The following is a 115,343-nucleotide window of genomic DNA, read 5'->3' as shown; positions in this document are numbered from 1 at the left end:
GAGGAGGGCCCCGCGACCTGAGCGCGGAAAGATCATCCGACCCGTCTCCGGCCTTGGCATCAGGGGTTCTACTGGCCCTGAACTTGCTAAGCTATGAACTCAAGGAGATTGGTCGTTCCATGCACAAATTTGACGAGATGTACGAGCAGCTTCCCTACGCTGGAGCTGCGATCCGACAGCATTACAAGCGCTACGACCAATGGCTCGCGAAGCAACCCGGTGAGGTGATGCGTTCGCGACGCGAAGAGGCGGAAATGATCTTCCGCCGGGTCGGCATCACCTTCGCGGTGTACGGCGCCAAGGACGAGGACGGCTCCGGCACCGAGCGGCTCATACCGTTCGACCTGCTGCCTCGCATCATTCCCGCCCACGAGTGGGCGAGCATGGAAAAAGGGCTGGTGCAGCGCGTCACGGCGCTCAACCGCTTTCTTCACGATGTCTACCACGACCAGGAAATCATCAAGGCCGGCATCATCCCGGCCGAGCAGATCCTGAACAACGCCCAGTTCCGTCCCGAGATGATGGGCGTGAACGTGCCGCACAACGTCTACTCGAACATCTCCGGCATCGACATCGTGCGTGCCCCCGATGCCTCGGGCAACGGCGAGTACTACGTGCTCGAAGACAACCTGCGGGTACCCAGCGGCGTGAGCTACATGCTCGAGAACCGCAAGATGATGATGCGGCTCTTCCCGGAGCTCTTCAACCAGAACCGCATCGCGCCGGTCGCGCACTACCCCGACCTGCTGCTCGAGACCCTGCGCGCCAGCGCGCCTCCGGCCACGGCCGAGCCCACGGTGGTGGTGCTCACGCCGGGCATGTACAACAGCGCCTACTTCGAGCACGCCTTCCTCGCCCAGCAGATGGGCGTGGAGCTGGTCGAAGGGCAGGACCTGTTCGTCAAGGACAACTTCGTCTACATGCGCACCACGCGCGGGCCGAAGCGCGTCGACGTCATCTACCGCCGCGTGGACGACGACTTCCTCGACCCCGAGGTGTTCCGGCCCACGTCGACGCTGGGCTGCTCGGGCCTGATGCGCGCATACCGCGACGGCAACGTCGTCATCTGCAATGCGGTGGGCACCGGCGTGGCCGACGACAAGTCGATCTACCCCTACGTGCCGAAGATGGTGGAGTTCTACCTCGGCGAGAAGCCGATCCTGAAGAACGTGCCCACCTACATGTGCCGCAACAAGGACGAGCTGCAATACACGCTCGACAACATGAAGGACCTGGTCGTCAAGGAAGTGCACGGCGCCGGCGGCTACGGCATGCTGATCGGCCCGGCCGCCACGCAGGCCGAGATCGAGGACTTCAAGAAAGCCGTGATCGCCAAGCCCGACGGCTACATCGCCCAGCCCACGCTGAGCCTTTCGACCTCGCCCACCTTCGTCGACGCCGGCATCGCGCCGCGCCACATCGACCTGCGCCCCTTCGTGCTCTCGGGCAGCGAGGTGCAGATGGTGCCCGGCGGCCTCACGCGCGTGGCGCTGAAAGAAGGCTCGCTGGTGGTCAACTCGTCGCAGGGCGGCGGCACCAAGGACACCTGGATCCTCGAGGCCGACCGAACCCCCAAGCCCAAGGCTGCGGCCGAGCAGTCGCAAAGCCAATCGTAGGAGGACAACGAAGATGCTGTCACGTACCGCCGACCATCTCTACTGGATGTCCCGCTACACCGAGCGCGCGGAGAACACCGCGCGCATGCTGGACGTCAACTACCAGACCTCGCTGCTGCCGCAGTCCGCCGAAGTGGCCAAGTACGGCTGGCAGGGCGTGCTTTCCATCAGCGAGCTGCTGCCCTGGTACAACCAGAAGTACGACCAGATCGCGCCCAAGGAGGTGATGGAGTTCATGGTCAAGGACGAGAGCAACGCCTCGTCGATCGTCTCCTGCCTCAAGGCCGCTCGCGAGAACGCTCGCGCCGTGCGCGGCGCGCTCACCACCGAAGCCTGGGAAACGCAGAACACCACCTGGCTCGAAGTCAACCGCATGCTGCGCTCGGGCGACTTCGAGCGCGACCCCGGCCAGTTCTTCGAATGGGTCAAGTTCCGCTCGCACCTGTCGCGCGGCGTCACGCTGGGCACCATGCTGCAGGACGAGGCCTTCTACTTCTCGCGCCTGGGCACCTTCCTGGAACGCGCCGACAACACCGCGCGGCTGGTCGACGTGAAATTCCACGCGCTCAACAGCGAGTTCTTCGGCGCCGCCACCGAGGAAGATCAGGAGTACGACTTCTATCACTGGAGCGCGATCCTGCGCAGCGTCTCGGCCTTCGAGGTCTACCGCAAGGTGTACCGCGACGTGATCAAGCCCGAGCGCGTGGCTGAGCTGCTCATTCTTCGCGCCGACATGCCGCGCTCGCTGCACGCGAGCCTGGTCGAGGTGGTCAACAACCTCGCGAAGGTGCAGAACGAGCAGAGCGCCGAAACGCAGCGCCGTGCCGGAAAACTTCTGGCCGATCTGCAATATGCGCGTGTCGACGAAATTCTGGCGACGGGGCTGCATGCGTATCTCACGCAATTCCTCGATCGCGTGAATGAGCTGGGTGTGCGGATCAGCCAGGATTTTCTGGTTCCGGCGCATTGATTGGGAATGCGGAGGCTTCATCCTTTTTCCGGGGGTGAAGCCTGCCTGGCTTGATACGAATTTTTGACAATTGTTGACGGGTCGATCCCTGTTAATGGGAATTTAATAAATAAGGATTAACTCGACGGAATTGAGCAAATTCTGTCGTTGAAAAGCATGTATTAATTCCTTGAAAGCAAGCACCGCTCTTTCATAATCGCGCTCCGCAGTTTTCATTTGGTCACAGATGTGGCTGCAGATTGACAACTATGAGGGAGCGTAAAAGCGATGAATCGGCACTTGCACCGCGTGGTCTTCAACGCGGCGAGAGGACTGCGCATGGCGGTCCAGGAAACGGCCGCGAGCACTGGCAAGGGAGCGAGTAGAGCTACTACCGTCGCAGGTGCTGCAGCCGTCGCAGGGGCACTTATCGCAGGGGCGGCACATGCCCAGATCGTCGGCGCTCCCAACGTTCCCGGCAATCTCCGCCCGACCGTGCTGACAGCGCCCAATGGCGTGCCGCTGGTCAACATCCAGACGCCTTCCGCAGCAGGTGTCTCGCGCAACGTCTACAACCAGTTCAACGTCGGTGCGAATGGCGCCATCCTGAACAACAGTCGGGTGAACGTGCAGACCCAGCTTGGTGGGTTCGTTCAGGGCAACCCGTTCCTGGCATCGGGTCCGGCACGCATCATCCTCAATGAGGTCAACGGCGGAACGCCCAGCCAGCTTCGTGGCTACATCGAAGTGGGTGGCCAACGCGCGGAAGTGATCATCGCGAACCCGGCGGGTATCAGTGTGGATGGCGGCGGCTTCATCAATGCCAGTCGTGCCACGCTCACCACCGGTACGCCGCAATTCAACGCCGTCGGCGGTCTCGACAGTTTCCTTGTTCGTGGTGGCACCGTCACCATCGACGGCGCGGGCCTCGATGCCAGCAAGACCGACTACGCTGCCGTCCTCGCTCGTGCCGTGCAGCTCAACGCGGCGATCTACGCCACGGATCTCAAGGTGGTGACCGGTGCGAACCAGATCAGCGCCGACCACGCGCAGATCACGCCCACGACAGGCGCCGGCGCAGCACCGACCTTCGCTCTGGACGTGGCTGCGCTCGGCGGCATGTACGCCGGAAAGATCGTGCTCCTGGGAACCGAGCAGGGCCTGGGCGTGCGCAACGCCGGGAACATCGGCGCGAGCGCCGGCAGCCTCGTCGTCACGGCTTCCGGCCGCCTGGAGAACACCGGCACACTCGAAGGCCAGAGCGTGCAGCTTGCCAGCACGGGCGGCGACATCGTGAACCGGGGCACGATCCGCCAGACCAGCATGGCGTCGCTGTCGCTGTCGGCACCGACGATCAGCAATACGCAGGGCGGGTGGATCGGCAGCGAGCCTCCGCCTCCGCCCACATCGACGCCGACAACGGGTGGCAGTGACGGCGGCAACCCTGGCACAGGCACCACCGCAGGCACGGGCTCGAGCGGCTCGACCGGCACCACGACATCGACAGGTGGAACTACCACCGGAGGTACCTCGGCACCCGCCGCAACGCCGATCGAACCCGGCCGCATCAATGCCGCGGGCGCATTCCGCAACGATGGCGGCAAGGTCTACGCAGGTGGCCCGATCACGCTGCAGACGGCGAACCTGCTGAACAACGGCGGAACCCTGAGCGTGGCGAGTCTGGCACTCAGCCAGCCCACCTTTTCCAACCAGGGCGGGACCATCAATGTGTCCGGGGCCTTCACTGCCAATCTGGGCAGTTTCGACAACTCATCCGGCACCCTGCGCACCGGCAGTCTGGACATCACTACCTCCGGCGACCTGAACAACCAGGACGGCGTGCTGACCAGTGACGGCAATGCAAATCTCACCGTCGGCGGTTCCGCCAACAACTTGCGCGGCAACGTCTCGGCTGCAGGGGCACTTGCAGCCAGCGTCACCGGAGCCACGGTCAACAGCTCCGGCACCCTGGCTTCCAATCAGGGCCTGACGCTCAATACCGGCTCGCTGGAAAACACAAAGGGCAACATCCAATCGGCCCAGGCCGGCGTGCGGGTCACGTCGACAGGTCAACTTGTCAACGGCGGAGGCGGTTCGATCAAAGCGACCGCCGACCTGGGAGTCCAGGCAGGAGTGCTCACGAATGCCGGCACGCTGCGCGGCGAGAACGACGTCAGCGTGGCCGTCGCCGGCACGCTCGTCAACGACGGCAACATCACATCCGGTCGGAACGCAACGATTACGGCCGCGAGCGTGCAGAGTAGCAAGGCGAGCGTACTCGGTGCCGGCATCAAGAGCGATGGCACGTTGGGCAGCGCTGGCGATCTGCACGTTGCCTCCACAGGTGCGCTGGTTGCCAAGGGCACCCAATTGGCCGCAGGCAATGCGACGCTCCAAGGTGCCAGTGTCGATCTCTCGGCCAGCGAGACCAACGGTGGCAACGTGGCCATCACAGCCACGCAGGGCGATGTCAACACCAACAGTGCGACGGTCACAACCCCTGGCACACTGAGCATCACGGCAGCCAGTGCGTTGTCGAACATCGGAGGTACGCTGGGCTCCAACAGTGGCACCCTCGTCAATGCCGCGAGCCTGAGCAACGCATCCGGAACGATTGCCGCGGTGGCAGGAGACCTTCACGTCGCGACCACCGGCGCGACCGATAACACCTCAGGCAGTCTGCTGGCTTCGGGTGCTGTTGTGCTTGCGAACGGCGGTCTGACCAATACGGACGGCAAAGCCAGCGGTAGCAGTCTCGCCATCGACACGCACGGCGGTGCGCTGGTCAATACGCGAGGAACCCTGAGCGCAAGCGGCACCCTCGACATGAATTCCGGCGCGATCTCGAACGATGCGGGCCTGATCCAGTCAGGCGGCGCGATGGCCATCGACACGCATGGCGGCGCATTGGTCAATACGAATGCCGCAGGCTACGCGAACGGCCTGGGCGGCATCGTCAGCGGCGACACCCTCACGCTGAAGACCGGCAACGTCAATAACACGGCCGGCTTCATCGGCTCGAAGAGTGCGCTGAGCGCAAACACCGGAGAATTCGTCAACGGCAAGTTCGTCAACAGCGATGCAGGGGTGGTGTTGAGCCAATCGACGCTGTCCATCAACACCCAAGGCGCCGCCTACGACAACAAGGACGGCCAAACGTTGGCGGCGGGCGACTTGCTGATCGATGCCGGAGCCGGTGCCGCGAAGAACACGGGCGGCCTGATCCGTTCGGGCGCCAAGACCACGGTACGCGCCGCAAGCCTCGACAACACAGCCACCTCCGGCACCGACCAGGGCATCGAGGGCCAGAACGTTGCCATTACGGCTGCGACTGTCAAGAACACGTCTGGAGCCATCCGTGCCGACGTGAACACCACTCTGACGAGTACGGCTCTCGTCGAGAACGGTACCGGTGGCCTGATCTCCGCAGGCGATACCGTCAGCGTCGTCGATCCCAATGCCGCAAATCCGGCCACGAAGACTCTGAGCGTATCCAACTCTGGCGGCACCATGCTTGCCGGCAAGTCGCTCACGGTGAATGTGGCTTCGCTTACCAGCAGCGGCAAGCTGCTCTCCCAGGGCGACCTGAACGTTGCGGCGACGCAGAACATCGCGCTGGCCTCAGGCAGCGAGACCATCGCCAATCACGATCTGGGCATCGCCACCAGCGGCAACCTCTCCAACAGCGGCCGGATCGCTTCCGGCGACGATCTTTCGCTGTCGGCCGCGAACATCGACAACAAAGCGACCGGCGACATCCAGGGCACCACCACCCGCCTGAGCACCAGCGGCACCGTGACCAACCGGGGCGTGATCGACGGCACCGTGACCCGCATCGATGCGGACACGCTGACCAACATCGGCACCGGTCGCATCTACGGCAACCAGATCTCCATCGCTGCCGGCACGCTCAACAATCAGGCCGAGACCGTCAATGGTCCCTCGGGGGCCACTGCCAGCGCCGCCACCATCGCCGCGCGAGTGCGCCTGGACCTTGGCGTAGGCACTCTCAACAATGAGGACGGCGCCCTCATCTTCAGTGACGGCAGCCCCCTCATCGGCGGTGGCCTCTTCATCGGTGGTGGTCTCGATGCACTAGGACATGCCACCGGCACGGCAACGAGCGTCAACAACCGTGCCGCGACCATCGAGGCTACCGGCGACGTCGACATCAAGACCACCACGCTCAACAACACCAACGGCGGCGTCACCTGGACCCTGCAGCCAGGCGAGAGCAAGCAGGTCGTCGAATACACGCTTCCAGGCAGCAGCACCCGCTACAAGGCCGAAGAAGTGCTCATCAGCTTCGGTGGGCTTCAGCAGTTCCCCGACACCGGCTGGAACAGTTGGAATGCCGCAAGCGCAGCCAATCCTCTGACGGCGGGCAGTGACCCCTACGCCAGATTGCTGGTGCCCTCGCCGGACTACCCGCTGGCCCAGTTCCGCGCCTACTACATGCAAAGCCCGGCCAGCAGCCAGGATCGGAGCTACCAGACATGCGGCGGGGGCGAAGGTACCGCGTGCGACACCACCAACGTCGCCGGCGCCTGGTACTCGCGTACCAACCCGATCTGGGCGACTTTCGGCGTCACGCCGCCTGGCGTGGACTTGCCCATGGATTTCATTGGCCGCAAGTACCCGGACATGACCGTGGGCCAGGCCGGTGTCATGGTCCTCGACGAAACCAACCACGACCAGTGGATCCCGTTCGACCACCCGGTCACCCAGGCCGAGTACGACCAGTGGCAGGACTATCGCCAGGCCCACGCCGCGCTGGACAAGGCCACGCTGAAGTTCATCCACACCATCGCTGGATACACGTCGCTCACGGGCACCGAGTACGAGCCCGGACGCATGGCGTCGACTTACGACGCCTACGTCTACAGCGTCACCCCGTCCACGCCGGTCCTGCAAAGCTCCGCGCCGGGCAAGATCATCGCCGGCGGCGCGATGAAAATCGCGGTGGGCAGCGGCGTCAACGACATGAGCCAAATCCTGGCTGGTGGCGCGCTGACGGTCACGGGCGGCACCATCGTCAACAAGGGGCTGACTGTCGACGCCCCCACTGTGCAGACCGGCACGGTTTCGCACAGCTATGTCGAAGCGCACTCCGGCGACGATGTGCGCGTCTACCAGATCGCGCCATACAACCTGACGACCAACTCCACGGTCACGTTGGCCGCAGCACGCCAGGAGGGCAATGTCGCGGTTGCTGTGGGCAACCCGGGTACGGGGGGCTTGTCGGTGGGGCAGACCGGAACGGGTCCCCAAGCGGCTGGCAGTGTGGCCGGCAGCGCCATCGTCAACCCCATCATTCAGGTGCCAACGAACAGTGGCCCGGGCAACACGGCAGGCACCTCCGGTCCCACGGTCGTGCGGACCAGCGCACCGAACGTGGCGATCCCCAGCGCGAGCCTGTTCAGGACGCTGGCCGATCCGTCAAGCCGCTACCTGATCGAAACTGATCCCCGGTTTGCGAACTACCGCAACTGGCTGTCCAGTGACTACCTGCTGAACAACCTCGGACTCGATCCGAACAACACCCTCAAGCGGTTGGGCGACGGCTTCTACGAGGAGCGCCTGATCCGCGAGCAGGTGGCCCAGTTGACCGGCTACCGCTACCTGGATGGGTTCACCAGCGACGACGCCCAGTACTCGGCTCTCATGAATGCCGGCGCGGCCTTCGCGCAGCAGTACGGACTGCGCGTGGGCGTGGCGCTGACGGCCGCGCAGATGGCACAACTGACCAGCGACATCGTCTGGCTGGTCGAGCAGGCGGTGACCTTGCCCGACGGCAGCACGCAGCGCGTGCTGGTGCCGCAGGTCTATGTGCGCGTGAAGCCGGGTGACATCGACGGCTCCGGCGCGGTGCTCTCGGGCGGCAGTGTGGACATGCGTTTCTCGGGCGATCTGACGAACGCGGGAGGCACGATTGCCGGGCGCCACGCGGTCTCGCTCTCGGCAGACAACATCAACAACGTCGCGGGGCGTATCACCGGCGAGGATGTCACGGTGTCCGCCAGGACCGATATCAATGTCATCGGCGCGCAGATCGATGCGAGCAAGAGCCTGACAGCCATCGCGGGGCGCGACATCAACGTCGTGACGACCACCCGCGATTCGAAGAGCGACACGGGGCCGCTGGCGCGTTCGAGCGCCGACAGCGGTGTGAACCTCAGCGCCACGACGCTGGACCGGGTGGCGGGGCTGTATGTCACGAATCCTGGCGGAAGTCTCAATGTCGTGGCCGTGCGCGACGCCAACCTGATCGGCGCCGAAATCAAGAGCGCGGGGGATGCAACGGTCGTTGCGGGGCGCGACGTCAATCTCGGTACTGTGACGACGGGGCGCACGGAAGACATTCGCTGGAGTTCCGACAACACGCGCAAAGACGAGAGCAGCCAGGAAATCGGAACCACGATCAGTGGCGCGGGGAATGTGAGCGTTGGCGCTGGACGCAATCTCACGGGTGTTGCTGCCACCTTGAATGCGGGAGAGACCCTCGAACTCAGCGCGGGCGCCAAACTGACCTTGGTGGCGGGCCAGAACTCGACTTCGTCTGCCTCGAAGGACTCGCAAAAGGATGGGCTGAGCCACTCCAGCTCCAGTGCGGACGGCCAGGAAACGTCGCTGACACGCACCACGCTGACAGGCAAGAACATCCAGCTCACGAGCGGTGACGACATGACGCTCAGTGCCATCGAGGCCAACGCGGAGAGCCTCGGCATCCAGGCTGGCGGCAAGCTCAACCTGCTCACGCAGACGACGACCAGCGCCTTCAGCGGCTCGGAAACCGATGGCGATGGCGCCTGGGTTTCGGCCAAGAGCGCAGGACACAAGGATGAGACCAGTCAGTACAACCTGTTCAACGTCCAGAGCCTGAATATCAAGGCCAACGGCGGTGTGACAGCGCAAGTGGGCCAGAACGCCAATCTTGCCGATCTGGCCAAGCAGCCTGGCATGGCTTGGGTGAACCAGCTCACATCCGATCCGGCTCTCGCCAACAGCGTCGAGTGGCAGCGGGTGCAGGAGGAACACAAGAAGTGGGCCCAGAGCCAGACCACCATGGGGCCGGTAGCGGCTCTCGTGGTCAGTGTGGTGGTGGGGATGGTGGCCGGCCCTGTGGCTGCCCAGGCAGGCGGTGCAGCGAGCGGTGCCGCGACGAGCGCCGGACTGGGTACGACCATCTCCGCAGGCGTGGGCAGCGCAGTTCAGATCGGCGTCACAGCGATCGCCAGTCGGGCCGCAGTGAGCTTCGTCAACAACGACGGAGATATCGGCAAGGTTCTCAAGGAGTTGGGCAGTAGCGAGAGCATCAAGAACATCGCGACGGCCATGGTCACCGCGGGCGTACTCCAGGGGCTGAGTGAAGTGCTGCCGGAGAACCTTGCCAGGGCGACGAATGGAGCGGCCAAGCTGCCGGACCAGTTGCAGCGCCAGCTCATCGATGGTGCGGCCACCGCGGTGATACGCAGCGCGATCAATGGCACCAGCCTCGAAGCAGAGCTGCGCGCGGCGCTGACGGATGCGCTGCTGAACACGGTTGCGGCACAGAGCGCCTACGGCATAGGGACGTTGGCGTACAACGGGGACATCAACGCCTTCACGCAGAACGTTCTGCACGCGATTGCCGGCTGTGCGGTCGGCGCGGTACGTGCGGACAATGCAAGCGGATGCGGCGCGGGTGCGCTGGGGGCTGTCATCGGCGAACTCACGGCCAGCACGTTCGGCCGTGACGAATACGGTAATGTGCTGCCTGGTGCGGTCGAGATGACCCAGGTGCTTGCGGCGATTGCAGGTGCGGTGGCGGGACTCGACGCCAACGGCATCTATGTCGCTGCGGGTTCGAGCGCCAATGCGGCGATCAACAACGCGCTGAGCATGCGCGGCTCGACAAAATTCAAGAGCGATCTGCGTGCGTGTTCGGACGGAACTGGCAAGACCTGCGATGTCGACAAGTTGCGCGAGGAGATGACGCGCGATACCGACAAGCAAACTGCGCGCATCAAGAGCGCTTGCAGTGGCTCGGGAAGCCTTGATAACTGCACGGCCCTCGCCAACAGTGCAAATCTGACGCTGAACAATCTCATCGAGGCGTCTTTTTATGCCGATACGCCGGAGAAGAGGGCGTTGGTGGACGATCTGATTGGCCGTCAACTATCAGATATGACGGACATGTACCAGGCTCTGGCGAAGCAGCAGTCCACGGCTGGTTTTGCTGATCTGTTGAAGACCGCAATCGCTGGCGCACTGCCAATTGTCGGGCCGGGTGTTGGCACCATGCTTGGCACCAAATTGGGAGCTACAGGTAGTGGCGTCAAAGTCCCCAGTGGCACGTCGGAGACCACCAACATTGTTACAGGCTCTGGCGAACTGACTGGAACTCGGACGCCTATACCGCCGCGAGCAGACGCCCCCACAACGAGATCTTTGATTCGAGAAAATGAGAGCGCAGAAATTCTTGCCAATAAAGGCTACAAGGTCGAACAGAATCCCAAAGTAGATGGCCCAAAGAATCCAGATTATAAAATTAATGGGGAGATATTCGACAATTACGCCCCATCCACAGACAGGCCTCGGAATGCAGCCGGAGAAATAAATGGAAAAGTTCAAAAGCAACAGGCAGACAATATTGTTGTAAACCTGATTGACAGCCCAATAACTCCTGCCGCACTCCGAGAGCAACTTACCACCTACCCGATCCCGGGACTTCGAAAAGTGATCATTATTGATCGAACGGGCAAAGTTACAGAAATTAGATTTATGGAGAATTAAATGGCAATCGACTTGTTTTGCTATAGTGCATTGGAGCCTGATGTGGTCAAGGAAAAACTTGAGGCAGGAGTGCAAGCTCGTCAAGATCTATTTGCCAATAAGTTTCTAATCTCCTTTGTCAAAGATTTGAGAACATCCAAAGAATATTACGACTTGGTGGAAGTTGAAATAGCTCAGGAAAATGGTCTCAGCGCCCTTTGTTCTTTTATTGTTAGTCTCAATGACAAGAATGCGTCCAATCTTTTGCCTGAGGCAGAAGAATTTATTCGAAATCTATTGGGCGAGAAAGATGTACTTCTTTTGTTGAATAACGAAGAGAGGCGATAGCCTTGGCGGACATTTTTCAACGGTAGATCTAAAAACTAAAAGGCACATTGCCCCTTGGCGGGGTTTCTTGGCGTGCCGTGGATAAAAAAATGATTAGGGAAGTTCGATTGCCTGCACATACCGCACTGGCTGCGGCTCTTCTTGGTCTCCCAATCCTGGTGGCAGCTCAAGCTGCTAGTACACCCCAGCCCTTCGTCGAGCAGCAGCGACAGCAAGAGCGCGAGAGAGCGTTGCGCAAGCAGAACGAACGCACCGTCGACCAGCGTCCACAGGCCGCGCCACCGGCTCCGGCTCAACGCATCCCTGAATCCGAGTCCCCGTGCTTTCGTATCGACCGCGTGTTGCTGGTTGGCGAGCAGTCCGAATCTTTCCAATGGGCCGTTGCCGATCTGTTCGGCCCTGAAGGCAATGATTCCCCAGTCGGGCGCTGCCTTGGCACGGCGGGCGTCAACGTGGTCCTCGCGCGTGCGCAGCAGGCCGTCATCGCCCGCGGCTTCGTCACGACCCGTGTGTTGGCTTCCCCGCAAGACTTGTCGACCGGCACGCTGACCCTCTCGCTGGTGCCCGGCCGCATCGCAGCCATTCGGACGACGCCTGATTCTTCATCTACGCTGCTCGGCAGTTCCGCCTTGCTGGCCACGGCCATTCCCGCGCGCCCAGGTGATCTGCTGAACCTGCGCGACATCGAACAAGGCCTGGAGAACCTCAAGCGCGCCCCGACAGCCGAAGCCGACATCCAGATCGAGCCTTCAACTGCCCCCAACGCCAAGCCTGGTGACAGCGACCTCGTCGTCAAGTACGTCCAATCCAAGAAGTGGCGCGTCACCCTGAGCCTGGACGACAGCGGCACCGAAGCCACTGGCCGCTACCAGGCCGGGGCCACCCTGTCCCTGGACAACCCCTTCGGCCTGAACGACCTGTTCTATGTCAGCGCCAACCACAACATCAACGACCACGTCTTCGGTGACCCGGCCAAGGGCACCGAAGGCCAGACCGTTCACTACTCGCTGCCCTACGGCTACTGGCTTCTGGGCCTCACGGCCTCCAACAGCCAGTACCACCAGAGCGTGGCCGGCCTGAACCAGGACTACGTCTACGCCGGCAAGACCAACAACGCCGAGGTCAAGCTCTCGCGTATCGTCTACCGCGACCAGAGCCGCAAGACGAGCGTGGCGATCAAGGGCTGGCGCCGCGAGTCGCGCAACTTCGTGGACGATACCGAGATCGAGGTGCAGCACCGCGTGGTCGGCGGCTGGGAGCTCAGCCTCAATCACAAGGAGTACCTCGGCGAGGCGACGCTCGAAGGCACGCTGGCCTACAAGCGCGGCACCGGTGGCTTCGGCTCGCGCACCGCGCCAGAAGAAGAGTTCGGCGAAGGCACCTCGCGGTTGAAGCTCTACACCGCCGACATCAGCCTCAACGCACCGTTCAAGCTCGGCGAGCAGAAGATGCGCTACTCCGGCCTGATCCGCGCCCAATGGAACCGCACGCCGTTGACGCCGCAGGACCGCTTCGCCATTGGCGGGCGCTACACGGTGCGAGGTTTCGATGGCGAGACGAGCTTGATGGGCGAGCGGGGCTGGCTCATCCGCAACGACATCGGATGGGCCGTGGGGCAGAGCGGGGCGGAGCTGTACGTCGGGGCTGACTATGGCCACGTGGGCGGCCGCTCGACGGTCGACCTGCTCGGCCGCAGCCTGGCCGGGGCCGTCATCGGCGTGCGCGGCCAGTGGAGCAAGCTGAGCTACGACTTCTTCGTTGGCGCGCCGATCAGCAAGCCGGAGGGCTATCGCACTGCGAAGGTCACGCTGGGCTTCAATCTCAATGCAAGCTTCTGAATCACATCACAACAGATCAACTGCTCAGTATTCAGGGAGAAAACTCATGTCCACGAAGATGGTTGCAACGCTGGTCGCAGCAGTTGCATTGACTGCCTGTGTCGCTCCAACGCAATACCGGGAGGCTGGTGCGGGCGGAAACAACTTCGGTTATGCAAGCAGCAAGTTGTCCGACCAGCTGTATCGCGTGCGCTTCACGGGTTCGTCACGCACGCCCTTGCGATGGGCCGATGCGTTCGTGCTCTATCGCACCGCGCAGATCGCGAAAGAGGCTGGCGCGCCAGCGTTCAAGATCGTCGAAGGCTCGGTCGACACCACGGTTCTTGCAGGCGACGATGTCCTTGGGCAGATGAGCCCGTTGGCTGATGTTGAAGTCAGTCGGGTGGCGCTGCATCCGCAGCGCGAAGGCGACCAGATCGTTGCAGCCCATGACCCTCACATGCAGCGAACCGCAGGTGCGGTGCCCGTGTTCCGGGCGCCGCCGGCGCCGACGATGGTGAAGAGCCAGGCACCCTTGTTCATCTACATCCCGTCCAGTGGCCCGGGGCCCGCGCAGCCGGTGCGCTCGATACTCGTCGAGTTGCGATCCGATCCCAAGAACATGGATGCGCAGACATTCGTCACCGAAGAAGTACTGAGTCGCCTGGGGCCTCGGATCAAGCATGCGGAGATGCCGGTGAAGATGACCCGCGCGTGGCAATCTTCCTCGGCCTCTTGAACCCTTGATCGCAAGATGAGTTCGTTCCGCAGTCGTTCGACCGTCAAGAACTAGCGGGAGAACGACTCAACCTCCACCGGAATCCCCGGCGCCTGCCACCGATAGGACTCCGCCAGCACATCCCGCTCAGGCTGCTGCCCATTCCACCGAATGTTGAGCAGATCCATCAAGGTCCACCCCGTCCAGTCCGCACGAAACGGCTGCAGCGCCGCATCCTGCGGCAGCGGCTGCCGGTTGCGCCACACCACGGCTGGAATGCGGTAGCCCGAGGCCGTCGACGGGCTATGCCCCGCGCGGTCGCTCACATGGCCGACCTCCTGCCCGTGGTCCGACAAATACATCCACGCCCGGTACTCGCCCTGCTTGCCCGGAGCACGCGTCTGCTGCAGCAACTCCGACACCACGAAGTCGTGATACAGCAGCGCCGCGTCGTACTCCTGCCGGAAGCGCCGCACCCAGGCCGAGCGGCCGTCCTTCACCAGGCCGTTTTCCACCGCATCGACGTTGTCGTCGAAGGGATTTGCGTTCTCGGGAAAGCGCAGGCTGTAGTGCGGGTGCGCGCCCATCAGGTGGACGACGATGAGCTTGCGGTCGGTGCTGGTGTCGGCCAGTGCTTCCTGCACGCAGTCGAGGATCTCGCCGTCGAGTGACGCGCTTGCGCGGCCCGGCGTGCGGTTGACCATGTCGATCACGTCGGCGAGGCGCGCGTGCTGCTGTTCGATGGCGAGGTCGTCGTGGTTGCTGATCCACCAGACCTTGTAGCCGGCGGCGCGCGCGAGTGCCAGCACGTGCGGCGGGTTCTCCGCCTCGGGCAGGCCGAAGTGGAACATGTTGCGCAGGGCGGGGAGGGTGCTGGCGTCCACCGACCATGCGTTCTTCAGCACGGCCATCTGGTCGCCGGTCTGCGCCTTGTGCGCCAGCAGGCGCGGCGTGGTGGGGCGGCCGTAGCCGTAGAGCGCCATGTTGTCGCGGTTGATGCTGTCGGTGATGACCAGCACCACGGTGGAAGGTCCAGCCTGCGTCATCATCGGCGCGATGGCCTTGGCCTGCGCCATCAGGCGGTCGCGCTGCTTCTGCTGGTCGGCCCAGGCGGAGCGCAGCGTGTGGAGGGAGTCGATCCACTGCGTCCAGAAGATCGCGGGATGCAGCCTGCGCCAGGGCTTGCTCGCATAGGCCACGCAGGAGAGCAGGAGCAGGAGGGCGATCAGCGCCACGATCCATCGCGACGGTCGGGCGGATGCGGCATTGGCCACCGCGCCGCGCCGCGCGAACACGCCCACGAGCACGCCGGCCACGACCAGCGCCGCCCCCCACACGGCGGCCGAGCGCCAGTGCATCAACAGGTATTCGGAGCCCTCGCGCACATTGGTGTTGGCCGCGGCGCCCAGCACCATCGCGCCATCGGGCGCGGCCTGGTAGGTGTCGAGCAGATAGGCGCGCACCGCGCCGTCGAGCGCGAAGCCCATGGCCCAGAGCCAGACCAGCAGCGTGCGAACGCGCCGCATGCGCGCGCTGCGCAGCGGCCACGCCAGCCACAGCACCATCGGCATCGCGAGCACGGCGAGCTGCGCCATGCGTCGGCCGTCATGGCCCAGTGCGATGAGCGCCAGCAGCGTCGCGCCCACCACGCCGCAGGCGAGCAGCGCGTTGCGCGACGACGACGTGGATGCGTCTTTGGGCAGGGTGGTCAAGCGGGTGGCGCGGCGAGTCGGGGGGCGGGCGGATTCTGCCCCGGGGCTCGCGCGGCAGCCCCCAGTGCCCCGATGACGGCGAGGCCCTTTGGCGAGCCGGTGCACTCAGGGATATCCCCGCGGAACTTATCCGGCGGCAGGTGCCCAGACGGGCTTTCCTCAACTCCCCGGAAAGGAACCCCCGCTCCATGCTCAGATTCAGCCGTCTGCCCGCGCTCCTGCTCGCCTTCGCTCTTTCGTGGATGGCACTGCCGCCCGCGAATGCCGCCCAGACACAGATGGTGAGCGTTGCCGTCAAGACGCTGAACATGCGCACCGGCCCCGGCCAGCGCTACGAGACGCACTGGACGGTCACCAGGGGCTATCCGTTCCGCGTGATCGGCAAGAAGGGCGACTGGCTCAGGGTCAGCGACTTCGAGGGCGACAAGGCCTGGGTCTTCCGTCCGATGACGAACAAGACGCCGCACCATGTGGTGAAGGCCCAGTCGGCCAACCTTCGTCGTGCGCCCGGTGCGCGCAGCCCGGTCGTGAAGAAGGCGGGCTACGGCGACGTGCTGCGCACGATCGAGCGGCGTGGCAACTGGCTCAAGGTGCAGCACGAAGGCGGCGCCACCGGCTGGGTGCAGCGCAGCTTCGTCTGGGGCTGGTAGGAGGGCTCAGGTCGCGGTGGCCTGGCGCACGGCGCGCTCCCAGCGCGCCATCGATTCCTCGGCCTGCGCCCGGCCCATGGTCGGCATGAAGCGCCGCTCGATCTTCCACAGCTTCGAAAGCTGGCGCGCGTCGGTGTAGACGCCGGTTGAAAGGCCCGCGAGGTACGCGGCGCCCAGCGCGGTGGTTTCGATGACCTCGGGCCGCACCACCGGAATGCCCAGCAGGTCGGCCTGGAACTGCATCAGCAGGTCGTTCACGCTCGCGCCGCCATCCACGCGCAGTTCGGCCACCGGCTTGCCGCCGGCGGCCACCGCGTCGCGGCTCATGGCCTGCAGCAACGCGGCGCTCTGGTAGGCGATGCTCTCCAGCGCGGCGCGCGCGATGTGCGCCACAGTGGTCCCGCGCGTGAGGCCGGTGATCGTGCCGCGCGCGTCGGCATCCCAGTAGGGCGCGCCGAGGCCGGTGAAGGCTGGCACCATCATCACGCCGCCCGCATCGGGCACGCTCTCGGCGAGCGACTGCACCTCCGCGCTGCCCTTGATGGCCTTGAGCCCGTCGCGCAGCCACTGCACCACGGCGCCGCCGACGAACACGCTGCCTTCCATCGCGTACTGCGGCTTCGCATCGGTCTGCGCGGCGCTGGTCACGAGCAGGCCGTTGTGCGAGGGCTGGAACTCGCCGCCGGTGTGCATCAGCAGGAAGCAGCCGGTGCCGTAGGTGTTCTTGGCCATGCCGGCCTCGAAGCAGGCCTGGCCGAAGAGGGCGCTCTGCTGGTCGCCGGCCACGCCGCCGATGGGCAGCGCGTGGCCCAGCAGGGCCGCGTCGGTGTCGGCGAAGTGGGAGCTCGAGGGCTGCACCTTCGGCATCAGCGAGGCCGGAATGTCGAGCGCCTTCAGCAGGTCGGCGTCCCACTCGTTGCCGTGCACGTTGAAGAGCATGGTGCGCGAGGCGTTGCTCACGTCGGTCACGTGCACCTTGCCGCCGGTGAGCTGCCACATGAGCCAGCTGTCGACGGTGCCGAAGGCGAGCTCGCCGCGTGCAGCCTGCTCGCGCGCGCCCGGCACGTTGTCGAGCAGCCAGCGCAGCTTGGTGCCGGAGAAGTACGCGTCGATGACGAGGCCGGTCTTCTCGCGGATGGTGTCGGTCATGCCTTCGTCGCGCAGCTGCGCGCACAGCGGCTCGGCGCGACGGTCCTGCCAGACGATGGCGTGGTGCACCGGCTGGCCTGTCTTGCGGTTCCACAGTACGGTGGTCTCGCGCTGGTTGGTGATGCCGATGGCGTGGATGTCGGCGGGCTGGAGCTTCGCCTTCGCGAGCACTTCGCGCGCGGTGGCGAGCTGGCTGCGCCAGATTTCCATGGGGTCGTGCTCCACCCAGCCCGGCTGCGGATAGATCTGCGTGAGTTCCTTCTGGGCGATGGCGACGATGTGGCCTTCGCGGTCGAACACGATGCTGCGCGAGCTGGAAGTGCCCTGGTCCAGGGCGAGCAGGTAGGTGGTCATTCGTTCGTGTTCCTTCTTGTCAGTTTTCGCGCGCGATCTCCAGGCGCACCTGCGCCGCGTGCAGCAGGTCGGCGAACGGCGCCGGCGGCTCCGCGTCGGTGAAGAGCCGGTCGATCTGCGAGAGCGTGCCCAGCTGGATCATCGCCGGCCGGTTGAACTTGCTCGCGTCGGCGGCCAGCCACACCTCGCGCGCCTGCGCGATGATGGTCTGCGCCACCTTCACCTCGCGCAGGTCGAAGTCGCGCAGCGAGCCGTCGGCCTCGATGCTCGACACGCCGATCAGCGCGATGTCGACCTTGAACTGGCGGATGAAGTCGATGGTGGCCTCGCCCACGATGGCGCGGTCGCGCGGGCGCACCGAGCCGCCCGCCACGATCACCTCGCACGAGGTGTTGCCGCTGAGGATGGTGGCCACGTTCAGGTTGTTGGTGATCACGCGCAGGCCCGTGTGGCGCAGCAGCGCCTTGGCGATGGCCTCGGTGGTGGTGCCGATGTTCAGGATCAGCGAGCAGTCGTTGGGCACCAGCTGTGCTACGCGGCGCGCGATTCGCGCCTTGCCTTCGGCGTGCAGCGTCTCGCGCTGCTGGTAGCCGATGTTCTCCGTGGTCGAGCTGGGCACGCGCACGCCGCCATGGAAGCGCGTGAGCAGCCCTTCGTCGGCCAGCCGCTGCACGTCGCGCCGCACGGTCTGCAGGGTGACGCCGAGCATGTCGGCCAGTTGCTCGACGGTGACGGAACCGCGCGCGCGCACGGTGTCCAGGAGGTTGATCTGGCGCGGGTTGGAGTTCACAGGAGCGTCGTGGAAAGCGGGAAGACTTCGGCCGCGGAGGCCGGGCGCGTCACTTTAAAGCGAAAAAAAACGAAGCCAACTAAGGGAAAACTCGTAGGAAAATCGCGCCAAAAGGAATCCAAATGAAAAAACACGAAAATACAATGGCCGCCGTCAGTGACCAAAGTCACGCTTCAACGGACCCAATTCCTGTGAGCGATTTTTCTTCCGTTTCGCCAGCGCCGGCCACCGATTGCGACGTGCTCATCGTCGGCGGCGGCATCAACGGCTGCGGCATCGCGCGCGACCTCGCGGGCCGCGGCTGGCGCGTGGTGCTGTGCGAAAAGGACGATCTCGCCTCGCACACCTCGTCTTCCTCCACCAAGCTGATCCACGGCGGTCTTCGCTACCTCGAGTACTACGAGTTCTCGCTGGTGCGCAAGGCGCTGCAGGAGCGCGAGGTGCTGCTCAAGAGCGCGCCGCACATCATGTGGCCGCTGCGCTTCGTGATGCCGCACGACCCGTCGATGCGCCCGGCCTGGATGATCCGCATCGGCCTGTTCATGTACGACCACCTGGCCCGCCGCGAGGTGCTGCCCGGTTCGCGCAGCGTCGACCTGCGCCGCCACGCCGCCGGCAAGCCGCTGAAGGAGCAGTACAAGCGCGGCTTCATCTATTCCGACGGCTGGGTGGACGACGCGCGCCTCGTGGTGCTGAATGCGCTGGACGCCCAGGCGCGCGGCGCCGAGGTGCTGACCCGCACGCGCTGCGTGCACGCGAAGCGCGACGCCGACGGCTGGACCGCCACGCTGCTGGGAGCCGATGGCAACAAGCGCACGCTGCGTGCCCGCGCGGTGGTCAATGCCGCGGGGCCGTGGGCCGAATCCTTCCTGCGCGGCGTTGCGCAGTCGGCAAGGGGCGAAGCCCTGGCCACCAAGAGCCTGCGGCTCGTGAAGGGCAGCCACATCGTGGTGCCGCGCCTGTTCGAGCACGACCACGCCTACATCTTCCAGAACCCCGACAAGCGGATCATCTTCGCCATTCCCTACCAGGACGAGTTCACGCTGATCGGCACCACCGACATCGAGCTCACCGGCGACGACCCCGGCGCCGCGCGCATCGCGCAGGAAGAGATCGACTACCTCTGCACCCAGGCCAGCCGCTACTTCGACAAGCCCATCGCGCCTTCCGACGTGGTCTGGACCTACTCGGGCGTGCGTCCGCTGCTGGACGACGATTCGGGCGATCCCTCGGCCGTCACGCGCGACTACCTGCTCGAGTCGAACACCGAGGCCGCGCCGCTGCTGTCGGTGTGGGGCGGAAAGATCACCACCTTCCGCAAGCTGGCGGAGGACGCGGCCGACGAAGTCGGGCGCATGCTGGGCCAGACGGGCGCGCAGCGGCCTGCATGGACCGACGGCGCCTTCCTCGCGGGCGGCGACCTGTCGGGCTGGATCGGCGCGGCGAAGCGGCCCGACGACGACTTCGAGCGCTTCGTGTCAGCCGTGCAGGCCAGGTACCCGTGGCTCTACGGCCAGCTGGCGCGCCGACTCGCACGGGCCTACGGCGCGCGCATCGATCAACTGCTGGGCGAGGCGAAGTCCTTCGCCGACCTGGGTGCCGAAGTGGCGCCCGGCCTGTTCGAGCGCGAACTGCGTTTCCTGCAGGACAACGAGTGGGCCGTGAGCGCCGAAGACGTGCTCTGGCGGCGCTCCAAGCTGGGCCTGCACTACACGCCCGAAGAGCGCGAGCAGGTCGCGCGCTGGCTGCAGCAGCAACAACCCCGCGCCAGCGACAACTAGGCCGGACACAAGGGAAGAGGAAGAGCGCCAATGCAATTGACACTCGAGCGCGTCACCAAGAAGGTGGGAGCGCAGACATGGCTCTACGAGCAGAGCATCGCGCCGAAGAGCGGCGCGGTCACCGTGCTGCTCGGCGCCACGCAGGCCGGCAAGACCAGCCTCATGCGGCTGATGGCGGGCCTCGACGCGCCGACCACCGGCAAGGTGATGGTCGACGGCAAGGACGTGACCGGCATGCCCGTGCGCGAACGCAACGTCGCGATGGTCTACCAGCAGTTCATCAACTATCCGTCGCTCAAGGTGGCGGACAACATCGCGTCGCCGCTCAAGCTGCGCGGCGAATCGAACATCGATGCGCGCGTGAAGGCGCTGGCCGACAAGCTGCACATCGGCATGTTCCTCGACCGCTATCCGCAGGAGCTCTCGGGCGGGCAGCAGCAGCGCGTGGCGCTGGCGCGCGCGCTCGCCAAGAACGCGCCGCTGATGCTGCTCGACGAGCCGCTGGTCAACCTCGACTACAAGCTGCGCGAAGGCCTGCGCGAGGAGCTCACGCAGCTCTTCGCCACCGGTGACTCGACCGTGATCTATGCGACCACCGAGCCGGGCGAAGCCCTGCTGCTCGGCGGCTACACCGCGGTGATGGACGCCGGCGAGCTGCTGCAGTACGGCCCCACGGCCGAGGTGTTCCATGCGCCGCAGTCGCTGCGCGTGGCGCGAGCCTTCAGCGATCCGCCGATGAACCTGCTGCCCGGCACTGCCACCGCCGGCCGCGTGCAGATGGCGGGCGGCCCCGCGCTGGCGCTGGCATTGTCCGAGAGCGTGTCGGGCCCCGTCACCGTGGGCCTGCGCGCGAGCGCATTGAACGTCGATGCGGGGGAGGGCGACATCGCCCTGCCGGGCAAGGTGGAGCTGGCCGAGATCTCGGGCTCCGACACCTTCGTGCACGTGGAAACCGCGGTGGGCGAACTGGTGGCGCAGCTCACCGGCGTGCACCGCTTCGAACTGGGCGCTTCGCTCACGCTGTACTTCAGCGCGTCCCAAGCTTATGTGTTCGATGCCAGTGAAAAGCTGGCGCTGGCGCCTGCATGGCGCAAGGGAGACTAGTCATGGCACGCATCGACCTCGACCTGGCCCACGCCTATCGCCCGAACCCCACGCAGGACAGCGACTACGCGCTGCTCCCGCTGAAGATGAGCTTCCGCGACGGCGGCGCATACGCCTTGCTCGGCCCCTCGGGCTGCGGCAAGACGACCATGCTGAACATCATCTCCGGCCTGCTGGTGCCTTCGCAGGGCACGGTGACCTTCGACGGCCGCGACATGACGCGCGCCACGCCTCAGGAACGCAACATCGCGCAGGTGTTCCAGTTCCCGGTGATCTACGACACCATGACCGTGGCCGAGAACCTCGCGTTCCCGCTGCGCAACCGCAAGGTGCCGGCCGATCAAATCAAGAAGCGCGTCGGCGAGATCGCCGAGATGCTCGACATGAGCGGCCAGCTCAACCAGCGCGCCGCCGGCCTCGCGGCCGACGCCAAGCAGAAGATCTCGCTCGGTCGCGGGCTGGTGCGCAGCGACGTGTCGGCGGTGCTGTTCGACGAGCCGCTCACCGTGATCGATCCGCACCTGAAGTGGCAGCTGCGCCGCAAGCTCAAGCAGATCCACCGCGAGCTGAAGCTCACGTTGATCTACGTGACGCACGACCAGGTCGAGGCGCTCACCTTCGCCGAGGAGGTGGTGGTGATGACGCGCGGCAAGGCCGTGCAGGTGGGCAGCGCCGATGCGCTCTTCGAGCGGCCGGCCCACACCTTCGTCGGGCACTTCATCGGCTCGCCGGGCATGAACTTCCTTTCGGCGCAGAGCGCGAACGGCACCATCGAAGTGGCTGGAACGCCGCTGGTGCCCACGCGCGAACTGCCGCAGGGGCCGCTGAAGATCGGCATTCGCCCCGAATACCTGCGCCTGTCGAACGCGGGCGCTGCCGGCGCCGTGCCGGCGGTGGCGAAGCAGGTGCAGGACGTGGGCACGCACGTGATGCTGACGGTGGACGCCGGCGGCAGCCTGCTGAAGGTGCGTCTGCATTCGGACGACCGCCCGCCGACGGTGGGGGACACGGTGTGGGTGCGCGTGCTCGACACGCACACCTGCTATTACAAGGATGAGGAACTGGTGGCATGAACGCAACCAACAAGCCGATCAATCAAAAGGCCTGGTGGCTGGTGCTACCGGTGCTGATCTGCGTGGCCTTCTCGGCCATCGTGCCGCTCATGACGGTGGTCAACTACTCGGTGCAGGACATCATCTCGCCCGAGCGCCGCGTGTTCGTGGGCACCGAATGGTTCGCCTCGGTGATGCGCGACGACGAGCTGCACGAGGCGCTGTGGCGCCAGCTGGGCTTCTCGCTGTCGGTGCTGCTGGTGGAGATTCCGCTGGGCATCGGCCTGGCGCTGTCGATGCCGGCCAAGGGCTGGAAGTCGTCGGCGGTGCTGGTGGTGGTGGCGCTGTCGCTGCTGATTCCATGGAACGTGGTCGGCACCATCTGGCAGATCTACGGTCGCGCCGACATCGGCCTGCTGGGCCACACCCTGCAGAGGCTGGGCATCGAATACAACTACACCGGCAGCGCCGCCGACGCATGGCTCACCGTGCTGGTGATGGACGTGTGGCACTGGACGCCGCTGGTGGCGCTGCTCTGCTACGCGGGCCTGCGCTCCATTCCCGATGCCTACTACCAGGCCGCGCGCATCGACGGCGCGAGCAAGTTCGCGGTGTTCCGCTACATCCAGCTGCCCAAGATGCGCGGCGTGCTCATGATCGCGGTGCTGCTGCGCTTCATGGACAGCTTCATGATCTACACCGAGCCCTTCGTGCTGACCGGCGGCGGGCCGGGCAACGCCACCACCTTCCTGAGCCAGTACCTCACGCAGAAGGCCGTGGGCCAGTTCGACCTGGGGCCGGCGGCGGCGTTCTCGCTGATCTACTTCCTCATCATCCTGCTGTTCTGCTTCGTGCTCTACAACTGGATGCAGCGGGTCGGCACGCAGGAAGCGGAGGTGGAGAAATGAACGAGAAGAGATTTCACAAGCGCAGCATCTTCCTGGTGCTGTACATCCTGTTCGCGCTGTTGCCCATCTACTGGATGATCAACATGAGCTTCAAGACGAACGAGGAGATCCTGTCGAGCTTCTCGTTCTTCCCGCAGCAGCTCACCTGGTCGAACTACGCGCGCATCTTCACCGACGAGTCGTGGTACTCGGGCTACATCAACAGCCTGATCTACGTGGCCATCAACACGGTGATTTCGCTCACCGTGGCGCTGCCGGCGGCCTATGCGTTCTCGCGCTATTCGTTCCTGGGCGACAAGCATGTCTTCTTCTGGCTGCTGACCAACCGCATGACGCCGCCCGCGGTGTTCCTGCTGCCGTTCTTCCAGCTCTACAGCACGGTCGGCCTGATGGACACGCACCTGGGCGTGGCGCTCGCGCACCTGCTGTTCAACGTGCCGCTGGCGGTGTGGATCCTGGAAGGCTTCATGAGCGGCATTCCGCGCGAGATCGACGAGACGGCGTACATCGACGGCTATTCGTTCCCGCGCTTCTTCCTCACGATCTTCCTGCCGCTCATCAAGGCCGGCGTGGGCGTGGCGGCGTTCTTCTGCTTCATGTTCAGCTGGGTCGAGCTGCTGCTGGCGCGCACGCTCACCAGCGTGAACGCCAAGCCCATCGTTGCGACCATGACGCGCACCGTGAGCGCGTCGGGCATGGACTGGGCGACGCTGGCAGCGGCCGGCGTGCTCACCATCGTGCCGGGCGCCATCGTGATCTGGTTCGTGCGTCACTACATCGCGAAGGGTTTCGCGATGGGGCGTGTTTGAGGAGGCACGGAAATGTTCGATTGGATGGTCTGGACCACCCCGGTGGCCGTGTTCTTCATCTGCATCGCGCTCATGCTGGTCGGCATGACGATCTGGGAGCTCAAGTCGCCCACCACGCTGCGGCGCGGCTGGCTGCCGATGGCCACCACGCGTGGCGACAGGCTCTTCATCGGGTTGCTGTCGGCGGCCTACGTGAACCTGGTCTTCGTCGGTCTGGCGGGCAAGTTCCAGGAGTGGTTCAGCCTCGAGGCCGAGCCCTCGGTCTGGATCAGCTTCGTGCTGTCGATGGCCCTGCTCGCGCTGGTGATGCGCAAGGGTTGAGCGGGCGCCGCTTCGCTTCTTTCCTTCTTCCAAAAGCGTTCCGGCTCTCCGCCTCCCCGGAGCCGTGATCGGACACAACACCGGGGAAGCAACAACCGAGGAGACAGTTCCATGAAGATGCGCTACACGGCACTGGCACTTGCAGCGGCGATGTTCGCCGCGCATGGCGCCGCAACGGCCGGCGAGGCCGAAGCCAAGAAATGGATCGACAGCGAGTTCCAGCCATCGACCTTGTCCAAGGACAAGCAGATGGAGGAAATGAAGTGGTTCATCGAGGCCGCCAAGAAACTGCAGGCCAAGGGCGTCAAGGAGGTGTCCGTCGTCTCCGAGACCCTGACCACCCACGAGTACGAATCGAAGACGCTGGCCAAGGCCTTCGAGGAAATCACCGGCATCAAGGTCAAGCATGACCTGATCCAGGAAGGCGACGTCGTCGAGAAACTGCAGACCTCGATGCAGTCGGGCAAGTCGATCTACGACGGCTGGGTGTCCGACTCCGACCTGATCGGCACGCACTACCGCTACGGCAAGATCATGTCGCTGACCGAGTACATGGGCGGCGCCGGCAAGGAGTTCACGAACCCCGGCCTCGACCTGAAGGACTTCATCGGCACCAGCTTCACCACCGCGCCCGACGGCCAGCTCTACCAGCTGCCCGACCAGCAGTTCGCCAACCTGTACTGGTTCCGCGCCGACCTGTTCGCGCGCAAGGACCTGCAGGACAAGTTCAAGGCCAAGTACGGCTACGACCTGGGCGTGCCGCTGAACTGGAGCGCGTACGAAGACATCGCCGAGTTCTTCAGCACCGACGTGAAGACCATCGACGGCAAACCGATCTACGGCCACATGGACTACGGCAAGAAGGACCCGTCGCTGGGCTGGCGCTTCACCGACGCATGGCTGTCGATGGCAGGCTCCGCCGACAAGGGCATCCCCAACGGCATGCCGATCGACGAGTGGGGCATCCGCGTGGCTGCCGACAAGTGCACGCCCACCGGCGCCTCGGTGGCTCGCGGTGGCGCGACCAACTCGCCGGCTGCCGTGTACGCGCTCACCAAGTACATCGACTGGATGAAGAAGTACGCGCCCAAGGAAGCCATGGGCATGACCTTCGGCGAAGCCGGTCCGGTGCCCGCGCAGGGCCAGATCGCCCAGCAGATCTTCTGGTACACGGCCTTCACCGCCGACATGACCAAGAAGGGCCTGCCCGTGGTGAACGAAGACGGCTCGCCCAAGTGGCGCATGGCCCCCGGCCCGAACGGCCCGTACTGGAAGCAGGGCATGCAGAACGGCTACCAGGACGTGGGCTCGTGGACCTTCTTCAAGGGCCATGACGCCAACAAGACGGCCGCAGCCTGGCTCTACGCCCAGTTCATCACCGCCAAGACCACCTCGCTGAAGAAGTCGATCACCGGCCTGACCTTCATCCGCGACAGCGACATCCGCTCGGACTACTTCACGCAGAACGCCAACAAGTACGGCGGCCTGATCGAGTTCTACCGCAGCCCGGCACGCGTGGCCTGGACCCCGACCGGCACCAACGTGCCCGACTACCCCAAGCTCGCGCAGCTGTGGTGGAAGAACGTGGCCGAGGCCGTGACGGGCGAGAAGACCCCGCAGAAGGCCATGGACAACCTGGCCGACGAGATGGACAACGTGATGGCCCGCCTGGAACGCGCCGGCATGGCCAAGTGCGCGCCCAAGCTCAACCCGAAGGGCGACCCGGCCAAGTACCTGAGCGACGACCACGCCCCGTGGAAGAAGCTGGCCAACGAGAAGCCGAAGGGCGAGACCATCGACTACAACAAGCTGCTGAGCGCCTGGAAGGAAGGCAAGGTGCGCTGAGCGCCGCCAGACCCGCAACCCAGCAACAAGAAGGGCCGTGCCGCGGGGCACGGCCCTTTTTTTGTGCTCGTTTTTCCGCATTGCCGGCCGTTTGCCGCCATTTGGCCGTTTCGAGCGTCTGATTGCCGCGACGCCATGACCATTGGCAGATGCTTTCGCTACCTGCTTCGCGTACATTCGACGGCCCCCGAAAAGCCCCAGCCAGTGAATTCCAGTCTTTCCAGCCCTTCCAACGCGTCTCCGAGCGTCAAGCGCGTCCTCGTCCTGCGCTATTCGCAGTCCGGCCAGCTCGACGAGGTCGCCGACCGGATCGTGGCGCCGCTGCGGGCCGATCCGGCAATACAGGTGCATGAGGAAGTGCTCCGCCCGCTGCAGCCGTACCCCTTTCCCTGGCCCTTCCTGACGTTCTTCGACGCGTTCCCGGAGTCGGCCCACATGAAGCCGCAGCCGCTGGCGCCGCTCTCGCTGACGGGCGATGAAGACTTCGACCTCGTCGTGCTGCCGTACCAGGTATGGTTCCTGGCGCCCTCGCAGCCGGTGGCCGCCTTCCTCAAGCATCCGGTGGCGGCGCGGCTGCTCAGGGGCAAGCCGGTGGTCACGGTCATCGCCTGCCGCAACATGTGGCTGCTGGCGCAGGAAAAGCTCAAGGGCATGCTCGACGACGTGGGTGCGCGGCTGATCGACAACGTGGTGCTGACCGACCCCGGCCCCACGCTCGCCACCTTCTTCACCACGCCGGCCTGGCTGATCTGGGGCCGCAAGCGCGGCTTCTGGGGCATGCCCGACGCCGGGCTCAGTACCGACCAGATCGCGGGTACGGCCCGTTTCGGCCGGGCCCTGCGCGATGCGCTGCACAAGGACCTGGAGCGTGGTTCGCAGCCCCTGCTGGCCGGCCTCGGGGCGGTGCAGGCCAACGCCAGGCTGCTCATCAGCGAGAAGGCCGGCACCCGCAGCTTCTACCTCTGGGGCAAGCTCATCATGGCCGCCGGCGGGCCCGGCGCGTGGCAGCGCAAGCCGCTGCTTCTTTTGTACGTGCTGTTTCTGCTGGTACTGATCATTACGGTGGTGCCCGTGAGCCTGAGCCTGCAGGCGCTTCTGCGACCTCTGTTCAGAGGGTGGCTGACTAGAATGACCGCCAAATTCGAGTGCCCGTCGGGCTCAGCCACGGACCGCACCCCTCTCTATGACGACTGATGTCTTCCTGACCCGCACCGCCGCCTTTCTGCCCTTTTCTCCGGTCAGCAATGAAGACATCGAAGACGTCCTCGGTCGCATCGGCGGCAAGGCGTCCCGCGCGCGGCGGCTGATCCTTCGCAGCAACGGCATCCAGTCGCGCCACTACGCCGTCGATCGCGCCACCGGCGAGCTGGCGATGACCAACGCCCAGCTCACGGCCAGCGCCATCCGCGCGCTGGGCGACGTGGGGCAGGTCGACTGCCTCGTCACGGGCACCTCGTTGCCCGACCAGCTCATGCCCAATCACGCGGTGATGGTGCACGGCGAGCTCGGCTGGCCGCGCCTCGAGGTGGTGGCCTGCGCGGGCATCTGCCTGGCCGGCGCCGCGGCGCTGAAGCATGCATGGCTCTCGGTGCGCGCGGGCGACGCGCGCCGCGCAGTGGCCACGGGCTCCGAATTGGCCTCGGCCGTAATGCGCGGCTCGCGCTTCGAGGCCGAGTTCGAGCACAAGCTCGAGGCGCTGGAGGCGCGGCCCGAGCTGGCCTTCGAGAAGGACTTCCTGCGCTGGATGCTCTCCGACGGCGCCGGCGCAGTGCTGCTTGAGCGCGAGCCGCGCGGGCCGCTGTCGCTGCGCATCGACTGGATCGACCTTTCCTCGGCCGCGCACGAGCTGCCGGCCTGCATGTACGCGGGCGCCGAGAAGAACGCCGAGGGCGGCCTCGACGGCTGGGCGCGCAAGTCGCCCGAGGAATGGCGCAGCGAATCGACCTTCGCCGTGAAGCAGGACGTGCGCCTGCTCAACGAGAACATCGTGCGCGCCACGCTGGCAGAGCCGCTGGCGCAGGTCATCGAGCGCAGGGGACTCAAGCCGGCGGACGTCGACTGGTTCCTGCCGCACCTGTCGTCGCAATACTTCGTGGAGCCGGTGAGCCGCAGCCTCGAGGAGCTGGGCTTCCCGATTCCGCGCGAGCGCTGGTTCAGCAACCTCGCGACCAAGGGCAACACAGGCTCGGCTTCGCCGTACATCATGCTCGACGAACTGTTCCGCTCGGGCCGCATCAAGCCCGGCCAGAAGCTGCTGATGTTCGTGCCCGAGAGCGGCCGCTTCTCCAGCGGCTTCATCTACATGGAGGCGGTGTAGCCATGGACCTCGACGCCGTGCCGCAGGAGGGCAACGCGACCCTCGACGGCCATTCGAAGCTGATGTACGCGCGCGATGCGCAGGGCCGCGTGGTCACCACCACCTCGCGCGGCTGGGAGGCGGAAGAGATCGTCACCAGCCACGCGGTCGACGTGCTGGTCGAGCAGGCCCGCGCCGCGAAGGAGCGCGTGAAGGCGGGGCTGGCCTCGCCGCTCGAATACTGGATGTACGAGCGCCGCATGGACGTGGCGCTGCTCTCGCAGACCAGCGGCTTCTGGCAATGGCGCGTGCGCCGCCACCTGCAGCCGCGCCACTTCGCTTCGCTTTCGGCGGCGCAGCTCGCACGCTACGGCGAAGCGCTGGGCCTGCCCGTTTCCACCTTGCAGGGGCTGCCGTGAACTTCCAGCATCAACAGGCGGCGCATTGCGAAAGCGGCGTCATCTCCAGCCTCATGCGCCACCATGGCGCGCCGATGAGCGAGAGCATGGCGCTCGGGCTTTCGTCCGCGCTCTCGTTCGCGTACCTGCCATTCATCAAGCTGTCGGGCCTGCCGCTCATTTCGTATCGCATGCCGCCCAAGGCCATCATCAAGGGCCTGCTGGCGCCGATGGCCGCGCGATTCCGCTTCGAGACCTTCGGCAGCGCCGAGGCCGGGCAGAAGCGGCTCGACGCCTTGCTGGCCGACGGCAAGCTGGTGGGGCTGCAGACCTCGGTGTACTGGCTGCCGTACTTTCCGCCGAACATGCGCTTCCACTTCAACGCGCACAACCTGCTGGTGTACGGCAAGGACGGGGACGACTACCTCATCAGCGACCCGGTGTTCGAGGAGCCCGTGCGCTGCCCGAGCAGCGACCTCGCGCGCGCCCGCTTCGCCAAGGGCGTGCTGGCGCCCAAGGGGCTCATGTACTACCCGCAGGCCATCGATCGCAAGGCGGTGGATGGGGCCTCGGTGGTCAAGGCCATCCGCAAGACGGTGCGCACCATGCTCGCGCCCATCCCCATCGTCGGTGTGCGCGGCATGCGCACGCTGGCCGCGCGCATGCAGAAGCTGTCGCCGGCCGATCCGCGCAGCGTCGACTTCATCGGCCACGTGGTGCGCATGCAGGAAGAAATCGGCACGGGTGGGGCGGGCTTCCGCTTCATCTACGCGGGCTTCCTGCAGGAGGCCGCACAGTTGCTCGACAAGCCGCAGCTGCAGCAGATGTCCGAGCGGCTCATCGCCATCGGCGACGGCTGGCGCGCCTTCGCGCTCAAGGCCGCGCGCATGGTGAAGGGGCGCGAGGCGGTCGACCCGGCCGCGCTGGCGGCGAAGCTGCGCGAGCAGGCGCAGCAAGAGGAAAACTTCTTTCGCGACCTGAAGGCCGCCGTCGCCTGATGCTCGAGCTGCGCCAGCTCAGCTACCGCTACCCGCATGCGGACAAGCCCGCGCTGGCCGACGTGTCGCTCGCCGTGCCCAAGGGCTGCGTGCTCGGCTTGCTGGGACCGAACGGCGCGGGCAAGACCACGCTGATCTCGCACCTTTCGGGCGCACTGGCGGTGCAGTCGGGCGAGATCCGCATCGACGGCCAGCCGCTGAAGGAAGTGCGAGCGCAGACACCCACGCGCATCGCTGTCGCGCCGCAGGAGCATGCCTTCTATCCGATGCTGACCGTGGCCGAGAACCTGGCCGTGTTCGCGGCGGCCGGCGGTCTTTCGGGCGAGCGCAGGCGGCAGCGCATCGATGCCTGCACGCAGTTCGCGCAGCTCGAGCAGTTCGCCTCCGTGCGCGCCGAGCGGCTCTCGGGCGGCCTCAAGCGCCGGCTCAACCTGGCCATCGCCTTGCTGCCCGAGCCGGAGCTGATGCTGTTCGACGAGCCCACCGTGGGCGTCGATCCGCAATCGCGCGCCTTCATCCTCGATGCCATCAAGAGCCTTGCGCAGCAGGGCGCGGCGGTGATCTACGCCTCGCACTACATGGAGGAGATAGAGGCCATTGCCGACTGCGTCGCGATCCTCGACCGCGGCCACGTGCTGCGCGAAGGGGCGCTCGACGAGCTTCTGTCGAAGAGCGCGATGCTGCTCACGCTGGCGGCCGACGGGCTCGATGCCGGCATGCTCTCGCGCTTCGGCACCGTGGAGCAGGGCGGCGTGCACTGGCGCATCCACCTCAACCCCGGCAGCGGCCCCGCGCCGGTCCTGGCCGCGCTGGAGGCCGAGGGCATCGAGGTGCGCCACGCCGAGTTCGGCCGCCATGACCTCGAGCAACTCTTCATGGCGCTCACCCATCGCTCGCTGCGCGACTGAACGGACGCCCATGCTTCTCGCGCTCATCAGGAAGGAACTGATCGCCCTCACGCGCGACATGCACGGCCTTGCCGCGCTGTTCCTGATGCCGATGGTCTTCATCGTGCTGATGTCGCTCACGCTGAAGGACATCTACCGCCCGCCGCTGGCCGAGCTGAGCTACGCCGTCGACATGCGCGACACCGCGACGCCCGCGCAGTGGCTCAAGCAGCTCTGGCAGCGCGGCCACGGCGCACCGCAGCCGCTGGGCACCGACTGGCGGGAGCGGCTGCGCAACGGCTCGCTCAAGTACGTGATCGTGATGGAGCCGGGTCTTTCGGAAGAGCTGGAGTCGGCCGCGCTGTCGACCGAGGCGCGCATCCGGCTGCTGACCGAGCCGGGCATCGACGCCAACCTGTTCAACGCGCTGCGTGCCGAACTCATCGGTGCATCGGGCGAGCTCAAGGCGCGTCTCGCGCTGGCGGTGCCCGGTACGGCGGGGCCGGCACCGGACGCATCCATCCAGGCGATGGTGCACGCCGAGCGCTTCTCCACCGCCGGACCCCGGCCGACCTCGGTGCAGCAGAACGTGCCGGCCTGGCTGGTGTTCGGCATGTTCTTCGTGGTGGCCTCGCTCTCCAGCCTGTTCGTGCAGGAGCGCAGCTCGGGTGCGCTCGGCCGGCTGCAGAGCCTGGGCGTGTCGCGCGGCATGCTGCTGGCGTCGAAGGCGCTGCCGTACCTGGGCGTGAACGCGCTGCAGGCGGTGCTGATGCTGGCGGCCGGCATCTGGTTCATGCCGCTGATCGGCGGCGACGCGCTGTCGCTCGCGGGCATCCACTGGGGCGCCTTGCTGCTGTCGCTTGCGGCGGTGAGCCTGGCGGCCGTGAGCCTGTCGCTCGCGCTGGCCTGCGTGGTGCGCAGCCATGCGCAGGCCTCGACCATCGGGCCGATGGTCAACGTGCTGATGGCGGCAGCGGGCGGCATCATGGTGCCCAAGTTCGTCATGCCGGGCTTCATGCAGCGGCTGGTCGAGATCTCTCCGATGAACTGGGGGCTGGAGGCGCTGCTGACCGTGCTGTTGCGCGGCGGTGGCGTGGCCGACACCCTGCCGCAGGTCGGCCGGCTGGTCGCGTTCGCGGCGCTGATGTTCGTCCTGGCCGTTTTTCTGTTTCGCAGGCGCGCATCGTGAGCATCACCGTCACCCCTGAATTCATCGCCAGCCTCAAGGCCATGGTGCTCGAAGCCGTCGAGAAGGGCGAGCCGCCCGGAGGCCTGGGCGACGACGAGCCGCTGTTCGGCCCCGAGGCCAGGCTCGACCTCGACTCGCTCGACGCCCTGCAGGTGTCGATGACCATCCAGCAGCGCTTCGGCGTGCGCATGCCCGACAGCAAGGAAACGCGCCGGGCGCTGACTTCCATCGTTCACCTCGCGGAGCACCTCGCGCAAGCGGGCAAGGCATGAGCCCGGTCCACCTCGCCGGCACCGGCCTGGCCTGCGTGCTGGGCGAGGACATGCCATCCGCGCTCGCATCGCTGCGCCGCGGCGGCGTGCCGCCCGTGATGGTGGACGTGGCCGAGGGCTTCCGCTGGCCGGTTTACGCGTTGGCGCCGAAGGACGGCGACTGGACGCAGCGCCTGCGCGACACCGTGCGCGGCGTGGTCGCGCAGACGGGCGACTGGGGCCCGTGCACCGCGCCGCTCTTCGTCGCCTCGTCCTCGCTCGACATCGGCTTCATGGAGCACGAGAAGCAGGACCTGCGGCTGGGCGGCGACCTGCAGGATTTCGCCAGCGTCGTGGCCGGCGCGCTCGACTGGCGGGGGCCGGTGTTCACCGTGTCCACCGCCTGCACCTCGTCGCTGAACGCCGTGCTGGCGGCCGTCGACCTGATCCGCGCCGGCGAAGCAGACGAAGCCCTGGTGATCGGCGCCGAGATGTGCAACCGCTTCACGGCGGCCGGCTTCGGCGCGATGCAGCTGCTGGCCCCCGACAGCGGCCAGCCTTTCGGCGAAGCGCGCCGGGGGCTGGTGCTGGGCGAGGCGGTGGCCGCGCTGCGGCTGTCGTCGCGGCCTTCGCGCTGGCAGGTCGCCGGCGGAGCCAACGTGGTCGATGGCCGCAATCCCTCGGGCACCGAGGCCACGGCCGTGCACGCGATGTGCCGCGGCGCGCTGGCGCAGGGAGGCCTGCAGCCGGGCGACATCGACCTCGTCAAGGTGCAGGCCGCCGGCAGCCCGGTGAACGACGCCATCGAGGCTGAGGCGCTGAAGCAGGTGTTCGATCCGATGCCGCCGCTGGTGTCGCTCAAGTCGGTGCTGGGCCATACGCTCGGCGCATCGGGGGCGGCGGAGCTGGCCTTGCTGCTCGGCTGCATCGAAGGCGGCGCGTGGCCGTCGGTCGACTACCCGCTCGACGCATCGCTGGGCATCGCGCTGAGCGAGGAGGCGCCGCGAAGGCTGCGCAACATCCTGCTGAACTTCTCGGGCTTCGGCGGCGGGCACGCCTCGCTGGTGTTGAAGGACACGGGCGCATGACCACCTGGCGCACCGCTGCCCACTTCGTCGCGCATCCGCCGCCCGAGGGATGGCGCGACGACCTGGCGGAGCGCATAGGCCGAAGGCCGCGCCGCGTGGGCCTGTGGACCGAGCTGGCGATGTACGGCGCGCGCTGCTGCCTCGATGTCGCCGGCGAAGCCGCGCTGCCGCCGGGCGCGCGCATCCGCGTTTCGAGCCAGCGCGGCGCCTGGGGCGCCACGCACACCGGGCTGGCCCAGCTCGACGCCGGGCTGCCGATGCCCTTCACCTTCATGCAGAGCCAGCCCGCGCTGATGCTGGCCGAGGTCGGCCGGTGTCTCGAGTGGCAGGGCGACGCCAGCTTCGCGCTGTGCCGCGATGCGGCTCAGGTGCTGCGGCTGGCGAAGCTGGGTGCCTCGCCGGACGGGCTGCTGTTCGGCGTAGTGGAAGAGGAGCGAAACGGCGAACCCGCGCGCTCCGAATGGTGGCGGCTGGTGCCGGCCTGAAATCAGCCTGAGATCGAGCGCTGCAGGTTCGCGCGCGCCCGCGCCTCCAGCTGCGCATGAATGCGCGGCGTGGCGTAGATGGCCTTGCGGTCGAGAAAGCGCTGCAGGATCGCGCGGCGGCGAGGCAGCCGCACTTCGTCGGGAACGAAGGCGTATTCGGCCTGCACCTGCCGCTCGTATTCGTCGAAGCGCGCGCGTTCGGCGCCGAGGATCGACAGGTCGATGTCGATCAGCAGTTCGGCGTCGCGGCCCTGGGGCACGGCGTCATGACGCGTGGCCATGACGAGTGCGTGGACCCGATCCGCCGCCGCAGTGTCGACATCCGCATCGAGCAGCGCCCGGCGTGCCCAGTCCGCGCTGCGCGCCTCGTTGTCGTGCGCGTGCACGTCGTAGATCGCGTCATGGAACCACAGCGCGAGCGCGACTTCGCCGGGGCGCTCGGCCAGGGCCTTCTCGCGCTCGAACCACGCGAGGCATTCGCCCAGGTGCTGCATCGTGTGGTAGTGGCGCTGCGGCTCGGTGTAGCGGCGCTGAAGCTCGTCGCAAAGCGCGTCGCCGGGCGATGCGACGCCCAGCGCATGCCATGCTGCGGCCCAGTTCGCGTGCAGCGCCTCGGGTGTCACCTTGCCGCCTGTTGCTGCTGCTCCATCGCCGCCTTGACCTCCTGTCCCAGGTCGAGCACGGACATGGCGTAGTAGCTGCTCCAGTTGTAGCGCGTGATCACGTAGAAGTTGCGCGTGCCGGCCACGTAGGTCGGCGGCATGTCGAGGCCGTTCTGCAGCTCGATCAGCGCGAACAGGCCCTTGTGGTTGATGCCGTCGCCCTCGGGCACCGCGCCGGCCGCCACGAAGCTGTCGGCGCTGAAGCTCGGCAGGATGTCGGGCGCCAGCAGCAGTGCCTTCTGCAGCCGGGCTTCCTCGAAATGCACCGGGTAGATGGCCGGCATGCCGGGCGTCCAGCCGAAGGACTTGAAGTAGTTGGCCACCGAGCCGATCACGTCGGCCGGGTTGTTGACGAGGTCGATGCGGCTGTCGCCGTCGAAGTCGACCGCGTACTTGGCGATGCTGCTGGGCATGAACTGCGGCATGCCCATGGCGCCGGCGTAGCTGCCCACGGGCACGAGCGGGTCTTCGGCGGTGCGGCTCTCGGTGCTCAGGAAGCTTTCGAGCTCGCCGCGGAAGAAGACCCGGCGATCGGCCGCGCGCGGATGGGCATCGGGAAAGTCGAAGGAGAGCGTGGCCAGCGCGTCGATCACGCGGAAGTTGCCCATGTTGCGGCCGTAGATGGTCTCCACGCCGATGATGCCGACGATGATTTCCGGCGGCACGCCGTACACCTGCTCGGCGCGCGCCAGCGTGTCGGCATTGGCGCGCCAGAAGCGCACGCCGGCCGCGATGCGCACCGGGTCGATGAAGCGGCCGCGGTAGGTCTGCCAGTTCTTCACCGTGCCCACGGGGCCGGGCAGCATCAGCCGCGGCACGTTGGGCAGGAAGCGCGCACTGCCGATGGTGGCGCGCACCCATTCGCGGTCGAGGCCGCGGCGCTCGGCCACATCGTCGGCGAACTGCATCGCGTCGTCGCGCGTGGCGTAGGGCGTGCTGCCGCGAACCGCGTTGGCCGCGGCGCTGCGGCCGTTGGGAGACTTCTGGGCCTGGGCCCCCGTGGACCAAGCGAGGCAGCAGGCGGCAAGGAGGGCTGCAGCCGCGGTGGCGGTGCGCGAAGGCTTGGGAAGAAGGAATCGCATGGGCCCATTGTGCCGTCCGCCCGCGCGGCCCCTCTTCAGGGACACATGTGGTTTCAGCCCCTTGCGGGATCGGCGCTGGGCCACGCGAGGCGCCGGAACTCCGCGCGCAGGGTGGAAAGCGAGTCGGGCGTGGCCGGCGCGTAACGTTGCGCCTCGAGCTTGAGCAGCCAGTCGCGCACCGACTGCGCGGCCGGGCCGAAGCGCGCATCGGCGGCCTGCGCCATCTGGCGGGGTGGGGCGGTGTCGGGCAGCTTCAGCCCGGCCTTGGCCAGACGCGTGCGCGCCTGGCCCAGCAGGCGCAGCCACGGGTCGTGCCTGCTGCGCTCCCACAGCGTCCAGCCGGCGCCGGCCAGGCTGGCGGCCACCAGCAGGTACAGCAGCACGTAGCCCAGGTCTTCCAGGCTGGGAGCCTCGAAGCCGATGTTCTTCAGCAGGTTGAGTTGCCGGCTCTGCGTGTAGTTGAGCACCCACTGGTTCCAGCCGTTGTTCACGGCCTCCCAGACGGCGCGTAGGTTCTGCGCGAGCGTGGGGCTCATCGAGCCGATGGCGCCCGCGAGCAGGCCGGGCTGCGGGGTCAGGCGCTGGAACTGGCCGATGCGCCCCGGCGCCACGGAGCCGGTGGGGTCCACGCGCATCCAGCCGGTGCCTTCCTGCCAGACTTCGGCCCAGGCGTGGGCGTCGCTCTGGCGCACGACCCAGTAGTTGTCGACGTTGTTGAGCTCGCCGCCCTGGTAGCCGGTGACGATGCGCGACGGAATGCCCAGGTTGCGCATCAGCACCACGAAGGCAGAGGCGATGTGCTCGCAGAAGCCCTCCTTGCGGTCGAACCAGAACTCGTCGGCCGTGTCGTTGCCGTAGACGCCAGGCTCCAGCGTGTAGGTGTAGCCGCCGGTGCGCAGGCGGCGCAGGGCAGCCTGCACGAAGGCCTGCGTGTCGGCCTGGGCCAGCGCGGGGGCGGCGCGCATCTCTGCGGCGAGCGCCGCGGTGCGCGGGTTGGTGCCCGGCGGCAGCGTGAGATAGGCCTGCAGCTGGCCGCCGGTGCGCCTGAGCGGGCCGCTCCGGAACTGCGTGTAGCTCTCGGCGCTGTAGCGCACGAGGTCGTTGATCGGGCGGCTGGCGAACCACTGCAGGTCGGGCGTGCCGCTGACCTCGAAGCCCGGCACCTCGGGCGGGCGCTGCGCGACGTCGAGGGTCAGCAGCCAGGGGCGGTTGCTGGCTTCGAGCGTGACTTCGTAGCGCACGGGCGAGCCGCTCACGCGCAGGTTGGAAGCCCACTGCGAGCCGCGCGCCCATGAGGGCAGGGTGGTCCACTCGCGGCCGTCGAACTGCGCCAGCACCGGGCCGCGGAAGTACATCTGACTCTGCGGCGGCGCCTGGCCGTCCTCGAACTTGATGCGCGCGGCGATGCGGTCGTCGAGCGCCAGCTCGGCAATCGTGCCCACGCGCATGCTGTTCGACAGGCCGCTGCGGCCCATCATGGCGTCGCTGGGCGTGCCCCACAGCGGCGCGAAGCGCGGGAACAGCAGGAACAGCGCGAGCATGATCGGCGCGCCCGCCAGCGCCATCCACCCCGCCGTGCGCGCGGCCTGCATCAGCGGCGGCCGGCCCACCGGCATGTGGGCGTTGACCAGCGCCGTCAGCAGGCCCAGCAGCGCCAGCAGCATGGTGAACGCCGTCAGCAGCGACTGCGAGTAGAAGAAGTTCGTGAGCATCGCGAAGAAGCCCAGGAAAAAGATGACGAAGGCGTCGCGCCGCGCGCGCAGCTCCAGCGTCTTGAGCGCGAGCAGGCTCACGATCAGCGTGACGCCCGCGTCGCGGCCCAGCAGCGTGCGGTGGGTGGCGTAGGTGGCGCCCAATATCAGAGCCAGCAGCGCAAGGCGCCACCACCGGCTGGGAAGCGGCCGCGCCTGCACGGCCAGCGAGGCGCGCCACAGCAGCACCATCGCGGTGAGGGCCGAGCACCACCACGGCAGGTTTTCGATCTGCGGCAGCAGGATCAGGCCGATCACGCAGAGAAGGAAAAGCGTGTCCCGCGCGTCGCGGGGCAGGGCGGCGAGTTCGCGCATCACTCGGTTCATGCGGCGCTCCCGTTCAGCACAGGGCCAGGGCCTCGAGGCAGGCCCGGCGGTGGGCCTCGCCCTGCGAGGGTTTCACGACCCGGCCGGCCACCCGCAGGCCGTAGTCCACGCCCAGCCGGTCGGCCATCAGCACCCAGGCGCACAGGCGCGAGAGGCGGCCTTCGGTGTCCGCTAGGCCGGTGGCCTGCGCGTCGAGCCAGAGCTCTTCGCGCTGGGCCTGCTGGGTGTCGCGGCTGACCAGGTCTTCGGAGCCGGTCGCTTGTGCGCGCGCAGCCTTCTTCCAGACCACCAGCTTGAGCGGATCGCCGCGGCGATAGGCGCGCACGCCGTCGTACTCGCCGGCGCTGTGGGCGCGCATCGAGGCGGTCAGTGCGGCGGGGCCGGAGAGGGGCTCGCCCGGCGGCAGCGGAGGCGGATGGGCCTCGGGCGTCGGGTAGACCAGCATCTGCGCGGCCGGCCGCCAGACCGTCCACACGCGGAAGGTGCCCAGCGGAAAGCGCGTCTCGGCCGTGAGCGGCGGCACCGGGTGCAGTCCGCGCCGCTCGGGCTGGAAGGCGATCTCGACGGTGGAGGTGCCTTCGGCCGGCACGTCGGTCCAGGCCCATTGCCCGCTGCCGCGCACCGCCATGCCGATGCCGTAGCGCGCCCGGCGCCTGGTGTTGTGCAGCACCACCCGGAAGACGGCGGCGGCGCCCGCGTAGTGCGCCTCGGGCTGGACCATGTGCATCGCCAGCCCGCGCAGGGTGCCGTGGCACACATGCATGCCCACGGCCACGCTGCCGGCGAGCAGGAAGGTCAGCAGGTAGCCCAGGTTGAGCTGGTAGTTGATCGAGGCGATCAGCAGCACCAGCAGCGTCGCGCCCAGTGTCCAGCCGGCACGCGTGGGCAGGATGTAGACATTGCGCTGGGTGAGTTCCAGCGTGTCGGACGGCGGCCGGCGTGACAGGAACCAGCCGTCGATGCGCGAGCGGATGACGCCGACAGGGCTCACGGCAATGGCACGGCGGCGATCATGGCGCGCACCTGCTCGACGGCGCCACGGCCTGCGTCGCCCACGGGCGTGAGGCGGTGCGCGATGGTCTGCGGCAGCACGGCCTGCACGTCGTCGGGCGCGACGTAGTTGCGGTTGGCCAGGAGCGCCTGCGCCTTGGCGGCGCGCAGCACCGCGATGCCGGCGCGCGGCGACAGGCCCTGCAGGAACCAGCGGCCCGAGCGGGTGGCGGCGATCAGGTCCTGCACGTAGTTGAGCAGCGGATCGGCCGCGTGCACCTGCTGCACGCGCTGCTGCAGCGCTGTCAGCTCGCCGGCGGTCAGCATGGCGGGCAGGGTGGCCAGCATTTCGCGGCGGTCGACGCCCGCGAGCAGCTGGCGCTCGGCGGCGCGGTCGGGGTAGCCGAGCGAGATGCGCATCAGGAAGCGGTCGAGCTGCGACTCGGGCAGGGCGAAGGTGCCGAGCTGGTCCTGCGGGTTCTGGGTGGCGATCACGAAGAAGGGCGTGGGCAGCGGGCGGGTCTCGCCCTCGACCGTGACCTGCTTCTCCTCCATGGCCTCGAGCAGTGCGCTCTGGGTCTTGGGGCTGGCGCGGTTGATCTCGTCGGCCAGCAGCACCTGCGCGAAGATCGGCCCGGGGTGGAAGGTGAAGGCCTGCTGGCCCCGGTCGTAGATCGCCACCCCCGAAAGATCGCCCGGCATCAGGTCGGCGGTGAACTGCACGCGGGAGAACTGCAGCCCGAAGGTGTGCGAGAGCGCGTGGGCGAGGGTGGTCTTGCCCACGCCCGGCACGTCCTCGATCAGCAGGTGGCCGCCGGCCAGCAGGCAGGCCACGCAGTCGCGAACCTGGGCCTCCTTGCCCACGATCACCGTGTTAAGCTGAGTTAACAAAGTGGCTAGCTTTGCGGCAACGTCCATATTTGTATCCATATGCAAACGATACCGTAAGACCCGCCGGCCCCATGCTGCGTGAGGTCTAGACGTGGCGATAGAGACACATGGGCAAGACAGGCTACTTCACACACCGGGACTTCTGGAAGCACGACATGGGCGGAGGGCATCCCGAGTGCCCCGGCCGGCTGGATGCCATCGAGGACCGCCTGCTGCTCACCGGCGTGGGCGACGCGCTGGAGCACCGCGAGGTGCCGCTGGCCACGCTGGAGCAGCTCACCCGGGCGCACAGCACGGAGCACGTCGAGCACCTGGAGGCGTTGCACCAGCGCCTGGTGGCCGACGAGCCCGCCGGCGGCCCCGACCACGCGCAGCTCGACCCCGACACCACGCTCACCCGCTACACCCTGCTGGCCGCGCGCCGCGCCGCCGGCGCTGCGATCGCCGCCACCGATGCGGTGATCGCCGGCGACCTGGAAAACGCCTTCTGTTCGGTGCGTCCGCCCGGCCACCATGCCTGCCGGGAGCAGGCGATGGGCTTCTGCTTCTTCAACAACGTGGCCATCGCCGCGCGGCACGCCATCGAGGCGCACGGCATCGAGCGCGTGGCCGTCGTCGATTTCGACGTGCACCACGGCAACGGCACCGAGGACATTCTTTCCAACGACCCGCGCGTGCTGATGGTGGGCTTCTTCCAACACCCGTTCTACCCGTACAGCGGCACGAATCACCCAGCGCCGAACATGCTCAACCTGCCGATCCCGGCCTACACCCGGGGCATGGACGTGCGCGAGATGATCGAGGCGACCTGGATGCCGCGGCTGGAGGAGTTCAAGCCGCAGATGATCTTCGTCAGCGCCGGCTTCGACGCGCACCGCGAGGACGACCTGGGCCAGCTGGGCCTCAACGAGAACGACTTTGCCTGGATCACGAGCCGCATACACGATGTCGCGAAGCGGCATTCGAAAGGGCGCATCGTCTCGATGCTCGAAGGCGGCTACAACCTCGACGCACTGGCGCGCAGCGTGGAAGCCCACATCCGTGTGCTGGCTTCCCTGTGATGCAGCGGGCACGGCCGACGCCGGTGTCCTGTCCCGATAGATGAATTTCAACGATTTCCTCCAACGACTGAGCCAGGTCGACGCGCGCGGCCTGGGCATCGAACTGATCGCGCTGGTGGCCTGCGTCGCGCTGGCCTGGGCCATCTGCAAGTGGTTCGGCCGCGACCAGCCCAAGGATTCCATCTGGTTCGGCGAGAGCACCTTCGACGGGCTGCTGTTCCCGCTGCTGGCGCTGGTGTTCACCGATCTCGCCCGGCGCGTGGTGATCGACTTCCAGACCGTGCTGGTGCTGCGCATCGCGGTGCCGGTGTTCCTGTCGCTGGCGGTCATCAGGCTGTTCGCGCGGGTGCTGCGGGCGGTGTTCCCGGCATCCAATCTCGTCAGGCTGATAGAGCGCACGATCTCCTGGCTGGCCTGGATCGCGGCGGTGCTCTGGATCGTCGGGTTGCTGCCGCCGGTGCTGGCCGAGCTCGACGACATCACGCTGGCCTTCGGCAAGACGCGCGTGAGCCTGCAGACCATCTTCCAGGGCGTGCTGTCGGCGGGCGTGGTGCTGATGATCTCGCTGTGGATCTCCAGCACCATCGAGAAACGCATCCTGCGCGAGGCCGTCACCGACCTGTCGATGCGCAAGGTGGCGTCGAACGCGGTGCGCGCCTTCCTGCTGCTGGTGGGCCTGCTGTTCGCGCTCTCGGCGGTGGGGGTCGACCTGACGGCGCTCTCCGTGCTGGGCGGCGCGCTCGGCGTTGGCCTGGGCTTTGGCCTGCAGAAGCTCGCGGCCAACTACGTCAGCGGCTTCGTGATCCTGCTCGAGCGCTCCATCCGCATCGGCGACAACGTCAAGGTCGACACCTTCGAGGGCCGCATCACCGACATCAAGACTCGCTACACGCTCATCCGCGCGGGCAACGGGCGCGAAGCCATCGTGCCGAACGAGTCGCTGATCACCAGCCGCGTGGAGAACCTCTCGCTGGCCGACCGCAAGTTCAACATCACGACCACCATCGTGGTCGGCTACGAGAGCGACGTGGCGCAGGTGCAGTCCATCCTGTGCGAGGCGGCCAAGGCCCAGCCGCGCGTGATGACCGACCCGGCTCCGGTGGCCTTCCTCATGAACTTCGCGCCCGACGGGCTGGAGTTCACGCTCAACTTCTGGGTGGCCGATCCGGACAAGGGCAAGGACAACCTGCGCTCGGCGATCAACATCGCGATCCTCGATGGGTTGCGGGGGGCGGGGATCGACATTCCTTATCCGCAGCGGGTGGTGCGGGTGGAGTCTCTTCCGGCCGGTGCGGCCCCTGCTGGCGAGGCCGCGGAAAAATAGGCGATCGAGGTTTCCCGTGTTCGCGCGCATTGGCCATTGCGCGTTGGAGGCAAGGATGTTCGTGGGTTGCGAATCGCTGCGTCACAGGGGGCTCTTCAGAGCGCCAAGAAGCTCATACGGGTTTCGGATGGCGTGCCTTCCAACCTGAGCGGATTGGCCATCCGACCGGGACCGGGAGTCAGCGACCGACGGCTATGGGCCCAACGCGGAAGTTGGGTTTGCTCCAGAGCAGCCATTCGTCCCGGTCGTTTGAGTGGCCGAGCCTTCTGAAGTGAGTTAGCTCTCGACCTGCCGAACCGGGATTCCTTGTCTCAAAGCTTCGGCTGCCACTGCTCTACCTTCAACCTCATCTTCAATGAGCAGTGCCATTTTCGAAACTTCGTTGAACGGCAGGTAACCACTGCAGTCCAGCGCCTGCTCTTCCACACGTAGGCCGCAGTCCCGAAGCCTCTCAATCAGCCTTCGGGCTTCCCGGGACTCCATTTCCCCGAGGTCGATGCGCCGACGTCCGCGAAGCTGCAGGACAGCTTGCTGGGCAGGCAGTGCAGTGAATTCGGGCACCACGCGGCGTAGTGCCTGGATTTCTAGAGGAGCCGCTCCGGGCTCATCAAACAGCACCGCGATGGTCGATCTCTGGCGATGGACCTGCAAAAGTACCCAGCCTGGCTCGGTACCGTCCCATAAGTGGCTGTAGTTCGACATCATGCAGGGCGCGAAGGACTGGTTCTGGTCGAAGTTTGCCTGTCATAGCGCCCTATCTGCCCACGGCTCTGCAATCAGTTCCAAGTCGGAGCAGTAGGGTCGAAGCGCGGCGACTAACTCGTTCGCGAGAGCCTTTTGAACTTCGAGATCAGATTCGTGCTGCGGAAAGACGGATAGGCTGTACTTGAAGTACGGCCACGAACTCTCGCCGTTCCCAAGCTTGCTGCTGTCACGGAGCGGGTTTTCGGAAAACTTTAGGACGTTGCCTTGTGCAAGCAAGTAACCTCCTTGCCGAGTCCCGCGCAGTGGGCGCTGCAAGGCTTCCAGTAACTCTGCTTCAGTGCGCTCGGACTCGACAAGGACTTCGAAAGTAGGGTCCATCGGGCAGCTTTCGTGGAACGACGGTTCGCAGATTCTGCCTCAGCCCCGAATGTCTGGTTGTGGTCAACAGCCGCTATGCCTTGCGGAACAGCAACGTGTCAGGGGCGTCTGGTTGCGTCAGTCGGTTCAGGATAAGCCCGCCACCTTTTGGCATCGACAAACGCCACCAGGCGCCGCTCGGTTCCGCATAGAACGTTACGTCGCTCTCATCCAGTGCTTGTCCAAGATTCGGCGATGGAAATCTCGCCGGTACTTCGTAGACGCCCAACTTGCTCATGTGGCACCTGATCAACCATACAACCCGGTAGTGCTCACAGATGTTGAACTCTTCGGCACTCGGCAGGGGATAAGGACCAGCCAGTTTTCTCCTGTGTTCGATTGCCCAGGGTGGGGGTTCACCCGACTCAACAAATGCATACAGCCCCCGCCATGACTCAGGTTCCGGCCAGGTCTCTCGGTAGCGCTGGCGCTCTTCTTCCTTCAAGGCCAGGAAGAAAATTTTCCATTGACCCCAGTACGCCTCACCCCAACCCATGCGCCACCCGACGCTACCCCACGGGATGTCAGGATGCTTGACCCACAGTGGTGACATTGCGGCTGTCATGTTCCTGTGATTGGTGAGTTGGGTTGGAAGGTAGACCGAGGCGGTGAAGGTCGGCTATTGGCCGACTCTAGCCGGTCACGGCATCGTCGTGAACGAGCTCAAACTGGAAACTCCCTCCAAGCAGTCGTTAGTTCAAAGGAAGAGTTGCAAGCATCAACTGGTCGCATTTTTCGATTTTCAAATAACCGGCGAACGCTCCCAAATGCCCGGTGAACTTGGCATCGAAGACACCTCGTACTTGCACATAGGTGCCGGCAGGGCAGACGACCGAAGACGGCGAGCCCACGAAAACCGCATTCTTGCTGATGCCCACGTTGGCGTCCTCTTTGTTCAGCCACAACGCAGTGTTTTCGAATTGCATTGTGAGAAATCCGGCGACGAGCACCCGTTTGCCGTTGAACTGACGCGGGTTGGCAATCAGTTGAACCATCGATACGTGATCAAAACGATCTGCCCTCGCAATCGGCTGATGGGCGAGCGGTGCACCGGAACTGGCTGCGCTCGGGCCACCTACCGGCGAGTCCACCGAAGGGTTGGTGCTGCACGCGCTTGTGAGTGCCGCAATCGTGAAAAGCAAAGAGCGCATGTGGGGCTCAAGTGAATGCAAAGGCAGAGAGAAAGAGTTGGCGCGAACGTCCGGCATTGGCCGGCTGTAGACCAACAGCGTCAGTCAAATGAGGACCATGCTGTGATCGAGAGGTTCGGGGACCGTGCTGTAAGGGAGGTGCGCCAGGGCGGTCAGACCCGTTGGCCACCGGTATAGCGCTTCCAGTTCAATGCTCCGGTGAACCATGCCTCCGCATGAGAGCGGCTTGACTTGAAGACAAATACGTCATCAGCCGTTGCATTCGCCGGAAGTGCAAGAACTGACTCAACAACGCCATCTAGGAATTGCGTCGGCAGTTCCTGAGCTAGCACACTTGGATCCCTGGACGCGCCTTCGACCACGATTGCTGTTATTACCTCGGGGAAGGTGTAGATGCCTTGCTTGTAGCACTCAATGAGCTCAGAAATGTTTCGCATAGGCGATGGTGTTCTCTAGAAAAGTCGAAGAAATTTTGCAGAGATCACTGGCGACGCTTTGACTCCTACGCTGGAATGACCGTTGGTGGCCAAAGGGCAACTATCGACAGTGACATTCAACAGGAGCATCGCGAGAACCGGTCATGGTTCTGGGATAAACCGACACCATCTGACCTTCTTTGCTTTGCCCCCTGCAGTAGGCCTGACACTGCTGCTCCGGACTTGAATAGGGAGGGCCGGAGCCATAGCCAATCAGAACACCCGCCACGCCGAGGACGATGATCGTTCCAAACGCAAGCCATCCTGGCGAAATGCGGCGTTTCATATTCGGCCAAGCCTCATTTTGTCGAAGGAGTTAATGCTTGGTAGTGGTCGGTTGCTACCACGTTCGCATGCCGAAGAACTGCTAACGACAAAACATCTTGATGTCGTTCTGGGCTACCTCACGGCCGTGTTTGTCAACACGGTTTCCGTTCCCATGCATGAGTCTTCCGCCAAGAACGTCCCGAGCAAGTGCGCAACGCGACTCATCGGTGCCGTGGTCCTTCCCGTCAGACAATTGCCTCGGCCGCTTGTCAAACTGCGGCCCATACGGCGGCCCAGCTTTCGGCGTAGGAGGACTGAAATTGTGCCCTGCCCCGGAAGACCATGAGTACGGCGCAACCGATTGCGGTACCTCCGGTGCAGGCGGGGCTTTGATTTCCAATGTCTTGGCATTTCCCGCTGCAGCTTTTCGGTCCCCGTACTGCGTCTGGCCATTTGCATCGACCCATTTGTAGACCTCGGCAACACTTGCTGGCGGAAAGAGCAGGAGTGCGAGCAACGCGCCGAGCACATGTCGACTCGACGTGGAAATCGGCAGTCGGCTGGATTGCGCAGCAGGCCCAACCCAATGAGCCGGCTCCTTGGCTGGGCGTAAGCGATGGAGTGCGTCAAAGCATAGGGTCGCAATTTCGCGAACTTGCATGCAAATTCCTGGATGCCGGCTGGCTACGACGAGGAATGTAACTCTGACTTGCCTTGCCAACGCCTCCTCCAGATCGAGGACCTGCCCTGACGCGATCTGCACCGGTGATGCGGCGTACCCCATTTCCACACCCTCAGGCACGAGCGGCTTGATGCGGCTGGTCCGCACATTGGCTAAGAGATAGCCACGATGCGCGTGGGCACAGCCAGGAGTTCCAACCCAAAACCGCATCGGTGTTCATACGCCGCCAACGTCCGCTATCCCGCAGCTCGACCGACCGACTGGTTTTGGCCAGAGCAGACTACTCTGCAGGCTCAAAGGGACCAAATTCCCGATGCACTTCGCCAGCCCGAATATCACGAGCCCATGTGTCGAAAATTTCTTCGCCGACACCGCGTGCAAAGAACGTGACCGATGGAAATGCCAGCGAGATTTCTCGAAGCATCGCTATCAAAGGCTCGGCATAGATGGAGTTGTAGCCTGGGCGATCAAGCCCTTTTCCTTCGGCGGATGCCAAGAGGTCTTTGAGGACATCCAGCGACCAACCATTGCTGACAACAAAGCTCTTGGCTGCTTCGGCGATCAATTGAGGCGTGAGGCTTCCAGACGCGTAGTCGGCATCGTCCCATTTCAGTTCCAAGCGGGTGTAGTAGCTCACGGTTTTCTCCCTCGTTAAAGATTCTGGAAAGAGACGCTCACAGATGCCTCTTCTGCCCAACTGCGGCTGTCGGCCGCATTCTGCCGCAGCGAGCAGCCCAGTACGTCGCTCGCTCCCCTCCGCATACGCAGGCCCAACGGCGTTCCGCAGCTACCCGAGCGTCCCCAGCACCTCATCCACCCGCTCGACCAGCAAATCTGCATGCTGCCGCTCGAACACCAGCGGCGGCCGGATCTTGAGCACATTGCCCTGCGGCCCCGTCGCGCTCAGCAGCACCTGGCGCTGCCGCAGCCCGTTGACCACCTTTGCCGCCTGCGCCGTGGCCGGCGCGCGCGTGGCGCGGTCGGTCACGAGTTCCAGCCCGATGAACAGTCCCGCGCCGCGCGCCTCGCCGACCAGCGCATGGCGCTGGCCGAGTGCGGCCAGGCGCTCGCGCAGGTAGTTGCCGACCTGCAATGCGTTGTCCTGCAGGCCGTTCTTCTGGATCACGTCGAGAACCGCCGAGGCTGCTGCCATGGAGACCGGGTTGCCGCCGAAGGTGTTGAAGTAGCGGCTGGCCTGCCCGAAGGCCTTCATGACTTCGGGCCGCACGGCCAGGCCCGCGACCGGGTGGCCGTTGCCCATGGGCTTGCCCATGGTCACCATGTCTGGCACCACGCCGTGGCGCAGGAAGCCCCAGAAGGCCTCGCCCGTGCGGCCGAAGCCGGGCTGCACCTCGTCGGCGATGAACACGCCGCCGGCCGCACGGATCGCCTCTACCGCCTCGCGCAGGAATCCGGCGGGCGCCGTGAACACGCCGTCGCTGGAGAACACCGTGTCCACGAGCAGCGCCGCGGGCGCGATGCCGTGCGCCTTCAGGTCGGCGATGGCCGCGCGCACGCCGTCGGCGAAGCGCTTGCCCGTCTCGGCATCTCCTCCCTCGGGCGCATCGACCAGCCGCACGTGCTCGCCAAGGCGCACGTACTGCCCAAGCGAGGGCGAGGCGCAGGCGATGGCCGAGGTCACGCCGTGGTACGCAAAGCGCGTGACGATGAGGCCGGCGCCGCCCGTGTGCGCGGTGGCGATGCGCATGGCGAGGTCGTTGGCCTCGCTGCCGGTGCAGGTGAAGGTGGCATGGCCGAGCTCAGGCGGCATGGTGGCCAGCAGCCGCTCCGCATAGTCGAGGATGCCCTCGTGCAGGTAGCGCGTGTGCGTGTTGAGCACCGACGCCTGGCGTGCGATGGCCTCGACCACCTCGGGTCGCGCGTGGCCCAGCGGCACCACGTTGTTGTAGGCATCCAGCCAGGGCGTGCCGGCGGCGTCGTAGAGCCAGACGCCTTCGCCGCGCACGGGGTGAAAGGGCTCTTCGTAGAAGAGCCGGTAGGCCGGCCCGAGCAGGCGGGCGCGGCGCTCGAGCAACTCGGCGGTGTGTTTCTCAGTCATGGATCGGTTCCGTGGCTTCCGTGGGGTCCGTGGGTTCCGTGGGTTGAGCGACGCGGCAGGCGGCCCGGATGGCGTCCTGCACCTGGTCGGGCGTCAGCGTGGCGCAGGCCTGCAGCCGCGCCCAGGAGACGGCGTTGTTGCGCATGAGGTAGGCGGCGTTGTCTGGTTGGCGTGCGGCGCGCCAGCCGCTGATGGCGACCACCATCGCCAGCCGCGCGCGCACCAGGTCGAGCTGCGCGTGGGTCTCGCCATCGGTCAGCGGCGAGACGGCGTGATAGTCGGCCGCGAAGCGCGCGATCGTCGCCAGAGCATCTCCATGCTCGTCGATGTGGTACGAGGTCGCCACGGCCAGGTCGTCGACGAGCGGCGCATGCACCATGTCGCCGAAGTCGAGGATGCCGGCCACGCGTGCCGGTTCGTCCGGGTCGACCAGCAGGTTGTAGAGGTTGAAGTCGTTGTGGATGGGCTGGCGGCGCAGCCCGGCCAGCCTGGGCCTGGTGCGCTGCGCGAAGCCGTCGAGCGCGGCCTCTGCCAGCGCGCGGCGGGCAGGGTCGGCCACGTGCACAAGCAGAGGCCGTACGCGGTCGGCGCGCTGGATGTCCCAGGGCAGTTCGCGGGCGCCGGCGGGGTGCTCGAAGCCGGCCAGTGCCAGGTCCAGCCGAGCCAGAATGCGGGCGACGCAGGTGCGCTGCGCCGCCGAGCGCGGCGCCTGCGGCATGGGCAGGCCCTCGAGGTAGCTGAACAGGCGCGCCACGCGCGTGCGGCCTTCGGCGTCCTCGATCTGCACCGAGGCCGCGCCGTGGCGGTCCGGCAGCAGCCGCTGTACCGGCAGGCCGGGGTCGGTGCGCGCCAGGTGCAGCAGCGCCTGCGTCTGGAAGTCGGCGACAAGCGGGTCCTCGTCGGGGTGCGAGAGCTTGAGCATGCAGCGCGCGCCGCCGTCCTCCGGCTCCAGCAGGAAGTTGGCGTCGCGCTCGCCGGTGAGCGGCTTGAGCCTGCCCCGCTTGCCGTACAGGCGCTGCAGCAGGTCGGCGGCCCAGCCGGTTTCGACGGGGGCGGGCGGCGCGGTCAGCACCGCTGCCTCGGGCAGGGCCGCACGGATGGCGTCGTCTAGCTCCTGCGTCATCACGCCGCCTTCTCGAAGCCGCCGAGCGCGCTGGCCAGGTTGCGGCCCAGGTCTTCCGACAGGTAGCCGCCTTCCTGCACCAGCACCGTGGGCAGCCCCAGGCGCGCGATCTCGCCGAGGATGCGGCCGAAGCCCGCGGTGCTGACGGCCAGCGCCTGATAGGGGTCGTTCTCGTGCGCGTCCAGGCCCAGGGCCACGACGAGCGCGCCGGGTGCGAAGGCGCGGATGGTCGCGTGCGCCGTTGCCAGCGCGGCGAGGAAACCCTCGTTCTGCGTGCCACGCGCCAGCGGCAGGTTCAGGTTGTAGCCCAGGCCTTCGCCTTCGCCGGTCTCGTGCGCGTGGCCCGTGAAGAAGGGCGTGCAGAAATGCGGGTCGCCGTGCAGCGAGATCGTCAGCACGTCCTTGCGGCGCCAGAAGATGCCCTGCGTGCCGTTGCCGTGGTGCACGTCGATGTCGAGGATCGCCACGCGGTCGTGCCTGCGGCGCAGGTGCTGGGCCGCGATCGCCGCGTTGTTGAGATAGGTGAAGCCGTTGGCGCGGTCGGCATAGGCATGGTGGCCGGGCGGCCTGCAAAGCGCGTAGGCGGCGCGTTCGCCGTCCAGCACGAGCTGCGCGGCGTGCGTGGCCACGTGGGCCGACCAGGTCGCGGCATGCCAGGTGTGGCGGCCGATGGAGCAGGCCATGTCGCCCATGTGGTAGCCGGCCTGTCCCACGAGGCTGTCGGGGTAGGTGAAGGGCTGGCCCGGGAACGGATGCACGTTGGGGATGACTTCCTCGGAGGCCCCCTCGAGTTGCTGCCAGCGCTCCCAGGCGGTTTCCAGGAAGCGCAGGTACTGCGGCGTGTGGATCGCGGCGCGCGGGCCCGGGCCGTGATCCTCGGGCGCGACGATGTCGTGGCCCTGCGCGCGTGCGGCGTTCAGCAGCAGCGTGCCTCGCTCGGGCTGCTCGTTGCTGCGCTTCATGCGCCCGCGCACGATGAACTGCTGCGGGTCGTGGCCAGTGTGCTGGTCGCTGTAGATGACTTGCATGTCGGGCTTTCAGTATTGGGATTCGACGGTCCAGCTGATCGGAATCTCGGCGACGCTGGCCGAGGCCGGCAGTTCGAGCACTGTCCGCGCGATGCGGGCCACGTCCTCGGGGCGCGTGGCCTGCCGCTGCTGCTCGGGCGGCAGGGCGGCTGCCATGTCGGTTGCCACGAAGCCGGGGCACAGCGCCGTGCAGCGCACGCGCGACTCGGCCCCGCAGTGCCGGATGCCATGGGCCAACGACAGCACCGCTGCCTTGCTCAGCGCGTAGAGCGAGGCATCTGCCGTACGCACGCGCTTGGCGGCGAGCGAGGCCATCACCAGCACCTTGCCTTCGTCGGCCGCCAGCAGGTGCGCCCAGGCCTTGCGCGTGAGCCGCAGCGGCGACTTGACGTTGATCTCGAGCAGGCGGTCGACCTCCGCGTCGTCGGCATCGATGACCGAGCGCGTGCTGAGGACTCCGGCGTTGTGCACCAGCGCATCGATGCCGCCGAAGTCGCGCACCGTCGCGGCCACCCAGTCGGTCTCGCTGCGCGCATCTTCGGCATCGAAGCGGTAGGCGCGCACCTGCCCCGGGTCGTGGTCGGCGAAGGCATCGGTGGCGTTGCGCGAGCCCACGCTCACGCGCCAGCCGTGTGCCAGCAGCTCGCGCACGATGGCAAGGCCGATGCCGCGGTTGCCCCCGCTGACCATGGCGACGCGGGGCGCGGCCTTCATCTCATGCCTTGGAGAAGAGGCCGCGCACGTGGGCCTTGGCGGTTTCGAGGTGGTAGCGCAGCGCGTGCTGGGCGGCATCGACGTCGCGCGCCGCCATCGCCTTGGCGATCGGCCTGTGCGTCTCGGCCAGCGCCTTCAGGTCGCCATAGCTGTCCTCGCTGAGCGCGAGGAACATGCGCACTTCGGTCTGCATGTTGTCGAACAGCCGGTGAAGATAGTGGTTGCCCGAGAGCGCGCTGATGGCGAAGTGGAAATCCAGGTCGAGCGCCACCCGCTCGGGCGAGGAGAGGATCTCGGCGCGCTCCACCATGTCGTCCACGCGCGCGTCGAGCTGGGCCAGCTCGGCGTCAGTGGCATGCGTGCAGGCCAGCGACGCGCCCAGCAGCTCGAGCTGGATGCGCACTTCGTACAGGTCTGTGACCTGCTTGGGCGAAACCGTGCGCACCGCGAAGCCGTGGCGCGGGCGCGATATCAGCAGGCCCAGGCTTTCGAGGCGGCGCGCGGCTTCCCGCACGGGCGCGCGGCTCACGCCCATCTGCCGGGCCAGTTCGGCCTCGACGATGCGTTCGCCGGGCGCAATGCGGCCCGACAGGATGGCTTGCTGCAGCTGCGCCTCCACCACGCCGACCAGGTCAGGCACCTGGATCGACGAGAAGGCGGGAGGAGTGGCGGCTTCGGGCCGGCTGGTGGTCATCGGAATTCCTTGTCTCGATCTCTTGTGCGTATCATGCCGGCCCCTTGCGTCGGCCCTTTGCGCGGGCCATTCCGCGCCGGTCGTTGCGTGCGCGCCAGGTACACGCCGGCGACAGCGATCAGCGCCATGCCGGCCAGGGCCGTGCCGTCGGGCGGGCGCTGGAACCACAGCGTGCTGATCAGCACCGCCAGCAGCAGCTGCACGTAGTTCAGCGGGGCCAGCGTGGCCGCGCCGACGCGGCGGAACGCAGCCAGCAGCAACAGCTGGGCGCTGCCGCTGACGGCGCCGCCGGCGACCAGCAGGGCCATCTCCGGCCAGGGCGGCAGCGTGACGTGCGGCATGAACAGCACGGGCAGGTTGGTGACGACCAGGCAGGCCAGCGCCATGTGAGCGAACTGCACGGGTGCCGGCACCAGCCCCGAGAGCCGGCGCGTGAGCACCTGGAAGAGCGCATAGCAGACGGCGGACACGGCCATCAGCAGCGTGCCCGCCAGCGGCAGGCTGCCGCCCGGGCGCACGATGCACAACATGCCCGCGAAGCCCAGCAGCACGGCAGTCCACTGCGCGCGGCCCACGCGTTCGCCGAGCAGCCAGGGCGACAGCGCGACCATGATGAGCGGTGCCGTGAAATAGATCGCGGTGGCCTCGGCCAGTGGCATGGTGACGAGCGCAGTCATGAAGCAGGTGGCCACGATGGCCAGCGCCACGCTGCGCGCGGCCAGCAGCTTCTGGTGCGGCTGGCGCCACAGGCGCAGGTCGCCGTGGCGCAGCAGCAGCACCAGGGCGATGGCGCCGATCGCGGTGTAGCGGCCCAGGTTGACGACGGCTGGCGCATGGCTGGCCACCATCTGCTTGGCGAAGGCGTCGTATGCCGCGAACAGCACCAGCGCGCAGAGGAACAGGGCGATGCCCGTGCCCGCGCTGTCGCGGCGCGCCAGGAGGGGCGAGGCCTGCACCGTGCTCATGCAGCCTGCGACAGCATCGCCCCCAGCAGCACGTTGGCGCCGGCCTCGAGGTGGTGCGGATCGGCGTCTTCCACTTCGTTGTGGCTGATGCCGTCCTTGCAGGGCACGAAGATCATCGCGGTGGGCACGCGGCGCGCCATGTAGACGGCGTCGTGGCCGGCGCCGGTCACGATGTCTCGGTGCGTGCTGCCGCGTGCCGCGGCCTCGCTGCGCACGCGTTCCACGAGCGTGCGGTCGAACGGCGTCGGCGGGAACTGCTGCACGTCGGCGATGCGCACTTCGACGGGCGTGCCGGTGGTCTCGCCCGCGGCCAGCGCGGCGGCCGCGGCGCGGAAGCGCTGCTCCATCCGTTCGAGCAGCGAGGCGTCTTCGTGGCGCAGGTCCACCGTGAAGTCGACGCGGCCCGGAATCACGTTGCGCGAGGCCGGATGCACGTTCACCACGCCCACCGTGCCGCGGCCCAGCGGCGCGAAGGCCGGATCGTTGGCGATGTCGACCACGGCCTGCATGAGGTGCGTGGCCGCGTACAGCGCGTCGCGGCGCATGGCCATGGGCGTGGGGCCGGCGTGCGCTTCCATGCCGGTGACCGACACGTCGTACCAGCGCAGGCCCAGCGAGCCCGTGACCACGCCGACGACGGTCTGCTCGGCCTCCAGGATCGGTCCCTGCTCGATGTGGGCCTCCAGGTAGCAGGCGGCCTGCACGGTGCCGATGGGCGCGCTGCCCGCGTAGCCGATGGCGGCCAGTTCGTCGCGCACGGCGAGCCCGTCCACGTCGGTGGCCGACAGCGCGGTCTCGAGCGGAAACACGCCGCAGTGCACGCCCGACCCCATCATGACCGGCACGAAGCGCGTGCCTTCCTCGTTGGTCCAGATCGCAAGCGCGAGCGGCGCCTCGGTCCGGATGCCGTGGTCGTTCAGCGTGCGCATGACCTCGAGGCCCGCCATCACGCCGTAGCAGCCGTCGAAGCGGCCGCCCGTGGGCTGCGTGTCGATGTGGCTGCCCGTCATCACCGGCCGGCGCGACGGGTCGCGGCCCGGTCGGACGCCGAAGATGTTGCCGACCTGGTCCACGGTGATGTCCAGCCCGGCTTCGCGCATCCAGCCGACCACGAGGTCGCGGCCCTGGCCGTCCAGTGCGCTCAGCGCGAGCCGGCAGTTGCCGCCCTTGGGCGTGGCGCCGATGCGGGCCAGGTCCATGAGGCTGCGCCAGAGCCGGTCGCCATTTATGGATACGGTCATGCCTGCAATCCCTCCAGGAACGCGTCGAGCGCGGCGCCGATGGCCTCGACCATGTAGCCGCCTTCCTGCACCACGACCGTGGGCAGGCCCAGCGCGCGCACGCGGGCGCCTGCGAGGCGGAAGGCCTCCATGTCGAACTTCAGCACGCTGATCGGGTCGTCCTTGTAGGTGTCGAAGCCCAGCGGCAGCACCAGGGCCTGCGGCTGGAAGCGCTCGATGGCGTCGACGGCCTTGTCCAGGGCCTCGGCGAATTCGGCGTTGCCGCTGCCGTGCGCCAGCGGCAGGTTCAGGTTGCAGCCTTCTCCCTCGCCGGCGCCGCGCTCGTGCGAGTAGCCCGTGTACCAGGGGTAGTAGCCCGACGGATCGGCGTGCGTGGAAGCGGTCAGCACGTCGCCGCGCTCGTAGAAGATCTGCTGCGTGCCGTCGCCGTGATGGGCGTCGATGTCGAGCACGGCCACGCGCGCATGGCGCCGGCGCAGCGTGGCGGCCGCGATGGCGCTGTTGTTCACGTAGCAGAAGCCTCCCGCGCGCGCATGCTGCGCATGGTGGCCCGAGGGCCTGCACAGCGCGTAGGCGATGCCGCCGCCGTCGAGCACCGTCTCGGCCGCGGCCTGCGCCGCATGGGCCGAGCGCAGCACCGAGCGCCAGGTGTGCGGGCCGATCGGGCAGGCCAGGTCGCCGATGTACCAGCCGGCCTGCGCCACCACCGACGGCGAGGGGCAGGGGCCGAATCGCGTGCCGTGCGGCGACAGGTTGGGCAGCACCTCGATGCCGGGCTCCAGGCCGGGGCCGCCGAGTTTCTGCCAGCGCGCGTAGGCGCTCTCCAGGAAGTCCAGGTAGTCGAGGCTGTGCACGAGTTCCAGCGCGGCGCGGCCGGTCTCGGGCGGCGCACTCACCGAGATGCCGCGCGCGGCGAGCGTGCCCATCAGCGCCTCGGCGCGCGTGGGCAGGTCGGCGGGCTTGCTGATGCGGCCCAGCCGCATGAACTGCTGTGGGTCGTGCAGCAGTTGGTCGTCGCTGAAGAAGGCCTGCATGCTCAGGCCTTCGTTTCCTGGTCGAAGCGGTCCATGGCGCGGCCCAGGCGCGCGAAGAGGTCGTCCAGCTCGGCCCGCGTGATGATCAGCGGCGGGCACAGGCCGATGCTGTCGCCCATGGCGCGCACGATCAGCCCTTCTTCCAGCGCCAGCGCCGCGAAGCGGTAGCCGGCCTTGCGCTCGGCGGCGAACGGCGTGCGCGCTGCCTTGTCGGCCATGAGCTCGATGGCGCCGATCAGGCCGACGCCGCGCACGTTGCCCACCCAGGGCCGTTCGGCGAAGGCGCGCAGCCCGGCCTGGAACGCGGGGGCGATCTCGCGCACGTGCTCGAGGATGCGCTCGTCCTCGTAGACCTTCAGCGTCTCCAGCGCCACCGCGCAGGCGACGGGGTGGCCCGAGTAGGTATAGCCGTGGCCGAAGCTGCCGAGCTTGCCGCTGTTGGCGGCGATGGCGCTGTGCACCTTCTCGTTGACCATGACCGCAGAGATCGGCACGTAGCCGGAAGACAGCGCCTTGGCGCAGCTCAGGATGTCGGGCTGGATGCCGAAGGTCGTGGAGCCGAACATGTTGCCCGTGCGGCCGAAGCCGCAGATGACCTCGTCGGCGATCATGAGCACGCCGTACTTGCGCAGCACGGCCTGCACCTTCTCGAAGTAGCCGGCCGGCGGCACCAGCACGCCGCCCGCACCCATCACCGGCTCGGCGATGAAGGCGGCCACGGTGTTCGGACCTTCGGCGAGGATGGTCTGCTCCAGTTGCTGCGCGAGGCGGCTGGAGAAATCCTGCTCCGTCTCACCGGGCTCGGCGTAGCGGTAGTGGTGCGGGCAGTCCACGTGCAGGAAGCGCGCGGGCGCGGTCGCGATGGGCAGGTCGAAGTCGCGATGGTTGCCGTCGAGCCCGCCCATGCTGGCGGCGGCCACGGTCACGCCGTGGTACGCGTTGCGCCGCGCGATGATCTTCTTGCGCTCCGGCTGGCCGATGGCGTTGTGGTAGTACCAGACCATCTTCACCGCGCTGTCGTTGGCCTCGGAGCCTGAGTTGGCGAAGAACACGCGCGCCATCGGCGCGGGCGCCAGCGCCAGCAGCCGCTCGGCCAGGTCGGCCACCGCCACGTTGGTGCGCTGGTTGAACGTGTGGTAGTAGGGCAGGGTGTTCAGTGCCTTCGCGCCGGCCGCGGCCAGGCGCTTGTTGGAAAAGCCCAGCGAGGCGCACCACAGGCCCGACATGGCTTCGAGGTAGCGCTTGCCCCTTTCGTCGACGACGTGGATGCCGTCGCCTTCGACGATGACCAGCGGCGGCGTCTGCGGCAGCGCGGCCAGGTTGGTGTACGAATGCAGGTGGGTGGCGACGTCCTTGTCGCCGGTGCCGAGGGGTTCTGCCATGGGGTTCCTCTTTGACTTTGAATGTCGGGCGCTGAAAGACGACTACAGGCGCGCCAGGTTGTCGTGGGTCTGCCGCGCAATGGCCTCGGGCCGGGTGCGCGTCGCGATGTGCGGCGTGACGGTGATGCGCGGGTGGCTCCAGAAGGGGTGACCTGCCGGCAGCGGCTCCTCGATGAAGGCGTCGAGCACGGCCGAGGCGACCTGGCCGCTCTCCAGCGCCGCGAGCAGGTCTTCCTGCACGAGGTGGGCGCCGCGTCCGGCGTTGACGAGGCGCGCGCCGCGCGGCAACTGCGCGAACAGCGCGGCGTCCAGGATGCCGCGCGTGTCGTCGGTCAACGGCAGCAGGCAGACCAGCGTGTCGCAGCCCGCCAGGAACTCGGCGCGTGCCGCGTCGCCGTGGAAGGCCTCGATGCCCTCGGGCAGGCCGTCCTTGGGGCTGCGGCTCCAGCCGCGCACGCGGTAGCCGATGGCGAGCAACGCGCGTGCGACCGACTGGCCCAGCACGCCCAGGCCCGCGATGCCTACGCGGTGCCTGCTCGGCGGCTCGATGGGCGCTTCTTCCCAGGCCGCGCGGCGCTGGCTGTCAAGATAGGAGCCCATGTGGCGCTGGCCGTGCACCACGGCCCATGCCACATAGGCGTTCATGCCGTCGGCCATGTCGGCGTCGACGATGCGGCGGACCGGCACGTCGGGAAGCGCGGGGTCGCGCGTGATGTGATCGGTGCCCGCGCCCACGGACTGCACCAGCCGCAGCCGCGGCATGCGCGCCAGCAGCCCCGGCGGCGGCGACCAGCAGACCACGGTGTCGATTTCGCCGAGCGCGTCCAGCTCCTGCACCTCGGTGTCGATGCGGTGCAGCCGGGCCTGAGGAAAACGCTCCCGGAAGGCGGGCTGCAGGTAGTCCATGGCGATCTGGTCCGAGACCAGTGCGATGTTGAGCGTCATGCGGCCACCGCCTGTTCCGCGGCCGCCGCCGACAGCCTCGGCTGCGCCTCGATCAGCGTGCGCGTGTAGGCGTGCCGCGGGTTCGCCAGCACCTTGGCCGTTTCGCCGTACTCGACGATCTCGCCGCGCTGCATCACGGCGATGTGGTCGCACATCTCGCCGGCCACGCGCAGGTCGTGCGTGATGAACACCATGGCCAGCTGGAAGCGCTCGCGCACCTCGGCGAAGAGCTTCAGCACCTGGGCCTGCACCGACACGTCGAGCGCGGAGACGGGCTCGTCGGCCACCAGCAGCTGCGGCTCCATGGCCAGTGCGCGCGCGATGCCGATGCGCTGGCGCTGGCCGCCGGAGAACTCGTGCGGAAAGCGCTCCGCCGCGTCGGGCTTGAGGCCCACCAGTTCCAGCAGTTCCATCGCGCGGGCCATGGCCTGCGCCTTGGGCACGCCCTGGGCGATGGGGCCGGCCGCGATGGCCGGGCCGATGCGATGGCGCGGGTTCAGCGAGGCGTAGGGGTCCTGGAACACCATCTGGATCTTGCCCTGCGACTGCGCGCGGAACTGCGCACCCGACTGCAGCGCGCGGCCCTTGAACAGCACGCGGCCGCTGTCGAACGGCGCGAGGCCCACGATGCAGCGGCCCACTGTGGACTTGCCCGAGCCCGATTCACCGACCAGCCCCAGCGTCTCGCCGCGGCGCAGCTCGAACGACAGGCCCTTGGCCGCTTCCACGCGCCGGCCCTTGCTGAACAGGCCGCCGCCGGTCACGTAGGTCTTGCGCAGTTCCTGCACCTGCAGCACGTGCTCGACCGGGCGCTCTTCGGCCGGCGCGCGCACCTGGCCGTTCGGGATCGCTGCGATGAGCTTGCGTGTGTAGGCGTGCTGGGGCCGCGCCAGCACGGCGGCGGCCGGGCCGGACTCGACCACTTCGCCCGTCTGCATCACGACGACCTGGTCGGCGATCTCGGAGACCACGCCGAAGTCGTGCGTGATGAACAGCACCGCCGTGCCCTTGCGCTGCTGCAGTTCGCGGATGAGCTTCAGGATCTGCGCCTGCGTGGTCACGTCCAGCGCGGTGGTGGGTTCGTCGCAGATCAGCAGGGCCGGCTCCAGCACCAGCGCGCACGCGATCATCACGCGCTGGCGCTGGCCGCCCGACAGGCGGAACGGATAGCTGTCGATCAGCACCTCGGGTTCGGGCAGGCCGACGTCGGCCAGTGCCGCGAGGATGCGCTGGCGCTTCTGCGCGGCCGACAGCTTCACGTGGGCGTCGAACACCTCGGCGACCTGCTCGCCGATGCGCATGACCGGGTTCAGCGCCGTCATGGGTTCCTGGAACACCATGCCGATGCGCCGGCCGCGCAGCGTGCGAAGCTGTGCCTCGTCGAGCTGCAGCAGGTCCTGTCCGTCGAAGAGGATGCGGCCGGCCACGGGCTCCACGAGCGGGCGGGGCAGCAGGCCCATGATGGCGTTGGCGATCATGGACTTGCCGGAGCCCGACTCGCCGACCACGCACAGCGTCTGGCCCGGCAGCAGCTGCAGCGAGGCACCCCGGACCGCCAGCTCGCGGTCTGCGCCCGGCGGCAGGCGGATGTCCAGCTCCTGGACGTCGAGCACGGGAAGGACGATCTTTTCCATTTTCATTTGCCCCTCCCGTCGGCGCGTGCGTTGAGGCCGTCGTTCAGGCCTTCGCCGACCAGGTTCAGCGCGAGCACCGTGAGCAGGATGGCCACGCCCGGGAACACCGCCATCCACCATGCCTGGCGCAGCACCGTGCGCGCCGAGCCGACCATGTAGCCCCAACTCATCTGGTTCGGGTCGCCCAGGCCCAGGAAGCTCAGGCTGGACTCGAGCAGGATGGCCGTGGCCACCATCAGTGAGGCCATCACCACGATGGGCGAGGCGGCGTTGGGCAGGATCTGCGTCAGGATGATGCGCGGCGTCGACTGGCCCGCCAGCTGTGCTGCAGCCACGAAGTCGCGCTGGCGCAGCGTGAGGAACTCGCTGCGCACCAGCCGCGCCACGGGCGGCCACGAGACGATCGCGATGGCCGTGACGATGGACTGCACCGAGGGCTGGAAGATGGCCACCAGCACGATGGCCAGCGCGAAGCTCGGGATGGCCTGGAACAGCTCGGTGAAGCGCATCAGCGTGGCGTCGATCCAGCCGCCGAAGTAGCCCGAGACGGCGCCGATGGACACGCCGATCAGCAGCGAGACCACGGTGGAGACCACGCCGATCAGCAGCGAGACGCGCGCGCCGGTGACGATGCCCGACAGGATGTCGCGGCCCATGGTGTCGGTGCCCAGCAGCAGTCCCTGTTCCGCCATGGGGGCCGCGAAGGGCGTGCCGACCATGTCCCATGGGTTGTTCTGCGCGACGAAGGGGCCCAGCGCGGTGACCAGCGCCACCAGCATCAGCACGATCAGGCCGAAGACCGCGCCCTTGTTGCGGCTGAAGCGCCGCCAGAATTTGCTTTTCATGAACGGCTCTCCTCAGCTCAGCTCGATGCGGGGATCGACGAGCGTGTAGACGAAATCGGTGATGAGGTTGAACAGCACGGCCATGGCCGCGGTGAACAGGAAGCAGCCGAGCAGCAGGTTGTAGTCGCGCTGCAGCAGGGCGTCGAACATGAGCCGGCCGATGCCGGGCCAGGCGAACACCGTCTCGGTCAGCACGGCGCCGCCGATCATGCCGCCAGCCTGGATGCCGGCCAGCGTGACCACCGGCAGCAGCGCGTTGCGCAGGATGTGCTTGCGCTGGATGCGGCCGGGCGCCACGCCCTTGGCGCGCGCGGTCTTCACGAAGTCCATCTGCGCGACCTCCAGCATCGAGGCGCGTGTCATGCGCGCATAGACCGCCATGTAGAACAGCGCCAGCGTGAGCGACGGCAGGATCAGGTGCTTCGCGATGTCCAGCGCCTTGTCGATGCCCTTGAGGTCCGCGCCCACGGTGAAGAAGCCGAAGGCGGGCAGCAGGTCGAGCTGCACCGTGAACACCAGCACGGCCATCATGGCCAGCCAGTAGAGCGGCGTGGCATAGAACACCAGCGCGACCACGGTGATGAGGCTGTCCTGCCACTTGCCGGCGTTGCGGCTGGCCAGCGCGCCGAGCACGATGCCGAACAGCAGCGAGAGCCCGAAGGCCGTGCCCGTCAGCAGCAGCGTGGCCGGCAGGCGCTCCAGGATCAGGTCGACCACGGGCTGTTGCTGGCGGTACGAGAAGCCCAGGTCGAGCTTGACCACATGGCCCAGGTAGTTGCCGAGCTGCACGGGCAGCGGCTGGTCGAGGCCGAACTGCTGGCGCAGCTGGGCCACGAACTGCGCATCGGATGCGCCGGCCTCGCCGGCCATGACGGAGACCGGGTCGCCCGGCGCCGCGCGAACCAGCAGGAAGTTGACGGTGGCGATCACCAGCAGGGCCAGCAGGCCCTGCAGCAATCGCACGGACATGAACTGCAGTCGTTTCATGGCAAGCTCGATTCGGGCATGCGGCTGCCCGGCCCGCCGGGCCACCGCATGCGGGGGAGGGAGGTCAGGCCAGCTTGACGCGGCCCAGGCTGTCGTTCAGGCCGATGCCGGAGGACACCACGTTCTGGATCTTGGTGCGGTACAGCGTCGGGAAGTTGATCTCGTGCAGCCAGGCCACGGGCACTTCGTCGACCAGCAGCTTCTGCACTTCAAGGTAGATGGCGCGGCGCTTGGCCGGATCGCTCTCGCGCGCGCCGGCGGCGAACAGCTCGTCGACCTTGGGGTTCACGTAGCCCGCCACGTTGTTGAACGGCGAGCCCTTGGCGATGTTGTCGCTGGTGTAGTTGCGACCCACGCCGAGCGCCGGATCGCCGTACTGGTAGACGTAGGTGAAGGCCAGGTCGAAGTCCCATTCGCTGTTGCGCTGGTTCCAGCCGGCCACGTCGGTGGCGACCATCTCGACCTTGATGCCGGCCTGCGTGAGGTTCTGCCGCACGATCTCGGCCTGGCGCTGCCACGATTCGCCGTAGGGCAGCGGCAGCAGGCGGATGGTTTCGCCCTTGTAGCCGGACTCGGCCAGCAGCTTCTTGGCCTTGGCGGTGTCGCGCGGGTACTTGGTCACGTCGTCGCTGGCGTACGCGATGTGGCTGTTGAAGGGGCCGGTGGCCGGCTTGGCGTAGCCGTACCAGGCGACCTTGGCCATGGCCTCGCGGTCGATGGCGGTCCACACGGCCTGGCGGAACTTGACGTTGTTCATGGGCGCCGTGCGGTTGTTCATCCACAGCCAGCTGTGCGGCGCGAAGAACTCCCAGCCCTTGGTGGTCACGGCCGCGCCCGGCAGCTTGGCCAGGCGGCCCACGTCGAAGTACTCCACGGTGCCGCCCGGAGCGATGTCGACCTTGCCCGATTCGAACGCGGCGGCGCGCGCGGCCGCGTCGGGAATCACGTGGAAATACACGCTCTCCACGCCGACGGCGCCCGGCTGGTGGTAGTTCTCGTTGGCCACCAGGTGGATGTAGGAGCCCTTGACCCATTCCTTGAACTTGAGCGGGCCCGTGCCGATAGGCGTGGCGTTGGCGGGGTTGGTCGCGAAGTCGGTGCCTTCGTAGATGTGCCTGGGCACCATCGGCATGGTGCCGTTCTCGAAGATGCCCATGAAGGGGCCGAAGGGCTGCTTGAGTTTGAACTCGACGGTGAGCGGATCCAGCGCCTTGATCGACTCCACCTGCGCCAGGCTGGCGCGGAAGCGCGCGTGCGTCTTGCGCAGGAACACGTCGCACGAGAACACCACGTCGTCGGCCGTGAAGGGCTTGCCGTCGTGCCACTTGACGTTGGGCTTGAGCTTGAAGACGTAGGTCTTGCTGTCCGCGCTCACGGTCCAGGAGGTGGCGAGCTGCGGCTGGGGCTCGAGCTTTTCGTTGTAGCGCAGCAGGCCTTCGTAGATGTTGCCGGCGATCAGCTGCGTGGGGCCGTTCTGCACGATGCCCATCATCAGGCCGGGCGGCTCGGGCTGGACCAGCACGTTGACGACACCCTTCCTGGCCTGCGCCAGGCTGTGCAGGGGCACCCCCGCGATGGACAGGCCGAGGGCGGCGGAGCCGGCTTGGATCAGGTTGCGGCGTTTCATCGAAGCGGACCTTTCAAAGTGGGGAGGGCAGTGAAGAACGGGTGAATCTCAGTCGCGGAAGGAGGCCGGCGTGGGCGGGGCCAGGCGCTGCAGCAGCGCGCGCCACTCGCGGGCGTAGGGGTCGGTGGGCGCCGAGGCCAGGCGGTTCGTGTCGCCGCTCTCGTACTGGCGCGCGGTCAGCTCGCAGACCTCTTCGGGCACCGGATGCACGGGCTGGCCGGAACCCTGGATGGCGACCTGCACGCGGCAGGCGCGCTCCAGGTTGTGCATGAGGATGAAGGCCTCGGCCACGCTGCGGCCCAGCGTGATCAGGCCGTGGTTGCGCAGGATCAGCGCGCGGGAGGTCGGGCCGAGGTCGGCGACCAGGCGCTCGCGCTCCTCGTGGTTGAGCGCGATCCCCTCGAACTCGTGATAGGTCACGCGGTTGTGGAACTGCAGCGCCCACTGGTTGCAGGGCTGCAGCCCGCCGGCCAGCGAGGACACGGCCACGCCGGCGACGGTATGGGTGTGCAGGACGCAGACGGCGTCGTGGCGGGCGGCGTGCACGGCGCTGTGGATCGTGAAGCCGGCCGGGTTCACGTCGTGGTCGGACGGTTCGATGACGTTGCCGTCCAGGTCGATCTTCACGAGCGAGGACGCCGTGATGTCGCGAAACAGCATGCCGAAGGGGTTGATCAGGAACTGGTCCGTGGTGCCGGGCACGCGGGCGGAGATGTGGGTGTAGATGCTGTCGTCCATTCCGTAGAGGGCGACGAGCCGGTAGGCGGCGGCCAGGTCCTGCCGGATCTGGCGCTCCGCGGGCGTCATGGGAGGGCGGGCGCTGCCGCGCAAGTCCGGGATGCTTCGTTCTGCTGTTTCCATTTGATCTCCGAAGATCGACTGTCATCTGTCGACAGAATGCATCTTGCATGGAGCGTGCCAGCCCAGATATCGGCGAAAACCCGGAAATTGGCTGCAGATGGCGCCATCGCCGGCCTCGCGTGCACCGCGAGCGGGCGTGGCTATCGATTTCCGTGCAATCCATGCAGCCGGATGGCGCGGAGGCTTCGGCACCGGCAGCGTGACAAATATCTTTGTCGGTCGAAAGGCTCAGGCCTCCGGCGCTGCTTTATAATCACGAAAAAGCACGATCGTTCTTTTTTCTGGCGCCAGCGCCGGCGGGAAGAATGGAGAGGCGGCAAAGGTCGCGCCCTAGAATGACCGGTTTGCCCTCGAAGCCCCCCTTTTTGCAATCCAATGGAGTCAAGTCAATGAAGGTTCTTGTGCCTGTCAAACGGGTCGTCGATTACAACGTGAAGGTGCGCGTGAAGAGCGACGGCACCGGAGTGGACATTGCCAACGTCAAGATGAGCATGAACCCCTTCGACGAGATCGCCGTTGAAGAAGCGGTGCGGCTGAAGGAAAAGGGCGTGGTCACCGAAGTGATCGCCGTCTCCTGCGGCGATGCCAAGAGCCAGGAAACCCTGCGCACCGCCATGGCCATCGGCGCCGACCGCGGCATCCTGGTGGAAACCTCCGAAGAACTGCAGCCCCTGGCCGTGGCCAAGCTGCTGAAGGCGCTGGTCGACAAGGAACAGCCCCAGCTGGTCATCCTGGGCAAGCAGGCCATCGACGACGACGCCAACCAGACCGGCCAGATGCTGGCTGCGCTGGCCGACCTGCCCCAGGCCACCTTCGCCTCGAAGGTCGAAGTCGCTGGCGACAAGGCCACGGTGACCCGTGAAGTCGACGGCGGTCTGGAGACCGTTGCACTCACGCTGCCCGCGGTCATCACCACCGACCTGCGCCTGAACGAGCCGCGCTACGTGACGCTGCCGAACATCATGAAGGCCAAGAAGAAGCAGCTGGACACGGTCAAGCCCGAGGACCTGGGCGTGGACGTAAAGCCGCGCCTGAAGACGCTCAAGGTCGCCGAACCTCCGAAGCGCGGTGCCGGCATCAAGGTGCCTGACGTCGCCACCCTGGTGGACAAGCTGAAGAACGAAGCCAAAGTGATCTGAGGAAGAAAACGAACATGACCGCACTCGTCATTGCAGAACACGACCACGCCAGCATCAAGCCGGCCACCCTCAACACCGTGACTGCGGCGCTGGCCTGCGGCGGCGACGTCCACGTGCTGGTGGCCGGCGCCAATGCGGCCGAAGCAGCCAAGGCGGCCGCCCAGATCACCGGTGTCTCCAAGGTCATCGCAGCCGACAGCCCGAGCCTCGCTGAGAACCTCGCGGAGAACGTCGCAGCTCAAGTTCTGGCCATTGCCGGCAACTACAGCCACATCCTGTTCCCCTCGACTGCCAACGGCAAGAACGTCGCCCCGCGCGTGGCCGCCAAGCTCGATGTGGCTCAGATCAGCGACATCACGGCCGTGGTGAGCGCCGACACCTTCGAGCGTCCGATCTACGCGGGCAACGCGATTGCGACCGTGCAGAGCAGCGACGCGACCAAGGTGATCACCGTTCGTACAACCGGTTTCGACGCAGCAGCAGCCACGGGTGGCAGCGCAGCAGTGGAAAACGCTGCAGGCGTCGCCGACAGTGGCAAGAGCAGCTTCGTGGGCCGTGAAGTCACGAAGAGCGAGCGTCCTGAGTTGACCGCAGCCAAGATCATCGTCTCCGGCGGCCGTGCCCTGGGCAGCGCCGAGAAGTTCACCGAAGTGATGGCACCTCTGGCCGACAAGCTCAACGCAGGCCTCGGCGCCAGCCGCGCAGCAGTCGACGCGGGCTACGCCCCGAACGACTGGCAAGTCGGCCAGACGGGCAAGATCGTCGCCCCCCAGCTGTACATCGCCGCAGGCATCTCGGGCGCCATCCAGCACTTGGCCGGCATGAAGGACTCCAAGGTGATCGTGGCGATCAACAAGGACGAAGAGGCCCCGATCTTCTCGGTGGCCGACTACGGCCTCGTGGCCGACCTGTTCACGGCCGTGCCGGAACTGGTGAAGGCGCTCTGATCGCATCGCTGCACTGAGCCAGAGGGCATCGTTCGCGATGCCCTTTTCGTATCCGCTGTATCTGGAGACATGACATGAGCTACACCGCCCCCATCAAGGACATGCTGTTCGACATCGAACACCTGGCCAACATCGGCGAGATCGCGAAGCTGCCGGGCTTCGAGGACGCCGGCCTGGAAACCGCACAGGCCGTGCTCGAAGAGTGCGCGCGCTTCAATCAGGACGTGGTCGCGCCGCTGAACGTGCCGGGCGATCGCAATCCCTCGTCGCTCAAGGACGGCGCCGTCACCACCACGCCGGGCTTCAAGGAAGCCTTCGCGCAGTACGTGGCGGGCGGGTGGCAGGGGCTGCAGCATCCGGCGGACTTCGGCGGCCAGGGCCTGCCCAAGACCATCGGCGCGGCCTGCGGCGAAATGCTCAACTCGGCCAACATGAGCTTCGCGCTGTGCCCGCTGCTGAGCGACGGCGCCATCGAGGCGCTGCTCACGGCCGGCTCCGACGAGCTCAAGGCCACCTATCTCGAGAAGCTCGTGAGCGGCCAGTGGACCGGCACGATGAACCTCACCGAGCCGCAGGCCGGCAGCGACCTCGCCATGGTGCGCAGCCGCGCCGAGCCGCAGCCCGACGGCACCTACAAGGTGTTCGGCACCAAGATCTTCATCACCTACGGCGAGCACGACATGGCCGAGAACATCGTGCACCTCGTGCTGGCCCGCGTGGCCGGTGCGCCGGAAGGGGTGAAGGGCATCAGCCTGTTCGTCGTGCCGAAGTTCCTCGTGAACAAGGACGGCTCTCTCGGCGAGCGCAACGACGTGCACTGCGTGAGCATCGAGCACAAGATGGGCATCAAGGCCTCGCCGACGGCCGTGCTGCAGTACGGCGACCATGGCGGTGCCATCGGCTATCTCGTGGGCCAGGAGAACCGCGGCCTCGAGTACATGTTCATCATGATGAACTCGGCCCGCTACGCCGTGGGCATGCAGGGCATCGCGATCGCCGAACGTGCCTACCAGCACGCTGTGGCCTACGCGAAAGAGCGCGTGCAGAGCCGCCCGGTGGATGGCTCCATCAACACCAGCGCGCCGATCATTCATCACCCCGATGTCAAGCGCATGCTGATGACGATGCGCGCCTACACCGAGGGCTGCCGCGCCATGTCCAGCGTGGCCGCGGCCGCCTACGACGCGGCGCACCATCATCCCGACTCGGACGCACGCAAGCAGAACCAGGCCTTCTACGAGTTCATGGTGCCGCTGGTGAAGGGCTACAGCACCGAGATGAGCCTGGAAGTGGCTTCGCTCGGCGTGCAGGTGCACGGCGGCATGGGCTTCATCGAGGAAACCGGCGCGGCGCAGTACTACCGCGATGCGAAGATCCTGACGATCTACGAAGGCACCACCGCCATCCAGGCCAACGATCTCGTGGGCCGCAAGACAGCGCGCGACGGTGGACAGACCGCGAAGGCGATCGCCGCGCAGATCGAGAAGACCGAGGCCGAGCTGGCCAAGAGCGACAACCCCGCCGCAGCCGCGGTGCTCAAGCGCCTGAAGGCCGCACGCGTCGCCTTCGTCGAAGTGGTTGATTTCGTGGCTGGCCAGACCAAGGCCTCCCCCAACGCCGTGTTCGCGGGCAGCGTGCCCTACCTGATGCTCGCAGGCAATCTCGTTGCCGGCTGGCAGCTGGCGCGCTCGCTGATCATTGCGCAGGACCTCGCCTCGCGCAGCTTCGACACCGACTTCATGCTGGCCAAGATCGCCACCGCGCGCTTCTATGCCGAGCACATCCTCAACAAGGTGCCGGGCATCCGCGACAGCATCGTCGACGGCGCGGAGAGCGTGACCGCGCTGGCGCTCGAGGCGTTCTGACCGCCTGCTGAAGCAGCGCCGCTGTCGCCCATCTGACGGGCGATGGCGGCCTCTCTCTCTTACTCTTACAAGACCGAATTCATTCCCGGAGACGACATGTCCAAGCTGCCCCCCGTCCTCGCGAACCTGCCGCTGCCGATCATCGGCTCGCCGCTGTTCATCATCAGCAACCCCAAGCTCGTGATTGCGCAATGCAAGGCGGGCGTGGTCGGCTCGATGCCGGCGCTCAACGCGCGCCCCGCCGCGCAGCTCGAGGACTGGCTCGCCGAGATCACCGAGGAACTCGCGGCCTACAACAAGGCCAACCCCGACAAGCCCGCAGCACCGTTTGCCATCAACCAGATCGTGCACAAGAGCAATGACCGGCTCGAGCACGACATGGAGATGGTCGTGAAGTACAAGGTGCCGATCGTCATCACTTCGCTGGGCGCGCGCACCGACGTGAACGACGCGGTGCACAGCTACGGCGGTGTGACGCTGCACGACATCATCAACAACAAGTTCGCGCAGAAGGCGATCGAGAAGGGCGCCGACGGCATCATCGCCGTGGCGGCCGGTGCCGGCGGCCATGCGGGCACGAAGAGCCCGTTCGCGCTGGTGCAGGAAATCCGCCAGTGGTTCGACGGCCCGATCGCGCTGTCGGGTTCCATCGCCACCGGCGGCGCGGTGCTTGCTGCGCAGGCCATGGGCGCCGACTTCGCCTACATCGGCACCGCCTTCATCGCGACCGAGGAAGCGCGCGCGAGCGACGACTACAAGCAGGCCATCGTCGACGGCACCTCCGACGACATCGTCTATTCGAGCCTCTTCACCGGCGTGCACGGCAACTACCTGGCACCCAGCATCGTCAAGGCCGGCATGGACCCGAACAACCTGCCCGAAGGCGACGTGAAGACCATGAACTTCGGCGGCGGCGAAGGCAGCAAGGCCAAGGCCTGGAAGGACATCTGGGGCTCGGGCCAGGGCATCGGTGCCGTGACCGAAGTGGCCACCGCCGGCGCCTTCATCGAGAAGCTCAAGCGCGAATACCAGGAGGCAAGGCAGCGGCTCGCGCTTTGACTGCCTTGACCAACGGCGCCGCGCCCGCTGCAGGCGCGCCGCCGTCATCATCATCCGCGGGACGGATGCCGCTGCTCGATGCGGCGAAGGGCATCGCCTGCGCGGTGATCGTAGGACACCATCTCTCGCGCTACGGCCCGATGCCGGCCGGCGCGTATGCGCTCGCGCCCGATTTCTTCGCCTGGTTGGCCGATGAAGGCCGGCTGGCGGTGCAGGTGTTCCTGGTGATCGCCGGTTTCCTGGCGGCCGCCAGCCTTGCGCCCGACGGCACGCTGCGCGTGGAGCGGCCGGTGGCGCGCATCCTGCAACGCTACGGGCGGCTGATCATGCCGTACCTCGCCGCGCTCACGGTGTGCGTGCTGGTCGCGGCGGTGGTGCGGCCGTGGCTCGACGAAGAGGTGGTGCCGGCGTCGCCGACCTTCGGTCAACTGGTCGCCCACGGCTTGCTGCTGCAGGACCTGCTGGGCTACGAGTCGCTTTCCACGGGCGTCTGGTACGTGGCCATCGACTTCCAGCTGTTCGCGCTGGCGTTGCTGCTGGTGGGGTTGCCTTCGATGCTGCAGCGCGCCGGCGGTTCGGCGCCTCAGGGAGCCGGGGCGCGCTGGCTGCCGGTGGCGCTGGTGTCGGGGCTGGCGGTGACTTCGCTCGCGCTCTTCAATCGCAATGCCGGGCTGGACGACACCGCCTTCTACTTCTTCGGCACTTACGGCCTGGGCATGCTGGTGTTCTGGATCGGACGTGCGACCCGGCCCAGCACGTGGCAGAGCGCGATCGCGCTGGTGGCGCTGGTGGGGGCGGGCGTGCTGGCCATCGACTGGCGCAGCCGCATCGCCACGGCGCTGGTCACGGCGCTGCTGATCGCCGTCGCGCAACGGCGGAACTGGCTGTCGCCGAAGCATTGGCCCGCGGTGGCCATGCCGCTTGTTCGGCTGGGGCGCATGTCGTACTCGCTGTTCCTGATTCACTTCCCGGTGCTGCTGGCCATGAATGCGGCGGTCGCGAATGCAGGGCCGCACGGGTCGTGGTTCGATGCATGCGGCCTCGTCGCGACCTTCGGCCTTTCGGTGGTCGCGGCGGCGCTGCTCTATCGCTGGGTGGAAGCGCGCCCGGCCTCCTGGCGCGCGGTGTTCACGCTGTTCGCCGCGCTGCTGGTCAGCGGAATAGTCGTTTCTCATTAAGGGACGGGCGCGCCGGCGCAGGCGCACCGCCCAAATCTTCCTGAATCGGTTGCGTTCGAGCGCCGCAGCGTGCAGTCTGCGGGCTCGTCAGTTGCTCCCATCTCCGCTATGATTGTGGAAATTTCAGTAAATACTGAAAATTCACGAAACTAAGGAATGACCAAGCACTCGCCATCCCGATCGCCGCTGCGGGCTTTCGCGTCGCCTGACGTCGGCGGGGTGGTGCAGGGCGCCGCCGCGCTGGTCTGGCTGCCGCAGGCGGCGTTGCTGGCGATGGCGGTGCAGAGATTGGCCTCGGGCCGTGGTTTCGAGGTCGTGATCTGGTCTGCCGGCGCGATCCTGTTGCTCGGTCTGCTGCGGGCGGGTTGCGAGGCCTGGGGAGCTCGGCGCACCTTCGCTCGCGCCCGGGCGCAGCTCACCGCGTTGCGTGCGCAAACGGCAGCGGCGCTGGCCGGCGGCTCTCCGCTCGACCGCGGCCGCGCGCCCTCCGGGCTTGCCGCCAGCGTGCTCGCCGAACAGGCCGAGGCGCTGGTCCCGTACCTCGTGCGCTATCAGCCGGCGCGCTGGCGTGCGACGGTGGTGCCCATCTTCATTCTCTGCGCGGTGGCAGCCTTCTCGTGGGTGGCCGCGCTGGTGCTGCTGGTGGCCGCGCCGCTCATTCCGCTCTTCATGGCCATCGTCGGCTGGCGCGCCAGGGCAGCAAGCGAAGCACAGATGGTGGAGCTCGGCGGTATGAACGCCTTCCTGCTCGACCGGCTTCGCGGACTGGCGACGCTGCGCGCGCTCGGCGCGGTGGAGATCACCGCGCGCCGCCTGGGCGACGCGGCCCAGTCCCTGCGCCGCAGGACGATGGCCGTGCTGCGCATCGCGTTTCTCTCTTCCGCCGTGCTGGAGCTCTTCTCGGCACTCGGCGTGGCGCTGGTCGCCGTCTACGTCGGCTTCCACCTGCTGGGCTCGATCGGCTTCGGTGCCTGGGGGCGCACGCTGAGCCTGGGCGAGGGCCTGTTCGTGCTGCTGCTGGCACCGGCTTTCTTCGAGCCGCTGCGCGAGCTGTCCGCGGTCTGGCACGACCGGGCCGCTGGCGAAGCCGCGCTGGAAGCGCTCGAGCACCTGCAGCGCAACGAATTGCCCCTGCCCGGCGCAGGCGCCTCGTTGACGCGGGCCGCGACGGGCGTCTGCGGCGATCCGCCGGCAGTCGCCATTCACAACCTTCATTTCTCCTGGCCCGGCGAGCAGCATGAAGTGTTCGACGGCGATGAGCTTCGCATCGCCCCCGGTGAGCACATCGCGCTGATGGGTCCGAGCGGCAGCGGCAAGACCGCCTTGCTGTCCCTGCTCGCGGGCCTGGTGCCCGCGACGCGCGGCGAGATCTCCATCGGCGGCGTGGCGCTCACCGAACACACGGTGGCGGCGCTGCGCCAGCGCATGGGATGGATGGGGCAGGCGCCGCATGTCTTCGCGGGCTCGGTCGAATCCAACGTGGCATTGGGACGCGCGGGCGTGAACACCCCGCAGGTCAATGAGGCAGTGCACTTCGCATCGCTCGAGGCCGTGGCCCAGGCACATCCTTCCACGTCGCTAGGCGAAGGGGGAGGCGGGCTGTCCGGCGGAGAAGCCGTGCGCCTCGCGCTCGCGCGCATCGCGGTGCATCCGCAGGCCGATCTGTTGCTGGTGGACGAACCCACAGCTCACCTCGACACCGAAACCGCCGAGCGGGTCGCAGACGCGCTCGTGAAGCTCGCACATGGCAAGACCCTCATCGTCGCGACGCACGATCCCGTCCTCGCGTCGCGCATGGACCGCACCGTGAGCCTCGGTCGCACCGACGCGATGGAGAAGGCCGCATGAGCAGGACACGAACTCCACGCGCCGCCACGAACTGGCGCGACCTGCGCCTCGTCCTGCGCCCATTCCTCGCCGAGCAACCGCGCCCGCTGCTGCTGGGCGGCCTGCTCGCCGCCATCACGGTGCTGGCGGGAATGGCGCTGCTGGGCCTCTCCGGCTGGTTCATCACGGCGACCGCGCTGGCCGGCCTGCATGCCGCCACGGCCTTCACCTTCGACGTGTTCATGCCGTCCGCCGGCATCCGCCTGCTCGCGCTCGGCCGCACGGCTTCGCGCTACGGCGAGCGGCTGGTGACTCACGACGCGACCTTCTCCGTGCTCGCCGCGCTGCGCGTGCGCCTGTTCCGAGGCTGGGCGAAGGCCGAGGCCGCGCGCGCGCTGCTGAAGCGCCCGGCGCGCCTGCTGTTCCGCCTGACTTCCGACATCGACGCGCTGGAGTCGCTCTACCTCCGCCTGCTCGTGCCGGCCGCCGCTGCACTGGGCGCGGCATTGCTTGCCGGCACGGTGCTCGGCTTCATGCACGTGGGCATGGGCCTCGTGCTGATGCTCTGGCTCGTGATCGCCGGCTGGGGTATCGCATTCGTCGTCGCGCGGCGCGCACGCCGGCCCGCGGTACGGCGCGCGCATGCCATCGAAGCGCTGCGGGCACGCGCGGTCGATCTGGTCGCGGGCCAGACCGATCTGGTGATGGCCGGCCGAATCGACGCACAGCGCGAGGCGCTGATGAACGCCGACATGCATCTCGCCAAGGCCGATCTCGCGCTGAACAAGCTCGAAGCCGCTGCCGGCTTCGCCTACGGCAGCGCGGGCACCCTGACCCTCGTCGGCGTGCTGCTGGTCGTCGGCTGGCTGGCGGGCGAGGGCGTCATCGGTGCTCCGGCGGCAGCGCTGGCGCTGCTGGTGGCGCTCACCGCGACGGAGCCCTTCGCGGCCCTGCGCCGCGGCGCGCTCGACGCGGGGCGCACATGGCTGGCGGTACGGCGCCTCGCTCCGCGCCTGACGCCGACTGCCGACGGGCACGCCGAGGCGACGGATGCATCCGATGCAGCAACCGCGCTGCAACTCGACGGCATCACCGTGATCCACGACGGCAGCCGCACGCCAGTCCTGCGCGATCTGTCGCTGACCCTGAACGAAGGCGAGCGCGTTGCGCTGATCGGCGCGAGCGGCGCGGGCAAGTCGACGCTGCTTGCCGCCATTGCCGGCGAGATCACGCCGCGCTCCGGCACGGTGCGCTCGCAGCCCGCCTGCCTGCTCACCCAGCGCACCGAACTCTTCCAGGACAGCCTGCGCGACAACCTTCGCCTTGCCGCCCCCGACGCGACCGACGAGCAACTGCGCGCCGCGCTGCACGCCGCGGGGCTCGAAGACGACGTGAGCACGCTCGCCTCAGGCCTCGACACCCGGCTCGGCGAAGGCGGTCTCGGCCTTTCGGGAGGCCAGTCGCGCCGCCTCGCGCTGGCCCGCCTGCTGCTGCGCCCCGTGCCGCTCTGGCTGCTGGACGAACCCACCGAGGCCCTCGACGCCGCCGTCGCGCACGACGTGCTGCATCGCCTCGCCCGACACGCCGGATCGCGCACGCTGCTGATCGCCACCCATCTGCGGCGCGAAGCCGCGCTCGCCGACCGCCTCGTGTGCATGCGCGAAGGCCGCATCGTCGCCGACCTGCGGCGCGGCAGCGATGCCTTCGACGCCGCGCTGCGCGGCCTGCGACCCGACTGAACCAGGAAAGCCAGCAAACAGGGAACACAAGGAAAAGGAAGAACCCATCATGGACTTAGACATCGTCGCGTTATCGCGCCTGCAGTTCGCCGTCACGGCGCTGTATCACTTCCTGTTCGTGCCGTTGACGCTCGGACTCTCGATCATCATCGCCATCATGGAGACGGTCTACGTCATGACCGGCCGCGTGATCTGGCGCGACATGACGAAATTCTGGGGCGTGCTCTTCGGCATCAACTTCGCGATGGGCGTCGCCACCGGCATCGTGATGGAGTTCCAGTTCGGCATGAACTGGAGCTACTACAGCCACTACGTCGGCGACATCTTCGGCGCACCGCTGGCCATCGAGGGGCTGATGGCCTTCTTCATGGAAGCCACCTTCGTCGGGCTGTTCTTCTTCGGCTGGGACAAGCTCTCCAAGGTGGGCCACCTGATCTCCACCTGGGCGGTGGCCATCGGCTCCAACTTCTCGGCGCTGTGGATCCTCATCGCCAACGGCTGGATGCAGAACCCCGTGGGCGCGGCCTTCAATCCGCAGACCATGCGCATGGAAGTGACCGACTTCGCCGCGGTGCTGACCAACCCCGTGGCGCAAGCCAAGTTCGTGCACACCGTGTCGGCGGGCTACGTGTGCGCCGCGGTGTTTGTGCTCGGCGTGTCGGCGTGGTACGTGCTCAAGGGCCGTCACCTCGAACTCGCCAAGCGCTCGATGACGGTCGCGGCTTCGTTCGGCCTGGCCGCCGCGCTCTCGGTGGCAGTGCTCGGCGACGAGAGCGGCTATCTCTCCGGCGAACACCAGAAGATGAAGCTCGCCGCCATCGAAGCCATGTGGGAGACGCAACCCGCGCCCGCCGCCTTCACCGTCGTCGGCTTCCCCGACCAAGAGGCGCGCGAGACGCACTACGCCATCCACATACCGGCAGTGATGGGCCTGATCGGCACGCGCTCGCTCAACACCGTGATGCCGGGCATCGACGAACTCGTGAAGCGCGCCGAGGCCCGCATCCGCGAAGGCCTGAAGGCCTACGACGCGCTGCAGAAGATCCGCGAGGCCGGCGGCCCCGACAAGGTGACGCAGGGCGTGCGCGGCGACTTCGAGGACAACGGCATCAACATGGGCTACGCGCTGCTGCTCAAGCGCTACGTGGACGATCCGCGCAAGGCCACCGACGAGCAGATCGCCAAGGCCGCGTGGGACACCGTGCCGCAGGTGGCACCGCTCTTCTGGCTGTTCCGCGTGATGGTGGGCATCGGCGTGCTGCTGATCCTCCTGACCGGCACCTTCTTCGTGCTCTCCGCGCGTCGCAAGCTCGACAGCCACCGCTGGCTGCTGAAGCTCGCCGTGTTCGCTATCCCGCTGCCGTGGATCGCCATCGAATCGGGGTGGCTGGTGGCGGAGTTCGGCCGCCAGCCGTGGGTGATCGAAGGCGTGCTGCCGACCGCGGTGGCCGTGTCCAACCTCGGTGTGAAGACGCTGCTGCTCACGCTCGCGGGCTTCATCGCGATCTACACCGTGCTGCTGGTCATCGAGATGAAGCTGATGCTCAAGGCCATCCGCAAGGGGCCCCAGGCCGAGCACGCGCCCGACGAGGGCGACACGCTCTCGCACGTTCCGCCGGCCCACGCGGGCGCGGCCATTCCATCGTCTTCTACCGGGAGCGCAGCATGATCCTCCACACACTTCTCGACTACGACACCCTGCGCTTCATCTGGTGGCTGCTGATCGGCGTGCTGCTGGTGGGCTTCGCCGTGACCGACGGCTTCGACCTGGGCAGCGGCATGCTGCTGCCGTTCGCCGCGCGCAACGACGTGGAGCGCCGCGTCGTCATCAACAGCGTCGGCCCGGTGTGGGAGGGCAACCAGGTCTGGCTGATCCTGGGCGGCGGCGCGATCTTCGCGGCCTGGCCACAGCTCTACGCCGTGTCGTTCTCGGGCTTCTACCTGGCGATGTTCGTGATTCTTACGGCGCTGATCCTGCGGCCCGTGGCCTTCAAGTTCCGCAGCAAGCGCGAGTCGCCGCAATGGCGTGCGCGCTGGGACTGGGTGCTGTTCTTCAGCGGCTTCGTGCCCGCGCTGATCTGCGGCGTGGCGGTGGGCAACGTGCTGCAGGGCGTGCCGTTCCGCTTCAACCCCGACATGCACATCTTCTACGACGGCAGCTTCTTCGGCCTGCTGAATCCGTTCGCCATCCTGTGCGGGCTGGTGTCGGTGGCGATGCTGGTGATGCACGGCGCCGCATGGCTGCTGCTGAAGACCGCCGGACCGGTGGCCGAGCGTGCGCGCACCTACGGCATGGTCGCCGCCGTGCTCACCGTGGCGCTCTATGCGCTGGCCGGCGTGCTGCTTGCAACGAGCATCGGCGGGTTCCGCATCAGCAGCGTGATCGATGCGACGGGGCCATCGAACCCGATGCTGAAGACGGTGGAGCTGCACGCCGGCGCGTGGACCGCCAACTACGCGACGCACCCATGGACGCTGGCGGCTCCGGCGGCCGGCTTCGTCGGCGCGCTCGGTGCGCTGCTCGGGCTAGCGCTGCGCCGCCCGGTGTTCGCGCTGCTGACGGCTGCACTCGGCATCGCCGGAATCATCCTCAGCGTGGGCGCCTCGATGTTCCCGTTCATCCTGCCGTCGTCCATCGATCCGCGCGCCAGCCTCACGGTGTGGGACTCGTCATCGAGCCATCTCACGCTGTTCATCATGCTGGTGGTCACGGCCGTCTTCATCCCGCTGATCGTGGCCTACACGAGCTGGGTCTACAAGGTGCTGTGGGGCAAGGTCGACGAGCAGGCCATCCGCGACGAGAGCGGCCACGCCTACTGACAAACAAGGAGGAATGAAAGATGTGGTACTTCGCCTGGATCCTCGGCCTGCCGCTGGCGGCCGCATTCGCCGTGCTCAACGCCATGTGGTACGAGCTCATGGACGACGAGGCCGTCCGCAAGGCCAAGCTCGGGACGCCCGAGCCGTCATCGGGGCAGGAGCGGCTGTAGCCGCTCGGAAGAGGGCTGCCGACCCTACTCGGCCGCCTTCTTCTTCGACGCCGTGCCGCCCGTGATGCGGTCCTTGAGCGTCAGCACCTTCGTCACGGTCGCGCCCATGCCCATGAGCTTCATGGCGGTCTCGGGCGCGAGCCGCTGCACGTCGTCGAACCATTTCATCAGCCGGTCGATCAGGTCGTGCATCTCGCGCATGCGTTCCTGCGCGTGGCGCTCGGCGTCGCTCGTGGGCGATTCGAGCAGGGCGTTGCGCAGCATCGAGAGCGTGGGTTCGATCTCGCGGCGGCGGCGCTCTTCGGCCAGCACGCGGAAGATTTCCCATACGTCGGAAGGCGCCTCGAAGTATTCGCGCCGGTCGCCCGGGTGGTGCCGCAGGTGCACCAGCCGCCAGGCCTGCAGTTCCTTCAGGCCCATGCTGACGTTGGAGCGCGAAAACTCGAGCAGCTCGGCGATCTCGTCGGCGTTGAGGGCGCGCTCCGAAAGGAAGATCAGCGCGTAGATCTGGCCGACCGTGCGGTTGATGCCCCACTTGCTGCCCATCTCCCCGAAATGGGCGACGAACTGGCGGTTGAGGGGCGGGAGATCGGAAGAGTTAGCCATGCGCCGGATTGTCGCGCGGATGGCTGTAATTCCGGAAAGTCCTGAAAACTCAATCCGGCTGCTGGCGTCGCCGGTACGAGCCCGGCGCGCCGCCGGTCCAGGCCTTGAAGGCCCGCTGGAAAGCCGCGCTGTCCGCGAAGCCCAGTTCCTCGGCCAGCGCCGCGAGCGGCACGGTGCTGGTGTTGAGCCGCACGATGGCGAGGTCGCGCCGCAGCTGGTCCTTCAGTGCCTGGAACGAGGTGCCCTCGGTCGCCAGGTGCCGCTGGAGCGTGCTGACCGACATGTGCAGCACGCCCGCCGTGGTCGCGAGGTCGGCCCATGCCGGGCGGTGCTGCTGCAGCACCGCGCGCACCCGGGCGCTCACTGCCTGCTCGGCCAGCCGGGGCAGGATCACGTTGGCGGGCGAGGCCGCGAGGAAGGTGCTCATCTCCTGCGCGTCGCGGTGCACCGGCGTGTCGAGCGCGCTGGCATCGAACCACACGGCCGACAGCGGCTGCCCGAACTGCAGCGGGCCCGGGAACACCTTGGCGTAGCCGTCGGCATAGGGCGGCGGCTCGAAGCCGAAGTCGAAGCGCCGGGCCAGCAGCCGGCCGCCGTGCAGCCAGGCGAACAGCCGCCAGTACACCCGCAGCATCAGCTCGTGCAGGAAGTTCTGGTGCTTCTCGGGCTGGATGTTCAGCTGCAGCCCGAAGCCGGCGAGAGGGCCTTCGCGCAGCAGCACCAACGAGAGATCGTCCTGCAGCAGGCTGAACGTGCGGGCCACGCGGCGCAACGCCACCTCGAAGGTGCGCGCGCCCAGCGTGGAGCGTGTCATCAGCGCGAAGCTGCCGCAGCGCAGGCGTCGCGTGAGGAAGCCCAGTGCCTCGTCGTCCATGCGTTCCATCAGCAGCGCGAAGAGGGCCACGTACTGCTCGGCCGTGACGCGGGCGCCGGCTTCGTCGAGCAGCGCCGGGGCGATGCCCGCGTCTTCCAGCGCCTTGTCGACGTCGACCAGCGCCTCGCCGGGCCGGGCGCGGATGCCCGACAGCATGCCGAGGACGAAGGCGATCGGGATGGTGACGGGCGGCTGCAGCATGTCTCTGTCGATTGACCTTTTCTGCCATGCGATCGAAGCGAAGTGCAATCGCCGGGCGGCGGCTGGATTTCTACCATGCGTCTGCACAAGAACGAGACGGAGACAAACCCATGTACCTGACCCAGGGCCTTCACCGGGCCGTGCAGCAGCGTCCCGATGCCATTGCCGTGCGCTTTGCCGGCCGCGTCCGGACTTTCCGCGACTTCGCCGAACGCGTGGCGCGCCTGGCCGGCGCGCTGCAGCGGCTGGGCATGCAGGCGGGCGACCGCGTCGCCATGCTGTCGCTCAACTCCGACCGCTATCTGGAGTACCAGATGGCCGTGCCCTGGGGCGGCGGCGTGCTCAACCCCTGCAACATCCGCTGGTCGGCCGCCGAGATCCTGTATTCGCTGGAAGACTCCGGCTCAGGCATCCTGCTGGTCGACGAAACCTTCCGCGCGGTGGTCGAGCAGATGCGAGGCCAGTCGAAGAGCCTGCGCGAAGTCGTCTACTGCGGCGACGGCCCGGTGCCCGCCGGCATGCACAGCTACGAAGGCCTGATCGACGCCGCGGCTCCGGTGCCCGACGCCGTGCGCCGAGGCGAGGACCTGGCCGGGATCTTCTACACCGGCGGCACCACCGGCTTCCCCAAGGGCGTGATGCTGAGCCACACCAACATCTGCAGCTCGGCGCTCGCGGCGCAGGCCGAAGGGCTGGCGCCTGCCGATGGTTGCTACCTGCATGCCGCGCCGATGTTCCACCTGGCCGACATGGGCCTGGCCACGCCGCACTGGTTCACGGGCAACACCCACACCATCATTCCGATGTTCACGCCCGAGGGCGTGCTCGACGCGATCCAGCGCGACCGAGTGACCAGCCTGCTGCTGGTGCCCACCATGATCCAGATGCTGGTGGATCACCCCGCGATGCGGGAGCCGCGCGACCTGAGCACCCTGAAGAACATCACCTACGGCGCCTCGCCGATTTCCGAGGCGGTGCTCAACCGCGCGATGGAGGCTTTCCCAGGCGTGGGCTTCGTGCAGGCCTACGGCATGACGGAGCTGTCGCCCATTGCCACGCTCCTGCCCGCCGAACTGCACACGACGGAGGGCCGCAAGCGCGGCAAGCTGCGCTCGGCCGGACGCGCCGCCGTGTGCATGGAAGTGCGCGTGGTCGACGCGGACGACAACGAAGTGCCGCGCGGCACCGTCGGCGAGGTGGCAGTGCGCGGCCCCAACGTGATGCAGGGCTACTGGAACAAGCCCGAGCAGACGGCCGCCGCGCTGCGAGACGGCTGGATGCACACCGGCGACGGCGCCTACATGGACGACGACGGCTTCATCTTCGTGGTCGACCGCATGAAGGACATGATCATCAGCGGCGGCGAAAACGTCTATTCGGCCGAGGTAGAGAACGCCATCAACCAGCATCCCGCGGTGGCCGCATGCGCGGTCATCGGCATCCCGAGCGACGAGTGGGGCGAGGCGGTGCATGCCGTGCTGGTGCTCAAGCCGGGGCAGGGCGTGCAGGCCGAGGCGCTGATCGCCCATTGCAAGACGCTGATCGCGGGCTACAAGTGCCCGCGCAGCGTGGCCATCGTCGATGCGCTGCCGCTCTCGGGCGCCGGCAAGGTGCTGAAGACCAGGCTGCGCGAGCCCTTCTGGCAGGGCCGGCAGCGAAGCGTGGCCTGAGCCCTTTCAATTCTTCTTTCGAACCTCCAAGGAGCCTTTCATGAGTCAAGACGTTCACGTGGTCGGGGTCGGCATGATCCCGTTCACCAAGCCGGGCGCGAACCAGCCCTATCCGCAGATGGCCGCGCACGCCACCAACGCGGCGCTGAAGGACGCCGGCATCGGCTACGAGCTGGTGCAGCAAGCCTACGTAGGCTACGTGTACGGCGACTCCACCGCCGGCCAGCGCGCGTTGTACGAGGTGGGCATGACCGGCATTCCGGTCGTCAACGTCAACAACAACTGCTCCACCGGCTCGACCGCGCTCTTCCTCGCGCGCCAGGCCGTGGCCAGCGGCGCGGCCGACTGCGTGCTGGCGCTGGGCTTCGAGCACATGAGCCCCGGCGCGCTCGGCGCGGTGTTCAACGACCGGCCCAGCCCCTTCGACCACTTCGAGAACATCACCGACGAGCTGGTCGGCAACGAGCAGGTGCCGCTCGCGCTGCGCTACTTCGGCGGCGCCGGGTTGGCGCACATGCAGCAGTACGGCACGCAGATGTCGACCTTCGCGAAGATCCGCGCCAAGGCCAGCCGCCATGCGTCGAACAACCCGGTGGCGCTCTTCCGGACCGTCGTCACCGAAGAGGAAGTGATGGCCGCGCCGGTCATGTGGCCCGGCGTGATGACGCGGCTGATGGCCTGCCCGCCCACCTGCGGCGCGGCGGCGGCCATCGTGTGCTCGCCGCGCTTCGCCGAGCGTCACGGGCTCGATCGCAGCGTGCGCATCAAGGCGCAGGCCATGACCACCGACCGTCCCATCACCTTCGAGAGCCGCGACATGCGCGAGGTGGTCGGCTTCAGCATGGCGCAGGAGGCCGCGCAGAAGGTGTACGACGCGGCCGGCGTCGGCCCGCAGGACGTGGACGTGGTCGAGCTGCACGACTGCTTCGCGCACAACGAGCTCATCAGCTACGAGGCGCTGGGCCTGTGCCCGGTGGGCGGTGCGGAGAAGTTCGTGGTGGACGGCGACAACACCTACGGCGGCAAGGTCGTCACCAATCCGTCGGGTGGTCTGCTGTCGAAGGGGCATCCGCTCGGTGCCACAGGGCTGGCCCAGTGCACGGAGCTGGTCCAGCAGCTTCGCGGCACGGCCGACAAGCGGCAGGTGGAGGGCGCGCGGCTCGCGCTGCAGCACAACCTCGGGCTGGGTGGAGCCTGCGTGGTGACGCTCTACGAACGCGTCTGAGAAAGGCCGGCAGATGATCGACAAGAAGTGGATCGGCCACGAGCTGCCCGCATCGGTGCTGCCCATCGAGCGCACCCGCCTGCAGTTCTTCGCCAAGGCCATCGGCGAGACCGACCCCGTCTACACCGATGCCGCCGCTGCGCGCGATGCCGGCTACCCAGACCTGCCCGCGCCGCCGACATTCCTGTTCGCGGCCGAGCTGGACTCGGGCGCCTCCGACCGGCTGCTGGCCGACCTGGGCATTCCGCTGTCGAAGCTGCTGCACGGCGAGCAGGGCTTCAGCTACCACAAGCCGGCCTGCGTGGGCGACACCGTGACGGTGCGCTCCACCATCATCGACATCTACGACAAGAAGAACGGCGCGCTCGAGTTCGTCGTCAAGACATCGCGCGCCACCAACCAGCGCGACGAGCTGGTCGCCGAACTCCGCGCGGTGATCGTCTGCCGCCATTGACGAAGGAGCCCGCACCGATGAACGCACCGACCTACGACGCCGTGAAGATCGGCGATGAGCTGCCCGCGCTGCAGCTGCCGCCCGTGAATCGCACCACGCTCGCGCTCTTCGCTGGCGCCTCGGGCGACCACAACCCCATTCACATCGACACCGACTTCGCGCGCAAGTCCGGCATGCCCGACGTGTTCGCGCAGGGCATGCTGGGCATGGCCTGGCTGGGCCGACTGCTCACGCAGTGGGCGCCGCAATCGCAGCTGCGCCGCTTTGACGTGCGCTTTCAGGGCATCACGCACCTGGGGCATGCGGTGCGCTGCAGCGGGCGCGTGGTCGAGAAGCTCGAGCACGAAGGCGAGCGCTGCGTGCGCGTGGAAGTGCACAGCGCCAATCAGTACGGGCAGACGCGCATCGCCGGCGAGGCGCTGGTCGCGCTGCGCTGAATCACATCGACAACGAAAGAACAGAGACATGACACTCAAGCTCGACGGCAAGGTCGCCCTCATCACCGGTTCGGGCCGCGGTATCGGCCGGGCCATCGCGCTCAAGCTGGCTTCGGAGGGCGCGCGCATCGTCGTCAATGACCTCGACGCGGGGCCGGCGGAAGAAACGGTGCAGGAAATCCGTGCGGCCGGTGGCCAGGCCGTGGCCTGCACGGGCAGCGTGGCCGCGCCCGACTTCGCCGAGCGCTTCGTCGGCACGGCGGTGAGTGAATTCAAGGGCCTGGACATCATCGTCAACAACGCCGGCTACACCTGGGACAGCGTGGTGCAGAAGATGACCGACGAGCAGTGGTACGCCATGATCGACGTGCACCTGACCGCGCCGTTCCGCATCCTGCGCGCGGCGCAGCCTGTGATCCGCGCGCTGTCGAAGGCCGAGACCGAGGCGGGCCGGCGCGTGGTGCGCAAGGTGGTCAACATCTCGTCGGTGGCGGGCCTCTTCGGCAATGCGGGGCAGGCGAACTACTCGGCGGGCAAGGCCGGCATCGTCGGCCTCACGCAGACGCTGGCCAAGGAGTGGGGCCGCATGAACGTCACCGTCAACTGCGTGGCCTTCGGCTTCATCCAGACGCGGCTGACCGCGAGCACGGCCGAGGCATCCACCGCGAACATCGAGGGGCGAGAGATCAAGGTGGGCATCAACCCGGGCCTGCTGGCGATGATGGAGCAGTCGATTCCGCTGGGACGCGGCGGCACGCCCGAGGAAGCGGCCGGCGCGGTGTACCTGCTGTGCGCGCCGGAGTCGGACTACGTGAGCGGCCAGACGCTGATGTGCACCGGCGGCCTCACGGGGATTTGAGCATGAACATCAGCGAAGGCATCGCCTGGGGCGTGGAGGCGGATGTCGGCCGCATCGTGCTGAAGCGGCCCGAGCGCGCGAATGCCCTTGGCGCCGCAAATGGTCGCGCCCTGGTGCAGGCCATCGATGAAGTGCTGGAACAGAGGCCGCGTGCCATCCTGTTGACCGGCGAGGGCAAGGTGTTCTGCGCCGGCGGCGCCATCGATGAGTTCGTGGCGGCCGGCGAGTCGCTGCCCGAGCTGGTCAACGAGATGCTGAACGGTCTGCATCCGGCATTGCTGCGCCTGTCGAACAATCCAGCCCCGTTGGTCGTTGCGGTGAACGGCGCGGTAGGCGGCGCGGGCGTGGGCCTCGCTCTGTGCGGCGACTTCGTGCTCGCGGCCGAATCGATGAAGCTGCGAACGGGTTACGCGGCCATTGGACTGTCGCCGGATGCCGGTGCTTCGTACTTTCTCGCGCGTCGGGTGGGGCCGGTGCGTGCGCAGCAACTGCTGATGCTCAGCGACGCCATCGACAGCCGGCGCTGCCTGGCGTGGGGCGCCGTCGACGAGCTCCATCCGGACGCCGAGCTCGCAGGCGCCGCCGAAGCACTCGTCACGCGGCTCGCTCAAGGTGCGAGCGGTTCGTTCGCGGCGATCAAGACCCTGTGCGCCGGCGCACCCGGCCGGCCTTTCGCGGAGCACCTGGCGCTGGAACACAAGCTGCTGCGCGAACGTGCAGGCAGCGCGGATGCGCGTGAGGGAGTGGCCGCCTTCATGGCGAAGCGCGCTCCGCGCTTTACCGGAGCCTGAAGGCGCCGCCGGGTTCAGCTGTTTCGCTTGAACAGCTTCGCGATGCCCCACAGCGCCGCGCCGCCGGCCACCACCGCCAGCTTCGCGAACTTGGCCAGGAAGGCCGCGATGATCGCGAACAGGCCCAGCTTCTTCACCGCCGCGCCGGCCACCAGCGCTGCGAGGCCATAGGCGGCGACCTTGTCGGTGGACGAGTTGAAGTCGGCGTACTTCTTGCCGTCGTCGTACTGGATCGCGCCGAGCAGCTTGCTCGCGTCGGGCTTGTACTTGTCGAGGTCCTTCGCGTTGGTGATGAGGTTCAGGCTCAGGTAGCCCTCGCGGCCCAGCGCGTAGGTGTTGTAGTTGACGCCCTGGTTGCCGTCGGTGGCGCCCTTGCGCTTCGACAGCGCTGACCAAACGAGGCGGTGCGAGGAGGCGTCGTACTGCGGCTTCTGCGCCCAGCCCGTCACCTCGATGGACGGGATGCCGCGCTTGGCGCGTTCCTCGTTCGCGGCCTCGGTGCCTTCCTTCAGGCTCTTGAGCAGGTCGTCGGCGTTCCAGTCCTTCGCGTCGTCGTCCTTGATGTAGCCCTCCTTCACGAACTTCACCACGGCCATCCAGTCGGCGTCGTCGGCGGGAAAGATCGCGCCGACGAAGGTGTCGTCGGTGCGGTTGCCCATGCTGCGCATGAGCTGCGCGGCGGCGGGCGTCGGTACCCACACGTAGCCGGCGGGCAGGTGGAGGTGGGCCTGGTCGCGCAGGGTGATGTCGACAGGGCCTACTTTCTGCACGGCCTTGGCGGCCTTGAATGCGGCGTCCTGTTCGGCTTCGAGCGAACTGGCCGTCGAGGCTTGGGCGGAAGGGGTTGGCGGGGTGGTGGTCGGCGATGCGGCTTGGCTGGTTTGCGCCACGAAAGCGGCGCACGCGAGCAGCACGCCGGCCGTCAGGCGGGCGGTTTGAATACGCAAGTTCTCTCTCCTCGGTTGTTATCAGTCTGGTGAGCCGAGGGAGTTTAAAGAACTCAGGTGTCGCTCCACTTCCTCAGAAGGTTGTGATACGTGCCGGTCAGCGTGCGGCGGGCCGATTCGTCGGCGCCGCTCTGGTTGAGGCGCTGGATGGCGTTGTCCATGTCGAAGAGCAGCGCGCGGTCGCCGGCGTCGCGCACCAGGCTCTGCACCCAGAAGAAGCACGCGAGCCGCACGCCGCGCGTGATGGGCGTCACCTGGTGCAGGCTGGTGGCGGGGTAGAGCACCATGTCGCCGGCCGAGAGCTTCACCGTCTGCATGCCGTGGGTGTCTTCCATCTGCAGCTCGCCGCCGTCGTAGCTGTCGGCTTCCGACAGGAAGATGGTGGCCGAGAGATCGGTGCGCAGCTTGCGGCCGGTGCGCGGGTCGATGCGCACGCCGCCATCCACGTGCAGGCCGAAGCGCATGCCTTCGCCGTAGCGGTTGAACATCGGCGGATACAGCAGGTTGGGCAGTGCCGCGCTGATGAAGGTCGGATGCCGCTCGAGCGCGCTCGCCACGATGGACTGGCACTCGAACGCGACCTGCGAGCCTTCGTCGATCTGCTGGTTGAACTTGACCGGCGCGCCCTGGTGGCCGGCGGTGATGCGGCCGTCCACCCAGGCGTCGTCCGCCGCTTCGAGGCGCGTGCGGATCGCCGCGAGCGCCTCGCGGTCGAGGATGCCGGGAATGCAGACCAGCATGGCGTGTCTTTCTCGAATGCTTCCGAAGTCCGGTCAGAGCCGGTAGACGAACGACAGCGTCGCGGAGCGGCCCGAGCCCGGCACCGCACGGCCGCCGTCCGAGGGAATCAGCGCGTCGTAGTAATGGCGGTTGGCCAGGTTGAACAGGTTCAGCCGGATGTCGTACTTCGGCTGATGGTAAGCCAGCATCGCATCGAGCCGCACGTAGCCGCCGACCTGCACGAGATCGGTGTTGTTGGCGAAGCGCTTCGCGCTGTAGGTGGTGCCGCCGCCGATCTCCCACTCGGGCGTGATCGCGTAGGTGGCCCACAGGCTGGCCGCGTCCTTCGGCGTGTTGGCCGGCACCTTGCCGAGGGTGCCGGGCGCGATGCCGTCGACGATGGTCGCGTCCAGGTGCGTGTAGGCGCCGAAGAGCTGCAGCTTGTCGGTGACGCGGCCCGCGACGCCGGCGCGCGCGCCGTTCACGCGCACGGTGCCGGTCGCGCTGTAGGTGCCGTCGCTGTTCTGCGAGCGCGCGTTGGTCTGCGTGATCTGGAAGGCGGCGGCGGTCAGCGAGAGGTTGCCGTCGTTGAAGTCCCACTTGCCGCCGAGCTCGTAGGCCTTGTTCTTCTGCGGCGGCAGCGGCTGCGTTGCGCCCGTGGTGGCCACGAGCTGCTCGAGCGAAGGGTTGAACGAGGTGCTGTACGACACGTAGTACGACTGCTCGGGCGTGGGCTGCCAGATCGCGCCGGCGCGCACGCTGGTGAAGTCGACGGTCTGGCTCTCGGTGGCGAGCGTGGTCGCTGTCGGAATGGTGTTGTAGATGCGTGCGCTGTAGTGGTCCTGCCGCACGCCGGCCACCAGCTTCCACTGCGGGCTCAGCTCGATGGTGTCGTTCACGTAGCCTGCCACGGTGGTTGCGTGCGCGGTGGCCAGGTTGCCGGGCAGCGAGGGCGCGGTGCTCGGCGTGTCGCCCTGGTAGGGCGCGAGCAGCGGAGAGCAGGTGGCGTAGCCGCTGGTGCCGCCGGCCGGGTTCAGCGCCACGCCCGCGCAGGTGCCGTTGCGGTAGTAGGCCTGGTTGCTGTAGGTATCGTGGCCCAGCTCCAGGCCCGCGAGCAGCGTGTGCTTGATGGAGCCGGTAGTGAACTTCGTGCTGAGCTCGGTCAGGTTGAACAGCGACTTGTCGCGGATCGTGCGGTCGTGGCTCTGCTGCCGCACCCACAGGCTGCTCAACGGCAGCGAGGAGAACGCTGCCGCCGGCACGGCCGTGGTGCCGGTGGAAAACGGCGTGAACACGCCCTTGGCCGACAGCGTGCCGATGCTCTGCGGCGCGGTCTCGCGCGCGTCGGTCGTCACGTCGTTGTATTGCGTCTGGTTGCGGATCGAGGTGTCGGGCGTGAGCTTGTGCTGCACCACCGCGCTGAAGGCCTGGATATCGGAGATCGTGCGGTCATCCTTGAAGCCGTACGCTGTGTCACGGTCGACCTTCACCGGATGGCCGTTGAGCGGCGGCAGGCCGTAGTCGGGCTGGTCGCGGTTGTGCTGCACCAGCGCCGAGAGCGTGACCTGCGTGGGCGTGTTGATGCCGAACTTCAGCGAGGCGTCGAGGCCGAAGTCCTTCAGCTTCGTCTGCTCGCGCGTGCTGGCGTCGCCCTGCTGGCCCATGGCCGCGGTGCGGAAGGCCGAGGTTTCGGACATCGGGCGGTTGATGTCGATGGTCGAGCGAACGAGCCCGGTGGTGCTCGCCGACACCGAGACCTCGCCCGCGGGCGTGAGCGAAGGCTTCTTCGTGACCTGGTTGATCACGCCGCCGGTGGAGCCGCGCCCGAACAGCATCGACGACGGCCCCATCAGCACCTCGACCGATTCGAGCGCGAAGGTGTCGCGGTAGTACTGCGCGCGGTCGCGGGCGCCGTCGAGGTAGACGTCGGTGCGCGCCGAGAAGCCGTTGAGGTTGATGTTGGTGCCGATCTGCCCACCCTCGGCTCCGCCGATGGTCAGGCCCGGCACGTTGCGCAGCGCGCTCGCGAGCGAGGTCGCGCCCTGCGACTGCATCACGGCCTGGTTGATCACCGTGATGGATTGCGGCGCGTCGCGCAGGTCGGCCGGCAGGCGGTTGAGCGAGGACGCGTTGGCGCCGAAGCCGGTCTTGTCCTGCGTGCCCTGCACCTGCACTTCGCGCAGCGTGGAGGGGACGGAAGTGCCGGGGGCCTGGGAGGATGCAGCGGGCTGCGTTTGTTCTGGCTGTTGCTGGGCGAATGCCGCGGGGAGGGGTGAAGCGCACAGCCCGATCAGGGCAAGTGCGATGGGCGTGCGGCGGCGCATCGGGCGGGTGGAACGGGTCATCGTGGAGCCTTCGGGGCTGCAAACAAAAGCAGCACGGGCCGGGATTCTGGCTGCGAATGACTCTTGTTTGTAGCTTTCCTCGGCCGGGTGTTTGGCAGGGGAGACAGCTCGCAGTCTTTACCTGCGAAGTCAGGTGGAAGACAGGCTCCGTGGCGCTGGTGCCGCCTGCCGCAAGCTGTGCAGCCTTACTTCCAGGGCGTAGGCGCCGGCACCTCGCACACCGGCTCCACGTCGACGCTCTTGAAGTCCGCAGGCGAGACGATCTCCAGGTACTCCATGTCGGGCGAGTAGTCGAACAGGAAGTGCCGGATGCCCGGGCGCTGGTGCACCACGTCGCCGGCCTCGACCAGGGTTTCCTTGTCCTCGTACATGAAGCGGGCCCAGCCCTTGACCATGATCACGATCTGGAAGTCCGCCTCATGGCGGTGCCAGCCGGTGCCCGTTTCCGGTGCCATGTTGGCCTTGACCAGATGTGCGATCACCTTGCCGTTGGTGGCTTCGGCGACGCCCAGGTCGCGATAGAGAAAAAAGTCACGCAAACCACCCGATACGAACTCTGTGTCGCCGGGCTTCACATGGGAGAACTGGGTGGCGGTACGGTCCAGCATGGGGCGCTCCTTCGCAGGTGGTTGGTGTTGCAGTGCAGCACGCATAAAGCGTTCCCGAGGCTGGCCGGCCATCCGCCATTCAGCGCCCGGCGAAACCGTCGGTGGCGCGCAGCAGGCGGTCGAGGATGCCGGGCTCCGAGTAGGCATGCCCCGCGCCCTCGATCAGGTGGAACTCCGCCTCGGGCCAGGCCTTGTGCAGCGCCCAGGCGTAGCGGGCGGGGCAGGGCATGTCGTAGCGGCCGTGCACGATCACGCCGGGGATGCCGTGCAGCCGGTGCGCGTCGCGCAGCAGCTGGCCTTCTTCGAGCCAGGCGTCGTGCACGAAGTAGTGGTTTTCCAGTCGCGCGAAGGCCAGTGCGAAATGGTCTTCGGCATGGGCCTCGGCGATCGCCGGGCTGGGCAGCAGGGTGATGGTCTCGGCCTCCCACACGCTCCAGGCGCGAGCCGCTTCGATGCGCGCCACCGGGTCGTCGCCGGTGAGCCGCTTGCGGTAGGCGGCGATCATGTCGCCGCGCTCGGCCTCGGGAATGGGGGCCTGGAACTTCTCCCACTTGTCGGGGAACATCTCCGACACGCCGAACTGGTAGTACCACTGCAACTCCGAACGGGTCACGGTGTAGATGCCGCGCAGCACCAGTTCGCTCACGCGCTCGGGGTGCTTCTGGGCGTAGGCGAGGGCGAGCGTGGAGCCCCACGAGCCGCCGAACACCAGCCATTTGTCGACGCCTGCGCGCTCGCGCAGGCGCTCGATGTCGGCGACCAGGTGCCAGGTCGTGTTGGCTTCCAGGCCGGCATGCGGCAGCGAGCGGCCGCAGCCGCGCTGGTCGAACAACGTGAGGTCGTAGCGCTCGGGATCGAACAGCCGGCGGTGCTCCGGCGAGATGCCGCCGCCGGGGCCACCGTGCAGGAACACGGCCGGCTTGGCGCCGGGCGTGCCGCAGCGCTCGTAGTAGATCTGGTGGCCGTCGCCCACGTCGAGCATGCCGCTTTCGTAGGGCTCGATCGGGGGATATGGCTGGCGCAGTTGGGGCATCGGTGCTTCCTCTGTCTGATCGTGACGGATCCCGAATCGTCGCATGGCGGGAAACATGCCTTGACGAGTCGCCGGGCCTTCCAGATACTCAACCACATGGTTCAGTCAGAAGCACAACCCGACGCCACTGTCCTCGACGCAGTCTTCGCCGCGCTCTCCGATTCCACGCGGCGCGCCGTGCTCGAAGCCCTGGGAGAACGCAGCCTCAGCGTGACCGAGCTGGCCGAGCCGCACGACATGTCCCTCACCGGCTTCATGAAGCACCTGCGCGTGCTGGAGGACGCAGGCCTCATCTCCCGCACGAAGGAGGGCCGCATCGTGCGCTGCGAGCTGTCGCCCCGGCCCATGCAGGAGGCCGCCGTGTGGTTGTCGCGGTACGAGAAGTTCTGGACCGGGCGCCTCGATGCACTGGCGCGCTTTCTCTATCACCAGGAGGAGGCCGAATGGAAAACCCTTCCGCCCGCGGCGCCGGGCGCCCCTCGCTCACCCTCAGGCGGCACTTCAGCGTCTCGCCCGACAAGGTCTGGCGCGCGTGGACCGACCCGCAAGCGCTGAAGCTCTGGTTCGGGCCCGAGGAAATCGTCTCGGTGCCGATCGCCGAAGTCGACCTGCGTGTGGGCGGCCGTTTTCGCGTGGCCATGCTGGCCGATGACGGCGAGACGCACGACGTGAGCGGTACGTACCTCGAAGTCGTGCCCGAGCGCAGGCTGGTATTCAGCTGGGCCTGGCGCAGCACGCCGGAGCGCGAATCGCGGGTCACCCTGAGCATCGAGCCCGATGCCGAGGGCTGCGAACTGGTGCTGCTGCACGAGCAGTTCTTCGACGAAGCCGCGCGCGATGGCCATGCCCATGGCTGGACAGGCGCGCTCGTCAAGCTGGAGAGATGGCTGGGCGCTGCCTCTGCCTGAACGAATGAAGAACACTCCACCCCCGGCTCGCGCCACGATGCGCGAATGGACCGGCCTGGCCGTCATAGCGCTGCCCTGCATGCTCTATTCGATGGACCTCACGGTACTGAACCTCGCGATCCCGTCGATCAGCGAGGAACTCAAGCCGACGGCCTCGCAGCTGCTGTGGATCGTCGACATCTACGGCTTCTTCGTGGCCGGCCTGCTGGTCACCATGGGCACGCTGGGCGACCGCATCGGGCGGCGGCGCCTGCTGCTGATCGGCGCGGCGGCATTCGGCGTCGCCTCGGTGCTCGCGGCGTTCTCGACCAGCGCCAACATGCTTATCGCCACGCGGGCCCTGCTCGGCGTGGCGGGCGCGACGCTCGCGCCGTCCACGCTCTCGCTGATCCGCAACATGTTTCTCGACCCGGGACAGCGCACCATCGCCATCGGCGTGTGGATCTCGAGCTATTCGGCAGGCGCCGTCATAGGCCCGGTGCTGGGCGGCGTGCTGCTGCAGTTCTTTCCGTGGGGCTCGGTGTTCCTGATCGGCGTGCCGGTGATGGTGCTGCTGCTGGTGCTCGGGCCGCTGCTGCTGCCCGAATACCGCGACCCCGATGCGGCCCGGCTCGACCTGGCCAGCGTGGCGCTCTCGCTGGGCGCGGTGCTGCCGGTGATCTACGGCGTGAAGCAGATCGCGGAGCATGGGCCGCACGTGGTGCCCGCGCTGTCGATCCTGCTGGGGCTGGCCCTGGGCTGGCTGTTCGTGCGCCGGCAGAAGCGGTTGCCCGACCCGATGATCGACCTGCGCCTGTTCGGCCTGCCGGCCTTCAGCGTCTCGCTCGGCGCCTACATGCTGGCCTGCTTCGTGATGTTCGGCATCTTCCTCTACAACGCCCAGTACCTGCAGCTGGTGCTCGGCCTGTCGCCGCTGCATGCCGGGCTGTGGAGCATGCCCGGGGCGGGGGCCTTCATCGTCGGTTCCATGGTCGTGCCGGCGCTGGCGCGGCGCATGCGCCCGGCCTTCGTGATGGGCGGCGGGCTGGCTGTGGCAGCAGCGGGCTTCGGCATGCTGGCCGTGCTGCCCGCGCAGGACGGGCTGGCCTGGATGGTGTGCAGCGGGGTCATTTCCTCATTGGGACTGGCGCCGGTGTTCACGCTGGCGACCGACCTGGTGGTGGGCAGCGCGCCGCCGGAGCGGGCGGGCGTGGCCTCGGCGATCTCCGAGACCAGTTCGGAATTCGGCGGTGCGCTGGGCATCGCGATCCTCGGCGCCATCGGCGCGGCCATCTACCGCAACGCCATGGCCGATGCGGTGCCGGCAGGGCTGGCGGGCCTGCCCGAGGTGGAGGCCGCCCGCAGCACGCTGGGCGGCGCAGTCGCGCTCGCCGGCCAGCTCGGCGGGAGCGCGGGCGCCGAGCTGGTCGACACCGGCCGCGATGCCTTGCTGCGCGGCATGCGGCTCACCGCAGGGGTCTGCGCGACGGTGCTGCTGTTCGTGGCGGGGCTGGTGGCGATCCGGCTGCGCGGCGCAGGCGGTGCCGGCGAGGCGCAGCCGCCGGAGACCCCGGGTGCCGCCGCATTGCCGGAGCGTTGACGAAACCCCATACTGGGGCTTCCACGACGTGACCACCGGAGCCTTCCATGAGCAACGAACTGCGCAAGAAGCTGCATGACCTGGCCGAACTCTGCGACAACACGACCGATCCGCAGACCAGGGCCATCATCGAGGCGATCCGGCTCCAGACGGCGGTGCTGAACGAGCGGCTGTTCTCCATCGAGCTGCAGGTGGCGGCGCTGTCCAAGCGCCTCGAAAACACGACCGACTGAGGGGCGGCCGCTTTGTTGGGATAATCCCCGTCATGAGCGGCAACACCTTCGGAAATCTCTTCGCGGTCACCAATTTCGGCGAGTCGCATGGCCCGGCCATCGGCTGCGTCATCGACGGCTGCCCCCCGGGCATGGAACTCAGCGAGGCCGACATTCAGGGCGACCTGGACCGTCGCCGCCCCGGCACCAGCCGCCATGTCACCCAACGCAACGAGCCCGACGCGGTGCAGATCCTCTCGGGCGTGTACGAAGGCAAGACCACTGGCACCCCCATCGCCCTGCTGATCCAGAACACCGACCAGCGCAGCAAGGACTACGGGCAGATCGCCCAGCAGTTCCGCCCAGGCCACGCCGACTTCACCTACTGGAAGAAATACGGCATCCGCGATCCGCGCGGCGGCGGGCGCTCCTCGGCGCGGCTGACCGCGCCCATGGTCGCGGCCGGCGCGGTCGCCAAGAAATGGCTGGCCGAGAAGTACGGCATGGTCTTCCGCGGCTGCATGACGCAGATCGGCGAGATCGCCATTCCTTTCGAGAGCTGGGACCATGTGCCCAACAACCCCTTCTTCGCCCCCATCGCCGACGTGAGCGCGCTGGAAGACTACATGGATCGCCTGCGCAAGGCCGGCGATTCGTGCGGCGCGCGCCTGCGCGTCACCGCGACGAACGTGCCCGTGGGCCTGGGCGAGCCGCTCTTCGACAAGCTCGACGCCGAGATCGCCTACGCCATGATGGGCATCAACGCAGTGAAGGCGGTGGAGATCGGCGCCGGCTTCGACAGCGTCACCCAGCGCGGCACCACGCATGGCGACTCGATCACGCCCACCGGCTTCGTCACCAACAATGCGGGCGGCGTCCTCGGCGGCATCAGCTCGGGGCAGGACCTCGAAGTGACCATCGCGATCAAGCCCACCAGCTCGATCATCAGCCCGCGCCAGTCCATCGACGTCAACAACAACCCTGTCGAGGTCGTCACCAAGGGCCGTCATGACCCGTGCGTGGGCATCCGCGCGACGCCCATCGCCGAGGCCATGCTGGCGCTGGTGGTGATCGAGCACGTGCTGCGCAACCGCGCGCAGTGCGGCGACGTGCCCCAAGGACCCCTGGCCAGCAAGACAGAAGCCGCGTCGCCGCAGGCGTCCTTCCTCTAGTGTCCGAGCCGCCACCAGTGGCCGCCGCAAGGCGCGGCCACCTGCTGGCGTTCGCTGGCCTGTCGGCCAGCTATTTCGCGCACATCGGTTTCTTCAACCCCTACCTGCCGCTCTGGCTCAAGGACCTGGGGCTGCCGATCTTCACCATCAGCCTGCTGGCGTCGGTGCAGTCGATCACGCGCGTGTTCGCGCCCTATGCGTGGGGTGCGCTCAGCGATCACACGGGGCAGCGCGTCAAGCTGCTGCGCTTCAGCGCGGCGGTGGCGCTGGCAAGTTCCTTCGGGTTGTGGTGGAACGGCGGCGCCTGGTGGCTCGCGCTGGTGCTGCTCGTGATGTTCACCCACACCAGCTCGATGATGTCGCTCACCGAGGCGGCAATGGCCCAGCTGGTGGCGGGCGACTGGGGCCGCTACGGACGCATCCGGCTGTGCGGCTCCGCGGGCTTCCTGCTCACGGTGTTCGTCGCGGGCGAGTGGTTCGAGCGCTTCGGCATGAAGCACTTCCCGGCATGGGCCGCGGGCACGCTGGCCATCGTGCTCATCGCGACCATGAAGCTGCCCGACCTGCGCGAGCCGCCCGCCGCGCACGACGCGGTGAAGGAGCCCATCGGGCCGGTGCTGCGCAATCCGGCCGTGCGGTGGTTCTTCGCGGCGCTGTTCTTCCAGGTGATGTCGCACTTCTCGGTGTACGCCTTCTTCTCGCTGTATCTCGATTCGATCGGCTACGGCAAGAGCACCATCGGCCTGCTGTGGGCGCTGTCGGTGGTGGCGGAGATCGTGTGGTTCTTCCTGCAGGGCAGGCTCATCGGCCTGATGACGATGCCGCGCTGGATGCTGGTGTGCAGCATCGCCGGCGTCGCGCGGCTGGGGCTGACGGCGGGGCTGGGTGGCTGGATCGCGGCGCTCATCGTTGCGCAATGGCTGCATGCGCTGAGCTTCGCGGCGCATCACACGACCTGCATCGCTGTGGTGTCGCGCCGTTTTCCCGGTCATCTGCGCGGGCGAGGGCAGGCGCTGTTTACCGTTATCGGCTACGGCTTCGGTGGTGTGTTGGGCGTTTTGCTTGGCGGCGCTGTAGCGCAGGCCTTCGGCTATCGCACGATGTTTACAGCTGCCACCTTGTTGGCAGTGCTCGGCACCCTGTGTGCGTGGCGGGTGGTGAAGTTGGATCGGATGGAGCGCGCGGCAAGGGTCTGAACCGACCTCCCGACAAAGTGTCATGGGCCTTACATGCCCACGTCACCGCGGATTTTTACGCTGCGCGCTCCGTAACCTTTTCTCCTAATTTCTCATGTCCGTTTCCGACGAATCGCGCGGCGCGAATACGCCGCGCATCTCTTCGCCTGCCCAATCGAACGCTGCCGAACAGAACAACGACAACAACAACAGCAGCAACAACACGGCACCGCGCCGCCAGGTGCTCAAGCTCGGCGCCTCGCTTCTGACGGTCGGCGGCAGCGGTGCCTTGCTCGCGGCATGCGGCGGCGGTGGTGGCGGCGGTACGCCTGTTCTCCCGCTTCCAGCCCCGGCGCCTGCGCCCGCACCGGCAGCAACGCCTGCTCCGCCGGCAGTCGCCGCCAAGATCTCGAGCTTCTCGATCGCCGTGATGCCCGACACCCAGTTCTACGCTCGCTACGCCACGGCGGCCGAGAGCGACCAGTACAACAAGCGCTTCGGCAGCGCGCCCTTCGCTGCGCAGACGAAGTGGATCGCCGACAACGCCAAGGGGCTGAACATCCCGTTCACCATCCACCTCGGCGACGTGGTCGACCAGGTCGGCAAGCCCGATCAATGGAAGGTGGCCGATGCCGCCATGAAGATCCTCGAGGATGCGAAGCTGCCCTACAGCGTGCTGGCCGGCAACCACGACGTGCTGAGCGACGTCGACTTCAGCGTCGACCCTGTCGGCGGCACCGATGCCAATCGCACTCCAGCGAATGAACCCTACATCCAGTGGTTCGGCACCGAGCGTGCGAAGAAGCAGGCCACCTTCGGCGCACGCGACACCAGCGGCTTCCACGAGTACCACGTGTTCGAAGCGCAGGGCCAGAAATTCATGGTGCTGTCGCTGTCGTGGCGCATTTCCGATGCGGGCATCGCCTGGGCCCGCCAGGTGATCGCGAAGAACCCGACGCTGCCGGTGATCCTGGTGAACCACCAGCTGCTCAACATCGCTCCCGACGGCACGAGCCCGCTCGAAACCGACTACGGCAAGATGCTCTGGGACAAGCTGATCCGCGACAACGACCAGATCTTCATGACGCTCAACGGCCATCACCATGGCGCAGCGCATCTCACGAAGATCAACGACTTCGGCCGCAAGGTCGAGGAGATTGTGGTCGACTACCAGATGGCCTACCAGGGCGGCAACGGCCTGATGCGCCTGTACGAGTTCGACCTGACGAACAAGAAGATCAAGGTGCTGTCGTTCTCGCCGTGGGTGCCGCAGAAGCCGGCGGCCACGCTCAACAGCTTCGACCAGGCCGTGCTCACCACGCCGAACGAGGCCTTCACCATCGACATGGACTTCGCCCAGCGCTTCTCCGGCTTCAACAAGAGCTTCGGCACCGGCAGCGCCACCATCGACGGTTCGCTGGTGGACAAGGCCCGCGCGATGATCCTGGCCAACTACAAGGAGCCCGCAACGCTCGTGCAGCGGCCGGCCACGAACTCGGACGACTACCCCAAGGTGGCGAACACGCTGGCGCACTGGCGCTTCTTCGGCGGAACGGTCAACCAGCCGGTGCTGCCGGGCACGGTCATCGCGGACGTCACGGGCAACAACCCGCTGCACCGCGATGCGCTCAATCAGGGCGGCGTGGTGGGGGCCACCGACGGCGACGTCGTCTGGACCGACGACCGCCACTACCTCTCGGCCGCACCGGGCTCCGTGCGTTTCCTGAACACCAACAAGAACACGCCGCGCCTGAGCTACTTCCTCACCGAGGCTGCTGCGCCGATCAATGCACAGACGCTGGAGAACGGCTACACCATCGAGGCCTTCATCAAGATCGACAAGGGCTGGACCAGCGCAAACCAGGCGTGGATGAACATCATGACGCGCGACGGCAAGCGCGGCGACCTGGCCGGCTACTCGGGCGGCGACCCGGAATCGCCCCCGATGCTGTTCGCCATTTCGAGCCTGCGCGAAGTGCAATGGGAAGTGACTCCGAGCCCGGCCGGAACCCGTGCGCCCAAGGCCAACTGGTCGGGTGAGGTCATCGCCGATCGCTGGGTGCACGTCGCCATCGTGAACGACCCGGTGTCGCACGACACCACGATGTACGTCGAAGGCGCGCCGGTGCTGCGCAATGCGGCTGCCATCCCGGGCCTGGCCACGCTCTCGGCCACTTCGCCGTGGGTCGTGGGCGGTGGCTCGTGGGATGGTGCTCGTGCCGACGGCTTCTTCGGCAACATCGGCGAAGTCCGCGTCGTGGCAGCAGCGCTGACCCCGGCGCAGTGGCTCACGGCACGCAAGCCGGCTTGAAACTAGCCTGACGGCAATGAGGTCGTCAGGACGCTCATTGATCGATGTGAAAAGCGCGGCGGTTGACTTTCAATGTTCGACCCGCTGCGCTCAGAAAAGCCTGAAGCCGAGTGCGGCCACGACTGCTGTTGCCATGTGGGCCGGCGCGGTTGGCATCGTCTTGCGGTGATGAGCTCCCCGCAATGCGAATACGCCCATCATTAGCAGCACTGTGATCAGGAAGGTCGCATAAAGGGTAGGCAACGCCGCCCATCCGAACCAGGCTCCGGCCACGGCAAAAGCCTTGAGGTCGCCATAGCCGACGATGTCGCGTCCGGTCTTCGAGCGCACTATCGCTGTTACGAGCCAAGGCGCGAGGTAGCCGGAGGCTGCACCGAGCACGTAGTCAGAGGCCGGGCCTGTCAATGCCCGATAGAGCAGGCCGAGCCAGAGCAGTGCGAGCATGATCCGATCGGGCAGCAGTTCATGCCGCAGATTGATTACGGTCAGCAACAGCCAGCCTAGCAACAGCATGCACAACGCCGCGGTGTCGAGCGAAGCGCCCAGTGCGAGTGCCATACCAAGGCACATCAGCGCCGCACCGATGATGATTGCGATCCTTGTGGCTTTCGAGAGGTCGAGTTGGGCTGTTTCGGTCAGAAAGGGCTGGTAGTTCTGGTGATCAAACGCCCATGCCCGATGCAGATCGAGCGGAATGCTGCGACTCCATGGCAGCAGCACGAAGGCGCCAATGCCGCCACCAGCTAGGGCGTAGGCGAAAAGGTGCGGGATATCGGGCAATGTCATCTTGTGTCTATCTTTCGGTTAGCACATAGGGGCGATGATGTCGGGCTCGAATCACTTGGAGCAGCGCCGCACTGTCCTGTCTAGCCGACGTGCATGGCGTTGCCCGGCCGAGACAGGAAGAGTGGCGCAGAGCAGGCTGGTCATCCGGGCTTGGGGCGTAGCGTCAGGATCATCTGCGACGGTACCTGGCTCCGATCGGGTGGCAACGGCAGGTAGTCAGTCTTGATAATGCCGCGCAGCGCGGCGGCATCCCATTCGGAAACGCCGCTGGCTTTGGACAGAGCGACGTTTGTGATTCTGCCGTCAGGCGCCAAGTCAAGCTTGTACTCCACGACGGGATTGCCCGGCACGTCCGCTACAAAGATGATGTTGTGCTTGATGGCAGCCGCAATCATGTCTCCCCACTTCCTGGGCGTGGCCTGCATGACCGTGTCATTCAGCGCGAAGTTGATCGGCATCTTGTACCAGCCGGGCATCGCCTTCCCGTTCTTGTCCTTCACCGGAGCGATACGCGCTGCACGTGCAGCATCGATGGCCGCCGCATCGAGTCGTTCGAACCCCGAGCTCTCGGCTATGCCGAGATCGATGACCGCACCGTTCTCATCCGCCAATACCTTGACAACAACTTTGCCTTGTTCGCCCAGCCGCTTCGAAATCAGAGGGTACACGGGGCGCGGAGGCAGGATGTACTCGGTGGCGGAAGATGTGCTGACTTGAGGTGCATGGGTAGCTGGAGGCGCCATGACGCTTCGCGGAGGCAGCGCGGGTATTTCTGCCCGGGGCGATGCAGGCCGCGACGCTGACGGCAAGGTAGCCTGCGATATCGCCAGCGGCTCCGTGACAGGCTCCCGCGTACTCCGCCATTTTGCGAATGCCTGCAGCAGTGCGAAGAGCAAGATGCCGACGAAGAAAATCACGAACCATGCCACCAGCTTCGCCGGTTGGAGGGTTCCACTGGGACCGGTCGAAACGGTGCTGCGGCTTTCAAGGAAGGTCGAGCGGGCAGCGTTGGCATCGACTTCGCGCCAGGCCGCTATGTTGTCGACTTTCGAAGTCAGTCGGACCCAATTCGGGAACAGGCTGGCGGCGCGCATGACCGGATCCAGCCCCAATGCGACGACCTCTTCGTCAGGATGGGAAATGCGCCGCAGCAGTTCGAGGTAGCGTAGCTGTAGAGCGTGTTCCGCAGGAGGCAGTGCGGCCTGCGCGTGCTGCTCGACGATCGCGTTATCTACGATGTGGCCTGCCTGGCCGAGTCGTTGCAGCCGGGCTCCGTCCCGGTGCCATTCGAAGACGTCGCAGGCTCCTCCAAACAGGTGCTCGTGACCGGGCTGCCAACCACCAGCAAGGATATGGGCGACATGCGCTTCGAACAGAAAGCGCGCGTCCATGTCGAGCAGGCGTGGATCTTCGAGCTTGTCTTTGAGCACGCGGGTGGCCGCATCGATGGAGTCCAGTGGATGCTCCTCAAGCTGTCGCCTGAGGGCAGCCACAATGTCGTGTACGTTCTCCTGGGGGGAGGGACTCGGCGTCGAGCCTGGAACATCTTCCGCTGGAAGTGCTCTTTCCGCGGGTTCGGCAGGCTCTGGTGACGTTTCATGTTCGGCGGACTGTTCGACCCACTGCTTACGTTGAATCCATGCCAGCGCGGCTTCATAGTTTTGGCGCAGCTGCTGGAACGCTTCGACCTGTGTCTGTTGGTCGATCTTCTTGAGTTCCGTCGCATAGGCGCGGCGGACAGCACGTTCGTCGGCGTCGAGGCGCAGGCCCATCGCTGACAGGAAATCCGGAATTCCGTTCATAGATGTGGGCGCTTCTGGTTGAGAGGGAGTGATTGCGAGACACCGGGACGCCACAAGGCTTGCACCTTGCAAGCGCGAGCTGTAGCAAGCTTCGCGATCCCTTGCATGGAGTTCAAAGGCTCTAGTCGGCCAAGTGGCTATCGCGTTCGATGTGTTCGAGCTGTTCCTGGAACTGACGGTGCACCGAAGCGATGAGCCGCTTGTCTTGTGTCGCCAGCGCGTGTTCGAACTCGGTGATGCGCATGCCCAGCCATTCACGCACTTCGCCTCGAAGCTGCTGATACACACGTTCGCCGCGCGCGAGCAGCGTTCGGTTCTCGATGCGGTCGCGCGGGTGGATCTTGAGTTCGCTCAGGGCCTGCAGCCGTTCCTTGATCTCGGCATCGCTCAAGAGGCCGGGATTGCCTTCGATCAGGAGGCTGAAGGTCTGCTGTGTCTTCTGGACTGTAGCCTCGACCTGCAGCAGTCCGTTGATATCGTATGTGAACCGTACCTCCACGACTGACTCACCGATCGGGCCACGTGACAGTGGCACCTCGAGGCTGCCTAGGTGTACGTTGTCGCGCACCATGCGCGACTCGCCCTGGTACACCTGCAACTCGATGGCCGCCTGTTCCTCGTGACCTGGTACATAGGTCTTCGAGCGACTGATCGGCACGGTGCTGTTGCGTTCGATGATCGGATCGAAGTGTCCGTGCGATACCGCATTGCCGCTCAGCCGATGGCTCACCGCGACACCAAGCGAATAGGGCGACACGTCGGTCATCACCACTTCCCTCAAGGCAGCATCCTTGGCCTTGAGACCGGCCTGCACGGCGGCACCCAGTGCCACTACCTCGTCAGGATTGAAGTCGATGGCCGGAAAGCGTCCGAACATCGTGGTAGCCAACCGCCGTACCACCGGCATGCGCGTGGCGCCGCCCGCGAGCACCACTGCATCGAGTTCGGCCGCACGCAGATTGGCATCGCGCAGCGCGCGTTCGACCGGTGTTCGCAGGCGCTTGAGCAGAGCGGCGCAAGCTTGCTCGAGCAGGGTTTCGTCGAGGTTCAATCGGTACAGGGTTCCGTTGTGCGCGACAGCGACCTCGGCTGTGGCCTGCGTGCTCAGCGCCCGCTTGGCTGCCTCGATTTGCGCGGCCAGCCGCTGCATGAATTGCGGGTCGGTACGCAGGTTGGCTGGCAGTGAATTGCGCTCGAAGAAGAGCGCGGTCAGCGATTCGACAAAATCTTCGCCTCCCAGGAAGTTGTCGCCGGCCGAGGCGCGCACTTCCATTACGCCCTCGAACATCTCGAGAATAGACACGTCGAAAGTGCCCCCGCCCAGATCGAACACCAGGAAGCGTGTTTCGGCGCCCATGTTGTGCATGCCATAAGCAAGGGCGGCAGCGGTGGGCTCGTTCAGAAGGCGCTCGACCTTCAGGCCGGCAAGCTCACCGGCGGCTCGGGTAGCTTTGCGTTGTGCGTCCGAAAAATAAGCGGGCACTGTGATGACTGCTTCGACGACCGGCTCACCGAGCATCGCCTCGGCGTCGGCTTTCAGCGAACGCAAGACCAATGCCGACAGTTCCTCGGGGCGAAACTCACGCTTGCCGAGCCGCACCGTCTTGTGGCTGCCCATGTGGCGCTTGAAAACTGCGGCGGTTCGGTCCGAATGTGTCTGCAGTCGCTCCTTGGCGGCCTTGCCGACGAGGACGGTGCCATCTTCGTCAAGGCTGACGCACGACGGCGTCAGATACTCTCCCAGCCCGTTGGGAATCAGAACGGACTTCCCATCTCGCCACACGGCCACCAGGCTGTTGGTCGTGCCCAAGTCTATGCCTACGATCATGCTCGCCCCTTCGAGATCCCTCTTTTGTAATCTCGATCGTATGCGAAGGGGCCTACTCCGGCGCAAGCGCCGGAGCTTGAAGGTACTACTTTTTTCCTTGCTTCGCGGGTTTGGCAACAGCGGCTTTCGCCTTGGAACTCGCTCCAGCTTTGTCGCTCCGATTCTCCTTCTCGAAGATCTCGAAATACTCCGAAGCCAGCTTCCGCAGCGACCTCCCGATGTTCGCGTAGTCGTACTCGTTGAGGTTCGCCAGCGACACGCGCCCCGACGCGTGCTTGCCGCCGAAGCCTCGCCCCGGCAGCAGCACGATGCTGGTCTCCTCCGCGATGCGGAAGAGGGCTTCGTTCGGCTGCAGCTTGGTCACGATCCACTTGCCGAAGCGCTCGCCGTGCATCTGCGTGGCGATGTCCTGCAGGTCGAGCAGGTGGTAGTAGCTCACCGAGTTCGGGTCGGCCTGCAGCGGCAGGCCGAGTTCGCGGTACAGCGCTTCCTTGCGGCGCGAGACGATGTGCTTCATCGATTTCTTGTACGCCTCGGGCTCGTCCATCAGGCAGAACAGCGAGAACATCACCATCTGCGCCTGCACCGGCGTCGAGAGGCCGGCCGTGTGGTTCAGCGCCACGGTGCGGCTGTCGGCCACCAGCCGGTCGATGAACTTCAACTTGCGCGGCTCGGTGGTGATCGAGCTGTAGCGCGCATCGAGCTCCTTCAGCCTTGCTTCTGAAAGCTGCGCGATCTTGCGGTCGATGATGTTGTCCTCGTGCGTGGCCACCACGCCCATGCGCCAGCCGGTCGCGCCGAAATACTTGGAGAAGGAATACACCAGGATCGTGTTGTGCGGGCAGATCGCGAACAGCGAGCGAAAGTCGTCCGCGAAGGTGCCATACACGTCGTCGGTGAGGATGATGAGGTCGGGCCGCTGCTTCACGATGTCGGCGATGGCGGCCAGCACCTCGTCGCTCAGCTTCACCGACGGCGGGTTGCTCGGGTTGCACAGGAAGAAGGCCTTGACCTTCGGGTCGAGCAGCTTCTGCAGCTCCTTCTTCGTGAACTGCCAGTTGTTCTCCGAAGGCGCGTCGATCAGTGCCTCGATCAGCCGGTAGTCGTTGAGGTGCGGGATCTCGATGTACGGCGTGAAGATCGGCATGCCCAGCGCGATGGTGTCGCCGGCCTGCAGCAGGTGGTTCTCGCGCAGGCTGTTGAACAGGTAGGTCATGGCGGCGGTGCCGCCTTCCACCGCGTACATGTCGAAGGTTCCCACGAAGGGATGCGTGCCGATCATCTCCTTGTGGATGTACTTGCCCACGATGATCTCGCTCAGGCGCAGCATGCGGTCGGGCACCGGGTAGTTGCAGCCGAGGATGGCCTCGCACATCTCGTAGATGAAGTCGCCGGCCGAAAGACCCAGCTGGTCGCGCACGTACGACACGGCGGCCTCGATGAAGCGCACGCCCGGCTGGCCTTCGTGCGACTTGGTGAAGATCTCGAAGCGCGCCTCGATGCCCTCGCGCTGCGGGAAGCCGCCCACGCCGTCCATGTAGATGTAGGAGCGCTCGCTCTCGGTCATCGCGAAGAGGCCGAACTGGAAGAAGCCGTGGCGCGGCGTGGTCGCCAGGAAGTTCGGATTGCCGCGGCCCGCGTTGAGCATCAGCCGGTCGCTCTGGCGGGCCACCTGGATCAGTGCATCCTTGAGTTCGAAGGGGCTCAGGCCACCGAGTTTTTTCACGTCGCTGAAGTCCATGGAGTGCTCCTGTTTGAATGGACGAAAAAATAAGAAAGAACGAGGCAGCTGTGCGTGCCTACACGAGCGCCACGATCAGCGGGCCGAGCAGCGTGAGGAACACGTTGGCCAGCGCATAGGTGATCGCGAAGGGCACGGTGGGAATCGAGTTCTCGGCCTTGTCGAGCACTTCGCCAAAAGCCGGGTTGGCGCTGCGGGAGCCGCTCAGCGCACCGGCGAAGACGGCCGTGTTGCCGTAGCGCAGCACATAGCGGCCGAACAGCATCGTCAGCAGCATCGGCACGATGGTGACGACCACGCCCACACCGAAGATGGTCAGGCCCAGCTGCTTGATGGTCTGCACCGCCTGCAGGCCCGAGGACAGGCCCACCACCACGACGAAGCCGGCCAGGCCGAGGTCCTTCAGCAGCTGCACCGCGCTCGGCGGCAGCGCGCCGAAGGTCTGGCGCTTGGCGCGGTACCAGCCGAAGAGCAGCCCCGAGAGCAGGGCGCCGCCGCCCGAACCCAGCGTGAGCGGGATGTTGCCGAGCTTCACGCTCAGCAGGCCGATCAGCAGGCCCACGACCAGGCCGGCCCCGAGGTAGACGAAGTCGGTCTTCGCGCTCGGCACGATCACGTCGCCGACGATGGCCGCCACGCGTTTCACGTCCTGCTCGGCGCCGAAGATCGACACCATGTCGCCGGTCTGCACCACGGTGTCGGGCTTCATCGGCAGCACCTTGCCCATGCGGCTCAACTGCACCACGAAGATGCCGTGCCGCACGCCGCCGGCCGTGGCCTTGCGGATCTCGTCCACCGTCTTGCGGTCGAAGTCCTTGTTGGTCAGCACGATCTCGCGCTTGTGCATGGTGAGCTCCATGCCGTCGACCCCGTAGACCTCCTTGCCCAGCAGCGGCGCGCTGGCCACCACCGCGTCGCGACGGCCCACGGCGAGCACGATGTCGCCCTGGTGCAGCACGAGTTCGGGGCTCACTTCGACGAACTTGCCGTCGCGCTTCACGCGTTCGATGGTGATGGTGGTGGCCGGGTTGGCGTTCTCGATGTCGGCGATGGTGCGCTTCGGATCGGCCACGAGTTCATAGATGCGGCCGACCAGCGAGGGCGCAGCTTCTTCCTGTTCGGGGCCCAGCACCTTCACGCCGGCCTGCATTGCGGTCTCGGCCGCGATGGCGTCGTCGCGGATGGTGCGGCCCATGAACTTCGGCAGGATGTTGACGCACACGATGATCGCGCCGAAGGAACCGAACACGTAGGTCACCGCATAGCCGATGGCCACGTTGGCCTGCAGCCGCGCGGTTTCCGCCGCCTCCAGCCCCAGCTTGGCGATCGCGTCGCCGGCCGTGCCGATGATGGCCGACTGCGTGAGGCCGCCCGCCGCTACGCCGGCCGCGAGGCCCTTGTCGAGCCCGCACAGCCTGGCCATGACGATCACCGTCGCGAGACCGGTGGCCGCCATCACCGCGGCCAGGATGATCTCCTTCACCGACTGCCTGCCGAGCGAGCTGAAGAACTGCGGCCCGCTCTCGAAGCCCACCGCGTAGATGAAGAGGGCGAAGAGCACCGCCTTCACGCCGTTGTCGACCTGCACGCCGACCTGGCTCACCACCACCGCGACCAGCAGCGAGCCGGCGACGCCGCCGAGCTGGAACTTGCCGAACTTGATCTTGCCGATCCAGTAGCCGACGGCCAGGGAGAGAAAGAGCGCCATCTCGGGCGACTTCTTGAAGATTTCGTGCAGCCATTCCATGGGTCAGGTTCCTTTCGGTTTGCCGATGTGCTTCAGGCTCATTTCGCCGCGTGCGCGACCAGCCCAGCCAGTGCCACGATGAGCGGACCCATCAGCGGCAGCACCACGTTCGAAATTGCATAGGTGATCGTGTAGCCCAGCAGCGGCGTGGCGTTGCCGGCCGCGTTCTGCACGGCGCTGAGCGCCGGCGTGCTGCACTGCTGGCCCGCGATGGCGCCCAGCAGCACGGGCGCCTCGAGCTTGAGCAGCCGATGGCCTACGAAGAGCGAGATGCTGGCCGGTACCACCGCGACCGCCACGCCGACCAGTGGCAGCGCGATGCCGAATTTCTTGACGAGCGCCAGCGCCTGCGGTCCCGAGGCGAGGCCGACGCAGGCGATGAAGGTGGCCAGGCCCAGGTCCTTCATCAGTGCCAGGGCTTCCGGCGGCACGCTGAGGCGATGCGGGTTCTTCGACTGGTACCAGCCGAAGACCAGCCCCGTGAGCAGCGCGCCGCCGCCGGTGCCCAGCGAGAACGGGATGCCGCCGAGCTTGACGCTGAAGCCGCCGATGAACACGCCCAGCAGGATGCCCATGGCCGCGTAGCTGATGTTGCTGCGGGTGGATTCGACGACGCGGTCGCCGATGAGCGGCACCGCCCGCGCCACGTCGAGCACCGGGCCGTAGAGCTTGAGCACGTCGCCGCGCTGCAGCTTCAGGTCGTGCAGCAGGGGCATGGCGTTGCCGTCGCGCTCGACGCCGACGATCTGCACGCCCGGCGGAAGCGGCGCGCCGAGCTCATACAGCTCGCGACCGAACCATTCGCGCCGGTCGACCACGACCTCGGTGGTCTCGACCACCGCGTCGAAGGCCGTGGTGTTGGCGAACTCGCGGCCCAGCAGTTCGGCCACGTTCACCAGCACGCTGCGGCGCCCGATGGCGAGCACCTGGTCGAAGGCCTGCAGCCTGAGCGTGGGCTCCACCGCCAGGCTCTGGCCGCGTCGCATGACCTGCTCGATGCTGGCGTGCCCCTTGAAGATGGCCGTCAGTTCGCCCACCGTGCGGCCGCGGCCCACGGTGACGAGGAACACGCGCCCGATCATCTCGGGCGTGGCGGAAGCCGCGTCGGGCTCGTCGCCTCCGCCGCCCATCGTCTTCCAGAGCCGGTCGGCTTCGGCGCGCAGGTCCACGCGCAGCAGCAGCGGAAAGACCTGGCTGGTGGCCACCACGATCGCGATCAGCCCGAAGACGTAGGTGATGGAGTAGGCCGTGACCACGTTGGCCTGCAGCTGCCGGATGTCGGCAAGCGGCAGCGCGAGCTTGGAGATGGCGTCGGTCGCGGTGCCCACCACAGCCGATTCGGTGGCCGCGCCGGCCATCAGGCCCGCGGCGGTGCCCTGGTCGAGCGAGAGGAAGAGGGTGGCGCCGAGCACGAGCGCCAGCACCGCCACCACTTCGACAAGGCAGAGCAGCCCCAGCCGCAGCCCCTTGGCATCGAGGTTCGCGAAGAACTGCGGGCCGCCCGCGTAGCCGAGCGCGAAGATGAAAAGCATGAAGAACACGTTCTTCACGCTGTCGTCGAGATGGATGCCGAGTTGCCCGACGACGAGGGCCGCGATCAACGTGCCGCAGATGCCTCCGAGCTGGATCGGACCGAAGCGAATCTGGCCGATTGCGTAGCCGATGGCGAGCACCAGGAATAGCGCGATCTCCGGCTGGCTTTTAAGAATTGCAACCAGATCGTGAATCACGGGCCGATCCTTTTCCCGGAACAGACCTGCCGGACGGAGGCAACTTTATTTGCCCGGCAATTGACGCGGGCGTAATTCACGCAACCCCCATCCTGATGCCTTCGTATGCTGGTGGCTGCAACGCGCAGACTTTATGCTGATTCGAAGAGCCGTCTATTTTTCGCATTGGCTCTTACGATAAATCAACATTTAAAATAATTGTGAAATTGTGTGCTGGGAGGTGGGTGTGAAACTCATTCTTAAAACAATATTCGTATTGTTGAAATTCTTTTTAGGTAATTGGTCGTATAAATCGGCCGTGGCATCGCAATGACGCGGCGAGTCACGATCCAGACGCCAGCGGGAGATTCGCTGCAGTTCCGCCAGCTGGTAGGCCGCGAGGCGCTGAGCCAGCTGTACGCCTTCGACGTCGAGTTGCTGGGCAACAGCAACAACGTGGACCCCAAGACCCTGCTGGGCAAGGCCTCCACCGTGTCGGTGGAGACCGAAGGCGGGGTGCGCTACCTGGGCGGCATCGTCACGCGCTTCGGGCTGCAGCAGGAGGATGCGCGCCATTCCTTCTACCGGATGCGGCTTCGCCCGTGGCTGTGGCTGGCCACGCGACGCAGCGACTTCCGCATCTTCCAGGGCAAGAGCGTGCCCGACATCGTGATGGAAGTGCTCGGGCGCTACGGCCACCCCATCGAGAAGAAGCTCACGCGCGGCGACTACCGGGTGTGGGACTACTGCGTGCAGTACCACGAGAGCGACTTCGACTTCGTCTCCCGCCTGTGCGAGCTCGAGGGCATCTACTACCACTTCAGGCACGAGGCGTCGCAGCACGTGCTCGTGTTCGCCGACGACATCGCCAACTCGCACGGCCCGCTGCCCGGGGGCGAGGAGGTGCGCTACCACCCGCTGGAGAAGTCCGGCATGGGCCAGCGCGAGCGCATCTACGCGTGGGAGATCGCCGAGGAAGTGCGCTCGGGCCACCACTACAACGACGACTACGACTTCGAGAAGCCCAAGGCCGAGCTGTCGCACCTGAGGCAGATGCCGCCCGGGCACGACCACGACGCCTACGAGAACTACGACTGGCCTGGCGGCTTCGTGCAGCACGGCGACGGCGAGGCCTATGCGCGCATCCGCAACGAGGAGCAGCTCAGCCAGCGCAACCGCATCACCGGCCGCTCCAACCTGCGCGAGCTGGCCACCGGCCACACCCTGCGCCTCACCGGCCACCCCAAGGCCGACCAGAACCAGCAATACCTGCTCGTGGGCGTGAGCTACCACCTGCAGGAGAACCTGCAGGCCAGCGAGGGCGTGGAAGGCACCGAGGGCTCCGTGCAGCGCTTCGCCTTCGAGGCGCAGCCCACCAGCTACGCGTGGCGGCCGCTGCGCACCACGTCCAAGCCGCGCACGCGCGGGCCGCAGACCGCCGTGGTGGTGGGCCCCTCGGGCGAGGAGATCTGGACCGACAAGTACGGGCGCATCAAGGTGCAGTTCCACTGGGACCGCCTCGGCCAGGAGAACGAGCACTCCAGCTGCTGGGTGCGCGTGTCCACCGCGTGGGCGGGCGCCACCTTCGGCATGACCAGCGTGCCGCGCATCGGCATGGAGGTGATCGTCGACTTCCTCAACGGCGACCCCGACTACCCGATCGTCACGGGCTGCGTGCACAACGCCGACACCATGCCGTCATGGGAGCTGCCCGGACAGAAGCACCTGTCGGGCATCAGGAGCCGCGAGCTCGGAGGCGGTCGCGGCAACCACCTCGTGCTGGACGACACGCAGGGCAAGATCCAGGCGCAGCTGCGAAGCGACCACCAGGCCAGCCAGCTGAGCGTGGGGCACATCGGGCGCATCGAGGACACGGCCGGGCGCAAGGAGCCGCGGGGGCAGGGGTTCGAGTTGCGCACCGACGGGCATGGCGTCGTCCGCTCGGGCAAGGGGTTGCTGGTCACCACCGAGGCGCGCCCGAATGCCCAGGCGCATTCCACCGACATGAGCGAGACGGTGGGCCGCCTGACGCAGGCGCGCGATCTGCACGAGGGCTTGAGCGGCGTGGCGCAGGGCGCACAGGCCCACGACGCCGGCGACCAGGACGAAGTCACCACGAGCCTCAAGGAGCAGAACGACGCCATCAAGGGGCAGGGCGGCAACCGCGAGCAGGGCGAGTTCCCCGAGTTCCAGGAGGCGCACATGACCCTGGCCAGCGCCAAGGGACTGCAGACCGTGGCGCAGGGCTCGACGCACATCGTGAGCAACGAGCACAGCGCACTCACCAGCGGCGGCCACACGAGCCTGAGCGCGGGCAAGAGCCTGCTTGTGAGCGTGCAGAACGCGATCCGCATGTTCGCCTCCAAGGCCGGCATGCGACTCGTGGCGGCCGGTGCCGACATCGACATCAAGGCGCTGAAGGACAGCGTGAACGTGCTGGCCAAGCTCAACATCACGCAGACGGCCAACAAGATCACCATCCACGCGAAGGAAGAAGTGGTGATCAACGGCGGCTCGAGCTACAGCCGCTGGAGCTCCGGCGGGATCGAGCACGGCACTTCCGGCACCTGGCGCGAGCACGCGTCGGTGCACAGCCTCGTCGGGCCCGCCAACGAAGGCAAGCCCGCGCTGCCCAATCCGCCGCAGGTGCCGAAGGGACAGCTCGACCTGTACCACCAGTACATCAAGCCGACCGGAGAAAAGCGCCAGGGCGTGGCGCAAGGTGACTTCACCGTGGTCGATTCGCAAGGCGGCACGCACGCCGGCACCTTCGACCGCAACGGTTTCGCGACCGTGTCGGGCCTGCCCATCGGCACCGCGAAGGTCACGTTCGGCAAGGACCCGCGCGACCCGTGGGACGAAGGCAGCTACTACGGCACGCCCGAGGACTGGAAGGCGAAGGCTGCGACAGGCGGCGGCGCCGAAGGTGCCGGAGGCGGCGTATCCGGGTTCTCGGGTCTGGCCAGCGGCTTCGCAGGCATGACCGGCATGACTGGCGCGGCCGGCGGTGCGGCAGGAGCGCTCGCCGGCGTCGCAGGCATGGGCAGCAAGGCTGCTAGCGCATTGGGTCAGGTCACGCAGGCGGCCGGCATCGCGCAGCAGGCCGTGGGTGCGGCGCAGGCCATCCAGCAGGGCGGCGCCAAGGCGCTGCTGGGCCAGGCGAGTCAGGCCGCGACCGGCATGGCGATCCAGGCAGCGGGGGCCAAGCTCGGGCCGATGGGCGTGCCGATCACCGGCGTGATGAGCGGCATGGCTTCCGGTGGCATGAAGCAGGGCATTGCAACTGCTGCCGCCAATCCCGTGGTCACAGGCCGAACGCCTGGCTTCATGGGCTGACCTGCGCGCGGCGCGCCGCACTCACTTCATCAATCCGAAGCACAAGCTCTAAGAGAACAAGAAAAAGATGGCAGAACAGGAAGCAGGCGCGAAGCCGCAGGCGGCGGAGAGAGAACCGCAGACGGCGGTAGCGCCGCTGAACACGATCGTGAAGGAAGACGTTGCCGCGGCAAGCAAGGCGGTGGACGACTGGCTGCGCTCGTTCAGCGGAGGGTACGTGACGCTGGAGCGCCTGACGATGGTGCTGGGCAGCATCCCGATCGTCGGGAACATCATGGCGCTGGTGGATGTGTTCCTGGACATCATCAACATCGTGGAGAAGAAGGCCAAGGACGGGGTCGATGCGTTCCTGAACTGGGTGAGCCTGGGCATCAACCTGATCGGGCTGATCCCGATACCGCCGAGCATGGCGGCGGCGCGCATGAGCCTGCGGCCGACGCTGCACCTGGTGAAGCAGGAGCTGAAGACGGCGGCGTCGAACCTGGGCGAAGCCATCGTCACGACGCTGGTGGGGCACCTGAACGCCACCATCATGGGGAGCTGGACAAGTTCATCGACGGAGCCATCGAGAAGCTCGACGGCATCCTGAAGAGCTGCGCGGATCTAGCGGACAAGATCATCGACAACCTGGTGGACATCCTGCGCCGGGTGCTGGGGCAGAAGGACCTGTTCACGGTGGGCACGCCGGCGGCGGAAACGAAGGTGCACGACCCGAAGACGCAGAGCACGTGGAGCCGGATGTGGGGCACGGCGGTGCGCTACACGAAGCAGTCGGCGAACTATGTAGCGAAGACGGCTGCGAGCCAGCTGCCGGATGGCGTCGCGGGCAAGGTCAACGGCGTGATCACGCAGATGCTGGACTTCAAGCGGCTGCTGAGGGGCAGTTGTCGAGGCTGGCGGACAAGGAGGCGCAGGCGAGCATCATGTGGCTGCTGCACAAGCTGCGGGATGCGTTGTTGAAGAAGAAGGGCAGGAGGGCGGCGATCGTGCCGCCGCAGGCGGGGGCGGTTGCCCAGAAGGACAAGCCCGGTGACCAGCTGGAGCACATCAGCAGGCAGGCACCAGCAAACGGTAGAGGCTGCAGCCTCAAGAATCGCCCGGCACCAGTGCGCAAGGGCGCTTCGAGTCTCTCTCGTGATGAGAGCTTCACCCACACCGACTTCGTTCTTGCCGCGCCGCTGCCGATCGAATGGGCACGCACCTACGCCAGCGACCTCGATGCCTTCGACTGGGGCAGCCTTGGTGCGCGCTGGATCACCCCGTACGGCATGCGCGTGGACGTGGCCACGCCTGTGCGTGGTGCACGCCAGGGCAAGGCGAGCCTGGTCCATCACGCCGCCGACGGCCGCAGCCATGCGTACCCCGTGCTGGCTGTGGGGCAGGCCTACTTCGACCCGATAGAGGAAGTGACTGTCTCGCGCCTGAGCGAGAACCTGCTGGTGCTGGACTTCGGCAAGCCGCTGCCCGCGGGCGAGCAAAGCGAGTGGCGCGAGATCTACGAGTACGTCGACAGCAAGCAGCCTCACTTCCGGCTCGTTGCCCAGCAGGCGAAGGACGGCATGTCCATCGGCCTGCGCTACGACCACGTCGTGGCGGCAACGGGCGAGCGCGTGCTCAGCGACATCATCAGCAAGCATGGCGAAGCCGTCATGGCGCACGTGGGCACGAAGCCCGATGCGCAGACCGGGCTCATCCAGTCGCTGTGGGAGCTCAAGGACGGCCAGGTCGTGCGCCAGTTGGCCGGCTACACCCACGACGGCGAGCGGGACCTCGTGTCGGCACAGGACGAAGACGGCGCGAGCTGGAGCTACGCCTACAGCCACCACCTCGTGACCCGCTACACCGACCGCACCGGCCGGGGCATGAACCTGGAGTACGACGGCACCGGCCCGAATGCCAAGGCCGTGCGCGAGTGGTCCGACGACGGCAGCTTCGCATTGAAGCTGGAGTGGGACAGGAACATCCGCTTGACCTACGTGACCGATGCGCTGGGCGGTGAGACCTGGCACTACTACGACATCGAGGGCTACACCTACCGCATCATCCATCCCGACAAGCTGCAGGAGTGGTTCTTCCGCGATGACGCGAAGAACGTCACGCGCCACGTGCACACCGACGGCACGACCGACGACTACACCTACGACGTCGACGGCAACCTGCAGACGCACACCCGGGCCGATGGCAGTCGGGTGCACTACGAGTACGACAGGCTGCACCGGCTCACGGGCATCCGCGACGCGGAAGGCGGCGTGTGGAAGCGCGACTACGATGCGCAGGGCCATCTCACGGAGGAGATCGATCCGCTGGGGCACAAGACCGAGTACGCCTATGACAAGGCCGGCAGGCCCGTGCGCATCACCGATGCGAAGGGCGGCACGAAGCTGATGAGCTACACGCCCCGTGGCCGGCTCGCGAGCCTGACCGATTGCTCGGGCAAGACGCGTCGCTGGACATACGACGACCGCGGCCGACTCGCCACGGCTGTCGATCCTGCGGGAAACGTCACGCGCCATCTCCGCAGCCTGCCGCAAGAAGACGCGGTGCTGCGTGCCCAAGGCAGCGTGCCGGGCCTGCTCCACGAGATCGTCCTGCCCGACGGCACGTGCGAGCAGACGCTGCACGACCCCGAGGGACGCATGCTCGCGCATGTCGACGAGCTCGGGCGCCGCACGCACTACAGCTACAACCGCGCAGGGCTCATCGCCGGCCGCACCGATGCCGAGGGGCATTCGCTCGGGTACCAGTGGGATCTGCTCGGCCGTCTCGTCGAATTGCGCAACGAGAACGGTAGCCGCCACAGCCTGCGCTACGACCCTGTGGGCCGACTGCTGGAGAAGACCGACTTCGCGCGCCGGACCACTCGGTACCGCTACGAAGAAAGCACCGGCCGGCTCGTCGAGGTCGAAGCGGGCGGGCGGGTGGTGCAACTGCAGGCCGACACGATGGGCAGGATGAGCGAGCGATCCGCCGGAAGCCAGGTCGAGCACTTCGCCTTCGACCGCAACGGACGCATGGTCGAGGCATCCAACAACGACTCGCGTCTGCAATGGTTCTACGACCCGGCCGGCAACCTGACGCGCGAGCACCAGCACGACCTGCAGGCCGGGCGCACGGCGATATGGCAGCACCGCTACGACGCACTCAACCAGCGCGTCGCCACGATCCGCCCCGACGGCCATACGACCCAGTGGCTTACCTACGGGTCGGGCCACGTGCACGGCCTGCTGCTCGACGGGCATGACATCCTCGGCTTCGAGCGCGACGACCTGCATCGCGAAGTTCTGCGCGAGCAGCGCAACGGCCTGACCCAGAAGCTGCGCTACGACAGCGTGGGGCGGCGGCTGGAGCAGCAGGTCGTGCCCGGCGACTCGAATGCGCCCGGCGCGCTGCGGCTGCAACGTACCTACGGCTATGACAAGGTTGGGCAACTGGTCGCCATCGGCGACAGCCATCACGGCAACCTCGACTACCGCTACGACCCGGTCGGCCGCCTGGTCGAGGCCAACAGCCGATCCGGGCGCGAGACCTTCGCCTTCGATCCGGCAGGCAACATCGTCGAGCTGGAGGGCACGGCCGGCGGAACCCGGGCTCCCGCCGCTGCCTTGCTTGACAACCTGCTCAGGGCCTATGCAGGCGTCCGTTATCGATACGACGAGCACGGCAACATGGTCGAGCGCGTGTGCAACGGTCGGGCGACCACCTTCGCGTGGGACGGTTTCGGGCGCTTGAGCTCCGCCACGGACGAAGACGGCACGCAAACCTCGTTCGCCTACGACCCGATGGGGCGCCGCATTTCAAAGCGTTCGAGAGACGGCATCACCAGGTTCGGTTGGGATGGCGACACGCTCGCCTTCGAGAGCACGCAGAGCGTCGCCGGAGAGCGGGAAGACGAGGGCCGCGGCTGGAGCGTGCACTACGTTCACGAGCCAAGCTCGTTCGCTCCGTTGGTCCAATTGCGTCAGGCGCATGCGATCGCACTGGGCAAAACGCCCGACGTGCGGGAAATCATGGTCGACAACGGCGGCGCGTACGACATCGAGCAAGACCCGTTATGGAACGGGGAGTTGCAGCCGGGGCAACGCAGTTTCGAGAAGGACGAGATCGCCTTCTACCAGTGCGACCACCTCGGCACGCCGCGGGACCTCACCGACCACGAGGGGCGCGTTGCCTGGTCGGCCCAGTACAAGGCCTGGGGCGAGGCGCGAGAGGTCATCAGCGAAGCTGGAAGACGCGCCGGCCTTGCCAACCCCATCCGCTTCCAGGGACAGTACTTCGACGTCGAAACCGGGCTGCACTACAACCGCTACCGCTACTACGACCCGGCGATCGGCCGGTACGTCTCGCGCGATCCGCTGGGGCTCGCAGGCGGTCTCAACCTGTATGCCTATGTCGGAAACAACCCCGTGCGTGGCATCGATCCGCTGGGACTTGTCGACATCAACCTGTTCCCGCACAGCGAAGCGATCCGGGCATCGGCGGACAACATCCCAAGCCCGCCCGGCACGTTCACGGTCGGCTCCCATGGTGGGCCGAACATCATGACCGACACGGCGCTGAAGGGCATCACGCCTGCACAGATGGCACAGCGGATCAAGGCGCATCCGTCGTATACGGAGGGCCAGAAGGTGCAGCTGATGTCGTGCGAAACCGGCAAGGGGACGGACCCCTACGCGCAGAAGCTCGCCAATGAATTGAATGCGCCCGTCGAGGCGCCCGACAAGCTCCTGTGGATCTGGCCGAATGGCGCCCACAAGCCGGCAGGCCGCAAGGCGGACGGCAGCATGGACACCGCGGATCCCGGGGTCTGGCATACCTTCAATCCCAAGCCATGAAGAACCTCGACCTCAGGTTCAGCGCGACCCGGGTATTGCCGGCAATGCTGATTTTTCCTTTTCTTCTGCAACTCCCTGTTTCTCACGCAACGGAGAACCACGCCATGGACAAACCCGACGCGGCACCAACCTCTTCTTCGCCCATTTCGGGTGCGCAGTCGTATGCGCTGACAGACGCGCAGCGAGTCGATCTGGCTGCAAAGGCCGAAGCCGGCGATGCCGAGGCCGCATTCCGTCTCTCGCTGTACTACACATTCGTGTCCTCGGACGATGATCAGCGCATCCGCTGGTTGTCGATCGCGGCCAAGGGCGGTCATGTCGTGGCGCAGCACAACCTGGCCTACGACCTCTACATGAATGGCAAGGATCTCGCCGAGGCCGCGCGCTGGGCGGCGGAGTCGCTGAAGAACGGCAACGCGGATGCCGGTGACCTGCTCAAGGAGATCGAAGCGGCCCGCGCCAAGGCCCGAGGTGCGCGTCCGTGAGCGATGACCTCGATGTCCCGGCCTTGCCGCTCTTCGAGGTCGACGGCTTGGTGGCGCAGGCGATTGCACGGGCCTGCGAGGATGCCAAGTCCTTGGGCCTGCCGTTTGAAAACTACAAACTCGTCTTGGTCGAGCAGTCCAACGCCTACAACGTTTCGTGGGAGGCAAAGGGTAAGCCGCAGGGTCATCGCGGTGCCTTGCCCGGCCTTGTGGAGGCCTCGCTGCTGATCGAAAAGAGCAGCGGTCGGCTTCTGCAGAAGCACTTGTCTCGCTGAGCCAGGGGCATTTCCAAGCGGACAGGATGAAAGATGAAGAAGCCGTTCACCGTTCATATTCCGACTCTTCGAAGAAAAGGAATGCTTGAGAGGATGAACGCTTTCTACGAAGGTGTTTTGAAGTACGAGCGAGATCCGGTGTTGGACATCCTGCGAGTGCCGGGTCATCAAGACTTGGCTATCTGCTTCAAGTATTCGAACCTCATCGGCGTAGGAGGGCGCAATGAGAAGGATCGGGGCGCAATCTATGAGTTCTCCATCGAGAAAAACTTCCCGAGCTTCTGCCAAAGTTTGATGGAGAGCGGCGTTGAGTTCGACATGCTTGCACATACTCCCGGAGGGTATTTCGCAAGAGTCCTGGACCCTTCCGGCAATTCGATCGAAATAGTTTCGGAGAGCTTCGAGGACGATCTCAACGTCGACATATCGAACTGGAGCATCTATCGGGATATCGACTGAAGTTCCAGGTTCAGGGGAATGAATATCCCGGCAGAGAAACGCTACGTGATGAAGTTCCGTATGCACGTCGGCCTGCTTGCGAACCCATGAACGAAACCTTTTCTATCTGATCGCCAATGTCTTCCCAAATCATCATCCTCGCCCACGACATGTGGCGCAAAGGCGCAGGCGGCGCTCCCGCCGGGCTCGTGGGCCAGGCCGACAGCTTCGCCTATGCCGGCCTCGACCTGGGATTGGCCCAGTTCGCCGCAACGACCTTCAACGGCACAAGCTTCACC

General features: G+C 66.7%; 99 protein-coding genes (2 of these 99 cut by a window edge). 57 read left to right on the top strand and 42 right to left on the bottom strand.

Going from position 1 to position 115,343, the window contains the following annotated elements; genetic code table 11:
* The 7 genes from ABL840_RS26005 to ABL840_RS25975 form a co-directional block, all read left to right on the top strand.
* Positions 1–21, top strand: partial view of an oxepin-CoA hydrolase, alternative type gene (locus tag ABL840_RS26005; RefSeq protein ID WP_093304030.1) — the end only. The gene continues 828 nt to the left of window position 1, outside the view; the window shows 21 of its 849 coding nt (coding positions 829–849); its start codon lies off the left edge, out of view; it ends in the stop codon at positions 19–21.
* Between the two features lie 98 nt (positions 22–119).
* The gene (locus ABL840_RS26000) at positions 120–1,616 is read left to right on the top strand and encodes a circularly permuted type 2 ATP-grasp protein (RefSeq protein ID WP_093203071.1); all 1,497 of its coding nucleotides are present in this window, start codon (positions 120–122) and stop codon (positions 1,614–1,616) included.
* Positions 1,617–1,629: 13 nt separating this feature from the next.
* Positions 1,630–2,586, top strand: a complete 957-nt coding sequence (locus tag ABL840_RS25995) for an alpha-E domain-containing protein (protein ID WP_019656032.1) — start codon at positions 1,630–1,632, stop codon at positions 2,584–2,586.
* Positions 2,587–2,904: 318 nt separating this feature from the next.
* Positions 2,905–11,340 (top strand): filamentous hemagglutinin N-terminal domain-containing protein, encoded by an 8,436-nt coding sequence (locus ABL840_RS25990; RefSeq protein ID WP_418116013.1) that lies wholly within the window; start codon positions 2,905–2,907, stop codon positions 11,338–11,340.
* Entirely contained in the window at positions 11,341–11,667 is a 327-nt protein-coding gene (locus ABL840_RS25985) for an MSC_0623 family F1-like ATPase-associated protein (protein ID WP_143042954.1), read from the top strand.
* 89 nt (positions 11,668–11,756) lie between these two features.
* Positions 11,757–13,505: a ShlB/FhaC/HecB family hemolysin secretion/activation protein gene (locus ABL840_RS25980; protein ID WP_093304034.1), complete on the top strand. Its 1,749-nt coding sequence runs from the start codon at positions 11,757–11,759 to the stop codon at positions 13,503–13,505.
* Positions 13,506–13,551: 46 nt separating this feature from the next.
* Complete coding sequence (locus tag ABL840_RS25975; RefSeq protein ID WP_093304037.1) at positions 13,552–14,223, top strand: CC0125/CC1285 family lipoprotein; 672 nt, start codon at positions 13,552–13,554, stop codon at positions 14,221–14,223.
* Between the two features lie 50 nt (positions 14,224–14,273).
* On the opposite strand, the gene ABL840_RS25970 is transcribed toward ABL840_RS25975, so the two are convergent.
* The gene (locus ABL840_RS25970; protein ID WP_418116377.1) at positions 14,274–15,797 is read right to left on the bottom strand and encodes a phosphoethanolamine transferase; all 1,524 of its coding nucleotides are present in this window, start codon (positions 15,795–15,797) and stop codon (positions 14,274–14,276) included.
* A 305-nt stretch (positions 15,798–16,102) separates the two neighbouring features.
* Between ABL840_RS25970 and ABL840_RS25965 the strand changes: the two genes are divergently transcribed.
* Positions 16,103–16,564: an SH3 domain-containing protein gene (locus ABL840_RS25965; RefSeq protein WP_093304040.1), complete on the top strand. Its 462-nt coding sequence runs from the start codon at positions 16,103–16,105 to the stop codon at positions 16,562–16,564.
* 6 nt (positions 16,565–16,570) lie between these two features.
* On the opposite strand, the gene glpK is transcribed toward ABL840_RS25965, so the two are convergent.
* Together glpK and ABL840_RS25955 are read right to left on the bottom strand one after the other, a co-directional pair.
* On the bottom strand, positions 16,571–18,067 hold the full coding sequence (gene glpK, locus ABL840_RS25960; protein WP_093304042.1) for a glycerol kinase GlpK: 1,497 nt from the start codon (positions 18,065–18,067) through the stop codon (positions 16,571–16,573).
* A 19-nt stretch (positions 18,068–18,086) separates the two neighbouring features.
* Entirely contained in the window at positions 18,087–18,857 is a 771-nt protein-coding gene (locus ABL840_RS25955; protein ID WP_093203053.1) for a DeoR/GlpR family DNA-binding transcription regulator, read from the bottom strand.
* A 122-nt stretch (positions 18,858–18,979) separates the two neighbouring features.
* On the opposite strand from ABL840_RS25955, the gene glpD reads away from it, so the two are divergent.
* The 16 genes from glpD to ABL840_RS25875 all read left to right on the top strand — a co-directional run bounded on the left by glpD (position 18,980) and on the right by ABL840_RS25875 (position 34,269).
* Entirely contained in the window at positions 18,980–20,638 is a 1,659-nt protein-coding gene (glpD, locus tag ABL840_RS25950) for a glycerol-3-phosphate dehydrogenase (protein WP_093203050.1), read from the top strand.
* Positions 20,639–20,668: 30 nt separating this feature from the next.
* On the top strand, positions 20,669–21,742 hold the full coding sequence (locus ABL840_RS25945) for an ABC transporter ATP-binding protein (RefSeq protein ID WP_093203048.1): 1,074 nt from the start codon (positions 20,669–20,671) through the stop codon (positions 21,740–21,742).
* Positions 21,743–21,744: 2 nt separating this feature from the next.
* Positions 21,745–22,815 carry an ABC transporter ATP-binding protein gene (locus ABL840_RS25940; protein ID WP_093304044.1) on the top strand — a complete coding sequence of 357 codons (1,071 nt, stop codon included), beginning with the start codon at positions 21,745–21,747 and terminating at the stop codon, positions 22,813–22,815.
* Entirely contained in the window at positions 22,812–23,702 is an 891-nt protein-coding gene (locus tag ABL840_RS25935; protein WP_093203043.1) for a carbohydrate ABC transporter permease, read from the top strand. The genes ABL840_RS25940 and ABL840_RS25935 overlap by 4 nt, the downstream gene beginning before the upstream one ends.
* Positions 23,699–24,511, top strand: coding sequence for a carbohydrate ABC transporter permease (locus ABL840_RS25930; protein WP_093203041.1), 813 nt, complete (start codon positions 23,699–23,701; stop codon positions 24,509–24,511). Before ABL840_RS25935 ends, ABL840_RS25930 begins: the two co-directional genes overlap by 4 nt.
* 12 nt (positions 24,512–24,523) lie before the next feature.
* Positions 24,524–24,832 carry a DUF2160 domain-containing protein gene (locus ABL840_RS25925; RefSeq protein ID WP_093203039.1) on the top strand — a complete coding sequence of 103 codons (309 nt, stop codon included), beginning with the start codon at positions 24,524–24,526 and terminating at the stop codon, positions 24,830–24,832.
* A 111-nt stretch (positions 24,833–24,943) separates the two neighbouring features.
* The gene (locus ABL840_RS25920; RefSeq protein WP_093203037.1) at positions 24,944–26,677 is read left to right on the top strand and encodes an ABC transporter substrate-binding protein; all 1,734 of its coding nucleotides are present in this window, start codon (positions 24,944–24,946) and stop codon (positions 26,675–26,677) included.
* A gap of 204 nt (positions 26,678–26,881) precedes the next feature.
* Entirely contained in the window at positions 26,882–27,871 is a 990-nt protein-coding gene (locus ABL840_RS25915; RefSeq protein ID WP_093304046.1) for a hypothetical protein, read from the top strand.
* Positions 27,861–28,994 carry a beta-ketoacyl-ACP synthase III gene (locus ABL840_RS25910; protein WP_093304049.1) on the top strand — a complete coding sequence of 378 codons (1,134 nt, stop codon included), beginning with the start codon at positions 27,861–27,863 and terminating at the stop codon, positions 28,992–28,994. The genes ABL840_RS25915 and ABL840_RS25910 overlap by 11 nt, the downstream gene beginning before the upstream one ends.
* Positions 28,995–28,996: 2 nt before the next feature.
* On the top strand, positions 28,997–29,392 hold the full coding sequence (locus ABL840_RS25905; protein WP_093203030.1) for a hypothetical protein: 396 nt from the start codon (positions 28,997–28,999) through the stop codon (positions 29,390–29,392).
* Complete coding sequence (locus tag ABL840_RS25900; protein WP_093304050.1) at positions 29,389–30,369, top strand: BtrH N-terminal domain-containing protein; 981 nt, start codon at positions 29,389–29,391, stop codon at positions 30,367–30,369. The genes ABL840_RS25905 and ABL840_RS25900 overlap by 4 nt, the downstream gene beginning before the upstream one ends.
* Positions 30,369–31,277 carry an ABC transporter ATP-binding protein gene (locus tag ABL840_RS25895; RefSeq protein ID WP_093304053.1) on the top strand — a complete coding sequence of 303 codons (909 nt, stop codon included), beginning with the start codon at positions 30,369–30,371 and terminating at the stop codon, positions 31,275–31,277. The genes ABL840_RS25900 and ABL840_RS25895 overlap by 1 nt, the downstream gene beginning before the upstream one ends.
* Positions 31,278–31,287: 10 nt before the next feature.
* The gene (locus tag ABL840_RS25890) at positions 31,288–32,445 is read left to right on the top strand and encodes an ABC transporter permease (RefSeq protein WP_093304055.1); all 1,158 of its coding nucleotides are present in this window, start codon (positions 31,288–31,290) and stop codon (positions 32,443–32,445) included.
* On the top strand, positions 32,442–32,717 hold the full coding sequence (locus tag ABL840_RS25885; protein ID WP_418116012.1) for an acyl carrier protein: 276 nt from the start codon (positions 32,442–32,444) through the stop codon (positions 32,715–32,717). The genes ABL840_RS25890 and ABL840_RS25885 overlap by 4 nt, the downstream gene beginning before the upstream one ends.
* Complete coding sequence (locus ABL840_RS25880) at positions 32,714–33,784, top strand: beta-ketoacyl synthase N-terminal-like domain-containing protein (RefSeq protein ID WP_093304058.1); 1,071 nt, start codon at positions 32,714–32,716, stop codon at positions 33,782–33,784. Before ABL840_RS25885 ends, ABL840_RS25880 begins: the two co-directional genes overlap by 4 nt.
* The gene (locus ABL840_RS25875; protein WP_093304062.1) at positions 33,781–34,269 is read left to right on the top strand and encodes a hypothetical protein; all 489 of its coding nucleotides are present in this window, start codon (positions 33,781–33,783) and stop codon (positions 34,267–34,269) included. The genes ABL840_RS25880 and ABL840_RS25875 overlap by 4 nt, the downstream gene beginning before the upstream one ends.
* Before the next feature lie 2 nt (positions 34,270–34,271).
* Here the strand turns inward: ABL840_RS25875 and ABL840_RS25870 are convergent, their stop codons facing one another.
* Genes ABL840_RS25870 through ABL840_RS25850 form a run of 5 tightly spaced genes read right to left on the bottom strand, consistent with a single transcriptional unit; the run spans position 34,272 to position 39,999 of the window.
* On the bottom strand, positions 34,272–34,892 hold the full coding sequence (locus ABL840_RS25870; protein ID WP_093304063.1) for an N-methyl-D-aspartate receptor NMDAR2C subunit: 621 nt from the start codon (positions 34,890–34,892) through the stop codon (positions 34,272–34,274).
* On the bottom strand, positions 34,889–36,013 hold the full coding sequence (mltB, locus tag ABL840_RS25865) for a lytic murein transglycosylase B (protein ID WP_093304066.1): 1,125 nt from the start codon (positions 36,011–36,013) through the stop codon (positions 34,889–34,891). The genes ABL840_RS25870 and mltB overlap by 4 nt, the downstream gene beginning before the upstream one ends.
* Before the next feature lie 53 nt (positions 36,014–36,066).
* Complete coding sequence (locus tag ABL840_RS25860; RefSeq protein ID WP_093304068.1) at positions 36,067–38,091, bottom strand: transglutaminaseTgpA domain-containing protein; 2,025 nt, start codon at positions 38,089–38,091, stop codon at positions 36,067–36,069.
* Between the two features lie 13 nt (positions 38,092–38,104).
* A complete protein-coding gene (locus tag ABL840_RS25855; protein WP_093304071.1) occupies positions 38,105–39,082 on the bottom strand; it encodes a DUF58 domain-containing protein in 978 nt (325 codons plus the stop codon).
* Positions 39,079–39,999: an AAA family ATPase gene (locus ABL840_RS25850; RefSeq protein ID WP_093203005.1), complete on the bottom strand. Its 921-nt coding sequence runs from the start codon at positions 39,997–39,999 to the stop codon at positions 39,079–39,081. Before ABL840_RS25850 ends, ABL840_RS25855 begins: the two co-directional genes overlap by 4 nt.
* Positions 40,000–40,079: 80 nt before the next feature.
* On the opposite strand from ABL840_RS25850, the gene ABL840_RS25845 reads away from it, so the two are divergent.
* Complete coding sequence (locus ABL840_RS25845; protein WP_093203002.1) at positions 40,080–41,033, top strand: histone deacetylase family protein; 954 nt, start codon at positions 40,080–40,082, stop codon at positions 41,031–41,033.
* 40 nt (positions 41,034–41,073) lie between these two features.
* Positions 41,074–42,357 (top strand): mechanosensitive ion channel family protein, encoded by a 1,284-nt coding sequence (locus tag ABL840_RS25840; RefSeq protein WP_093304073.1) that lies wholly within the window; start codon positions 41,074–41,076, stop codon positions 42,355–42,357.
* A 276-nt stretch (positions 42,358–42,633) separates the two neighbouring features.
* On the opposite strand, the gene ABL840_RS25835 is transcribed toward ABL840_RS25840, so the two are convergent.
* From ABL840_RS25835 to ABL840_RS25735, 21 genes are all read right to left on the bottom strand, one after another.
* A complete protein-coding gene (locus ABL840_RS25835) occupies positions 42,634–43,062 on the bottom strand; it encodes a hypothetical protein (RefSeq protein WP_093304076.1) in 429 nt (142 codons plus the stop codon).
* 451 nt (positions 43,063–43,513) lie between these two features.
* The gene (locus ABL840_RS25830) at positions 43,514–44,044 is read right to left on the bottom strand and encodes a hypothetical protein (RefSeq protein ID WP_143042955.1); all 531 of its coding nucleotides are present in this window, start codon (positions 44,042–44,044) and stop codon (positions 43,514–43,516) included.
* 127 nt (positions 44,045–44,171) lie between these two features.
* Positions 44,172–44,630: a hypothetical protein gene (locus ABL840_RS25825; protein WP_143042956.1), complete on the bottom strand. Its 459-nt coding sequence runs from the start codon at positions 44,628–44,630 to the stop codon at positions 44,172–44,174.
* Between the two features lie 152 nt (positions 44,631–44,782).
* The gene (locus tag ABL840_RS25820) at positions 44,783–45,067 is read right to left on the bottom strand and encodes a hypothetical protein (protein ID WP_143042957.1); all 285 of its coding nucleotides are present in this window, start codon (positions 45,065–45,067) and stop codon (positions 44,783–44,785) included.
* 406 nt (positions 45,068–45,473) lie between these two features.
* Positions 45,474–46,034, bottom strand: a complete 561-nt coding sequence (locus tag ABL840_RS25815) for a DUF4124 domain-containing protein (protein ID WP_176947530.1) — start codon at positions 46,032–46,034, stop codon at positions 45,474–45,476.
* Between the two features lie 301 nt (positions 46,035–46,335).
* Positions 46,336–46,692, bottom strand: a complete 357-nt coding sequence (locus tag ABL840_RS25810) for a hypothetical protein (RefSeq protein WP_143042958.1) — start codon at positions 46,690–46,692, stop codon at positions 46,336–46,338.
* Between the two features lie 150 nt (positions 46,693–46,842).
* Positions 46,843–48,114 (bottom strand): aspartate aminotransferase family protein, encoded by a 1,272-nt coding sequence (locus ABL840_RS25805; RefSeq protein ID WP_093304086.1) that lies wholly within the window; start codon positions 48,112–48,114, stop codon positions 46,843–46,845.
* Positions 48,107–49,237, bottom strand: a complete 1,131-nt coding sequence (locus ABL840_RS25800) for a phosphotransferase (RefSeq protein WP_093304088.1) — start codon at positions 49,235–49,237, stop codon at positions 48,107–48,109. Before ABL840_RS25800 ends, ABL840_RS25805 begins: the two co-directional genes overlap by 8 nt.
* Positions 49,237–50,265: a histone deacetylase family protein gene (locus tag ABL840_RS25795; protein ID WP_093304090.1), complete on the bottom strand. Its 1,029-nt coding sequence runs from the start codon at positions 50,263–50,265 to the stop codon at positions 49,237–49,239. The genes ABL840_RS25800 and ABL840_RS25795 overlap by 1 nt, the downstream gene beginning before the upstream one ends.
* 9 nt (positions 50,266–50,274) lie before the next feature.
* Positions 50,275–50,979, bottom strand: a complete 705-nt coding sequence (locus ABL840_RS25790; protein WP_093304093.1) for an SDR family oxidoreductase — start codon at positions 50,977–50,979, stop codon at positions 50,275–50,277.
* Position 50,980: 1 nt separating this feature from the next.
* Complete coding sequence (locus tag ABL840_RS25785; RefSeq protein WP_093202977.1) at positions 50,981–51,673, bottom strand: GntR family transcriptional regulator; 693 nt, start codon at positions 51,671–51,673, stop codon at positions 50,981–50,983.
* Positions 51,670–52,638 carry a DMT family transporter gene (locus tag ABL840_RS25780; protein WP_418116011.1) on the bottom strand — a complete coding sequence of 323 codons (969 nt, stop codon included), beginning with the start codon at positions 52,636–52,638 and terminating at the stop codon, positions 51,670–51,672. The genes ABL840_RS25785 and ABL840_RS25780 overlap by 4 nt, the downstream gene beginning before the upstream one ends.
* Positions 52,635–53,879, bottom strand: a complete 1,245-nt coding sequence (locus ABL840_RS25775) for a Zn-dependent hydrolase (RefSeq protein WP_093304096.1) — start codon at positions 53,877–53,879, stop codon at positions 52,635–52,637. Before ABL840_RS25775 ends, ABL840_RS25780 begins: the two co-directional genes overlap by 4 nt.
* Positions 53,876–54,913, bottom strand: coding sequence for a histone deacetylase family protein (locus ABL840_RS25770; RefSeq protein WP_093304098.1), 1,038 nt, complete (start codon positions 54,911–54,913; stop codon positions 53,876–53,878). Before ABL840_RS25770 ends, ABL840_RS25775 begins: the two co-directional genes overlap by 4 nt.
* A gap of 2 nt (positions 54,914–54,915) precedes the next feature.
* Positions 54,916–56,295: an aminotransferase gene (locus ABL840_RS25765; protein ID WP_093304101.1), complete on the bottom strand. Its 1,380-nt coding sequence runs from the start codon at positions 56,293–56,295 to the stop codon at positions 54,916–54,918.
* A 42-nt stretch (positions 56,296–56,337) separates the two neighbouring features.
* Entirely contained in the window at positions 56,338–57,240 is a 903-nt protein-coding gene (locus ABL840_RS25760; RefSeq protein ID WP_093304103.1) for a 2-hydroxyacid dehydrogenase, read from the bottom strand.
* The gene (locus ABL840_RS25755) at positions 57,237–58,874 is read right to left on the bottom strand and encodes an ABC transporter ATP-binding protein (RefSeq protein WP_093304106.1); all 1,638 of its coding nucleotides are present in this window, start codon (positions 58,872–58,874) and stop codon (positions 57,237–57,239) included. The genes ABL840_RS25760 and ABL840_RS25755 overlap by 4 nt, the downstream gene beginning before the upstream one ends.
* A 2-nt stretch (positions 58,875–58,876) precedes the next feature.
* Positions 58,877–59,719 carry an ABC transporter permease gene (locus tag ABL840_RS25750; RefSeq protein WP_019656076.1) on the bottom strand — a complete coding sequence of 281 codons (843 nt, stop codon included), beginning with the start codon at positions 59,717–59,719 and terminating at the stop codon, positions 58,877–58,879.
* A gap of 12 nt (positions 59,720–59,731) precedes the next feature.
* A complete protein-coding gene (locus ABL840_RS25745; protein WP_093304108.1) occupies positions 59,732–60,706 on the bottom strand; it encodes an ABC transporter permease in 975 nt (324 codons plus the stop codon).
* 64 nt (positions 60,707–60,770) lie between these two features.
* Complete coding sequence (locus ABL840_RS25740; RefSeq protein ID WP_093304110.1) at positions 60,771–62,333, bottom strand: ABC transporter substrate-binding protein; 1,563 nt, start codon at positions 62,331–62,333, stop codon at positions 60,771–60,773.
* A gap of 48 nt (positions 62,334–62,381) precedes the next feature.
* Positions 62,382–63,140: a class II aldolase/adducin family protein gene (locus ABL840_RS25735; RefSeq protein ID WP_093304113.1), complete on the bottom strand. Its 759-nt coding sequence runs from the start codon at positions 63,138–63,140 to the stop codon at positions 62,382–62,384.
* Between the two features lie 443 nt (positions 63,141–63,583).
* On the opposite strand from ABL840_RS25735, the gene ABL840_RS25730 reads away from it, so the two are divergent.
* The 10 genes from ABL840_RS25730 (at position 63,584) to cydX (ending at position 75,938) form a co-directional block, all read left to right on the top strand.
* On the top strand, positions 63,584–64,333 hold the full coding sequence (locus tag ABL840_RS25730; RefSeq protein ID WP_093299553.1) for an electron transfer flavoprotein subunit beta/FixA family protein: 750 nt from the start codon (positions 63,584–63,586) through the stop codon (positions 64,331–64,333).
* Between the two features lie 14 nt (positions 64,334–64,347).
* A complete protein-coding gene (locus ABL840_RS25725) occupies positions 64,348–65,280 on the top strand; it encodes an electron transfer flavoprotein subunit alpha/FixB family protein (RefSeq protein WP_093304118.1) in 933 nt (310 codons plus the stop codon).
* A 74-nt stretch (positions 65,281–65,354) separates the two neighbouring features.
* On the top strand, positions 65,355–67,145 hold the full coding sequence (locus ABL840_RS25720; RefSeq protein WP_418116010.1) for an acyl-CoA dehydrogenase: 1,791 nt from the start codon (positions 65,355–65,357) through the stop codon (positions 67,143–67,145).
* Positions 67,146–67,241: 96 nt separating this feature from the next.
* On the top strand, positions 67,242–68,204 hold the full coding sequence (locus ABL840_RS25715; protein WP_093201327.1) for an NAD(P)H-dependent flavin oxidoreductase: 963 nt from the start codon (positions 67,242–67,244) through the stop codon (positions 68,202–68,204).
* A 65-nt stretch (positions 68,205–68,269) separates the two neighbouring features.
* Positions 68,270–69,382, top strand: a complete 1,113-nt coding sequence (locus ABL840_RS25710) for an acyltransferase family protein (RefSeq protein ID WP_093306748.1) — start codon at positions 68,270–68,272, stop codon at positions 69,380–69,382.
* Between the two features lie 156 nt (positions 69,383–69,538).
* The gene (gene cydD, locus ABL840_RS25705) at positions 69,539–71,230 is read left to right on the top strand and encodes a thiol reductant ABC exporter subunit CydD (RefSeq protein ID WP_093306747.1); all 1,692 of its coding nucleotides are present in this window, start codon (positions 69,539–69,541) and stop codon (positions 71,228–71,230) included.
* Entirely contained in the window at positions 71,227–72,948 is a 1,722-nt protein-coding gene (gene cydC / locus ABL840_RS25700; protein ID WP_093306746.1) for a thiol reductant ABC exporter subunit CydC, read from the top strand. Before cydD ends, cydC begins: the two co-directional genes overlap by 4 nt.
* Before the next feature lie 49 nt (positions 72,949–72,997).
* Entirely contained in the window at positions 72,998–74,617 is a 1,620-nt protein-coding gene (locus ABL840_RS25695; protein WP_093306745.1) for a cytochrome ubiquinol oxidase subunit I, read from the top strand.
* Entirely contained in the window at positions 74,614–75,768 is a 1,155-nt protein-coding gene (gene cydB, locus ABL840_RS25690; RefSeq protein WP_093306744.1) for a cytochrome d ubiquinol oxidase subunit II, read from the top strand. Before ABL840_RS25695 ends, cydB begins: the two co-directional genes overlap by 4 nt.
* Positions 75,769–75,788: 20 nt before the next feature.
* A complete protein-coding gene (cydX, locus tag ABL840_RS25685; protein ID WP_093201312.1) occupies positions 75,789–75,938 on the top strand; it encodes a cytochrome bd-I oxidase subunit CydX in 150 nt (49 codons plus the stop codon).
* A gap of 24 nt (positions 75,939–75,962) precedes the next feature.
* Here cydX and ABL840_RS25680 read toward each other — a convergent pair whose 3' ends face one another.
* Complete coding sequence (locus tag ABL840_RS25680) at positions 75,963–76,544, bottom strand: GbsR/MarR family transcriptional regulator (RefSeq protein WP_093201309.1); 582 nt, start codon at positions 76,542–76,544, stop codon at positions 75,963–75,965.
* 49 nt (positions 76,545–76,593) lie between these two features.
* Complete coding sequence (locus ABL840_RS25675) at positions 76,594–77,619, bottom strand: AraC family transcriptional regulator (protein WP_093306743.1); 1,026 nt, start codon at positions 77,617–77,619, stop codon at positions 76,594–76,596.
* A 110-nt stretch (positions 77,620–77,729) separates the two neighbouring features.
* Here ABL840_RS25675 and ABL840_RS25670 point away from each other — a divergent pair, with 110 nt between their 5' ends.
* The 6 genes from ABL840_RS25670 to ABL840_RS25645 are packed head-to-tail and all read left to right on the top strand — an operon-like array spanning position 77,730 to position 83,055.
* Positions 77,730–79,289 (top strand): long-chain-fatty-acid--CoA ligase, encoded by a 1,560-nt coding sequence (locus ABL840_RS25670; protein WP_093306742.1) that lies wholly within the window; start codon positions 77,730–77,732, stop codon positions 79,287–79,289.
* A 40-nt stretch (positions 79,290–79,329) separates the two neighbouring features.
* Positions 79,330–80,514, top strand: coding sequence for a lipid-transfer protein (locus ABL840_RS25665; RefSeq protein WP_093201302.1), 1,185 nt, complete (start codon positions 79,330–79,332; stop codon positions 80,512–80,514).
* Positions 80,515–80,527: 13 nt separating this feature from the next.
* Positions 80,528–80,968, top strand: a complete 441-nt coding sequence (locus ABL840_RS25660) for a MaoC family dehydratase N-terminal domain-containing protein (protein WP_093306741.1) — start codon at positions 80,528–80,530, stop codon at positions 80,966–80,968.
* 17 nt (positions 80,969–80,985) lie between these two features.
* Positions 80,986–81,405: a MaoC family dehydratase gene (locus ABL840_RS25655; protein ID WP_093306740.1), complete on the top strand. Its 420-nt coding sequence runs from the start codon at positions 80,986–80,988 to the stop codon at positions 81,403–81,405.
* A gap of 28 nt (positions 81,406–81,433) precedes the next feature.
* Entirely contained in the window at positions 81,434–82,264 is an 831-nt protein-coding gene (locus ABL840_RS25650) for an SDR family NAD(P)-dependent oxidoreductase (protein WP_093306739.1), read from the top strand.
* Positions 82,265–82,266: 2 nt separating this feature from the next.
* Complete coding sequence (locus ABL840_RS25645) at positions 82,267–83,055, top strand: enoyl-CoA hydratase-related protein (protein WP_093306738.1); 789 nt, start codon at positions 82,267–82,269, stop codon at positions 83,053–83,055.
* A 14-nt stretch (positions 83,056–83,069) separates the two neighbouring features.
* On the opposite strand, the gene ABL840_RS25640 is transcribed toward ABL840_RS25645, so the two are convergent.
* From ABL840_RS25640 to pip, 5 genes are all read right to left on the bottom strand, one after another.
* A complete protein-coding gene (locus tag ABL840_RS25640) occupies positions 83,070–84,002 on the bottom strand; it encodes a DUF2167 domain-containing protein (protein ID WP_418116009.1) in 933 nt (310 codons plus the stop codon).
* A gap of 53 nt (positions 84,003–84,055) precedes the next feature.
* Complete coding sequence (locus ABL840_RS25635) at positions 84,056–84,742, bottom strand: Fe2+-dependent dioxygenase (RefSeq protein WP_093306737.1); 687 nt, start codon at positions 84,740–84,742, stop codon at positions 84,056–84,058.
* Between the two features lie 33 nt (positions 84,743–84,775).
* A complete protein-coding gene (locus ABL840_RS25630) occupies positions 84,776–87,067 on the bottom strand; it encodes a TonB-dependent receptor (protein WP_093306736.1) in 2,292 nt (763 codons plus the stop codon).
* 185 nt (positions 87,068–87,252) lie between these two features.
* Positions 87,253–87,675, bottom strand: a complete 423-nt coding sequence (locus tag ABL840_RS25625; RefSeq protein ID WP_093201273.1) for a cupin domain-containing protein — start codon at positions 87,673–87,675, stop codon at positions 87,253–87,255.
* A 79-nt stretch (positions 87,676–87,754) separates the two neighbouring features.
* On the bottom strand, positions 87,755–88,708 hold the full coding sequence (pip, locus tag ABL840_RS25620) for a prolyl aminopeptidase (protein WP_093306735.1): 954 nt from the start codon (positions 88,706–88,708) through the stop codon (positions 87,755–87,757).
* A gap of 96 nt (positions 88,709–88,804) precedes the next feature.
* On the opposite strand from pip, the gene ABL840_RS25615 reads away from it, so the two are divergent.
* The 7 genes from ABL840_RS25615 to ABL840_RS25585 all read left to right on the top strand — a co-directional run bounded on the left by ABL840_RS25615 (position 88,805) and on the right by ABL840_RS25585 (position 96,065).
* Entirely contained in the window at positions 88,805–89,263 is a 459-nt protein-coding gene (locus tag ABL840_RS25615) for a metalloregulator ArsR/SmtB family transcription factor (protein ID WP_093306764.1), read from the top strand.
* The gene (locus ABL840_RS25610; protein ID WP_093306734.1) at positions 89,152–89,616 is read left to right on the top strand and encodes an SRPBCC family protein; all 465 of its coding nucleotides are present in this window, start codon (positions 89,152–89,154) and stop codon (positions 89,614–89,616) included. The genes ABL840_RS25615 and ABL840_RS25610 overlap by 112 nt, the downstream gene beginning before the upstream one ends.
* Before the next feature lie 4 nt (positions 89,617–89,620).
* A complete protein-coding gene (locus ABL840_RS25605) occupies positions 89,621–91,195 on the top strand; it encodes an MFS transporter (RefSeq protein WP_093306733.1) in 1,575 nt (524 codons plus the stop codon).
* Between the two features lie 47 nt (positions 91,196–91,242).
* A complete protein-coding gene (locus ABL840_RS25600) occupies positions 91,243–91,428 on the top strand; it encodes a hypothetical protein (RefSeq protein ID WP_093201264.1) in 186 nt (61 codons plus the stop codon).
* A 32-nt stretch (positions 91,429–91,460) separates the two neighbouring features.
* The gene (gene aroC / locus ABL840_RS25595; protein WP_093306732.1) at positions 91,461–92,579 is read left to right on the top strand and encodes a chorismate synthase; all 1,119 of its coding nucleotides are present in this window, start codon (positions 91,461–91,463) and stop codon (positions 92,577–92,579) included.
* Between the two features lie 17 nt (positions 92,580–92,596).
* On the top strand, positions 92,597–93,775 hold the full coding sequence (locus ABL840_RS25590) for an MFS transporter (RefSeq protein ID WP_256228663.1): 1,179 nt from the start codon (positions 92,597–92,599) through the stop codon (positions 93,773–93,775).
* A gap of 94 nt (positions 93,776–93,869) precedes the next feature.
* Complete coding sequence (locus ABL840_RS25585; protein WP_093306731.1) at positions 93,870–96,065, top strand: LamG-like jellyroll fold domain-containing protein; 2,196 nt, start codon at positions 93,870–93,872, stop codon at positions 96,063–96,065.
* Positions 96,066–96,155: 90 nt separating this feature from the next.
* Here ABL840_RS25585 and ABL840_RS25580 read toward each other — a convergent pair whose 3' ends face one another.
* The 6 genes from ABL840_RS25580 to aspT (ABL840_RS25555) form a co-directional block, all read right to left on the bottom strand.
* Positions 96,156–96,851 carry an A24 family peptidase gene (locus ABL840_RS25580; RefSeq protein ID WP_093306730.1) on the bottom strand — a complete coding sequence of 232 codons (696 nt, stop codon included), beginning with the start codon at positions 96,849–96,851 and terminating at the stop codon, positions 96,156–96,158.
* 140 nt (positions 96,852–96,991) lie between these two features.
* Positions 96,992–98,653 carry a TonB family protein gene (locus tag ABL840_RS25575; protein ID WP_093306729.1) on the bottom strand — a complete coding sequence of 554 codons (1,662 nt, stop codon included), beginning with the start codon at positions 98,651–98,653 and terminating at the stop codon, positions 96,992–96,994.
* 121 nt (positions 98,654–98,774) lie between these two features.
* Positions 98,775–100,481: an Hsp70 family protein gene (locus ABL840_RS25570; RefSeq protein ID WP_093306728.1), complete on the bottom strand. Its 1,707-nt coding sequence runs from the start codon at positions 100,479–100,481 to the stop codon at positions 98,775–98,777.
* 85 nt (positions 100,482–100,566) lie between these two features.
* Positions 100,567–102,222, bottom strand: a complete 1,656-nt coding sequence (locus tag ABL840_RS25565; protein ID WP_093306727.1) for a bifunctional aspartate transaminase/aspartate 4-decarboxylase — start codon at positions 102,220–102,222, stop codon at positions 100,567–100,569.
* Positions 102,223–102,280: 58 nt separating this feature from the next.
* On the bottom strand, positions 102,281–103,969 hold the full coding sequence (gene aspT, locus ABL840_RS25560; protein ID WP_093306726.1) for an aspartate-alanine antiporter: 1,689 nt from the start codon (positions 103,967–103,969) through the stop codon (positions 102,281–102,283).
* A 38-nt stretch (positions 103,970–104,007) separates the two neighbouring features.
* The gene (gene aspT, locus ABL840_RS25555; RefSeq protein ID WP_093306725.1) at positions 104,008–105,699 is read right to left on the bottom strand and encodes an aspartate-alanine antiporter; all 1,692 of its coding nucleotides are present in this window, start codon (positions 105,697–105,699) and stop codon (positions 104,008–104,010) included.
* A 309-nt stretch (positions 105,700–106,008) separates the two neighbouring features.
* On the opposite strand from aspT (ABL840_RS25555), the gene ABL840_RS25550 reads away from it, so the two are divergent.
* The 8 genes from ABL840_RS25550 to ABL840_RS25515 form a co-directional block, all read left to right on the top strand.
* Complete coding sequence (locus ABL840_RS25550) at positions 106,009–109,014, top strand: type VI secretion system Vgr family protein (protein WP_093306724.1); 3,006 nt, start codon at positions 106,009–106,011, stop codon at positions 109,012–109,014.
* A gap of 67 nt (positions 109,015–109,081) precedes the next feature.
* Entirely contained in the window at positions 109,082–109,603 is a 522-nt protein-coding gene (locus ABL840_RS25545) for a hypothetical protein (RefSeq protein ID WP_418116008.1), read from the top strand.
* A gap of 41 nt (positions 109,604–109,644) precedes the next feature.
* On the top strand, positions 109,645–109,974 hold the full coding sequence (locus ABL840_RS25540; RefSeq protein ID WP_418116007.1) for a hypothetical protein: 330 nt from the start codon (positions 109,645–109,647) through the stop codon (positions 109,972–109,974).
* A complete protein-coding gene (locus ABL840_RS25535) occupies positions 109,938–113,846 on the top strand; it encodes an RHS repeat-associated core domain-containing protein (protein WP_418116006.1) in 3,909 nt (1,302 codons plus the stop codon). Before ABL840_RS25540 ends, ABL840_RS25535 begins: the two co-directional genes overlap by 37 nt.
* Positions 113,843–114,331 (top strand): sel1 repeat family protein, encoded by a 489-nt coding sequence (locus ABL840_RS25530; protein WP_143043084.1) that lies wholly within the window; start codon positions 113,843–113,845, stop codon positions 114,329–114,331. The genes ABL840_RS25535 and ABL840_RS25530 overlap by 4 nt, the downstream gene beginning before the upstream one ends.
* Complete coding sequence (locus ABL840_RS25525) at positions 114,328–114,606, top strand: hypothetical protein (RefSeq protein WP_093308095.1); 279 nt, start codon at positions 114,328–114,330, stop codon at positions 114,604–114,606. The genes ABL840_RS25530 and ABL840_RS25525 overlap by 4 nt, the downstream gene beginning before the upstream one ends.
* A 33-nt stretch (positions 114,607–114,639) precedes the next feature.
* Positions 114,640–115,065 carry a hypothetical protein gene (locus ABL840_RS25520; protein ID WP_143043083.1) on the top strand — a complete coding sequence of 142 codons (426 nt, stop codon included), beginning with the start codon at positions 114,640–114,642 and terminating at the stop codon, positions 115,063–115,065.
* A 116-nt stretch (positions 115,066–115,181) separates the two neighbouring features.
* A protein-coding gene (locus ABL840_RS25515; RefSeq protein WP_093210111.1) for a pentapeptide repeat-containing protein crosses the window boundary here: on the top strand, positions 115,182–115,343 show its 5' end (the start). The gene runs 333 nt beyond the window's last position; only the first 162 of its 495 coding nucleotides appear in the window; it begins with the start codon at positions 115,182–115,184; the stop codon falls past the right edge of the window.

This window comes from Variovorax sp. NFACC27 (assembly GCF_048301545.1).
GTDB lineage: Bacteria > Pseudomonadota > Gammaproteobacteria > Burkholderiales > Burkholderiaceae_C > Variovorax > Variovorax gossypii.
Note: the sequence above shows the minus strand (reverse complement) of the source record. Positions and strands in the feature narration are given on the sequence as shown.

What these genes read in the sequence shown, in the direction of transcription:
- ABL840_RS26000 (WP_093203071.1), top strand. Translation starts at nt 120, where the DNA reads ATGCACAAATTTGACGAGATGTACGAGCAGCTTCCCTACGCTGGAGCT.
- ABL840_RS25995 (WP_019656032.1), top strand. Translation starts at nt 1,630, where the DNA reads ATGCTGTCACGTACCGCCGACCATCTCTACTGGATGTCCCGCTACACC.
- ABL840_RS25990 (WP_418116013.1), top strand. Translation starts at nt 2,905, where the DNA reads ATGGCGGTCCAGGAAACGGCCGCGAGCACTGGCAAGGGAGCGAGTAGA.
- ABL840_RS25985 (WP_143042954.1), top strand. Translation starts at nt 11,341, where the DNA reads ATGGCAATCGACTTGTTTTGCTATAGTGCATTGGAGCCTGATGTGGTC.
- ABL840_RS25980 (WP_093304034.1), top strand. Translation starts at nt 11,757, where the DNA reads ATGATTAGGGAAGTTCGATTGCCTGCACATACCGCACTGGCTGCGGCT.
- ABL840_RS25975 (WP_093304037.1), top strand. Translation starts at nt 13,552, where the DNA reads ATGTCCACGAAGATGGTTGCAACGCTGGTCGCAGCAGTTGCATTGACT.
- ABL840_RS25970 (WP_418116377.1), bottom strand. Translation starts at nt 15,797, where the DNA reads ATGGCGCAGCTCGCCGTGCTCGCGATGCCGATGGTGCTGTGGCTGGCG.
- ABL840_RS25965 (WP_093304040.1), top strand. Translation starts at nt 16,103, where the DNA reads ATGCTCAGATTCAGCCGTCTGCCCGCGCTCCTGCTCGCCTTCGCTCTT.
- glpK (WP_093304042.1), bottom strand. Translation starts at nt 18,067, where the DNA reads ATGACCACCTACCTGCTCGCCCTGGACCAGGGCACTTCCAGCTCGCGC.
- glpD (WP_093203050.1), top strand. Translation starts at nt 18,980, where the DNA reads ATGAAAAAACACGAAAATACAATGGCCGCCGTCAGTGACCAAAGTCAC.
- ABL840_RS25945 (WP_093203048.1), top strand. Translation starts at nt 20,669, where the DNA reads ATGCAATTGACACTCGAGCGCGTCACCAAGAAGGTGGGAGCGCAGACA.
- ABL840_RS25940 (WP_093304044.1), top strand. Translation starts at nt 21,745, where the DNA reads ATGGCACGCATCGACCTCGACCTGGCCCACGCCTATCGCCCGAACCCC.
- ABL840_RS25935 (WP_093203043.1), top strand. Translation starts at nt 22,812, where the DNA reads ATGAACGCAACCAACAAGCCGATCAATCAAAAGGCCTGGTGGCTGGTG.
- ABL840_RS25930 (WP_093203041.1), top strand. Translation starts at nt 23,699, where the DNA reads ATGAACGAGAAGAGATTTCACAAGCGCAGCATCTTCCTGGTGCTGTAC.
- ABL840_RS25925 (WP_093203039.1), top strand. Translation starts at nt 24,524, where the DNA reads ATGTTCGATTGGATGGTCTGGACCACCCCGGTGGCCGTGTTCTTCATC.
- ABL840_RS25920 (WP_093203037.1), top strand. Translation starts at nt 24,944, where the DNA reads ATGAAGATGCGCTACACGGCACTGGCACTTGCAGCGGCGATGTTCGCC.
- ABL840_RS25910 (WP_093304049.1), top strand. Translation starts at nt 27,861, where the DNA reads ATGACGACTGATGTCTTCCTGACCCGCACCGCCGCCTTTCTGCCCTTT.
- ABL840_RS25905 (WP_093203030.1), top strand. Translation starts at nt 28,997, where the DNA reads ATGGACCTCGACGCCGTGCCGCAGGAGGGCAACGCGACCCTCGACGGC.
- ABL840_RS25895 (WP_093304053.1), top strand. Translation starts at nt 30,369, where the DNA reads ATGCTCGAGCTGCGCCAGCTCAGCTACCGCTACCCGCATGCGGACAAG.
- ABL840_RS25890 (WP_093304055.1), top strand. Translation starts at nt 31,288, where the DNA reads ATGCTTCTCGCGCTCATCAGGAAGGAACTGATCGCCCTCACGCGCGAC.
- ABL840_RS25880 (WP_093304058.1), top strand. Translation starts at nt 32,714, where the DNA reads ATGAGCCCGGTCCACCTCGCCGGCACCGGCCTGGCCTGCGTGCTGGGC.
- ABL840_RS25875 (WP_093304062.1), top strand. Translation starts at nt 33,781, where the DNA reads ATGACCACCTGGCGCACCGCTGCCCACTTCGTCGCGCATCCGCCGCCC.
- mltB (WP_093304066.1), bottom strand. Translation starts at nt 36,013, where the DNA reads ATGCGATTCCTTCTTCCCAAGCCTTCGCGCACCGCCACCGCGGCTGCA.
- ABL840_RS25860 (WP_093304068.1), bottom strand. Translation starts at nt 38,091, where the DNA reads ATGAACCGAGTGATGCGCGAACTCGCCGCCCTGCCCCGCGACGCGCGG.
- ABL840_RS25850 (WP_093203005.1), bottom strand. Translation starts at nt 39,999, where the DNA reads ATGGACGTTGCCGCAAAGCTAGCCACTTTGTTAACTCAGCTTAACACG.
- ABL840_RS25845 (WP_093203002.1), top strand. Translation starts at nt 40,080, where the DNA reads ATGGGCAAGACAGGCTACTTCACACACCGGGACTTCTGGAAGCACGAC.
- ABL840_RS25840 (WP_093304073.1), top strand. Translation starts at nt 41,074, where the DNA reads ATGAATTTCAACGATTTCCTCCAACGACTGAGCCAGGTCGACGCGCGC.
- ABL840_RS25835 (WP_093304076.1), bottom strand. Translation starts at nt 43,062, where the DNA reads ATGATGTCGAACTACAGCCACTTATGGGACGGTACCGAGCCAGGCTGG.
- ABL840_RS25830 (WP_143042955.1), bottom strand. Translation starts at nt 44,044, where the DNA reads ATGACAGCCGCAATGTCACCACTGTGGGTCAAGCATCCTGACATCCCG.
- ABL840_RS25825 (WP_143042956.1), bottom strand. Translation starts at nt 44,630, where the DNA reads ATGCGCTCTTTGCTTTTCACGATTGCGGCACTCACAAGCGCGTGCAGC.
- ABL840_RS25820 (WP_143042957.1), bottom strand. Translation starts at nt 45,067, where the DNA reads ATGCGAAACATTTCTGAGCTCATTGAGTGCTACAAGCAAGGCATCTAC.
- ABL840_RS25815 (WP_176947530.1), bottom strand. Translation starts at nt 46,034, where the DNA reads ATGCAAGTTCGCGAAATTGCGACCCTATGCTTTGACGCACTCCATCGC.
- ABL840_RS25805 (WP_093304086.1), bottom strand. Translation starts at nt 48,114, where the DNA reads ATGACTGAGAAACACACCGCCGAGTTGCTCGAGCGCCGCGCCCGCCTG.
- ABL840_RS25800 (WP_093304088.1), bottom strand. Translation starts at nt 49,237, where the DNA reads ATGACGCAGGAGCTAGACGACGCCATCCGTGCGGCCCTGCCCGAGGCA.
- ABL840_RS25795 (WP_093304090.1), bottom strand. Translation starts at nt 50,265, where the DNA reads ATGCAAGTCATCTACAGCGACCAGCACACTGGCCACGACCCGCAGCAG.
- ABL840_RS25790 (WP_093304093.1), bottom strand. Translation starts at nt 50,979, where the DNA reads ATGAAGGCCGCGCCCCGCGTCGCCATGGTCAGCGGGGGCAACCGCGGC.
- ABL840_RS25785 (WP_093202977.1), bottom strand. Translation starts at nt 51,673, where the DNA reads ATGACCACCAGCCGGCCCGAAGCCGCCACTCCTCCCGCCTTCTCGTCG.
- ABL840_RS25780 (WP_418116011.1), bottom strand. Translation starts at nt 52,638, where the DNA reads ATGAGCACGGTGCAGGCCTCGCCCCTCCTGGCGCGCCGCGACAGCGCG.
- ABL840_RS25775 (WP_093304096.1), bottom strand. Translation starts at nt 53,879, where the DNA reads ATGACCGTATCCATAAATGGCGACCGGCTCTGGCGCAGCCTCATGGAC.
- ABL840_RS25770 (WP_093304098.1), bottom strand. Translation starts at nt 54,913, where the DNA reads ATGCAGGCCTTCTTCAGCGACGACCAACTGCTGCACGACCCACAGCAG.
- ABL840_RS25765 (WP_093304101.1), bottom strand. Translation starts at nt 56,295, where the DNA reads ATGGCAGAACCCCTCGGCACCGGCGACAAGGACGTCGCCACCCACCTG.
- ABL840_RS25760 (WP_093304103.1), bottom strand. Translation starts at nt 57,240, where the DNA reads ATGACGCTCAACATCGCACTGGTCTCGGACCAGATCGCCATGGACTAC.
- ABL840_RS25755 (WP_093304106.1), bottom strand. Translation starts at nt 58,874, where the DNA reads ATGGAAAAGATCGTCCTTCCCGTGCTCGACGTCCAGGAGCTGGACATC.
- ABL840_RS25750 (WP_019656076.1), bottom strand. Translation starts at nt 59,719, where the DNA reads ATGAAAAGCAAATTCTGGCGGCGCTTCAGCCGCAACAAGGGCGCGGTC.
- ABL840_RS25745 (WP_093304108.1), bottom strand. Translation starts at nt 60,706, where the DNA reads ATGAAACGACTGCAGTTCATGTCCGTGCGATTGCTGCAGGGCCTGCTG.
- ABL840_RS25740 (WP_093304110.1), bottom strand. Translation starts at nt 62,333, where the DNA reads ATGAAACGCCGCAACCTGATCCAAGCCGGCTCCGCCGCCCTCGGCCTG.
- ABL840_RS25735 (WP_093304113.1), bottom strand. Translation starts at nt 63,140, where the DNA reads ATGACGCCCGCGGAGCGCCAGATCCGGCAGGACCTGGCCGCCGCCTAC.
- ABL840_RS25730 (WP_093299553.1), top strand. Translation starts at nt 63,584, where the DNA reads ATGAAGGTTCTTGTGCCTGTCAAACGGGTCGTCGATTACAACGTGAAG.
- ABL840_RS25725 (WP_093304118.1), top strand. Translation starts at nt 64,348, where the DNA reads ATGACCGCACTCGTCATTGCAGAACACGACCACGCCAGCATCAAGCCG.
- ABL840_RS25720 (WP_418116010.1), top strand. Translation starts at nt 65,355, where the DNA reads ATGAGCTACACCGCCCCCATCAAGGACATGCTGTTCGACATCGAACAC.
- ABL840_RS25715 (WP_093201327.1), top strand. Translation starts at nt 67,242, where the DNA reads ATGTCCAAGCTGCCCCCCGTCCTCGCGAACCTGCCGCTGCCGATCATC.
- ABL840_RS25710 (WP_093306748.1), top strand. Translation starts at nt 68,270, where the DNA reads ATGCCGCTGCTCGATGCGGCGAAGGGCATCGCCTGCGCGGTGATCGTA.
- cydD (WP_093306747.1), top strand. Translation starts at nt 69,539, where the DNA reads ATGACCAAGCACTCGCCATCCCGATCGCCGCTGCGGGCTTTCGCGTCG.
- cydC (WP_093306746.1), top strand. Translation starts at nt 71,227, where the DNA reads ATGAGCAGGACACGAACTCCACGCGCCGCCACGAACTGGCGCGACCTG.
- ABL840_RS25695 (WP_093306745.1), top strand. Translation starts at nt 72,998, where the DNA reads ATGGACTTAGACATCGTCGCGTTATCGCGCCTGCAGTTCGCCGTCACG.
- cydB (WP_093306744.1), top strand. Translation starts at nt 74,614, where the DNA reads ATGATCCTCCACACACTTCTCGACTACGACACCCTGCGCTTCATCTGG.
- cydX (WP_093201312.1), top strand. Translation starts at nt 75,789, where the DNA reads ATGTGGTACTTCGCCTGGATCCTCGGCCTGCCGCTGGCGGCCGCATTC.
- ABL840_RS25680 (WP_093201309.1), bottom strand. Translation starts at nt 76,544, where the DNA reads ATGGCTAACTCTTCCGATCTCCCGCCCCTCAACCGCCAGTTCGTCGCC.
- ABL840_RS25675 (WP_093306743.1), bottom strand. Translation starts at nt 77,619, where the DNA reads ATGCTGCAGCCGCCCGTCACCATCCCGATCGCCTTCGTCCTCGGCATG.
- ABL840_RS25670 (WP_093306742.1), top strand. Translation starts at nt 77,730, where the DNA reads ATGTACCTGACCCAGGGCCTTCACCGGGCCGTGCAGCAGCGTCCCGAT.
- ABL840_RS25665 (WP_093201302.1), top strand. Translation starts at nt 79,330, where the DNA reads ATGAGTCAAGACGTTCACGTGGTCGGGGTCGGCATGATCCCGTTCACC.
- ABL840_RS25660 (WP_093306741.1), top strand. Translation starts at nt 80,528, where the DNA reads ATGATCGACAAGAAGTGGATCGGCCACGAGCTGCCCGCATCGGTGCTG.
- ABL840_RS25655 (WP_093306740.1), top strand. Translation starts at nt 80,986, where the DNA reads ATGAACGCACCGACCTACGACGCCGTGAAGATCGGCGATGAGCTGCCC.
- ABL840_RS25650 (WP_093306739.1), top strand. Translation starts at nt 81,434, where the DNA reads ATGACACTCAAGCTCGACGGCAAGGTCGCCCTCATCACCGGTTCGGGC.
- ABL840_RS25645 (WP_093306738.1), top strand. Translation starts at nt 82,267, where the DNA reads ATGAACATCAGCGAAGGCATCGCCTGGGGCGTGGAGGCGGATGTCGGC.
- ABL840_RS25635 (WP_093306737.1), bottom strand. Translation starts at nt 84,742, where the DNA reads ATGCTGGTCTGCATTCCCGGCATCCTCGACCGCGAGGCGCTCGCGGCG.
- ABL840_RS25630 (WP_093306736.1), bottom strand. Translation starts at nt 87,067, where the DNA reads ATGACCCGTTCCACCCGCCCGATGCGCCGCCGCACGCCCATCGCACTT.
- ABL840_RS25625 (WP_093201273.1), bottom strand. Translation starts at nt 87,675, where the DNA reads ATGCTGGACCGTACCGCCACCCAGTTCTCCCATGTGAAGCCCGGCGAC.
- pip (WP_093306735.1), bottom strand. Translation starts at nt 88,708, where the DNA reads ATGCCCCAACTGCGCCAGCCATATCCCCCGATCGAGCCCTACGAAAGC.
- ABL840_RS25615 (WP_093306764.1), top strand. Translation starts at nt 88,805, where the DNA reads ATGGTTCAGTCAGAAGCACAACCCGACGCCACTGTCCTCGACGCAGTC.
- ABL840_RS25610 (WP_093306734.1), top strand. Translation starts at nt 89,152, where the DNA reads ATGGAAAACCCTTCCGCCCGCGGCGCCGGGCGCCCCTCGCTCACCCTC.
- ABL840_RS25605 (WP_093306733.1), top strand. Translation starts at nt 89,621, where the DNA reads ATGAAGAACACTCCACCCCCGGCTCGCGCCACGATGCGCGAATGGACC.
- ABL840_RS25600 (WP_093201264.1), top strand. Translation starts at nt 91,243, where the DNA reads ATGAGCAACGAACTGCGCAAGAAGCTGCATGACCTGGCCGAACTCTGC.
- aroC (WP_093306732.1), top strand. Translation starts at nt 91,461, where the DNA reads ATGAGCGGCAACACCTTCGGAAATCTCTTCGCGGTCACCAATTTCGGC.
- ABL840_RS25585 (WP_093306731.1), top strand. Translation starts at nt 93,870, where the DNA reads ATGTCCGTTTCCGACGAATCGCGCGGCGCGAATACGCCGCGCATCTCT.
- ABL840_RS25580 (WP_093306730.1), bottom strand. Translation starts at nt 96,851, where the DNA reads ATGACATTGCCCGATATCCCGCACCTTTTCGCCTACGCCCTAGCTGGT.
- ABL840_RS25575 (WP_093306729.1), bottom strand. Translation starts at nt 98,653, where the DNA reads ATGAACGGAATTCCGGATTTCCTGTCAGCGATGGGCCTGCGCCTCGAC.
- ABL840_RS25570 (WP_093306728.1), bottom strand. Translation starts at nt 100,481, where the DNA reads ATGATCGTAGGCATAGACTTGGGCACGACCAACAGCCTGGTGGCCGTG.
- ABL840_RS25565 (WP_093306727.1), bottom strand. Translation starts at nt 102,222, where the DNA reads ATGGACTTCAGCGACGTGAAAAAACTCGGTGGCCTGAGCCCCTTCGAA.
- aspT (WP_093306726.1), bottom strand. Translation starts at nt 103,969, where the DNA reads ATGGAATGGCTGCACGAAATCTTCAAGAAGTCGCCCGAGATGGCGCTC.
- ABL840_RS25550 (WP_093306724.1), top strand. Translation starts at nt 106,009, where the DNA reads ATGACGCGGCGAGTCACGATCCAGACGCCAGCGGGAGATTCGCTGCAG.
- ABL840_RS25545 (WP_418116008.1), top strand. Translation starts at nt 109,082, where the DNA reads ATGGCAGAACAGGAAGCAGGCGCGAAGCCGCAGGCGGCGGAGAGAGAA.
- ABL840_RS25535 (WP_418116006.1), top strand. Translation starts at nt 109,938, where the DNA reads ATGTGGCTGCTGCACAAGCTGCGGGATGCGTTGTTGAAGAAGAAGGGC.
- ABL840_RS25530 (WP_143043084.1), top strand. Translation starts at nt 113,843, where the DNA reads ATGAAGAACCTCGACCTCAGGTTCAGCGCGACCCGGGTATTGCCGGCA.
- ABL840_RS25520 (WP_143043083.1), top strand. Translation starts at nt 114,640, where the DNA reads ATGAAGAAGCCGTTCACCGTTCATATTCCGACTCTTCGAAGAAAAGGA.